We start from the raw sequence: 97,366 nt of genomic DNA, 5'->3' as shown, positions 1-97,366 counted from the left end.
AAGGGTGTTGCACAAGGCCGTGATCAAGCAGCGCTTCGCGCTGCTTGATCACGGCCTTGTGCAACACCCTTTACGAGCTCGTGCGCGGTTGGCGGGAAGATGTCGAGTGTGTTTGGCAGGACTTGATGTTCACACCTGCCGTGCCGATGTCAGGTCCGCGCTCTGTTGGTGGGACAGCAGTCCGGCGACGGCTGGACGGTGTCGCTCATGTGCTCGCGGCGGCAGAGGTAGCGGACCAGGGCCCGCCAGTTTTTCAGGTGGTCGATGCCGCGTTCGACCGGATGCGGCGTGAGGAACAGTCTTGCGCTATCAATCATCTATCTCCTCGCACCAGTTCCGGGCGTACTTCTTGAACTTGCGGTGTGGTGTGTGATCTCCCGGCCGCCGGTCTGGGCGCCCAGTCGCTGGTAGCCGGCGTCGGCGAGAATCTCCACCGCGGGTCCGTCGGCCAGGAGCTCGTCCGGCCCCAATTGGCTGGCGCCGGGCCTGCCGGCAGCGGCGGATGGAGGCGACGGCGAACGCGGCGGTTTCCCGGGGCGGACGTCGGCTGTCGACAGCCACTGCCGGACGTCTTCGACTAGGCTGCGACTGGTGTCGAAGGCTGCGCGCAGACCTTCCTGTGGGCTGGTGCCGGAGCGCTGGTGCAGGACGACGCCGAGGACGAGATGGCGGTGTCCGTGGCGGTCGGAGGCGGTGGCCGCCCACATCAGGGCGCCGCCGGCGGGGGTACTCGAGCCGGTCTTGAGCCCGATTATTCCGGAGGTACCCAGCAGAATATTGGTGTTGGTAAGCGGTCCGGGCACGCCGGAGACGGTGGTGCTGGGCATGGCGACGACGGACCGGATCACCTCTTGGCGCATGGCCTGCCGGGCCAGCTTGAGCTGGTCTTCGGAGGTGCTGGTGGTGGTGGGTTCGATGCCGCTGGCGCCGGTGTAAGTGGTGTGGTCCATACCAAGGTCGTCGGCGGCGCGGTTCATCTTGGCCACGAAGGCCTCCTGCGAGCCGGCGTCCCAGCGGGCCAGGAGACGGGCGATGTTATTGCCGGAAGGGATCAACATCAACTCCAGCAGCTGCCGCTGGCTCAGCCGCTGCCCTTGGGTGACCTGCACGCTGGACTCGGTGCCGGAGAAGGACTCGTTCGCGGCCTTCTGGTCGACGGTGACGAGGGGGCCGGTTTCCCCCTCGCGTAGCGGGTGGTCGCGCAAAATCACGTACGCGGTCATCACCTTGGTGACACTCGCGATCGGCACGGGCCGTTGTGCGCCGCGCGTGCCCAGATCGCCCTGCTCACCGAGCCCTTCGACCGACACGCTCGCCTGCCCCTGGTCCGGCCAGGACAGCGACGCCCCCACGGAGCCTGCCGTCCCCTCGCCCCCGCCACTGTCGGAGGTGCGGACGACGGTCAGAAGAACAGCCAGGACGGCCAGGGCCGCGGCGCTTGCCGCGAGGAACGCGGTACGACGCCGAGAGCGCGGTGCCCGGCCGGGCGAACCGCACGAGACGACGAGCCACGACAGCCTCGTACGGGGAAAGTCATCAAGGGCGGGAGCTGGGCGCATGAGTGGGCACCTTCAAGGTGGACGCGGTGTGGTGCGTGGCGTTTACGCACGTCGTCCACCTTGGGCGCGGCGGATGTCCGCACGGTCATGACCGTGCTTCCACCACCGCTCGGCCTGCCAACCGTCGTGTATCAACGCGGTTTCCGTCCAGCCGCCGGCAGGCCTTCCACCAGGCGACAGCGCCACCCGGTGCTGAACCAGCTCGGTGGCCTCCCCTTCCGGCAGCAGTCCGCTCGCGGTGACCAGGTCCATCAGCGGGTACGCAGTTCATGGGCCACATCGGCGGTGAACCGCTGCTCGGCCAGCAGTCGCTCGTGCAGGCTGTCGGCCATGGAGTCCACCGTGGCTGAGATCGAGGCGACCTCGTCCCCGCCCCGCCGCGGTCCTGGCGGCCAGATCACCGGCCGCCACCCGCCGCGCGGTGCGTGCCACCCGTTGCAGCCGGCGGTTGGATAGCTCAGCGGCCAGCGCGGACAGCGGCACCACCACGGCCAGAGCGACCAGGGCGACCAGGGAGTACTTCCACATGTGCTGGTCCGGAGTACGCCGAGTGAACAGGTCGGAGGTCATGTCGGCCGCCATCGCCACCGCACTGCTGCGTTAGGTCAGGGCCGTCCACATCGCGGGATGGTCGCCGGGGCTGTCTGCGTCGTACCAGGTCGCAGCTCCAAAGCCGTGGTCCTGCTGTGCTGGTTGTCCAGTCGGTCCAGGAGCTGCTCGGGCATGGCATCGGGCCGCGTGACCAACCTCTTCGGCGGAATGCCGTCCCGCTCGTAGTCCTTCAAAGCCTGGGAGAGCTATGCCATCGCTTTGGCCCCGCCGTAGTTCATCGACCGCTCCAGGGTGCTGCGATGGACCAGCGCTCCCACCGTCGACGCAACGGCGCAGCAGGCCACCGCGACCAACAGAGCGGTCTTTCAACGCAGGGAGCGCCAGTTGAGGAGATCACGCACGATGTCCATGTCAGGGGCGCAACTTGTAGCCGAAGCCACGGACGGTCTTGATCCGCTCGGCTCCGATTGTCTTGCGTAGCCGCTGTACGCAGAGATCGACCACCCGGCTCTCACCGTCCCAGCCGTAGTCCCACACATTGCGTAGCAGCGTCTGCCGATCCAACACGATGCCGGGATGCGCCGCGAGTTTCCTGGCCGATCCGTCTGGCTGGCTGCTGTGGGCCTCACCGGCCCTGCCCGGAGCCGTCCACGACATCCGGGCCGCCCGCGAGCACGGCACCATCCGCACGCTTACGGAAACCGACATCAAGTGCTGGACCGAAAAGGGCTACCGAGGCGCCGGGGGCACGGCCCGGGTCCTACGCCAAGGTCCGAGCCGTCGTCGCCCGTCGCCACCCTCAAGTTCTGGCGGCTCCGCAAACTGCGGTGCTCGACCATCCGCATCACGAACCTTGTCCAAGCCGTCCTCTGCCTGCATCTGGCCAGCTCAGACCGGTGGTGGGAAAGACTCATCGCAACCGAGCGCTTCTTGGTAGATGCAATCTGCTAGAACTCGATATATCGCCAGGGGGGCTTATCCGAGTGAAATCTGCGTGCCGTAAGGCCTGAGCCGTCGAGCGACGGTGCACCCACTCCTCCAGCCCAGAACGCTGAGCATCGGACATCGAACGGCGGAATCTTCTGGCGCCCCGATCGCACGCTCTCACCCGCTACGAGGGGTGCGCTTTATCCCCATATGCGATCGCCCTTGACAAAGGCCATCTGTTAGCGTGCAATATATCGCATGCCAGTGCCACAGGGTCGAGGACTCGTTTCACGATCACTCCTGAGGGAGGACGCCTACCGCGCCATTCGAGATGCCATCGTAGATGGCACACTGGCGCCAGGTGAGCGCTTGACAGACAGTGACTTGGTCACTTGGCTCGGCGTGAGTCGCACGCCAGTCAGGGAAGCGCTGGCGCGCCTGGAGCAGGTAGGTCTGGTTCAGACCAAACCGGGACGATCCACCAGAGTCAGCCCTTTGGACATCCGGGCGGCTCGTGCCGCACAGTCGGTGACGTCAGCCATGCATGAACTAGCCGTTCGCGAGGCCTTGCCCCACCTTTCCACAATGGAACTGGCAGCCATGCGCGAAGCCAACGCACGGTTCGCAAACGCAATGACCCGCGATGACGTGGACGCGGCATTGGCTGCTGACGCCGACTTCCACAGTGTCCCCGTGTTCGCCAGCGCCAATGATGCCATTCAAAACGTTCTCGAGCAGTACACGCCCGTGCTGCGCCGTGTGGAACGTCTTCGGTTCTCTTCCCTCTCCGGTCGGAATTCAGTTGCGCAGCATGACCGAATCATCGAGCTGTGTGAGGCGGGGGACGTCGAAGGGGCAGTACTTGCCACCCGCACCAACTGGCGCACTCTCCTGGATCTTCTGGAAGGTCTTCCCTCCGACGACGAGACGCTGAAGAGTCGTGTGACGTCCAACGACGCCGCTGACTGAGCGATGCTTTCCTCTTCTTCCTGTGGAGTTGGGCCGTCGGTCGGGGGGTGGCGGCCCGGAGCTCCTGGTCGTTTTAGCATTCTTCTCCCCTCTCACGTTATCGCGTGAGGATCGGGCACGTGTCCTGCCCCTGTTGGGCCCGTGCCTTGTGGACGAGTGTCAGCTCGAACAGCTCATGGCGCTGGAACGGCTGCCGTTGGAGGACTTCGCCCAGTTCCGGCAGTACCTCGGCACGGCCAGCGGCGCCCAGTCCAGCCAGGCCCACGAACTGCAGCGGGTGCTGGGCAGTGCCGGCCGCTCGGGATCGCTGTTCCTGGCCTTCCGCGCCGGGCTGGACAGCGTCGGAGCCGATCTTGAGGAGATCGTCGGAGCGGGGGTCGAGGCGGGCTCGTTCCACCGGGTCGTCGAGGCGATGCTCAGGGTCGGCAACGGCTATTTCCAGTGGAAGATCGGGCCGTGGGCCTGGTGACGAAGATGCTCGGGGAGCAGCGGGGCACCGCAGGCACTTCGTGGGCGGCGCATCTCATGGACCGCGCCACGATGCCGTTCACCGAACTCCACGAACTGCGCGGCAAGGGGCACGAGCGGCAGCGCCGGCAGGCGGGCTGACCGCGGCGCGAGCAGCGCCCCGGAACGCGCAGTCGTGCGCGTTCCGGGGACGGTCGGACCAGGCGGCGGTCTCCAGGATGTAGCTCCGCCCCCACACGGCGCGCAGATTCAGCCGGACGCCGTCCAGCCGCTGGCGCAGCCGCATGATGTGCAGGTCTATCGCGTTGCTGGTGACCGCCTCGTTGTTGACGCGACTCAGGGCTTCCTTCAGCCTGTCCCGGCGGACGAGATGGCCGAAGTCGGCGAGGAAGCATCGCATCATCTCGCTCTGCGCATCGGACATGGGCACCGACTGCCCGCCGTAGTAGAGCACCCCGGTCGGGTCCAGCGCGGGCATGAAGTCGGTCCCGGTGCGCCGCTGCAAGGCGCGGACGCGAGCCGCCAGATCGAGGCGGGCCACCGGCGGGCGCACCCGGTCCTCGGTAGGGGAGACGTCGCTCGGCGGCGCCGTCTGGCCCTCCAGGACCAGCAGGCACGGCAGCCCCGCCTCGCGCAACTGGTCGCCTTCGTGCCTCTGCACCGGCCAGCGGAGAAACTTGACTTCCTTGTTGTGAGTGAGCGCGGCCATGATCGTGCCCCGCCGGATTTGTGCGCAGCCAGGCCTCCAGGGCGGCGGCCTCGCGGCCGGGCAGTACCTCGATCCGCTGGCCGGTCTCGGCGTCGATATTGATCGTGGCGTAGCTGTGCCGGCGCCGCAGGGCGAAGTCGTCGACCCCGATCACCCGCGGGATCCGCACCACGGGCACGGGTACACGCCGCAGCAGCCGCAGGGCGGTGGCGTACAAGAGGGGCACGGCCAGCGATCGGGCGAGTCGGGCAGAGGCCCGGCCGCATAACTCCTTGACCAGCTCGGAAAGCTGGCCGTTCAGGCGTGTGGCACGGCGCTGATGGCGTTCCAAGAGCCCGGGGACCTGCTCTCGGAAAGGTCTGCCGCCTGCAGCCCCGGACCGGACAGACCAGCCGTCGTATCCTCACCCGGACCACGACCTGTCGGCCGTCGATCGGCACATCCCGCACCGTCCGGCCGTGATACCCGTGGACCCTTCCCGTCACCACCCCGCACAGCGGCCAGGGCACGGGAACATCCCGGGTTCGAGCCGTAACCCGCACTGTCTCGCCACCGTCCGCCACCTCCTCGATGACCAACGCCGACAACCCCGAAAACACCGTTCCCACAAGTGGGTTCGCATCATGCACGCTCCATGATCACAGACGGGCACTCGCAGTCACCACCGACTACGGAACAGACCCGAACGATTTACACTCCCGTCGTACTGCGAGCCGACATGGCGGCGCATCGAGAACGGACGCTCATCCCACCGGCCAACCCATGGAGACGAGCTTCGGCCTGTCCAAGATGCCGGTCGCAAGTACTTCGCTGACCTCCCGCAGAGCCGTCTTCTGCTCATCGGTGAGCCGGTCCAGTACCCGAGACCGCAGCTGTTCCACATGTCCGCGATCGGCCTGGCGAACCTTCTCCAGCCCTTCGTCGGTGAGGCAGGCCAGCTGACCCCGCGAGGTCGAGGGGCACGGCACCCGACAGACCCAACCATTGCGTACCAGGCGGTCGATCGCGTGACTCAGCCTGCTCCGGTCGAAGACACATGCGGCTGCCACGTCAGCCATCCGCATCGAGCGACCGGGCGCGCGTGAGAGTCGGCTGAGGAGTTCGTAGTCGCTGAACGAGAGAGCCGCGTCCTGTTTCATCTCTCGCTCCAGCTGGTCAAAGAGCAGCCGACTGGCGAGCAGGAAGCTGCGCCAGGTCGCTTGCTCCTCGCGGTCCAGTCCTCGGGGCATCGCTACCTCGCTGTGACAGTTGAATTTTCATCGACCAAAGCTACTGTAGAGGGCGAGCTGAAATTTCAACAGCACGCGGAGGCGGGCTCGGTGACGCATGGCCGGCAAGGCAGCGATCACAACCGGCGCGGTTGGTGCCCTGGGGCCTGCGGAATCGAGGGCCATGACGGCTGAGTGTGCGCAGGTGGTGTTGATGGAGCTGTCACCCACGGTCCACAAGCGAGCGAAGGAGCTGAAAGAGCAAGACTTCGACGTCGTCGCGTATGTAGGCGACGTCAGCCTCGAAGACGACATGGCAGGTGTCGCGCAGCTCGCGAAAGACACCTACGGTCGGCTCGACGTGCTGTGGAACAATGCAAGGCTAGTTGGCGCCGACTGGATACTCCAGGGCACGGATCTGGTCGGGGTCAGCTGCGACTACCTCATGCGGAACCTTGAGGTGAACGCTGGCAGCGTGGCGCTCGGCACCAGGTACGCAGTGCCTGTCATGGCCGAGACCGGCGGCGGATCGATCACCAGCACGTCGTCGGTTCAGGCCGCGGGTGGAGACCTCGCGTTGGTCGCCTACGGCACCAGTAAGGCCGCGATCGAGTACATGACGAAGTCCACCGCCACATCGTTCGGCCACCTCGGAATTCGCAGTAATGCCATCGCTCCGGGGCTGATACCGCCACCTGCCCGAGCGGATGCATCGACTAAGTCTCACCGACTGGAAAACGCGGCCCCGACAAGAATGGCCCGCGACTCCCAGGTGCTCAAACACCGTCGGATTATCCGACTGACATCGCTAACGCTGTGGTGTTTCTGGCATCGGATGAGTCAAAGTTCATCACTGGCCAGGTGCCGTACGTCGACGGCGGCATAACCGGACCCCTTCCGACCCTGCCTGATTGGCGCAAGCTGGGCAAGCCCTGAGCATTTATTCCATCGCTGGCTTCGAAGCCACACGAGTCCACCCGACAAGAAGTACCAGGCCACTGAGCTTGGTTTTGCCCCAACCATTGGAAAGAACCCCATGCGAAACCCTATGAGCAAGAGCGTGGCGAGCGTAGTGACGCCACTGCTGGCCCTACTTATCACCGCTGGTCTCCCTGCTTCTCCTGCAGGGGCCGCTCAGCCCCTTCCCGCGGCCGAGTCGGCCAGGTCTTTCCCCTCGGTCCTCAACCTCCCTAACGGCTTCTCTCCCGAGGGCATCGCCATTGACAGGCAGGTGGCGTACACCGGATCGCTGGCCAACGGTGCGATCCGGCGAATCGATCTGAAGACCGGGGTATCAACACAGTTGGCCCCGCCGCCCGGCCCTGGGCGGATCGCGGTCGGAATGGATGTCGATCGCTTCGGCCGTCTCTGGGTTGCCGGCGGCGGCCATGGCGGTCCGTTCCCTGGCGTCGTCAGCAGTTTCCGCGTCTATGACACCAAGACGGGCCGGAAGCTTGCTGATGTCGACGTTCCCAACGCGAACTTCATCAACGACGTGAAGTTGACACGGGACGCGGCCTGGTTCACCGACAGCGCCAACCCTGCTGGTGCCCTCATCCGAGTGACGATTGAGCGTGACGGTGAGTTCGGTGCACCCCAGAAGGTGGCACTCGGAGGGGATTGGACGCCGGGCGGTCTGATCAACGCCAACGGCATCGAAGCTACCCCCGATGGGAAGGGCCTGATCGTAGGCCAGACCATGGCTGCCGGTGGAGGCGCGGCGCTCTATGTCCTGCCCGCCGACTCCAAGGGAACGGCAAACGCACGCCAGATCCGTCTCAAGGGAGACCTGGAGTCCGCCGACGGCCTAGTTCGCATCGGTCAGTCCCTCTATGTCGTCACCCACCACGGCGTGGTCAAGGTCAAACTCTCGACGGATCAGGCTGCCGGGCAAGTCCTCAGCACCACCGAGGTGCCGGGCGCTGCTTTCGCTAGTACGGCTGATCGCTTTGGCCCGCGCCTCTACGTGGTTGATGCAAACCTTGGCGACGATCTGTCCAATGTCGGTAACCCTGCCGCGGCCTTCAAGGTGGTTGGCATCCGGCTCCCATAGCGCGGGACTCCCCACCGCCGGCTCGTAGCCGGCGGTGGGGAGTACGTACAGCGCCCTCAGCATCCTGTGCGGCGCACGGCAGGCGCCATCGCTTCGACGCTGAAGGGACCTTGGCCCCGAATCCTGACCACGGGTTATGCGGCTGATGTCGGCGTAGTTGATGTTGCCCGGGACGCTGTCTCGTAGTCGATCGGGCTGTGTTGCCCGAGGCGGGAGTGACGGCGTCGGGTGTTGTAGCGGTGCAGCCGGCGGAATGCGCCGAGGCGGGCCTCGCGCTCGCTGGACCAGCGCTGTCGGCCCTGGAGCGTCTCGCGTCTGAACGACGCGTTGAAGGACTCGGCGAGTGCGTTGTCCGCGCTGGAACCGATCGCGCTCATGGATTGGCGGACACCGGCCTTGAGGCGGGCGTCGGCGAAGGCCCGGCTCGTGTACTGGGCGCCGTGGCCGGTGTGCATGACCGCTCCGGGCGAGGCTTCCGCGGATCCGCTCGGCGGCGGACAGCGCGTCGATCACGAGTTCGGTGCGCATGTGATCGGCGATCGCCCAGTCGGCAGGGGGGTGCGAGGCGAGGTCGATGACGGTGGCCAGAAAGAGGAACTTCCCACCGCCCGGCGGGAGATAGGTGATGTCGCCGAAGTACCTCGTGTTCGGCTCGCTCGCGGTGAAGTCACGGCCGATCAGGTCAGTGGCCTTCGCCGGCCGGGTCCGGGACCGTGGTGCGGTGCCTGCGGCACAGGCGCAGACCCGCCAGGCCGACCTGGTGCATCACTCGGGCGACCCGCTTGTGGTTGACGTGCTCGCCCTCCTCGCGGTGCTGGGCAGTGACCCTCAAAACGCCGTAGGTGCCGTCCGATTCCCGGTACACGGCCCGTATCCGGGCGGTGAGCCGACCGCCTGCCGGGCGGCCCGGTCCGCAGCGGTGCGGCGCCGGTAGTAGATAGCTGGACCGGGCGATGCCGGGGATGGCGCACAGCCGCTTCACGCCGTGGCGGCGCTGGTGGTCGGCGACGAACTGGAAGCGGTTCACCAGCGCCTCTCCCCGGCGAAATTCTCCGCTGCCTTCCGCTGGACCTCGCGTTCCTCCTCCAACTTGCGGACCTTCTTGCGCAGCGCGGCGTTCCCCGCCTCCAGCGGCGTGGGCGGCTCGGTTGGAGCCTCCGTCCGGCACCCCGGGACCGACTCGCTCCGGCCGCCCGGAGCCAGTTCCGCAGCCTCCGGATTGACCCCCCGCATCAGCGGCGACCGACCTGATCGTCGCCCCGGGGCGCGACTCGTACAGCGCGAACGCGTCCGCCTTGAACACCGGCGGGTAGTCCTTCATGACCACCAGATGTCCGTTCCCAGATCCTCAAGATCCACCTCTCGAGTGTCCAAGATCCGGGGTCAAGGCCCGTTTGGAGGAGCTTGCCCCTATGAGGGTGGGGTCAGTCGTTGGTGGCTTCCTCTTCGAGGTTGGCGAGTACAGCCTCCGACAGGGCTGCCAAGGCGTCGAGCTGGCGGGGACTGACGACGTCGAGGAAGGCACGGCGTACGTAGTCGACATGCAGGGGAGCGGCCTTGGTGATGGCCTTGCGCCCCTCCTCGGTGAGGGCTACGTGGTTGCCGCGGTTGTCTTCGGCGCAGGGGCGGCGTTCGACGAGCCCGCGCGAGATCATCCGTGAGATCTGGTGGGTGACGCGGGTCTTTTCCCAGCGGAGGAGTTCTCGTAGTTCGAACATGCGCAGGGAGCCTCCGGGGTGCTGGGACAGGCCGCTGAGGATGGCGTAGTCCGCCAGTGAGAGGCCGGTGTCGCGCAGTAGTTGGCGGTTCATGTGGCGGCGGAGGTCCTCCTGCAGGGTCAGGAAGCCGTACCACGCGCGCTGCTCGCGCTCGTTCAAGTGCCGGGGCTCAGTCACCCTTCAAGGCTACCAAGGTCGGTGACATGTCCCTCTTCGGATCTTCGGTGTCTGGTGCGTCACACCCTTCAAGTGGGGCTTGCCTTCCGCCAAAGGGTGACGCATCATCTTCAGCAATGGGTGATGCGTCACCCTCCCTCACTTCAGGAAGGTGCATTGTCATGGGACGAATCTGGTTCGTGACGGGGGCGGCCTCGGGGCTGGGCCGAGAGATCGCAAGGGCGGCGCTCGGTGAAGGTGACACCGCTGTGCTGGCCGACCGGCGCACGCAGGGCGCGCAGGAAGTCGTCGCAGCGTTCCCGGACCGGGCCCTGGCGCGGGAACTGGACGTGACCGACTCGGCGCAGATCGAAAAGGTCGTCGGTGAGGTCGTCAAGCGGTACGGGCGGATCGACGTGCTCGTCAATGCCGCGGGCCGCGGGCACATCGGTGCGGTCGAGGAGACGACGGACGAAGAACTGCGGTCTCTGATGGAACTGCACCTGTTCGGCCCGGCCTCGCTCACCCGGGCGGTCCTGCCGCACATGCGCAAGCAGCGCAGCGGCGCCATCGTCCAGATCAGCAGTCTGGGCGGACAGGTCTCGGTGCCTGGGATGTCGGCCTACTCGGCCGGCAAGTTCGCTCTGGAGGGCTTCTCGATCGCCCTGGCCCAGGAGGTCACGCCGCTGGGCATCAAGGTGCTGATCGCTCAGCCGGGCGCGATGCGCACCAACTTTGCCGGAGCCTCGATCAGCGAATCCGCGCACATCGCCGACTACGAGAGCACCGTGGGCGGGCTGCGCGCTCACGTGGAGGAGGTCACGGGTCGGCAGCCGGGTGACCCCGTGAAGATCGCCTCCGCCCTCCTTACCGCCCTGGCCGCGGACAACACCCCCCTGAGGCTGGCGCTGGGCAACGCCGCTCTCGACCGCCTCACCGAGGCGGCTGAGCAGACGGAGAAGGAGCGCACGGCCTGGGAGTCCCTGAGCCGCGGCACCGACTTCGACGACTGAACCGGTCCGCGAGCGGGTCGAGGAAGGCCGACGAGTCATTCGTCGGACACGTTTTCCAAACAGGAAGGGAGCTCGCGATGGGGCGAGTGGAGAGCAAGACAGCAGTGGTCACCGGCGGTGCGATGGGCATGGGGGCCGCAACGGTCCGCCGGCTTGTCGCCGAGGGCGCCAGCGTGGTCGTCGCGGACGTGAACGTCGAGGCCGCGCAGGTCCTCGCTGACGACCTCGGAAGCGCCGTTGCCGTCGAACGGCTCGACGTACGGTCGGAGCAGGAGTGGGCCGACGTCGTCCGGCGCGCTGAGGAACGCTTCGGGTCCGTGGACATCCTGGTCAACAACGCGGGCATCGCCGATCCGGCTCCCCTGCACGAGTGGGACACCGTCCGGCTGCAGCGCACCCTGGACGTGAACCTGATCGGCGTCTTCAACGGCATCCAGGCCGTCGTCCCGGCGATGAAGCGGGCTGGCGGCGGCTCCATCGTCAACATCGGCTCCGTCGGCTCCCTGCAGGGCGTGCCGAGGATGTCCGGCTACGTCGTCTCCAAATGGGGCGTCCGCGGACTGACCAAGACCGCCGCGCTCGAACTCGGCGCGCACGGGATCCGAGTGAACGCAGTCCACCCGGGCCAGACCCGCACGCCGATGACCGAGGGCGTCACCTTCGACACAAGCAACATCGCCCTCGGACGGGTCGGCGAGCCCGATGACGTCGCCCACACGGTGCTCTTCTTCGCCTCCGACGACTCTCGATTCGTCACCGGCAGCGAGGTCGCCGTCGACGGTGGGCAGATCGCCGGCCAGGCCGATTACCAGGGCCTTCCCGACTAGCGACAGCGCTTCCCGCGTCACCCAGCTGTGCCGATACGCAGCAGCACGGGCGAACCCTTTCATGCCGGTTGTGTGCAACCAGGCGTCACAGGCCGCCGCTTCCGATCCGAGCCACCAGGTTCGGTTTGCGGCTCACGGCACTGGTCAGGCAAGACCATCACCCGGCCACCAACACCCCACTTCACTATCACCTTCAAGTAATCGGAGTACAACTGTGTCCACCCCCGTCAAGCTCGCAGTCATCTATTACTCCTCCACCGGCTACGCCGCTGAGATCGCCAAGGAGATCGCCGAAACCGCCGAGAAGGCGGGTGCCGAGGTCCGCCTGCTCAAGGCCGCCGAGCTCGCCCCCGAGGCCGCCATCGCCTCCAACGAGGCCTGGGCCGCGCACGCCGCCGCCAGCGCCGGCGTCCCGGTGGCCACTCCCGCCGACGTCGAGTGGGCGGACGCCGTGATCTTCGGCTCTCCGACCCGCTTCGGCAACATCTCCTCCCAGCTCAAGCAGTTCATCGACACGCTCGGCGGCCTGTGGGCGCAGGGCAAGCTCGCGAACAAGGTGTACAGCGGCTTCGTCACCACCGCCACAGCCCACGGTGGACAGGAGTCCACCCTGCTGGCCCTGTACAACTCGATCCACCACTTCGGCGGTCTGATCGCCTCTCCCGGCTACACCGACGCCGTGAAGTTCGTGGACGGCAACCCTTACGGCACCTCCCACATCGACGCCCAGGGCAACAACCCCGTCGGCGACCAGACCCGCAACGCCGCCCGCCACCAGGCGCAGCGCGTGGTCAAGATCGCAGCCGCCCTGAAGACGGGCTTCGCAGCCTGACCGACTCACCTTTGGTCAATGCTTGTCAGCTTGCGTTGCCTGCACGGCCCGTCGGTCTCGCCGGCACGGACGTAGCCGCGGAACAAATGGGCGGCACCCACGCGCGGCGCACGACGGACCATGCCGGTTCGACGAACAACGCCGAGAGCCGGCTCTGAGCATAAGGCGCGGGCCGCAGCATCCGTATAGACGACCCGCATTGGGCGAGAACATGAGGGAGGCCTCGGCTGAAAATCCCGCGCTGCGCAGGACCACATCAGCGCGCAGTCGGTTGTGGCACGCCGGGGCTGAGCGCGGCCCTCAGATAGCAGGCGGGAGATCCCGCTCAGCGCGAATACCGACAGGAGTCGACATGGAGCGAACATCGGGAAAGAGAACATTGGTCACGGGCGGTGCCATGGGAATGGGTGCCGCCACCGCCGACCTTTGGAAGCGAATCGGATGAAGCCCAACCGGAAATGGCCGGGCTCGCCAGCTTCCAACACCTTGCCGCACGGCAGGCCCCTAAGCCAGGGCCCTGGTGACTCGCATCAGCAGGCGGATGAGGCGGAGACAAAGGAGCGGAGATACAGGATCGAGGTCCTGTCAGCCCCTTCGGGCGATGACCGCGCGGTCACCTCGCGGCTCGCACGCCTCGTCAATGAGACCTACCGGCGCACGGAACGGAACCTACTGCCGGATGATTTCGACCGTACGACACCGGCGCAGGTCAGCAAGCTCATACGAGAAAATTGCATCGCCGTCGCATGGGAAGGGCAGCGCATTGTCGGGTGCGTTCACAGCAACCCGCTGGGCCCGGACACGGCAGCCTTCGACATGCTCGCCACAGCGCTCGACCATCCGGAGCGCGATGTGGAACGGGCGCTCGTCAACTTCACCGAGCGTCACATCCGGTCCTCCGGGCGGACCGCTGCACAAACGCAGCTCCTTGTGCCGCGGTTCCGACCCGATCCGGCTAAGACCCGTCTCGCCGCTTGGTACGACGAACTCGGCTATGCCAGATCCCGTAGAGAAGCGGTCGAAGACATCTATCCGGATGTAGCAGCTGCTCTGATGAATGCGAGTGATGTTGTGACTTACCGCAAATATCTCGTTCCATCAACGCAGTGACCTGCGACGGCGGTCGTTTTACCGCAGTGGCAGTTTTGACGCCCTTGAAAGAAGAGGGAGATCATGGAATCAGTACAAGCAGCAGACTTCGTTGTTGTCGGAGCTGGTACCGCCGGCTCGGTCGTGGTGCGCCGCCTCTTGGATGCGGGACACCGCGTCGCCGTTGTTGAAGCAGGCCCCAGCGACACGAACGAGGAGATCGCCGACCCCTTCCGTGGGGCAGCCCTCATAGGCAGCGAGGTCGACTGGTCCTTCAGTACTGAGCCGCAGCCGTGCGCGAACAACCGGGTCATGTCTCAGGCGCGGGGCAAGTCCCTCGGCGGCAGTTCGGTGCTCAATGGGATGATCTATGTGCGTGGTGCGCAAAGTGACTATGACGCCTGGGCCGCCGGTGGCGCTACGGGCTGGGCGTGGCAGGACATTGAGCCGTACTTCCGCGAGCTGGAAGCGTATGACGGTCCCCCCAACGCTGCCCGGGGACAGAACGGACCGCTGAACATTCAGCGCAACCTTGACCCGGACCCTCTGGTCCGTGCCTTTGTAGACGCCGCTGTAGAGGCCGGGCACCCCTACAACGACGACTACAACTCCGGCGACAGCCGCGGCGCGAGCTTCCTCCAGCACACAGCCGTCCAGGGCCGGAGAGTGACCGCCTGGCGAGCGTACGTGGGGCCAGTGGTCATCTCGCCGCTGCTGCAGGTCATCACCGACGCCCATGTCAGCCGGGTCCTCATCGAGGGAGGACGGGCCGTCGGGGTCGAGTACCTGCGCGACGGTCAGCGGCACGTAGTCCGGGCCGAGCAGGAGGTGATCCTCTCTGCCGGCACCCTCGGTACACCTCAACTGCTGATGCTCTCCGGCATCGGGCCGACCGCCCACCTGCATCATCACGGCATCGACGTGGTGGCCGACCTTCCCGGCGTCGGCCAGAACCTGCGTGACCACGCTTCCACGTCGGTTGTCTGGGAGACCCGGAAGGCGATGCCGGTGCCAAGGGTGAATGGGCTCGAGGCTCAGTTCATCGCTGATGGCGTGGGCGGACCGATCCAACCCGACCGTCAGACGATTTTCGTCTCAGGTGTCTTCAGCCCGATTCGGGATAACCTGCCGGAGCAGGGGTTCACCGGGCTCGCGCTCCTTCTGCACCCGCACAGTCAGGGTCAGGTGCGCCTGCTGTCGGCTGATCCTCAAGACCCGCCCGTCATTGATCTGGGTCTGCTGACGGACTCGCGGGACCTGGAGGCACTGGTCGACCACGTCGAGGCGGTCCGCGCCGTCGCTGCGCAACCGGCACTGGCCGAGTGGGTCAAGTCCGAAGCGTTCCCGGGAACCGCGGTCACTGACCGCGACAGTCTGCGCGACTACGTACGCCGGTCCGTTGACAGCGGTCAGCACCAGGTGGGCACGGCCCGCATGGGTACTGACCCGATGGCCGTCGTCGACCCCCGGCTGCTGGTACACGGAATCGGCGGCCTCCGGATCGCAGACGCCTCGGTGATGCCGACGCCTCCGGCGGGCAACACAGTGGGACCGGCCTACCTGATCGGTGAGCGAGCGGCCGACTTCATCCTCAGCACGCGGGCCCACGGTTACTGAGCCAGCTCTTTCCAACCTCGGTCTGAGCTGGCGTGATGCAGGCAGAGGATGGCCTGGACGAGGCTGGTGATGCGGGTGGTTGAGCATCGCAGCTTGCGCAGGAGCCACCAGGACTTGAGGGTAGCGATGACCCGTTCCACCAGGGCCCGAATCTTGACGTGGGAGCGGTCGACCGCCTGCTGTCCTGTGGACAGCGCCTCCCATCGGCCCCGGTAGGGGACGCGGACCGTGCCGCCGGCTCCGCAGTATCCCTTGTCGGCCCACGGGACGCCGGCCTCGGCAAAAGCGTCGATGGTGCCGCTCTCGGGCGGCGCGGATGTCGTGGGCGGCTCCGGGCAGGGTGGGTGAGGCCCACAGGAGACGGCCGGAAGGGTCAGCGACGACTTGCACATTCATCTCATGTCTTTTGGGTTTGCCGGAACGGAAGGGCCGTCAGCGGCTGTCCGGTCGATCGCGAGCAGGGTGCTGCCGTCGAGCAGGACACACGCATTCGTCGACGCCGTCCGGACGGCCTCGGTCCGGGGGTCTTCCTCGTGACACTCACCAGCTTGGCCACGACGGTGGCCGTGATGCATTGGCTGCCGAGCTGGCTGTCCCAGCTGCGCCCCTGGTCCGGCCGGTAGCTGCCCAGGCCGGCGGAGTGCGGACGGGACGTGTCCGGAACCGCCAGGAGATAGCAAGGCTGAACCTACGACCCTCATGATCCCCGGCGGCCATGCCTGGGGCCGGGCGCCATCGCGCCGTCGGTCCCGCTGTCGGGTGGTGAACGAGCAGGCACGCCGCCCGACCACCGTGGCTCTCTCCGTCCGCCCCGCTGCGGGAGACGAGCACGGACTGCGCCGACTCCAGCCGGTACGAGGAGAGCGAGAGGTCCGAGAGCTCAAGAGCCCGGGCCTCGCCGTCATGTGGCATCGACCGTGCAGCGCTCCCGGTCCGGCGACTGGACGGGAAGAGCACAGGTACGCGATCGAGCGAGACCGCACATGCTGACCACCCGCCGCACGGCGGCGCTGTCCTGCTGGCGGACGCCGCTGCTGGACGCCGGGCGGCGGCATGGCTCCCTGGATCCGGGGGACTGCGACCGCACGGCCCTGGACAGGGGGCGGCGCGGCTGCTCGCGGACGCCCCGGGCGCGGCCATCATGACCGGTGGTCTGTTACGGATGTGGGCTTTCCGGGCCACGCCATCGCCTGAAGCGCGGCGGCTGGCCAGCCTGGCCAGGGACTCCTAGCGAAATGATCCTCGGGGTGGTGAGGCGCCGGTTCGCTGCACGTGTAATGGCGGCGAAAGCCGGGTACGCCTACTGCCCGCCGGTCCTGTCCGGCCGCTGGCTCTGCAGTTCCGTGTACCGCGAGCGCATTGCGGTGCTCGCGGCCGGACCGGCGGCGAAGACGAAGGCCTCACTGTCGTCGAGGTTCCTTCCTGTACGGGCGTCGACCAGGACCGGTTCGACCTCCTCGCCGCTGGCGGCGTCCACCAAGATCATGGATCGCTCCTGCGGCGTCAGGTGTCGGTTCCCCCAGGCAGCCAGGGCCACCATCACGGGCCGAAGGGATCGGCCCCGCTCGGTGAGCACGTACTCGTAACGGGCCGGCTTGTCCTGGTAGAGCCGCCGTTCCAGCAGGTCGTCCGCGACCAGCGTCTTCAGCCGTGCGGTGAGCATGCTGGTGGAAATGCCCAGATTCCGCTGGAACTGGTCGAAGCGTGTATAGCCATCGAAGGCGTCGTGCAAGATCAGCAGAGTCCACCACTCGCCGACGTGCTGCACCGTCGTGGACAGCGGGCACTCCCGGTCCTCCAGTCGCATGCGACTCGGCATGCCACCCTCCCAAAGTTACTGCTAATGTAGAAGTAAGTACCTTCTATTTTAGCAGTCGGCGGGGTTCTGCGGTGATGTGCGCACGCCGGGCATGCCGCCGCCCGGCGTGCAAGAGCCGCATCCCGTGACTGCTTGCCCTGGCGCAGAGGAAGAACCCATGACTCAGAACCCGACGTCGCTCAACCCCACCGACCTGCCCGAAGCGATCACCCGCTACCTGACGGGCCGCGCCGACAAGAACGTCTCCGCTGCGACATCGGCCTTCGCGCCGCACGCCACTGTTACGGACGACGGACACACCTACGAGGGAGCCGAGGCCATCACCCGATGGCTCGGGCAAACCGACACCGAGTACACCTACACCACCACGCTCACCGGTGCAGAACGCGACGCACCCGACCGGTACACCGTCCACCAGCACCTCGAAGGAAACTTCCCCGGCGGGAAGGTCGATCTGCGCTGCCGCTTCGTCTTGACCCACGGACTGATCAGCGAACTCAGCATCGCCCCCTGACCGACCGCCCGCCACCCTTGTTCACCACCACCCTGGCAGGAGCACGAACAACATGAGGACCTGGTTCATCACCGGCGGCACCCCCGGCGGATTCGGCATGGCCTACGCCAACGCCGCCCTGGAACTGGGCGACAACGTCGTCCTCACCGCCCGCCGCCCCCACCTGCTCGAAGACTGGGCCGCCCGCCACGGCGACCGGGTGCTCGTCCACCCCCTTAACGTCACCGACCCACCGCAGGTCCACGAGGCCGTCCGGGCCGCCGAAGAGCGTTTCGGCCGTATCGACGTCCTGGTCAACAACGCCGGCCGGGGATGGTACGGCTCCGTCGAGGGTGCGCCCGACAGCGAGGTCAGGGCCTCCTTCGAGCTCAACTTCTTTTCCGTCACGCAGATGCTTCGTGCCGTCCTGCCGGGCATGCGGGAGCGCCGTAGCGGATGGATCATCAACATGTCCTCCGTCGCCGGACTGCGCAGCGTGCCGGGCTTCGGCTACTACAGCGCCGCCAAGTACGCCATCGAAGGGCTCACTGAGGCGCTGCGCCACGAAGTCGCCCCGTTCGGCATCAAGGTCCTGGCCGTGGAGCCAGGCGCTTTTCGCACACACGCCTACGCGTCGTTCGCCGACGAAGCCGTGAGCGAGACGGTCGACGCCTACCTTCCCTTGATTCAATCCGTCCGCTCCTCCATGATCAAACAGAACGGTCATCAGCCCGGCGACCCCCGGCGCGGAGTGCGCGTTGTCGTGGATGCGATGGACAGCGCCACCCCGCCCCGCCGTATCGTCCTGGGCGCCGACGGCTACGCGGCCGTCCAGGAGCAACTGACGGATATGGCGGCAGAACTGAGCGCCTTCGAAGCGGCCTCGCGCAGTGCGGACTTCCCCCAGGACTCCTGAGAGGCGGTCGAAGACCGCATCCTTCCGCCGGCGGCGAAGTGTCCGTAGACGGTTTCCCGCGGGGCGAAGTCGTGCGGGAGGTATCGCCATGGGATCCCGGTCCGGTCGGCGTAGAGGATGGCGTCCATGATCCGGCGCAGGCCGTGTTCGGGCGGCCGGCCGATGTCCAGGCGATGCTCCGCGGCTGGATACCGAGCGCGACGCCAGCGACCTGCTGCCCCCGCGCCCGCGGGGAGTGCTCCGCTACGGAACGTAGCGAGGCGCGTTGGAGTGATGGAGGCAGGAGACTGATGAAATCCTGTCGCAGCTGAGGTCTAGCCCCGGGCCTTGGCAGCGAAGTCCTCCGTACTCAGCGGGTGCAGCAGTGGTGCGGGAGTAGGGCCGAAACTGGTGTGGCGAGCGCCTAACAGTTCTCGATCGAGCAGGATCGAGGCGGATCCAGCCGGATGGAAACGGGCAGATATGTCCGACACTGCGGCGTCTTCCCAGGTGAGAAGGGTCACTTAAATGGGTTCGAGTCCCACCCGCCCCACTCCCCTCCCCCCGGCGGGCACGTTCCGGCCCGCGCCGTTCCGGGTGCCGGGGCCGCCTCGCCCCAACTTCACCCGAAACCGTGCAGTGTGGCCGTTCCGCCCCTGCGGGGGCACGCGGACGTGCATCATGACCCGCATGTCCGTGTATCAGGTCTCCTGCCCGGCCCGGGTCAACTACCTCGACTCCGAGATCGACGAACTGCAGGACGTCCCCGACGGCGGCTTCCAGGTCGCCCGGTCCCTGTGGTGCCTGCTGGAGGCGGGACACACCGGCCTCCACCACACCTTCACCCAGGGGCTGCGGGCGACGGACGAGCTCCCGGCGCGGAACCTGTGGACGCGCTGGCCGGACGGCGACGAGTACGGTCCGCAGCGCGAGACGCTGATCCTGCCGCCCTGCACCGAGAAGTTCCTGGCCGGGGCGATCGAGGAGGAGAGCTGCGGCCTGCCCGCCGGGCACGTGGGCCGGCACGGCTTCGAGTTCGGCCCACCGCTCACCGAGGCCGACGTCCTGCCCGAGTGGCTGTTCCGGATGTTCTTCGACTGATCCCGGTGCCGTGGACGGTCCGGGACCCGAGTGCGTTCCCGCGCCGGTGCCGCGCCGCTGTCCCCGCCCCTCCGGGACGCGGTCCCCGCGACCGCCACCAGCGAGAACGCGTATCTGCCCGGCCGGTGGCCGAACCCCCTGTGAGAAACTTGCCGTCGTCCCGATCTCCGGGCTCTTCCACCGACACCACCGGGCCCGGAGCCCGCCTGGTCCGTTTCTCCGGGAGAAAGCCTTGTCCATGAAACGCACACCGCTTCCGGGAGTCGGCGTCCAGTACGACGTGACCACCCGCTCGGGACGGCACCTGTCCGTCGTCGTCCACCAGGACGGACGCCGGTTCCTCGGTTTCTACGCGGCCGACGACCCCGACACCTGCCAGGCGTCCTTCCGGCTCGACGCGGACGAGGCGGCGTCGCTCGCCGCCCTGATCGCCCCCGACCCGGAGACCCCGGACCTGGCCATGGGCGAGCTGGACCTGGCCACCGAGCGGATCCCGGTCACCGCCAAGTCCCCGTACCGGGGGCGGCCGCTGGGCGACACCCGGGCGCGGACGCGTACCGGGGCGTCGATCGTCGCCGTGCTGCGCCGGACGGCACCGCACCCGGCGCCGGGGCCGGACTTCAGGCTGGAGGCGGGTGACATCCTGGTGGTCGTCGGCACTCGCGAGGGCGTCGAGGAACTCGCCCAGATCATCGCGGGGGGCTGAGTATGCACGACACCACCAGACTGCTCATCGAGCTGGGCGCCATCATCCTCGGGCTGGGCGTCATCGGACGCTTCGCCGGGCGGATCGGGCTGTCCGCCATCCCCCTGTACCTGCTGGCCGGGCTCGCCTTCGGGCACGGCGGGCTCTTCGAGCTGAGCGCCAGCGAGGAGTTCGTCGCGATCGGCGCCGAGATAGGGGTCATCCTGCTGCTGCTCCTGCTGGGCCTGGAGTACAGCGCCTCCGAACTGGTCGACAACCTCAGGACGCAGTACCCGTCCGGCGCGGTGGACTTCCTCCTCAACGCCACCCCGGGCGCCGTCGCCGCCCTGGTCCTGGGCTGGGGCCCGGTGGGCGCCGTGGCACTGGCCGGTGTCACCTGGATCTCCTCCTCCGGCGTCATCGCCAAGGTCCTCACCGACCTGGGCAGGCTCGGAAACCGCGAGACCCCCGTCATCCTCGGTGTCCTCGTCATGGAGGACCTGGCGATGGCCGTCTACCTGCCGATCCTGACCACCATGGTGGCCGGGGTCGGACTGGCGGGCGGCAGCGTCAGCCTGATGGTGGCCCTGGGGACGGTGGGCCTCGTCCTCTACGTGGCGCTGCGCCACGGCCGGCTGATCAGCAAGGCCGTCTCCTCCGACAACCCCGAACTGCTGCTGCTGGTGGTGCTCGGCCTGACCGTCCTGATCGCCGGCATCGCCCAGCAGCTGCACGTCTCGGCGGCGGTCGGCGCGTTCCTCGTCGGCATCGCCCTGTCCGGCGAGGTGGCCGAGAACGCCCACCGGCTGTTCGCCCCGCTGCGCGACCTGTTCGCGGCGGTGTTCTTCGTCTTCTTCGGCCTGTCCACCGATCCGGAGAACATCCCGCCGGTACTCGTCCCCGCGCTGATCCTGGCCGTGGTCACCTCGGTCACCAAGGTCGTCACCGGCTGGTACGCGGCGCGGCGTGCCGGGATCAGCCCGAAGGGCCGGCTGCGGGCGGGCGGCGCGCTGGTGGCGCGCGGCGAGTTCTCCATCGTCATCGCCGGTCTGGCGGCCGGGGTCGCGACCCAGATCAGGCCGTTGGCCACGGCGTACGTACTGCTGCTGGTGATCATCGGTCCGCTGGCCGCCCGCTGGACCGAGCCGCTCGTGCGCGCCGTGTTCCCGCGGCTGCTGGAGGTCCCCACGGGGGGCACGGAGAGAGGGCCGGCGAAGGGCCCGGGGGCGGGGCCCGACACGGTCTCCCGCGCGGATTCCCCCAGTGCTCCGGAGGGACTGCAGTCCCCCGGCGGCCGATGAGGCATCATCTCCCTCCATGGGGATAGTCGCCGGTCTGGACAGTTCGTCCGAGTACACCCGCATCGTCGTCTGCGACACCGACACGGGCGCCGTCGTCAGACAGGGGTACGCCCCGCATCCGGTGCCGGAGAACGGCGGGGCGGGCGGAGAGGCGGCGGGCGCGGCCCGACGCACCGAGGCCGATCCGCAGTCGTGGCTGCTCTCGCTGGGCGAGGCCGCGTCCGGGGGACTGCTGGAGGGCGTCGAGGCGATCGGGGTCTCGGCCCAGCGGAACGGGCTGGTCCCGCTCGACGAGGCGGGCAACCCGGTACGGCCCGCGCTGGTGGGCAACGACCGGCGGGCGCAGACCTCGGCGGCCGACCTGGTGGACGCGCTCGGCGGGCGGGAGTCCTGGGCGCAGGCGGTCGGCTGTGTGCCCCGGTCGGCGCAGCCGGTGACGAAGCTGCGCCACCTGGCGCGGCAGGAGCCGGAGGCGGCGCGGCGGGTGGCCGAGGTGCTCCAGCCGCACGACTGGCTGGTGTGGCAGCTGCTGGGACGTCCCCACCGGCGCACCACCGACCGCGGTGAGGCCTCGGGCACCGGCTACTGGTCGGCGGCGGCCGAGTCCTGGCGGTCCGACCTGGCCGAGCTGGCGCTCGGCCGCCCGGTGCGGCTGCCGGAGGTGGTCGGTCCGGCCGAAGCGGCCGGGCAGACCCCGGAGGGGCTGCTGATCTCGGCCGGCACGGGCGAGACGATGGCCGCCGCCTTCGGTCTGGGGGTCGGGGTCGGCGACGCGGTCGTCTCCCTCGGTGTCTCGGGATCGGTGTTCTCGGTGCACCACCAGGCACTGGTGGAGCCGAACGGCATGATCACCTCGCTCGCCGACGCCACCGGCATGCATCTTCCGGTGGTGTACACGCTCAACGCGGTGCGGACGCTGCGCGGTGCCGCCGAGCTGCTGGGCACGGACCTGGAGGGGCTCTCGGCGCTGGCGCTGAAGTCCACACCGGGCTCGTACGGGCTGGTGCTGCTGCCCTATCTGGAGGGCGAGCGCACCCCCGATCTGCCGCACACCGCGGGCACCCTGGCCGGGCTGCGGCAGGAGAGCATGAAGCCGGAGCATCTGGCACGCGCCGCCTTCGAGGGCATGCTGTGCGGGCTGGTGGACGCCCTGGACGTGCTGCGCGGCCGGGGGGTCCAGGTCAACCGGGTCTTCCTGCTGGGACCGGCGGCCGAGCTCCCGGCGGTCCGGTCGATCGCCCCGGCCCTGCTGGGCGCCCAGGTGGTGATTCCGCAGCCGGCGGACTACGCGGCGCTGGGCGCCGCCCGGCAGGCGGCCTGGGCGCTGGGAGTGGCACGGGGTGCCCTCTCGCCGCGGCAGCCCCCGCTCTGGCCCGCGCCCGCCGGGCAGGTCCTCGACCCGGGCGAGGAGCTCGCGGTGGGTCAGGCGGTGCGGCAGCAGTACACGGCCGTGCGCGAGCAGACGCACCCGGGGGCGTTCGGCTGACCGGCCGGGAAGCCGGCCCCGGCGGTACGGGCGCGGGTGCGGCGGTACGGGCCGCCGCCCCGGGGGTCAGTCCAGATACCCCCTCAGCTGGTCCGCGTAGGCGTGGTCGCGGAGCTTGCCGAGGGTCTTGGACTCGATCTGGCGGATGCGCTCCCGGGTGACGCCGAAGAGGCGGCCGATCTCCTCCAGGGTGCGGGGGCGGCCGTCGTCGAGGCCGTAGCGGAGCTGGACGACCTTGCGCTCGCGCTCGCCGAGGGTGGACAGGACGGCCTCCAGGTGCTGGCGCAGCAGCAGGAAGGCGGCGGACTCCACCGGAGAGGGCGCGTCGCCGTCCTCGATCAGGTCGCCGAGGTTGACGTCCTCCTCCTCGCCCACCGGGGCGTGCAGCGACACCGGTTCCTGGGCCAGTCGCAGCACCTCGCTGACCCGTTCGCCGGTCAGGCCGAGCTGGGCGGCGACCTCCTCGGGAGTGGGTTCGTAGCCGCGCTCCTGGAGGATGCGGCGCTGCACCCGGATGACCCGGTTGATCAGTTCGACGACGTGGACGGGGACGCGGATGGTGCGGGCCTGGTCGGCGAGCGCCCGCGACATCGCCTGGCGTATCCACCAGGTCGCGTAGGTGGAGAACTTGTAGCCGCGGGTGTAGTCGAACTTCTCCACCGCCCTGATCAGTCCCAGGTTGCCCTCCTGGACCAGGTCGAGCATGGTCAGCCCGCGCCCGACGTATCGTTTCGCCACCGAGACCACCAGCCGCAGGTTGGCCTCTATCAGCCGGCGCTTGGCCATCCGGCCCATGACCACCAGCCGGTCGAGGTCGAGGGCGAGCCGCTCGTCGGGGCCGGGGTCCCGGCCGAGTCTCTCCTCGGCGAACAGTCCCGCCTCGACGCGCCGGGCGAGCTCGACCTCCTCGGCGGCGGTGAGCAGGGGGATGCGGCCGATCTCGCGCAGGTACTGGCGGAAGAGGTCGGCCGCGGGACCGGAGCCCTCGGACCGTACCGGCCGCGGGACGAGCGGCGGTTCGGCACCCCGGTCCGGGACCGTCTCGGGATGGTCGGGCGGGGTGCCCGGCGGTCCGGCCGGTTCCACGGCGGTCAGATCCGGGAGGTCCCCGACGGCCGGAGCGTTCGGGGATTCGTGGCCGGTGGGGGCGGCGAGGGTCGCGCCGTCCAGGGTCCGGGTCTGCACGGGGGCGGCCTCCAAGCTGATCGCTGCCGGTGGGGGCGACAGGCGAGACAAGGACGGACGGACACGGACACGACGGGCGCGGCCGTACGCCGTTCGTCGCGGGGCGGGCGAGCGGCTCTCCGGGGGGATGCGCGCTCCGAGACTCAGGAACCCTTCCCAGTGTGCGCCACGACACACTCCGCCCACGAGAGTCGTGCGCCCAGTTTTTGGGCCCGGCCGGCACCCGGCGTGTACGGGTCGTCACGGGGAACCACCGGAAGAGCCCGGGGCGGACGGCCGGGAACGGCCGTCAGGACCACAGCGCGGCGGCGCCCCGGTCGCGCAGCGCCCGGCCGTACTGCTCCAGCGTCCACAGCTCCTGGGAGACGGCGGTCTGCTTCTCGTCGCCGCTGCTCACCAGGCGCTCGAAGGTGCTGCGCAGCTCGGCGATCCGGCGGTTGACCGCCTCCAGCCGGACCTTGACCAGGAACTCCCCGGCGTACATCTCGTCGGGCTCGCGCGGGGTCATCAGGGGCTCGACGCTCAGCTCGGTGATCATCGACCGCATGGTGTCGTCCGGCGCGGCGTCGCGCACCCGGACCAGGTACTCGCCGTCGGCCCGCTCCACTCCCCCGGCCTTCTCGATGGCCTGGCGCACCGCCGCGTAGGGGGCGGCGGTGAACTCGTCGGCGCCGTAGGCGTCGAAGAGCGGGGCGACCAGCTGCGGGAACTGCAGCGCCAGCTTGAGCAGTTCGCGCTCGGCCCGCAGCCGGGGGGTGCGCAGGTCGAGCCGGGGGCCGCCGGGCGCCGGGCCGGGGGCCACGGGCCCCGTGGACGCTCCGGCGGCGTGGCCGCCGCGGTACCGGGGGCCGCCCTCGGGGGCGCCCCCGCGCTCGCGGAGCCGGCGGGCGAGCTGCCCCACCCGGCGCACGACGAACTCGGTGTCGAGGATGCCCAGCATCCCGGCCAGCCGTACGGCGTACTGGTGCTGGATCGAGCCGTCCTTGATCCGGGCGACGATCGGCGCGGCCTCCTCCAGGGCGGCGGCCCGGCCCTCGGCGGTGTCCAGGTTGTGCTGCCCGGTGACCGAGCGGATGGCGAACTCGAAGAGCGGGGAGCGCCCTTCCACCAGCCCCCGCACCGCCTCGTCCCCCTCGGCCAGCCGCAGCTCGCACGGGTCCATGCCGCCGGGGGTGATGGCGATCGAGGTGCGGGCGGCGAACTTCTGGTCGTCCTCGAAGGCGCGCAGCGCGGCCTTCTGTCCGGCGGCGTCGCCGTCGAAGGTGAAGACCACCTCCGAGCGGGAGTTGTCCATCAGCAGCCGCCGCAGGATCTTGATGTGCTCGCCGCCGAAGGCGGTGCCGCAGGTGGCGATCGCGCCGGTGATCCCGGCCAGGTGACAGGCCATCACATCCGTGTAGCCCTCGACGACCACGGCCCGGCCGGTCTTCGCGATCTCCCGCTTGGCGAGGTCGATGCCGTACAGCACCTGGGACTTGTGGTAGATCGCCGTCTCGGGGGTGTTGAGGTACTTCGGCCCGTTGTCGTCCTCGCGGAGCTTGCGGGCGCCGAAGCCGACGACCTCGCCGGTGATGTCGCGGACGGGCCACATCAGCCGGCCGCGGAAGCGGTCGATGGGCCGGCCGTTGCGGCTCTCCTGGGCGAGGCCGGCCAGGATCAGCTCCTTGTCGCTGAAGCCCTTGCCGCGCAGGAAGCGGGTCAGGTGGTCCCAGCCGGCCGGGGCGTAGCCGACGCCGAAGTGGGCCGCGGCATCGGAGTCGAAGCCGCGTTCGGCGAGGAAGCGGCGGCCGGTCTCGGCCTCGGGCGAGTCGAGCCGCTCGGTGTAGAAGGCGGCGGCGGCCTTGTGCGCCTGGACCAGCCGGATGCGCTCGCCCTGCTGGCGGCCGGGCGCGTAGCCGCCCTCCTCGTAGCGCAGGGTGATCCCGGCCTGGGAGGCGAGCCGCTCGACGGCCTCGGAGAAGGAGAGGTGGTCCACCTTCATCACGAAGTCGAGGGTGTCGCCGCCGGCCTGGCAGCCGAAGCAGTGGTAGAGCCCCTTGCTCGGGCTGACGTGGAAGGACGGGGACTTCTCGTCGTGGAAGGGGCACAGGCCCTTGAGGTTGCCGCCGCCCGCCGGGCGGAGCTGGAGGTACTCCGCGACGACGGCGTCGATCGGGACCGCGTCCCGTACCGCCTTCACGTCCTCGTCGTTGATCCGTCCCGCCACGGCAGAAGTCTACGGCCGGCCCCCGACACCTCCGGCACCCCGGGCCGGTGGCGGGCCCGCCGGCCGCCACCGTTCCTTGCCGGGGGTTTCCCGGCATGTTCCCCGTACGGCCCTCTCCCCGTCACCCCGCCGGATACCGGCACCGCTGGAGCGAGCAGGATGTTCACCAGGGACCCGGAGAGGGCGGAGCGGGATGCGCGTGCTGACATGGAACCTGTGGTGGCGGTTCGGCCCGTGGGAGGAGCGGCGCAAGGCCGTCCTCACGGTGCTGCGCGAGCTGCGGCCCGACATCGTCGGCCTGCAGGAGGTGTGGGAGCACGGCGGGGAGAACCTCGCCCGGTGGCTCGCCGACGAGCTCGGCCTGCACTGCGCCTGGGGCGCCTCCGACTCCCCCGGGCGCTGGCAGCGGCGGCTGGGCGACCCGTCCGTGGGCATCGGCAACGCGGTGCTCAGCCGGTGGCCGGTCCTGGAGAGCGAGGTGCTGCGGCTGTCCGCGCCCGAGGAACTGGACGACGGCCGGCTGGCCCTGTACGCGCGGCTGGACCTGCCCGGGCACCCGGTGCCGTTCTTCACCACCCACCTGGCCTCGGCCGCGCACGCCTCGGCGGTCCGGTGCGCGCAGGTGACGGCCCTCGCCCGGTTCGTCGCGCTCCACCGCGGCGGCACCGACTTCCCGCCGGTGGTCACCGGGGACTTCAACGCCCGGCCGGAATCCGACGAGATCCGGCTGCTCGGCGGCTACCTGACCGCCCCCGCCGTCCCCGGCCAGGTGCTCCTCGACGCCTGGGAGCACGCCGACCCGCGGGCGCCCTCGGCCACCCGGGACGCGGCGAACCCCCATGTCGCGGCGGCCTTCCGGCCCAGCATCCGGGTGGACTACATCCGGGTCGGCCCGCCCGGCCCCGGCGGGCTCGGCCACGTGCGCTCCGTACGGCGCGCGGGCGACCGCCCGGTGGACGGCGTCTGGCCCTCCGACCACACTGCGGTCCTGGCGGACCTGGCGGACCCGGCGGACGGCTGAGGCCGGGCCCGGCGCCGGGTATCCGTCCCTGGACGTCCGGCGCCACCCCCGGGAGGATCACTCCCATGACTCAGCAGCCCGTGCCGCGCCCCGTGAACCTGGTGGAGGCGCTGGCCTCCTTCGACGACGTGTACAGCCCGCGGATCGTCACCCGCGTGAACGACTACGACGTACGGATCGCCCATGTGCGGGGCGAACACGTCTGGCACGTCCACGAGGACACCGACGAGTTCTTCCTCGTCCTCGACGGCCGCTTCGACATCGCCCTGCGCGACGCCGAGGGCAACGAGTCCACCGTCGTACTGCACAGGGGCGACACGTTCACGGTGCCCCGGGGCACCGAGCACCGGCCGTCCTCGCCGGGCGGGTCGATCATGATGTTCGAGCCGTCGGGCACGGCCACGACCGGGGACCGCCACGACGGGGACATTCCCGCCCACGTGGACAGCACCACCGGTCACGCGCTGGGCTGATCCGCGCCGCGCACCGCCGCCCGGCCCGCGGGCGGCGGTGCGTTCGTCCAGTCCTCCCCGGCACGGGGCCCGGACCGGCGCCTCAGGGCCGGGACGGCGGGTCGGGCCGGGCGGCCAGGTGGTCCTGGAGCTCGCGGTGCCGGAACTGCCAGGCCGTACCGGCCACCCGCAGCAGGCCCAGCCGGTAGCAGGCGTCCAGGAAGCGGCCCAGGCGCCAGGGCAGCCGTCCGCGGACGCACAGCAGGAAGGCGAGGTACCGGACCGCCGCCCGGCCCGCCCCGCTCATGAGCCCGACCGCGATCCCGACCGCGGCCCCGCTCACCAGGCCCTCCGTGAGCCCGGCCACCGGCCCGTACCCGATCCCGACCGCCAGCCCGAGCCCGAGGCCGAAACCCGCCCCGTACGCCAGGCAGGTGATGAGGTCGCCGCGCACCAGATCGCGCGGATCGGTCACCGGCCGCTCCTCCCCGGCCGTGACACCGGCCGCGAGGGCGCCCACGGCCCCGACCGCCAGTCCGGCCGTGACGCCGACGACGGGCCCGAACAGGAGGACGAACACGAGTCCGGCCGCGAGTCCGGCCGCGAGCCGGAGTGCGAAACCGCGCCGCCCGGCGCGGGTACGCAGCCGCCCGGGTTCGAGCCGGTGCGGTCGCGGCCACGGCCGGCTCCCCACCAGGGCGACGGCCGGCACGAACAGCAGCGCCAGCGCCGCCCGCTGCCACAGGGGGAGGCCGATCCGCCACACCAGCCCGGCGCTGACCGGCACGGCCAGGGCCACGCTCAGGGCCCGGTCGGTCCACAGCGCCCGGCGCGGGCCGGCCAGCGGCCACAGCTCGTGGAGGACCAGGTCGGTGCCGCTCGGGACGCGGCCGGCGACGACGCGCGGCGGGCGGGCGGCGGTACCGGCGCCGTCGTTCAGGTGGCGGGCGAGGACGGCCAGACGGCGCCAGGTGACCCCGGCGTCCAGCCTGGGCGGCCGGTGGCCGCGCCGGACGGGTTCCGCGCCGTCCGCGGCGCCGGGCGCGGTGATGCCGGTCCCGTGGTGGGGCGCGGTCACGGCGGCCCCGACGCACCGGTCCAGGAGGTACTCGTACAGCCGGCCGCCGGCGGCGAGGGCCGGCAGGCCGGCGGGGTCCCGCAGATGGCCGCCGTCCGGGGTCCGTTCCTGGAAGACGACGACGGCCAGGGTGAGCCGCCAGGGCGTGTCCAGGGCGCGGGCCAGCCGCCGGGCGGCGTCGGGGGCGGGACCGGCCGGGTCCGCGGCCTGTTCCAGCGCGTCGAGCACGGGCTGCCAGCGGGTCCGGCCCCGCTCGGTGGCCGCGACGCGCCGCTCCAGGTAGGCGCGGGCCCGGGCCGGGTCGACGCGCTCCAGGGCGATGTGCGCCGCCACCCTCGGCTGGGCGTCGGCGTCCACCAGCGCCCGGTACTGGGCATGGCGGCAGGTCAGCACCACCGGGCAGCGTACGCCGCCGCTCTCGAAGCGCTCCACGGCGCGCAGCAGGGCGGCGGCGCGGGACCCGTACCCCGGTGCGGTGTCCCGGTCCGTCTCGTCCAGGCCGTCGATGACCGGCAGGACGAGTTCGGCGGCGACGACCAGCCCGGCGTCACGGGGCGAGAGGTGGTAGGCGGAGGCGAGATGGGCGCGCAGCCACTGCCGCAGCTCACCGCCGGGCCAGGAGGCCGCGGTCAGCAGCACCGGCACCGGCTCGCCCGCGCCGCGCTCCCTGGCCAGGCCCAGCAGCAGGGCCAGGGCGAGCACGGTCTTGCCCGTCCCCTCGTCGCCCGCCCCGTCCCCGTCGGGCCGGGGTGTGCCGGTGATGACCAGCCGGCCGGGCCGCAGCTCCCGGTAAAAACCGGTGATGTCCGCCAGCGTCCCGCCGGAGCGCGCGCCGGTCACGGCGGTGGCGGTCGTGCTGAACACCAGGTCGATCCGGCCTCCCGGGGCCGCCCGGCCGCTGCCCAGCAGCTGCCGGTACTGCGTTCCCTCCTTGCGCACCACCGCCCGCGCCAGCTGCTCGGCGACCACCTCCCCGGTGCGCTGGGCACGCACCCCGTGCACCGCCGCCCACAGCCCCCAGCCACCGAGCACCGCGCCGACCACCCCCAGCCCGAAGGAGAGCACCCCGGCGGGGTCGGACTGGCCCAGCTCCACCCGGCCCAGCGCGAACACCGTCCAGCCCAGCCCGGCCAGGCACACCGCGGTACTGAACACCACCACCGCGACCCGCCCGGCATGCCCCCGGCTTCCCATGGCTCACGCTCCCACCACCGCACGACACGGAGACGAACACGCACAGTGTGCTACATGTCGCTCCGGGTGACGCCGGTTCGCGGCGCGGTCGCCGGCCTCCGTCAGCCGATGACGGCGGTGGTGCCCCGGGGTCCGGTGAGGCGGGCGTGGAGGCGGCGGGCCGAGGCGTCGGTCAGGGAGGCGATCTGGTCGACGATCACCCGCAACCGTGCGGTGTCGGTGCCGGCGGCCGCGTACAGCGTGCGGAACTGGGGGTCCAGCCCGTCGGGTGCGCGGGCCGTCAGCGCCTCGGCCAGCTCGGTCAGGACGGCGCGCTGCTCACCGCGCAGCCGCTCCTGGTCGGGGCGCTGCATCACGTACCGGTCGGCGACGGCCTTGAGCACGTCACACTCCAGCCGTGCCTCGCGCGGCACCACCAGGGCGGCGGTGTGGCGGGTCAGCCGGCCGGAGCCGTACGCGGCCCGGGTGGCGCCCTCGGCGGCCAGGCAGAAGCGGCCGATGAGCTGGCTGGTGGCGTCCTTCAGCCGGGCCTGGGCGACGGCCGTCCCGTCGTAGCCGTGCGGCCACCACTCCTGGTCCAGCAGCCGGTCCAGGGCCTCGGCGAGTTCGGCCTCCGCGGTGCCGGGCGGCGCGTAGCGGCGGGCGGCGAGGGAGAGGACCTCGCGGCGCTCGGACTCGGCGAGCAGCAGGTTGGGGTCCAGATGCCCGGCGTGCAGACCGTCCTCGACATCGTGGACGGAGTAGGCGACGTCGTCGGCCCAGTCCATGACCTGTGCCTCGAAGCACCGCCGGTGTCCGGGGGCGCCGGCGCGGAACCAGGAGAAGACCGGCAGGTCGTCCTCGTACACGCCGAACTTCCCCGAGCCCGGGTCGATGGGGTGGCCGCCGCGCGGCCAGGGGTACTTGGTGGCGGCGTCCAGCGCGGCGCGGGTGAGGTTGAGGCCGACGCTGACGAGCCGCTCGCCGCCGTCCGGCCCCGTCTCCGTCACGAACCGCTTCGGCTCCAGCCGGGACAGCAGCCGCAGCGACTGGGCGTTGCCCTCGAAACCGCCGCAGGGCGCGGCGATCCCGTCCAGCACCCGCTCACCGTGGTGCCCGAAGGGCGGATGCCCCAGGTCGTGGGCGAGGCAGGCGGCCTCCACCAGATCCGGGTCGCAGCCGAGCGCGGCACCCAGCTCCCGGCCGACCTGGGCGCACTCCAGGGAGTGGGTCAGCCTGGTGCGGGGGGTGGCGTCCCATGCCTGCCCCACGCCGTCGGACCGGTCGGGGGCGACGACCTGGGTCTTGCCCGCGAGCCGCCGCAGCGCCGCGGAGTGCAGCACCCGGGCCCGGTCGCGCTGGAAGGCGGTGCGGCCGGGCCGCTTGTCGGGCTCGGGCACCCAGCGCTCCAGCGCCGCCTCGTCGTAAGGGGTGTGGTGGGTGTCGGGATGAGCGGCGTCCTCCATGCCGTACGGATCACCATGCCTGCCGTGCATACACCGACGGTATCGGCCGCGGACGACAGTCGTGCCGGGAACGGCCGCCGGCCGCCGCGCCTAACGCGCCGGGCCGCCCGCCGGCACCGGCACCGGGCGTCCGGCCCGGGGGCGGCGGACCGGGGCGCGGAGGCGGGCGCGTGCCTCGTCGTAGCGGTGCAGCACCAGACGGGCCAGGGCCGGGTGCGCGCCCAGCGGGCCGGCCGCGGGCAGTTCCGGCACGGCCCGCGCGCACCGGGCGGCGAAATGGCCGGGAGCGGCGAAGTACGAGGCCAGCGCGGGCCGCCGGCAGCCGGCCCGGCGCAGGGCGGCCACCGCCTCGGGAACGGTCGGCGCGGCGGCCGAGGCATAGGCCGGGAGCACCGGCACACCGCCGAGGCGGGCGGAGAGCAGTGCGGCCGTCCGCCCGGCGTCCCGGGCCGACTCCGGGTCGCGGGAGCCGGCGGCGGCCAGCACCACGCCGTCCGGTGCCCCGCCCGCGGGGACGGCCTCGGCGAGCCGTGCGGCCAGGGCCTCGGCGAGCAGGGGGTGCGGCCCCAGCGGGGCGGCGGTCCGGATCTCCAGGTGCGCGGCGGCGGCCGCGGCCCGGGGGATGTCGTGCTTGACGTGGTGGCCGCGGCCGAACAGCAGCGGCACCAGCACCGCGGGACCGGCCGGCAGCGCGTCCAGGGTGTCCGGCAGCAGCGGCTCGTTCAGCTCGATGTGCCCCGGCACCACCCGCAGCCCGGGCCGCAGCGACCGCACCAGCTCCAGCAGCGCGGTGATCGCGGGGAGCGCCCGCGGGTCGCGGGAGCCGTGGGCGACGGCCACCAGGGCGGGCGCGGACCGGGCGGGCGGCGCGGACTGCGGTGCGGAGAACGGCGGGCGGAGGCTCATGCTCCCAGTCTCGGGACGCGCGGTTGCCCCGCGGTTGCGCCCCTGTGACGTCCGGTTGCCTGCGGCTCACGGCTCGCGGGCGGCCGCACTGAGGCCGGTGTCCCCGCCCCGTAACCCGCCCGGGCGCGGAACGTAACACGTGCGACGCACGCTGAGCGGTATGAGCGCGACGACTGCCCCGCCCACCGGACCGGCCCCCGGCGACCCCCCGGCCGTCGGCGTCCCCGTCGACACGCACTGCCCGTACTGCGCCCTGCAGTGCGGCATGGGCCTGCGGCCCGGTGCGGACGCCGCGGCGTCCGTGGAGGTGGTGGAGCGCGCCGGGTTCGACGTGAACCGGGGCGCGCTGTGCGGCAAGGGCCGCACCGCGCCCGCGCTGCTCTCCTCCCGGGTGCGCCTGACCGGCCCGCTCGTCCGTCACCACGCCGGCGGGCGGCTGGAACCGGCCTCCTGGGAGGAGGCGCTGGACCGGGTCGCCGCGGGCCTGTCGGGGGTGCGGGCCGCCCACGGGCCGGACGCCGTCGGGGTGTTCGGCGGGGGCGGGCTGACGAACGAGAAGGCGTATCTGCTGGGCAAGTTCGCCCGGCTGGTGCTGGGCACCTCGCAGATCGACTACAACGGCCGGTTCTGCATGTCCTCGGCCGCCGCCGCCCACAACCGGGCGTTCGGCCTGGACCGGGGGCTGCCGTTCCCGCTGGCGGACGTCGCCCGCACCGGCTGTGTGATCCTGGTCGGCTCCAACCCCGCCGAGACCATGCCGCCCGCGCTGCGCTACTTCACCGAGCTGCGCGAGCGGGGCGGGAAGCTGGTCGTGATCGACCCCCGGCGCACCCGCACCGCCGAGCACGCCGACCTGCACCTGGCCCCGCGCCCGGGCACCGACCTGGCCCTCGCCCTGGGCCTGCTGCACCTGGTGGTCGCCGAGGGCCGGGTGGACGAGGAGTTCGTGGCGGCGCGCACCACCGGCTGGCCCGCGGCCCGCGCCGCGGCGATGGCGCACTGGCCGGAGCTGGTGGAGCGGATCACCGGGGTGCCGGTGCCCGCGCTGCGCGAGGCGGTCGCGATGTTCTGCGACGCGGAGTCCTCGATGGTGCTCACCGCGCGCGGCCCCGAGCAGCAGTCCAAGGGCACCGACACCGTCGGCGCCTGGATCAACCTGTGCCTGGCCACCGGCCGGGCGGGCCGCCCGCTGTCCGGCTACGGCTGTCTGACCGGCCAGGGCAACGGCCAGGGCGGGCGCGAGCACGGCCAGAAGGCCGACCAGCTGCCCGGCTACCGCAGACTGGACGACCCCGCGGCGCGCGAGCACGTGGCGCGGGTGTGGGGCGTGGACCCCGGGGTGCTGCCGGGCCCGGGACGCAGCGCGTACGAGCTGCTGGACGCGCTCGGCACCGAGGTGCGCGCGCTGCTGCTGTCCGGCTCCAACCCGGTGGTCTCCGCGCCGCGCGCCGCCCATGTCGAGGAGCGGATCGCCTCGCTGGACTTCCTGGCGGTCTGCGACGTGGTGCTCTCGGAGACCGCGGAGCTGGCCGATGTGGTGCTGCCGGTGGCCCAGTGGGCGGAGGAGACGGGCACCGTCACCAATCTGGAGGGCCGGGTGCTGCTGCGCCGCAGGGCCGTGACCGCCCCGTCCGGGGTGCGCACCGATCTGGAGGTGCTGAACGCGCTCGCCGCCCGGCTGGGCTGGGAGAAGGGCTTCCCCACCGATCCGGAGGAGGTCTTCGACGAGTTGCGGCGGGCCTCGGCCGGGGGCCCGGCGGATTACTCGGGCATCACCTACCGGCGCATCACCGAGGAGGACGGCGTCTTCTGGCCCTGCCCGGAGGCTCCCGCCGACGAGGGGGCGGGAGCCTCCGCCCCCGTCCCGCACCCCGGGACCCCGCGGCTGTTCCTGGACCGCTTCGCCACCCCCGACGGCCGGGCCCGCTTCGTGCCCGTCACCCACCGTCCCTCCGCCGAGGAGCCGGACGCCGGCCATCCGCTGCTGCTGACCACGGGCCGGGTGCTGGCCCAGTACCAGTCGGGCGCCCAGACCCGGCGGGTGGCGGAGCTGAACGACGCCGCGCCCGGTCCGTTCGTCCAGCTGCATCCCCGGCTGGCCGAGCGGATCGGGGTGGCCGAGGGGGAGCCGGTCGCGGTGGTGTCGCGGCGCGGCCGGGCGGTTGCCCCGGCCCGGATCACCCCGGGCATCCGCCCGGACACGGTGTTCATGCCGTTCCACTGGCCGGGGGCGGGACGTGCCAACACCCTGACCAATCCGGCCCTGGACCCGACCTCGCGCATGCCGGAGTTCAAGGTCTGCGCCGTCCGGGTGGAACGCGCGGGGGACGCCGGGGGCTCCGCCGGCTCCGGGGACGCGGCGCGGTGAGCGCTCAGGTGCCCGCGGCGCCGTCCGTCTCCGCCGCCACCCAGGCCAGGTAGTCCGCGCCGCCGCGGACCACGGGGGTGGCGATGATCTCCGGGGTGTCGTAGTCGTGCGCGGCGCGCAGCTGCGCCTCCAGGGCGTCGTAGCGGGCCGCCGTCGTCTTCAGCAGCACCTGCCACTCGCGGTCGGCGCGCACCTCGCCCTCCCACCGGTACACCGAGGTGACCGGGCCGGTCACCTGCGCGCACGCCGCGAGCCGGGCCGCCACCGCGCCGCGCGCCAGCGCCTCGGCCTTCTCGGGGCTGTCCGTGGTGGTCAGCACCGTCAGCACGCCCGTCCCGGCCGCTCCGTCCGTCCCTGTCATCCCCGCCGTCCCTGTCGTCTCTGCCGCCTCTGTCATCCCTGCCGTCCCGTCGTGACCTCCGCCGGATCCACGGCCCACCGTAGCGAGAGCCGCCGGGCTCCCTGATCACTCTTGCGGGGGATCTCGCTCCCCCATTCGGGCAAGTGCGTTGACCATGCCGTCCGGGAGGGCGTTGTCTCCGGGCATGCGGACCGCCCGCGGACCGCTCCGTGTCCCCCGTCCTCCCGGAGCCGCCACATGACCGCCACGCCCCGCCGCCCCTTCCCGGCCGAGCCACCGGCCGGGGCGCCGCCGCGCTGTCCGGCCGGCCGGTCCCCCGCCCCGCTGTACGGACCGGGCCTGGACGGGGACAACCTGCCGGAGCTGTACGGGCGGCTGCGCGCCCGGTACGGCCCGGTCGCCCCCGTCTCGCTGGCCCCGGGCGTGTCCGCCTGGCTGGTGATGGGCTACCGGGAGGTGCTCCGGCTGGCCCGCGACGAGCGGAACTTCAGCCACGACCCCCGGCTGTGGAACCTGCCGCGCGAGGGCCGGGTGCCGTCCGACTCGCCGCTGCTGGCGTTCCTCGGCTGGCGCCCGGCGCTGATGTTCGCCGACGGACGGGCGCACCGGCGGCAGCGGTCGGCGGTCGCCGACACGCTGACCGGGATCGACGGACGCGAGCTGGTCCGCATGGTGCGGAACGCGGCCGGCCGGCTGGTCGACTCCTTCGGGGAGGCGCGCGAGGTCGATCTCGTACCGCACTACGCGCACCGGCTGCCCGCCCTGGTGCTGGCCCGGCTGCTGGGCACGGACGACCGGACGGGCCGGCAGCTGGCGGAGGCGGTCACCGGCGCCGCCGCGGCCAACGCCGACTCCGGCAACGCCGCCCGCCGCATGGAGCGCGTCCTGCTGTCGCTGATCGGGCACCGGCGGCGGCAGCCGGGCCCCGACGCCGTCTCCCGGCTGCTGGCGCACCCCGCCGCCCTGACCGAGGAGGAGGTGCTGCACAACCTGATGGTGACGGCCGTGGCGGGCTACCAGCCGACGAAGAACTGGCTGGCCACCTCGGTGCGCACCCTGCTGACCGACCACGCCCTGCGGTCCTCGCTGGACAGCGGGCTGCTGACCCTGGACGACGTGCTGGAGACGGTGCTGTGGCGGTCCCCGCCCACCCAGAACCTCCCGGCCCGCTACGCCACCCGCGATCTGCGCCTGGGCGGGCAGGCGGTGCGGGCCGGGGACATGCTCGTCCTGGCCCTGGCCGCCGCCAACGGCGACCCCGAGGCGGTGCCCCCGCGCGACGCGCCCGCGGCCGGGAACCGCGGGCACGTGTCGTTCGGCGCGGGCCCGCACACCTGTCCGGCCCGGGAGCAGGCCCGGCTGATCGTACGGACCGCCGTGGAGGTCCTGTGGCACCGGCGGCCGGGCATGGAGCTCGCCGTGCCGGAGAAGGACCTGGTCTGGTGGACCTCGCCGTGGACCAAGGGGCTGGCGGCGCTGCCCGTCCGCTTCACCGCGCCGCGGACCGTCGCCGTACCGGCCCCGCCGACCCTGCCGGGCCCGGCGGCGGGCGCCCGCACACCGCCTCCGCCGGCGCTCTGACCTGGGCCCGGGCCGGGCCCGCGGGCGCGGCCCGGGGCTCACAGCCGCCCGGCGAGCGCATTGAGGTCAGCGTTGCCCCCGGGAAACAACGGTGATGCGGACGGGAAACAGCGGCGCCGCACGCTGCCTGTATGACTTCGAGAACGCGTGTGGTGGTGATCGGCGGCGGCATGGCCGCCGCACGGCTCGCCGGGCAGCTGTCCGCCGCGTCCGACGACATGGACGTGACGGTCGTCGGCGAGGAGCCGCACGCGCCGTACAACCGGGTGCTGCTGGCCGAGGTGCTGGCCGGGCGGTACGCGCCGGAGGTGATCGGCCTCCCGGAGCCGTCCGCCGCCCGCTGGCTGCGCGGGGTGCGGGCCGTCCGGCTGGACCGGGACGAGCGGCTGGTGCGGTGCGACGACGGCACCTCGCTGCCGTACGACACGCTGGTGCTGGCCACCGGCTCGAACCCGGTGCTGCCGCCGCTGCGCGGCCTCTTCGACGATTTCACCGATTTCCCCGGCGGCCCGGGCGGCCCCGGCGCCGCCCAGGAACTGCCCCGGGGCGTGCACCCCTTCCGTACCCTGTCCGACTGCCGGGCCCTGGCGGACGAGGCACGGCCCGGGGCCCGGGCCGTGGTGGTCGGCGGCGGACTGCTGGGGGTCTCCGCCGCCCGCGCGCTGAACGGGCTCGGCGTCCACACCGTCCTCGCCCAGCAGGGCGAGCACCTCATGGAGCGCCACCTCGACGCCCGCGCCTCGGCCCTGCTCCGCGAGCACCTGGAGAGTCTGGGTGTGGAGGTCCACACCCAGTGCCGGGTCCGCGGTCTGGAGACCCGGCCCGACGCCCCGGGCGGGCGGGCCGTCTCCGCCGTGGTCCTCGCCGACGGCTACCGGCTGGCCGCCGAGCTGACCGTGCTGGCCTGCGGGGTGCGGCCCCGCGTCGGGCTCGCCCGGGCGGCCGGTCTGGAGGTGCGCCGGGGCGTCGTCGTGGACGACGAGCTGCGCACCAGCGACCCCCGCGTCCACGCCGTCGGCGACTGCGCCGAACACGGCGGCGTGGTCTACGGGCTGGCGGGCGCCGCCCAGGAGCAGGCCGACGCACTGGCACGCGTCCTGCTGGCGGCCGCGCCCCAGCCCGACCGCCCGAGCACCCCGCCGACCGCCCCGCCGTACACCGGCACCCGGGCGCTGACCCGGCTCACCCTCGCCCCGGCCGCCACCGCCGCCGGCACCGCCGCCGGGCGTCCGCTGGATCTCGCCGCGTTCGGCGAGACCGAACCGCGGCCGGAGGACGACGTCGTCCATCTCGCCGACGCCACCCGCAGCGTCTACCGGAAGGTCGTCGTCCGCGGCGACCGGCTCGTCGGCGGAATCCTCCTCGGCGATCTCGGCACCGTCGGCGCGCTCGCCCGCACCTGGGAGGGCGACGAACCGCTGTCCTCCGCCCCGCTGCTCCACCTGCTCACCAACGATGGAGGCATCTGACATGCCACGGACGACACGCCCCACGATCGTCCTCGTCGGCCACGGGATGGTCGGCCAGCGGTTCCTGGAGGAGCTCGCGAACCGGAGGGTCACCGAGCGGGCCCGGGTGGTCGTGCTGTGCGAGGAGCCCCGGCCCGCGTACGACCGCGTCCAGCTCACCTCGTACTTCTCCGGGCGCACGCCCGAGGAGCTGTCCGTGGTGGACGAGGGCTTCCTGGCGGAGCACGGCATCGAGCTGCACCTGGGCGACCCGGCGGTCGCGGTCGACCGCGCGGCGCGCACCGTGACCTCCCGCACCGGACTGGAGATCGGCTACGACGCCCTGGTGCTGGCCACCGGCTCGTACCCGTTCGTGCCGCCGGTGCCGGGGAAGGACAGCACCGGCTGCTTCGTCTACCGCACGGTGGAGGACCTGCTCGCCATCGAGGAGTACGCGGAGAACAGCCGGGTGGGCACCGTCGTCGGCGGCGGGCTGCTCGGCCTGGAGGCGGCCGGGGCGCTCAACGGGCTGGGCCTGGAGACCCACATCGTGGAGTTCAACCCGCGGCTGATGTCCCTCCAGGTCGACGAGGGCGGCGGCGCCGCGCTGCGCCGCACCGTCGAGGAGATGGGGCTGATCGTCCACACCGGGGTCGCCGGGCAGGAGATCACCGCCGGCCCGGACGGGGCCGTCACCGCCATGACGCTGTCGGACGGCACCACGGTCGGGACCGATCTGGTGATCTTCTCGGCGGGAGTACGGCCCCGCGACCAGCTCGCCCGCGACTGCGGTCTGGAGGTCGGCGAACGCGGCGGCATCGTCGTCGACGAGCGGTGCCGCACCGCCGATCCGGCCGTCTACGCCATCGGCGAGTGCGCGCGGACCGTGGACGGCATGGTGTACGGCCTGGTGGCACCGGGCTACGAGATGGCCCGCGTCAGCGCCGAGGCCGTCGCCGAGGCCGTCACCGGGGAGGCCGGGGGGACCGGTTCGGTCTTCACCGGCGCCGACACCTCCACCAAGCTCAAGCTGCTGGGCGTGGACGTGGCCTCCTTCGGGGACGCGCACGGGAGCACCGAGGGCTGCCTGGACGTCGTCTACTCCGACTCCCGGGCCGGGGTCTACAAGAAGCTGGTGGTCGCCGCCGACGGCACCCTGCTGGGCGGTGTGCTGGTCGGCGACGCCGAGGCGTACGGCATGCTGCGCCCGATGACCGGCAGCGTCCCGCCGGTGGCCCCCGAGCAGCTGGTGCTGCCCGCCGGTGCGGGGGCGCCGGTGGCGCTCGGACCGTCCGCACTGCCCGACGAGGCGGTGATCTGCAGCTGCCACAACGTCGCCAAGGGCACCATCCGCGCGGCGGTCACCGAGCACCGGTGCACCACCGTGCCCGAGGTGAAGAAGTGCACCAAGGCCGGCACCGGCTGCGGCAGCTGTGTGAAGGTGCTCACCACGCTCGTCAACGACGAGCTGGAGGCGAACGGCGTCAGCGTCGACAAGGGCCTGTGCGGCTGCTTCGCCCACACCCGCAGCGAGCTGTACGAGATCGTCCGCACCCTGCGGCTGACCTCCTTCGCCGCGCTGCTGGACAGCCACGGCCGCGAGGAGGCGCGCGGCGGCGACGGCTGCGAGGTCTGCAAGCCGACCGTCGCCTCGATCATCGCCTCGCTCGCCCCGGCGCTGGGTGCCAGCGGCTATGTGCTGGACGGCGAGCAGGCGGCGCTGCAGGACACCAACGACCACTTCCTGGCCAATCTGCAGCGCAACGGCTCGTACTCGATCGTGCCGCGCATCCCCGGCGGGGAGATCACCCCGGAGAAGCTGATCGTGATCGGTGAGGTGGCCCGGGACTTCGGTCTCTACACCAAGATCACCGGCGGGCAGCGGATCGACCTGTTCGGCGCCCGGGTGGACCAGCTCCCGGCGATCTGGGCCCGGCTGGTGGACGCCGGCTTCGAGTCCGGTCACGCCTACGGCAAGGCGCTGCGCACGGTGAAGTCGTGCGTGGGGCAGACCTGGTGCCGCTACGGGGTGCAGGACTCGGTGCGCATGGCGATCGACCTGGAGCTGCGCTACCGGGGCCTGCGCGCGCCCCACAAGCTGAAGTCGGCGGTCTCCGGGTGCCAGCGCGAGTGCGCCGAGGCGCAGAGCAAGGACTTCGGGGTGATCGCCACGGCGAACGGCTGGAACCTGTACGTGGGCGGCAACGGCGGCGCCACCCCGCGCCACGCCGACCTGCTGGCCCAGGACCTGTCCGACGCCGAGCTGGTCCGGCTGATCGACCGCTTCCTGATGTTCTACATCCGCACCGCCGACCGGCTGGAGCGCACCGCGGCCTGGCTGGAGCGGATCGAGGGCGGCCTCGACCACGTTCGCGACGTCGTCGTCCACGACTCGCTGGGGCTGTGCGGGGAGCTGGAGGCGCTGATGGCCGACCACGTGGCGAACTACCGCGACGAGTGGGCCGAGACCCTGAACGACCCCGACCGGCTGCGCCGCTTCGTGTCGTTCGTCAACGCCCCGGACGCACCCGACCCGTCGGTGCGGTTCGTCCCCGAGCGCGAGCAGGTCAAGCCCGACCTGACCATCCTGTCCGGCCCCGACATCCCCGTCCGCACTCTCGAAGGGACCGCCTCCCGATGACCACCGCGCCGACTGTCGAAGCGACCGCCACCGTCACCGAGGACCTCCTGGCCGCCGTCCCGGCCACGACCGCGGCCGGGCCGCGGGTGGAGGTGCGCACCGCCGGCGGCTGGACCCCGGTGTGCGGCCTGTCCGACCTGCTGCCGGGACGGGGGGTGGCGGCGCTGCTGCCCGACGGCGGACAGCTCGCCGTGTTCCAGGACCGGGCGGGCCGGACGTACGCCGTCGGCAACCGGGACCCGTTCACCGGCGCCTACGTCCTCTCCCGGGGGCTGCTGGGCTCGGCCGGCGGCCGGCCGTTCGTGGTGTCGCCGCTGCTCAAGCAGCGCTTCGACCTGGCCACGGGCCGCTGTCTGGACGACGAGTCGGTCGGTGTGCCGGTGTACCCGGTGCGGACCTGCTGAGCGGTCCGTACAACCCCGCGCACGCCCCCTCACGGGTCTCCACCGGGCCGGGGCGCCCCCGGACGGGGAGCGCCCCGGTCTCGGCCCGTGTGGGGCGGGCCGAGACCGGGGCGGGACCCGTCCGGCGCACCGTCCGCCCTGCCCTGACAGCCGGCGCACCGGACGGGGGACTGGGAGCGGTCCCGGCCGGTCCGGGATCAGCCCGTGGCGCAGTTCTGTCCGCCGAGGGTGACGGGGGTGCCGTCCTGGGCGGCACCACCGCTGGTCTGGAAGCCGAAGGAGATCGTTCCGCCGGCCGGGACCGTGCCGTTGTAGCTCTCGTTGGTCACGGTGACCCGGGTGCCGCTCTGCGAGAACTTCCCGTTCCAGCCGTTGGCGAGGGTGACCCCCGAGGGCAGGTCGAACTCCACCCGCCAGTTGTTCACCGACTGGCCGGTGCGCACGGTGACGGCGACGACCGAGCCGGCGTCCCAGCGGTTGGAGATCTGGAAGGTGGCGCTGCAGTCACCGGTGGGCTCGTCCGGGTCACCGGGGTCATCCGGGTCGCCGGGGTCACCGGGGTCACCGGGGTCACCGCCGCCGGCCGCCACGAAGGCGTCGCGCAGTGCGTCGTAGGCCGGCTTGGGCCGGTAGTTGTCGTCCCAGGGGCAGGCCGCGCCCTCGCCGTCGAAGACGTCCGGCACCCAGGAGTCGCGGTCGCTGATGCCCCAGACGGTGATGCCGGAGCAGCCGTCCACCGCCAGGCAGGCGTCGGCCACCGCTCGGTAGTCCCGGGCCTGCTGCTGCAGCTTGGAGCTGTCGGCGGGCATCCGCATCCGGATGTCCAGCTCGGTGACCGCGACCTCCAGGCCCAGGTCGGCGAAGCGCTGGAGGTTCTGCTGGATCGCGGAGCCGTTCACGTTGCCGACGATGAGGTGGTTCTGGAAGCCGACCCCGTCGATGGGCACGCCCTGCGCGAGCAGGTCCTGCACCAGCCGGTACAGACCGTCGCTCTTCGCGTTGCGGGTCTCGGTGTTGTAGTCGTTGATGAACAGCTTGGCGTCGGGGTCGGCGGCGCGCGCGGCCCGGAAGGAGTCGGCGATGTAGGACGCGCCGAGCTGCTGGTAGAACTTGCTCTGCCGGAAGCTGCCGTCCTCGTTGAACGCCTCGTTCACCACGTCCCAGCGCTGGACGTCGCCGCGGTAGCGGCCGACCTGGGTGGTGACGTGGTCGGTCATGATCTCGCGCAGCTCGGTGTCGGAGAACGAGCCGTTCTCCAGCCAGTCGGGCATCTGGCTGTGCCAGACCAGGGTGTGCCCGTAGACGAGCTGGCCGTTCTGCTGGGCGAAGTCGACCAGGCGGTCTCCGCCGGCCCAGTTGTACTGGCCGCGCTGCGGTTCGACCGACTCCCACTTCATGGCGTTCTCGGCGGTGACGCTGTCGAACTCGGTGGCGGCGATGTTGCGGTAGGTGCCGTCGTTCAGCAGGCTGTCGTTGACCGCCGTGCCGATGAAGCGGCCCGTCGGCTCCGCCACCTCCCGCAGGGAGGGGTCCGCTGCCTGAGCAGTCGCGGCGAATCCGAAGGTCACGGCCGCCATTGCGGTGGAGGCGGCTACGACCGCCCTGGCTAAACGACGTACCGTTCTTTCACGGTGTGGCCTCATTGGGGTGTCCCTCTCTCGACTCCCCGGAACACTTTCCGGAAGACTGTTGGAAGGTTTCGAGGGTGCGCCGGGAACGGTAGAGCCGATGAGAACGCCCGTCAACGGTGTGCGCACGCGGAGGAGACGGCATGGGAGACGGCATGGCAGACGGCACAGCCGCTGCGAGCGGAGGGGTCGCGGAGCAACGCGTCGCCCCCAAGGTGGAGCAGAAGGTGACGATCACCGCGATCGCCCAGGAGGCGGGGGTCTCGGTCCCCACGGTCTCCCGGGTGGTCAACGGTCGCTCCGACGTGGCGCCCGCGACCCGGGCCCGGGTCGAGGAACTGCTGCGGCAGTACGGCTACCGCCGCCGCACGTCCTCCTCCGGGGACCGGCCCGCCCTGGTCGACCTCGTCTTCAACGACCTCGACAGCCCCTGGGCGGTGGAGATCATCCGCGGCGTGGAGGAGACCACCCACGAGGTGGGCTTCGGCACGGTGGTCTCGGCGATCCACGACCGCGCCGGCTCGGCCCGGCAGTGGATGCGCAACCTGCGGGCCCGCGCCTCGGGCGGGGTGATCCTGGTCACCTCGGTCCTGGAGCCGGTCCTGCACGAGGAGCTGCACCGGCTGGGCGTGCCGCTGGTGGTGGTGGACCCGGCCGGCTCGCCCGCCCTGGACGCGCCGACCGTCGGGGCCACCAACTGGGCCGGCGGCATGGCGGCCACCGAGCACCTGCTCCGGCTGGGCCACCGCCGCATCGGCTTCATCGCCGGGCCGCCCCGGCTGCTGTGCAGCCGGGCCCGGCTGGACGGCTACCGCGCCGCCCTGGAGGCGGCCGGGGTGCCGGTGGACGACCGGCTCCTGGTGCCCGGCGACTTCTACCACGAGTCCGGTTTCACCGGCTGCAACAAACTGATGGATCTGGACGAGCCGCCCACCGCCCTGTTCGCCTCCAGCGACCAGATGGCACTGGGTGCCATCGAGGCGCTGCGGCGGCGCGGCATGCGGGTGCCGGAGGACATCAGCGTCGTCGGTTTCGACGACCTTCCGGAGGTACGCTGGTCTGCCCCGCCACTCACCACGGTACGCCAACCGCTGGTGGAAATGGGCAAGGTGGCGGCTCGCACCGTGCTGCGCCAGGCCCGGGGGGAGGAACTCGACTCACCACGGGTGGAGCTGGCGACGGAGCTGGTCGTACGGGCCAGCACCGCCGAACCGCGCGCCTGAGTCGGCTTCGGATGGGACACCACCAGGTCACAGCCTTATTACGCACCCGAGCCCTGGGCCCGCTTTTTCGTCCTACCCGTTGACACAGGCTTCACGCATCCGTACGTTCCCAACACCACTACCGATAATTTTCGGAGTCCTTCCGGAAGGTATGCGATGCGAACAGCAGTGCAGGGCTCGGCCACGGCGGGCCGCAAGGGATTCCGGCGGCACCGTGCCGCCACGCTGACGGCGACCGCGCTGGCCGCCTCGCTGGTGCTCACCGCCTGTGGCAGCGGCGGGCCCGGCGACGAGGACGGGAAGGCCGGCGGCGAGCTGGAGGTCTGGGTCTACCAGGACGCCTCCACCAAGGTGCAGGAAGCCGTCGTCAAGCGCTTCAACGAGAAGTCCGACGTCAAGGCCAAGCTCGTCCCGGTGCCCGGCGAGAGCTACCAGGACAAGATGCGCAGCGCGATGGGCACGCCCAACGCGCCCGACATCTTCTTCAACTGGGGCGGCGGCAGCATCAGCAACTTCGTCGAGAAGGACATGCTGGTCGACCTGACCCCCGAGCTGGAGAAGGACACCGCCTTCAAGGAGTCGTTCATCCCGGCGATCCTCGACGAGGGCAAGGTCAACGACAAGTACTACGGCATCCCGATGCGCGGTATGCAGCCGGTGATGCTCTTCTACAACAAGAACGTCTTCGAGAAGGCCGACGCCCAGCCCCCGAAGACCTGGGACGACGTGCTGAAGCTGGTCGACACCTTCAAGGAGGAGGGCGTCACCCCCTTCGCCCTGGCCGGCACCGACGCCTGGACCGAGCTGATGTGGGTCGAGTACCTGCTGGACCGCATCGGCGGCGCCGAGGTCTTCAACAAGATCCGCAGCGGCGACTCCGAGGCCTGGGGCGACCCGGCCGTCCTGAAGACCGCCGAGACCATCCGCGACCTGGTGGACAAGGGCGCGTTCGGCAACAACTTCCAGTCGGTCAACTACACCTCCGACGGCGCCCCCACGCTCTTCGCCAAGGGCAAGGCCGCCATGCACCTGATGGGCAGCTGGGAGTACTCCAACCAGCAGTCCAACCAGCCGGAGTTCGCAGAGAACGGGCTGGGCTGGACCACCTTCCCGCCGCTGCCCGACGGCAAGGGCGACCCCAAGAACGTGGTCGGCAACCCCACCAACTACTGGTCGGTCAACTCCAAGCTGAAGGGCGAGCAGCGCGAGGCGGCCATCGAGTTCCTCAAGACCGCGGCCGATGAGGCCTACGTCACGGACCTGGTGGAGAACGGTGAGGTGCCCGCCACCTCCGACGCCCAGGACAAGCTCGCCAAGCACCCGGCTCCCGAGTTCGCCGGCGACGTGTACGACCTGGCCCTCAACGCCCCGTCCTACACTCTCTCCTGGGACCAGGCGCTGCCCGCCCAGCAGGCCACGCCGATGCTGACCAACATCCAGAAGCTGTTCAACAAGCAGCTCAGCCCCGAAGAGTTCGTCGAAGCCATGAAGGCTGTGAAGTGAAGCAAGCAGCGACCTCGTCGCCGCGTGTGGGCCGCCCGGGCATTGCCTGGGCGGTCCCCGGCGTGTTGTTCTTCGTCCTGTTCGCCGTCGGCCCCATGCTGCTGGTCGTCTACCTGTCCTTCACCAACTGGGACGGGCTGGGCAGCTTCCCCTCGGTCAGCGGCACCGGGAACTGGGAACGGCTCTGGAACGACCCCACCATGCGGCAGGCCATCAACCTGAGCCTCATCCTCACCGCCGCCAGCTGGCTGATCCAGACCCCCATCGCCCTGCTGCTGGGCGTGTGGTCCGCGGGCCGCCAGAAGAACCGGGCCGTCCTCAGCGCGATCTTCTTCCTGCCCCTGCTGGCCTCCTCGGTGGCCCTGGCCCTGCTGTGGAAGTCGCTGCTGGACCCCAACTTCGGTCTGATCGCCGACATCGGCCCGTGGATCGGCCTGGAGCACGGCAACGTGCTCGGTGACGGAACGACCGCCATGGCCGCGGTCGCCTTCGTCGCCTCCTGGCAGTTCATCCCGTTCCACACCCTGCTCTACCAGGGCGGCGCCCGGCAGATCCCCAAGTCCTTCTACGAGGCCGCCTCCATCGACGGGGCGAACGGCCTCCGGCAGTTCTTCTCCATCACGCTGCCGCAGCTGCGGAACACCATCATCACCTCCTCGGTGCTGATGGTCGTCGGCGCGCTGACCTTCTTCGACACCGTCCTCATCCTGACCGAGGGCGGCCCGGGCACGGACACCACGATCGTGCCCTACCTGATGTACGAGACCGGCTTCCAGGCGTACGACATGGGTTACGCGAGCGCCATCGCCACCACCCTCGTGGTCGTCGCCACGGCCGTCTCCCTGGTGATGGTCCGGATCTCCGGCTTCACCGCCATGCGCAGCACCCGGGAGGGGATGTGAAGACCGCCACGCGGCCGGAGAACCGGTCCCCCCAGGAGGCCCCGAAGAGCCCGGGGGCCCGGCAGGTGCGCAACGACCACGGTCTGCGCGGCAGGCTCCGCGCCGTCCGCAAGTGGAACATCCCCGCGGGCATCGCCTCCGTCATCTGGCTCGTCATCGTCGGACTGCCGATGTACGTGCTGGTCCTCAGCACCCTGCGGAGCCGCGACGGCTATTTCGACAACGGCGCGCTCTCCTGGCCCAGCGACCTGACGCTGGACAACTACCGCAAGGTGCTGGAGGGCGACTTCGTCACCTACCTGATCAACACCACGATCGTCACGGCCGCCACCGCGGCCATCGTCATCGTGCTCTCGGTGGGTGTCGGCTACACCGTCGTGCGGACCCTCAGCGGGACCTCCCAGCGGATCTTCCAGCTCTTCCTCCTGGGTCTGGCCATCCCCGCCCAGGCGGTGATCATCCCCATCTACCTGCTGATCACCGAGATGCAGCTGTACGACAGCCTGCTGGCGATCATCCTGCCGGTCTCGGCGTTCTGCCTGCCCGTCTGCGTGCTGATCCTGGCGGGCACCATGCGGGACATCGAGGAGGAGATGTACGAGTCGATGGCCCTGGAGGGGGCGAGCCAGACCCGCATCCTCCTCCAGCTGGTGGTACCGCTCTCCCGGGGCGGGATCTCCACGGTCGGCGTCTACGCGGCGCTGCAGGCCTGGAACAACTTCCTCTTCCCGCTGATCCTCACCCAGTCGCGCGAGAGCCGGGTGCTCACCGTCGGCCTGTACGACTTCCAGGGCCAGTTCCGGGCGGACATCCCGGCCATGCTCGCCGCGGTCGTGATGTCGATCGTGCCGATCTTCCTCGTCTACCTCTTCGCGCGCCGTCAGCTCATCAACGGCCTCATGGGCGCCGGCGGGCGCTGAGCCGCGCGGAGACGTGCGGGGACGCGCCGCGACCACGCTGACGCTGAACAAGGAGCCTCATGCATCATCACCCCTGGCAGGACACCTCCCGACCCGCGGAGGAGCGCGCCGCCGATCTGCTGTCCAGAATGTCGCTGGAGGAGAAGCTGGCCCAGCTCTCCAGCATCTGGCCGGGTTCCGAGGCCGAGGGCGAGGACGTCGCTCCGTTCCAGCACGAGGTCTCCGAGGCCGTCGATCTGGACGGCCTGCTGCCCCACGGCCTGGGCCAGCTCACCCGCCCCTTCGGCACGGCTCCGGTGGAGCCGGCCGAGGGTGCGCGGGCCCTGGCCGCCTTCCAGGAGAAGGTCGCCGCGGCCAATCGTTTCGGCATACCGGCCCTGGCCCACGAGGAGTGCCTGACCGGCTTCACCGCCTGGCAGGCCACCATCTTCCCCACCCCGCTGGCCTGGGGCGCCACCTTCGACCCGGCCCTGGTACGGGAGATGGCCGCGGGCATCGGCGCCTCGATGCGCTCGGTCGGCATCCACCAGGGACTCTCGCCGGTCCTGGACGTGGTGCGCGACCCGCGCTGGGGCCGTACCGAGGAGTCCATCGGCGAGGACCCGTACCTGGTGGCGACCGTGGCCACCGCCTATGTGGCGGGCCTGGAGTCCAGCGGGATCGTGGCCACGCTCAAGCACTTCGCCGGTTACTCGGCCTCCCGGGGCGGACGCAACCACGCCCCGGTCTCGATCGGCCCGCGCGAGCTGGCCGACGTGATCCTGCCGCCCTTCGAGATGGCCCTGCGCGAGGGCGGCGCCCGCTCGGTGATGCACGCCTACAACGACCTCGACGGCGTTCCGGCGGCGGCCAGCCCCGAGCTGCTGACCGAGCTGCTGCGCGAGCGGTGGGGCTTCACCGGCACCGTCGTCGCCGACTACTTCGGCATCTCCTTCCTGGAGCGCAACCACCGCGTCGCCGACTCCCCCGCCCGGGCCGGTGCCCTGGCCCTGAAGGCGGGCGTCGACGTGGAGCTGCCGAGCGTGCGCTGCTACGGCGAGCCCATGCTGAAGGCCGTGCGGTCCGGGGAGGTCCCCGAGGAACTGGTGGACCGGGCCGTGCTGCGGGTCCTGCGGCAGAAGTGCGAGCTGGGCCTGCTGGACCCCGACTGGTCGCGGACCGCCTCGTCCGTCCTGCCCGAGGGCGAGGTCGACCTGGACCCGCCCGCGCTGCGGGCACTGGCCCGGAAGGTGGCCGAGGAGTCGGTCGTCCTGCTCGACAACGCCCGGGGCCTGCTGCCCCTGGCCCCCGCGGCCCGCGTCGCCGTGGTGGGGCCGTACGCGAACGAGCAGTCGGCCATGCTCGGCTGCTACACCTTCCCCCGGCACGTCGGGGTCGAGCACCCCGACAAGCCGCTGGGCGTGGAGATCCCCACGCTGCTGGAGGCCCTGGGCGCCGAGCTGCCCGGAGCGGCCCTCACCGACAGCCCCGACGGCGCGGACGTCGTCGTCGCGGTGCTCGGCGACCGCTCCGGCCTCTTCGGCCGCGGCACCTCCGGCGAGGGCTGCGACGCCGAGGACCTCACCCTCCCCGACGGCCAGGCCGAGTTCCTGGACGAGCTGCTGGAGAGCACCGACAAGCCGGTCGTGCTGGTGCTGTTCACCGGCCGCCCGTACGCGCTCGGCCGCTGGGCGGACCGGCTCGCCGCCGTGGTGCAGGCGTTCTTCCCCGGTGAGGAGGGCGGACCGGCGGTCGCCGGGGTGCTCACCGGGCGGGTCAACCCCTCGGGCCGGCTCCCGGTCAGCGTCCCGCGCGGCAACGGCGGCCAGCCCTGGACCTATCTGGCGCCGCCGCTGGGTCTCAAGGGCGCGGCCAGCAACCTCGACCCGACGCCGCTGTACCCCTTCGGGCACGGCCTGTCGTACACCGCCTTCGCGTGGGAGTCGGCCGCGGCCGGCGACGGGACCGTCCCGACGGACGGCGGCACCGAGGTCCGCGTCACCGTGCGCAACACCGGTGAGCGGGCCGGTACCGAGGTCGTCCAGCTCTACCTGCACGACCCCGTGGCCCGCACCGTCCAGCCGGTCAGCCGGCTGGTCGGCTACGCCCGGGTGCCGCTGGAGCCCGGCCAGGCCGCCGAGGTCGTCTTCGACTTCCACGCCGACCTGGCCTCGTACACCGTCCGGCCCGGGGAGCGGATCGTCGAGCCCGGCGCCGTCGAGCTGCACCTGGCCGCGTCCAGCGCCGACGTCCGCCACACCGTGCCGCTGACCCTGACCGGGCCGGAGCGCACGGTGGGCCACGACCGCCGGATGGTCTGCGGGGCGCAGGTGCGCGTACCGCAGTCCTGAGCCCCGCCGCCGCCGGTCGCGGCGGAGCGGAGGCGGAGCCCGGCACCGGCCACCCCGGTGCCGGGCTCCGCCGTTCCGGTCCGCTCCCCGGCGCGGCTCACCGGAAGTCGGGCTCACCGGTGCGGGCGCGCCCCAGCTCGGAGAAGCCCGGCACGGAGGCCAGCAGCTGCACACCGTCCCACAGCCGTCCGGCCGCCTCGCCGCGCGGGGCCGGGGAGACCACCGGGCCGAAGAGCCCCGCCCGCCCGCCGTCCGGGGCGGGTACGGCGGTCACCGGGGTGCCCACGTCCTCCCCCACCAGCGCCATGGCCTCGGCGTGGGAGGCGCGGACCGCCGCGTCGTACGCCGTGGACTCCGCCGCCGCGGCCCGCTCCGCCGGCAGGCCGCAGTCCGCGAGCGCGCCCGCCGGGGCGTCCCACTCGCCGCGGACGTGGAGGCGCTCGCCCAGCCGGTCGTAGAACCGCCCCATGGCCTCGGTGCCGTACTCCCGCTCGACGGCGGCGCACATCCGCACCGGGTGCCACAGGTACTCGCCCCACTCGCCCTCCGGGTCCTCCGGGTTCACCTCCCGGCCCTCGTTGAGCACCTGCAGGCTCATCAGCCGCCACCGCACCCGGACCGGACGCACCCGCTCCACCTCGCGCAGCCACCGGGAGGTGATCCAGGTGTAGGGGCACACCGGGTCGAACCAGAAGTCGACGGGCGTCATCGGACGCCTCCCTTCTCCCCGACTCCTCCGCCCATCCTGCCTCCCGGTGTCCTGCCAGGTCACCGCCGTCGCCCGGATCCGGCCACCCGACCGGTTGTTGACCCGTCCGGCTCCTGCGGGTGACCGGATGTTAACGCTCCGTCAAGCCTGTCTCCCTACCGTCCGGAGCACCCCCTCACGCCTCCGCGGCCGGCCGGCCGCGGAGCCGGACGACTTCGGTGGAGTGACCGTGGAACGTCGCAACTTCCTTCGTGGAGCCGTACTCACCGGATCGGTCGCCGCCCTCGGCGGCTCCCTGTGGCGCGGTGCCGCGCACGCCGCGCCCGCCCAGCCCGGCCCGGGCCCCTACGGATCCCTGCGCACGGCCGACAGCAACGGCGTACGGCTGCCCCAGGGATTCACCAGCCGGGTGGTCGCCCGCTCCGGGCAGCGGGTCTCCGGCACCTCCTACACCTGGCACAACGCCCCCGACGGCGGTGCCTGCTACGCGGACGGGGGAGGCTGGATCTACGTCTCCAACTCCGAGATCAACCCCGGCGGCGGCGCGAGCGCGATCCGCTTCGACTCCTCCGGCACCGTCACCGACGCCTACCGCGTCCTGTCCGGCACCCGCCAGAACTGCGCGGGCGGCGCGACCCCGTGGAACACCTGGCTGTCCTGCGAGGAGGTGGACCGCGGCTATGTCTTCGAGACCGACCCGTGGGGCGTGAGGTCCTCCGTGCGCCGCGACGCCATGGGCCGCTTCAAGCACGAGGCCACGGCCGCCGACCCGGTCCGCCGGGTGATCTACCTGACCGAGGACGTCTCCGACGGCTGCCTCTACCGCTTCCGCCCCACCACCTGGGGCGACCTGTCCTCGGGGACGCTGGAGGTGATGACGGGCGGCTCGGGCACCTCCGGTTCCATCGGCTGGGCGCGCGTCCCGGACCCGTCCGCCGCCTCCACCGCCACCCGCCACCAGGTCTCGGCGGCCAAGCACTTCAACGGCGGTGAGGGCTGCCACTACGCGAACGGCGTCTGCTGGTTCACCACCAAGGGCGACGGCCGGGTGTGGCAGCTCAACGCGGCGAGCAACACCGTCGAGCTGGCCTACGACGACTCCCTGGTCTCCGGCAGCACCCCGCTGACGGGCGTGGACAACGTGACCAGCACCTCCTCCGGCGACCTCTTCGTCGCCGAGGACGGCGGCAACATGGAGATCTGCGTCATCACCCCGGACGGTGTGGTGGCGCCCTTCCTGCGGATCGACGGCCAGTCGTCCTCGGAGATCACCGGCCCGGCCTTCTCCCCCGACGGCGGCCGGCTGTACTTCTCCAGTCAGCGCGGCACCAGCGGCAGCAGCTCGGGCGGCATCACCTACGAGGTGCGTGGCCCGTTCCGCTCCTGACCCCTCCCGCCCCGGGCACCGGCGCTCCCCCGGCGCCCGGGGCCGGGAGGTCCCCGGCGGCACGGTACGGTGCGCGTCAGCGGTAGTCGTCCGGGTGGTCCTGCATCCAGGCGTTGATCCGGTCGCGAGTGCCGAAGAGGGCGTCCTGGTGCGCCTCGAGGTTGGCGAAGGACCGGTCTTCGCCGATGTCCTTCCGCAGCGCCGCGATCCAGGCGACCGGTTCGGGGAAGTGGCCGGGGCCCTTGGGGTCGGCCTTCATCGCCGCGTCCAGTCCCTCCAGCTCCTCCAGCACCCGGCCCAGCAGGTACTCGCAGTTCCCCGGGGTGCCGCAGGAGTCGCCCAGGGTGGCCTGGAGCCCCGCGAACGCGTCGCGCACCGCCTCCGGCCCGGGGCTCGGCCACGCTGCCGGGGTGTCCGAGCCGTGGATGTCCAGGACCGTCGCGCCGGGGTCCGCCCCGGCCGGTTCGCGCTGCTCCTCCTGCCGCGCCGCGCCCTCGGGGCGGTCGGACGCGGCCGGGGCGGCCGACGCGGTGGGCGACCGGGAGGCCCCGCCGTCCGCCGCCCCGTCCGAGCCGCCGGAACAGGACAGCAGGAGCGCCGCCAGCGGTGCGGCGAGCAGGGTGGCGGTACGGGCACGGCGGGCGGTCACGGCACGGTCTCCGTTCGGTCGGGTGGCAGAAGCCCCGTGCCGCGGGCGGAAGTTCACCCGCGGCCGGGGCCGGGTGTCCGACGGTACGCCACAGCCGTCCGGCCCGCCGCGCGGCTGCGCGGCGGGCCGGACGTTCCCACCACCGGAAGGAAGGTTCCGCTAGCCGAAGGGGATGGTCAGCACCGAGCCGGAGCCGACCTGGAGCTTCGCCGGGGCGTTGCCGATCGCGCTCCACACCTCCACCCGGACCGTTCCGCCCCGCAGGTCGCCGAGGCTGCCGGAGGCCGAGCGCAGGCCGGCGCGGGAGGCCGCGTACTCCTCCCAGCCGTCGACCGGGTCGGTGGCGAAGTAGCGGTAGGTCTCGACCCTCTCGAAGGTGCCGTCGCCGGTCAGGTCGTACGACACCCGGGCCTGCTGCCCGAGGCCGACGGCCGTTCCCGCGTCCACCTTCAGGCGGAAGTCGGTGGTGCCGCCCGCCTCGTGGGTGCCGTTGACGTTCCGGAGCTCGTAGACCAGCGGACGGTGCGGGGTGCCGTCGTGGTTGGCGCCGCCCGCCGAGGCGATGGTGTCCGTCGTCGCGGAGGTGGCCGCCGTGGTGCTCAGCGTTCCGCCGGAGCGCAGGTGGAAGGTGTCACCGGTGGCCGGCGGGTCCTGCGGGTCGCCCGGGTCGCCGTCGTCCCCGTCCCCGGGGTCGCCGGGGCCGGCGGTGCCGGTGCCGGCGGCCGTGGAGCGGGCCGGGACGGTCAGCCTGCCGCCGTCGGAGAACGTCACCGTCTTCGCCGTGTCGGAGTAGTTGTGCGCGGCGTAGGTGCGGGTGCCGTTCTTGGTGAAGACCGCGGCGGTCGGGCTGTCCGCGGTGACGGAGGTGTCGGGTGCCCCGAGCGCGTCCAGGGTGGCGATCCAGTGGTAGGTGTGGGCCTTGGTCTCGCCCGCCTCCGGGGTGTAGCTCGCGCCCTGCGCGTCCCAGGCGGCCTTGCCCTTGGCGGGGTCGGCCAGCGCCTGGAACTCCCAGAAGATGTCGCGCCACTCGACGGCCGGGCCGCCGTTGGCCTTCTCCATCTCGGCGACGCTGCGCCGGATGGCGTCCTTGTTGCGGGCCAGGTGGAGCGAACCGCCGGTCACCGGCAGGACGTTGATGCCGTGGATCTCCTCGGGGTTGGCGGTCCACCAGGTGGAGTAGGCGCCGCCGCTGCCCCACACCATGCCGACGACGTCGTGGCCGAAGTTCTCGGGGTAGACCTTCTGGTCGGCGTCGAACCAGTACTGGGCGATGGCCTCGGACTCGGTGGTCAGCAGGTAGACGCCCAGGTCGCGCAGGGAGTCGTCACCGGTTGCCGAGCCCCACAGGATCAGGCCCGCGCTGAGGTTGACGGACTCCGAGGACGACTCCTGGTTGTTGCCCGCGGCGAAGCCGGCGTGCCCGGCGGCCCAGCTGTGTCCGGCGTAGACGTCGAAGCCGCGCAGGAAGGGGAACTTCTCGTCGGTGCGGCTGGGGTTGGCGGCGTCCCGGACGAGGGTCTTGACCATGCCGCCCCAGGCGGAGTCGGCGGCCCACCCCTTGTCGTACTGGGCCACGATCGCCGCGGCCATCACGTAGTACGAGTAGTGGAAGTGGTGGTCGTTGAGCTCCTTGTCGCTGCCGTAGGAGGCCGGGTAGCCGATGAGCGTGCGCCAGTCGCGGTCGTAGGAGAACTCCGAGGCGCCGCCGACGGTGAACCACTCCTGGAGCCGGCCCTTGAGCAGCCCGAGCAGCTTGTCGCGGACGGCGGTCTCGCCGATCTGGTCGGCGATGGGCACGAGCTGGGCGAGCTTGCCGAGCTGCTTGCCCGTCCAGTAGGTGTCCGTGGCGCCGTCGAACGGGTCGGCGGCGTTCGCGACCTCCCTGAGGTGGCCGGCGAGCTTCGCCTTGTCCACCCCGGGCGCGGTGGGCAGCCCCGGCAGGACGCCGGTCACCGGCTGGGAGGTGGTGAAGGAGGTGCCCTCCCGGACCTTCATGGTGCCGCGCGGCGAGGTGTAGGTGTAGGAGGTCAGCGCGTCGGAGGTGTGCAGCCACTGGTGGCGGTAGAGGGCCTGGAGGGTGCCACGCTCACTGCCCTCCTTGGCGGTGGTGGAGAGCGTGTAGGTGGCCTTGACCCGGCCCGCCGCCCGGTCGTAGTCCCAGCTCACCTTGGAGCCGGTGACGAAGCTGAAGGCGTACTTGCGGTACGTGGCCAGCGCGTCGGTGCTGGGCAGGACGGCCAGCGAGAAGTAGTCCCTGCCGCCCAGGTCGGCGCGGATGTCGGTGCCGGAGACCGTCCAGTCGCTGCCGGAGGGGGCGAACAGCGCGTAGTGGTGACCGCCGATGGTGACGCCCAGGACGTTGCCGTCGTCGGCGAAGACGTCCGGGGCGGACGCGGCGGAGATCCGCGCGGCGCCGCCGCTGCCCTGCGCGTAGACGTACGGCATACCGTGGCCGATGGTGGTGCGCAGGGTGCGGGTGCCGTCGGACCAGTAGGGCGTGACGGTCCAGTCGCTCCAGGAGTCGGCCTTCGCGTCGGGGGAGTTGAGGCCCTGCAGACCGACGGTCAGGTCACGCTTGTGCGTGAACTCGTACTGGCGGCCCTCGCCGACGATCGCGTGCGAGGTGGGGTAGCCGACCTCGAGGCCGCCGGAGACGGCCTTGTAGGTGAGGGGGTGCCCGTACATGTCCACGGAGTACGGGTTGTCGGGGTACCGCTGGAAGGCCAGGGACGACCACCAGTCGTTGGTGGGCACCGGCTTGCCCGCGGCGGCGGGGGTGACCTTGGGCTTGACGGGCGCACCGGCGTTGTTCTCCGGGCCGGCGGCTCCGGAGGGCCGGGTGTCGCTGTAGCTGCCGGAGCCGACGGGGACGGCGGCGGCACTGGCGCTACCGGCCCCGACGACACCGAAGCCGATGCCGGCGGCGGCGGTGGCCACCGCCGCCGTCACCGCGACGAGGCGTCTGTGGGGGAGTTTCACGAACGGCTCCTAGGTTCTTGAGAGCGCTCTCAGGTTCCGGCAACGTAAATTTTTGTCAAATGCGCGTCAAGGTCTTCGACAGAACTCGTCGCGGACGCCTGTCAAATGTTCAACAGTTGACGCCGTATCACCGTTTTGCGCGTCTCTCCCTGTGCGACCGCCCGTGTACGGCCCGTCCCGGTCGGCGGGGGACCGCCCGCCGACCGGGGCGACCCCGCCTCACCCCTTCAGTTCGAGGACCGCCTTCCCGTGCAGCCGGCGCTCCCGGAGCGCCTCGACCGCCGTCTCCACCTCGCCCCAGCCGCCCCGCCACGCGATCCCCGCGTCCAGGACGCCGGCCGCCACCCGGTCCGCCAGCCAGGTCAGATCCGGGGCGAGCCCGGTGCAGTGCCCGAGGAAGAAGGAGGTGATCGAGCGGTCGTGATGACCCGGCAGATGACCGGAGAGCGCGGCGAACGGGAAGTGCTCCCCCGCTCCGGTCACCCGGCCGACCGACACCAGGACCCCGTGCTCGCCGAGCTTTCCGTAGGCCTCGACCAGTTGTTCGCCGCCGACCGTGTCGACCACCCCGGCCACCGGCTCCCCGAGTCCGGACGGCCCGGCGACCACCTCGTCGGCGCCCAGCTCCCTCAGGCCCTCACCGTGCCGCTCCGGGTCGCCGGTGCTCGCGACGACATGCGCGCCGCCGAGCCGGGCGAGCTGGACGGCGTACCGCCCGACCCCGCCGGTGGCACCGGTGACCAGGACGCGCCTGCCGAGGATCGGCCCGAGGCGCCGCAGGGCGCGCAGCGCGCTCGCCCCCGCCACGGGGACGGTGCTCACGGCCCCGGGATCGGCGCCGGCCGGCACGGTGCCGATCCAGTCCGTGGGGACGGCCCGCAGCTCGGCGGCGGCGCCGTCGAAGCCGAGGGTCACCACCGGTGTGCCGGCGGCGGGACCGGAGCCGTCGGCGGCCGCCCGCTCCACCACTCCGGCGGCGTCCAGACCGAGGACGGTGCCGTCCGGGGCGCCGGGATAGCCCAGATCGCTGTGGTTCAGGGACACCGCGGTGACGCGGACCAGCGCCTGGCCGGCCTCGGGCCGCGGGTCCGGGGCCGTGCCGAGGCGCAGTCCGCCGGGGGCGGAACCGTCGACGAGGAGAGCACGCATGGGTCACACCTTTTCGTGGAGGAGCTCGAACGACGGCCATAGTGCCACTGAGTGGCAGACGCCCACAAGTGGCGTTCGCCTCTCCGTTATGCTGCCCGTATGAGCACCACAGCGCCGTCCGGCCGCCCCCAGGAGCGCCCCACCCTGCGGGAGCGCAAGAAGCAGCGCACCCGGCACGCGCTGATCGGCACCGCCCTGGACCTGTTCACCGAGCGGGGCTTCGACAACGTGACGCTCGACGAGCTCTGCGAGGCGGTCGAGGTGTCCAAGCGCACCTTCTTCCGCACCTTCACCGGCAAGGAGGAGGTGGCCATGGCGCCCTACGAGGACCTGTGGCTGGCCTTCCTCGACGACCTCGCCACCAGCGAGCCGCGAAACCGGCCGCTGGTGCGGACCCTCCAGGACAGCCTGCTGTCGGCCGTCGCCGCGATGACCGACGACGACTGGGTGCGTCGCGTCCTGCTCTGCCGCCAGCTCGCCGCGCGGACACCGTCGATCGAGTCGCACTGCCTGTACTTCTGCGACCGCACCGTCCGGGCCGCGCTGGAGGTACTCCACCGGCGGTTCGACCTCCCCGGGCCGCCCGACCTGCGCCCCCACCTCGCCCTCGACATGGTCGTCGCCGCGTCCCACCGCGCGATGGACACCTGGGCCGCCCGGCCCGGCACCCCCGGCCTCGCCGACCTCGCCGCCGACACCCGCGACGCCTTCGAGGCCCTGCACGGCGGCCTCGCCCTCACCGCCGCCCCGCGGAGCACCTGAGCCGGGCGCCGCCGGCGTCCCGGTACGCCCGCCCCGCCGTTCCTCCGCCGCGGGCGGAGCCCGGTGACGGTGCGCGGCTTGGCCGCCGGGCCGCCGCTCTGGCATCATGGACAAACGGAACATCGTTCCGACGGTGGTGCGGAAGGGTGTCCCGTTCCGGCAGGTCCGACGGCGGAGGAAGCGGCGCGGTGAACGACGGCGACGAGGGCGCGGGACGTGCGGTCCGGTCCGAGCGGGCGGACGCCCGGCGCAACAAGGAGGCGCTGCTCGGCGCGGCCGCCGCGGTCTTCGTCGCGTCGGGCGTGGAGGCGCCGGTGCGTGACATCGCGGCCAGGGCCGGTGTCGGGGTGGGCACGATCTACCGCCACTTCCCGACCCGGGCGGATCTCATCATCGCCGTCTACCGGCACCAGGTCGAGGCCTGTGCCGAGGCCGGCCCGGCCCTGCTGGCGAGCTGTCCCACCCCCTACGCCGCGCTGCGGCGGTGGATCGACATCTTCGTCGACTTCCTGGTCACCAAGCACGGACTCGCCGCCGTGCTCCAGTCCGACAACGCCGGGTTCGACACGCTGCACGCCTACTTCATCGACCGGCTCGTGCCCGTGTGCGACCGGCTGCTCGCCGCCGCGGCCGATTCCGGCGAGATCCGCTCCGGCCTCGCGGGCCTTGAGCTGATGCGCGGCGTGGGCAATCTCTGCATCGGCGCGGGCAGCGACCCCCGCTACGACGCACGCCGCATGGTGGACCTCCTCGTCGACGGGCTGCGCCGGACGGACTGACCCGCTGAGCGGCGCCGTACCGCGGTCCTTGTCCGGCGCCGCTCAGCCGGGAGCCGGCGCCGTGGTCACCGGGGCACGGGAAGCGCGCGGGTGCGGGTCGCCGAGTGCCGGGAGCGGGACGTCGCGGTGCTCGACGCCGCGCTGCCGGCCGCTTCGGTGACCGGCAGCCACGCGCGGCGGGGCGCCGGGCGGCACGCCGGGACCGGGGCGTGCCCGGGGGCGGCCGAGGCGGCACCGTGCCGCCGGCCGCCCCGGTGCCCGGCCGGAAGCACGGGCGGAGGGGGCGGCGCCTCCGCACAGGCGCCGCCCCCTCCCTTTCGGGTGCCGGAGCCGTCGTCCCGCCGGTGAGGGTCGGGGTGGCGGGGACGGTTCCGGTGTCGGGTGGCCGTGGGGCCGGCGGGACTACCGGCTGTCGCTGCCGCCGGCTGCCTCCATCACCGCCGCGCGGCCCGCCTCCAGGCGGGCGACCGGGATGCGGAACGGGGAGCAGGAGACGTAGTCCAGGCCGACGGAGTGGAAGAAGTGGACCGACTCCGGGTCGCCGCCGTGCTCGCCGCACACGCCGAGCTTGAGGTCGGGGCGGGTGGCCCGGCCGGCCTCGGCGGCGCTGCGGACCAGGGAGCCCACCCCGTCGACGTCGATGGTCTCGAACGGCGAGACGCCGAAGATGCCCTTCTCCAGGTAGGCCGTGAAGAAGCTGGCCTCCACGTCGTCCCGGCTGAAGGCCCACACCGTCTGGGTGAGGTCGTTGGTGCCGAAGGAGAAGAAGTCGGCGCACTCGGCTATCTGCCCGGCCGTCAGCGCGGCACGCGGCAGCTCGATCATGGTGCCGAGGGCCAGGCCCAGCGACACGTCGTGGGTGCCCTCCACCTCGGCGATGACCTTCTCCGCGTCCTCGCGGACGATCTCCAGCTCCTGCACGGTGCCCACCAGCGGGATCATGATCTCCGCACGCGGGTCGCCGCCCGCCGCCCGCCGTTCGGCCGCCGCCTCGGCGATGGCCCGCACCTGCATGGTGAACAGGCCGGGGATCACCAGGCCCAGGCGTACGCCGCGCAGGCCCAGCATCGGGTTCTGCTCGTGCAGCCGGTGGACGGCCTGCAGGAGGCGCAGCTCGTTCTCGTGAGGCTCCTTGCGGGCCTCGGCGAGCGCCACCCGTACCGACAGCTCGGTGATGTCGGGGAGGAACTCGTGCAGCGGCGGGTCGAGCAGCCGGACGGTGACGGGCAGACCGTCCATCGCCTCGAACAGCTCGACGAAGTCGTCCTTCTGACGCGGCATCAGCCGGGCCAGCGCCTCCTGCCGCTCGGTGTCGGTGTCGGCCAGGATCAGCCGCTCGACCAGTTCGCGCCGCTCGCCGAGGAACATGTGCTCGGTGCGGCACAGACCGATGCCCTGGGCGCCGAAGCGGCGGGCGCGCAGGGCGTCCTCGGCGTTGTCGGCGTTGGCGCGGACCCGCAGGCGGCGGACCCGGTCCGCGTACGCCATGATCCGGTGGACGGCCTTGACCAGCTCGTCGGCGTCCTCGGCCCCGGCGTGCATCCGGCCCTCGAAGTACTCCACGACCGGGGAGGGCACCACGGGCACCTCGCCGCGGTAGACCTTGCCGGTGGAGCCGTCGACGGAGATGACGTCGCCCTCCTCGACGACCACCCCGCCGGGGGCGCTCAGACAGCGCCGCTTGGTGTCCACCTCCAGCTCCTCCGCGCCGCAGACGCAGGTCTTTCCCATGCCGCGGGCGACGACGGCGGCGTGCGAGGTCTTGCCGCCGCGGCTGGTGAGGATGCCCTCGGCGGCGATCATGCCGTCGAGGTCGTCGGGGTTGGTCTCGCGGCGGACGAGGATGACCTTCTCGCCCGAACGGGACCACTTGATCGCGGTGTAGGAGTCGAAGACCGCCTTGCCGGCGGCGGCGCCCGGCGAGGCGGCGATGCCCCAGCCGATGCGCTCGGCCCCGCCGTCGCCGGTCCGCTCCTCGTCGAAGCGGGGGAACATCAGCTGGGCGAGCTGGGCGCCGTTGACCCGGCGCAGCGCCTCGGCCTCGTCGATGAGGCCCTGGTCGACGAGCTGGGTGGCGATGCGGAACGCGGCGGCGGCGGTGCGCTTGCCGACGCGGGTCTGGAGCATCCACAGCTTGCCGCGCTCGATGGTGAACTCGATGTCGCACAGATCCCGGTAGTGGTTCTCCAGGATCTCCATGATCTCCATGAGCCGGTCGTACGAGGTCTTGTCGATCCTCTCCAGCTCGGCGAGCGGCACGGTGTTGCGGATGCCTGCGACGACGTCCTCGCCCTGGGCGTTGGCGAGGTAGTCGCCGTAGACGCCCTGCCGGCCGCTGGCGGGGTCGCGGGTGAAGGCGACGCCGGTGCCGGAGTCGGGGCCGAGGTTGCCGAAGACCATCGAGCAGACGTTGACGGCGGTGCCCAGGTCGTGCGGTATGCGCTCCTGGCGGCGGTAGAGCCTGGCCCGCTCGCCGTTCCAGGAGTCGAATACCGCGCGGACGGCGAGGTCCATCTGCTCGCGGGGGTCCTGGGGGAAGCCGCGGCCGGACCGCTCGGCGACGATGTCCTTGAAGGTTCCGACGAGCCGCCTGAGGTCGCCGGCGTCCAGGTCGACGTCGGTGGCCGCGCCCCGCTCCCGTTTGGCCTCCTCCAGTGCCTCCTCGAACAGGTCGCCGTCGATGCCGAGGACCGTCCTGCCGAACATCTGGATGAGACGGCGGTAGGAGTCCCAGGCGAAACGCTCGTCGCCGGCCTGGGCGGCGAGTCCGGCGACCGAGACGTCGGACAGCCCGATGTTGAGGACGGTGTCCATCATCCCGGGCATGGAGAACCTGGCGCCGGAGCGGACGGACACCAGCAGGGGGTCGTCCGCCTGGCCGAGCTTCTTGCCCATCCTCTTCTCCAGCGCTTCGAGGTGGGCGCCCACCTCGTCGCGGAGGGCCGGGGGCTCGGCACCGGATGCGAGATAGACCTTGCACGCCTCGGTCGTGATGGTGAATCCGGGAGGGACCGGGAGACCGAGGTTCGTCATCTCGGCAAGGTTGGCTCCCTTGCCTCCGAGGAGGTCCTTGAGGTCCTTGTTGCCCTCGGTGAAGTCGTAGACGAACTTCTGGCTTGTGTGAGGCTCTTCGTTTTCCGGCACGAGAATCGCGCTCCTCGCTGGATCCCCCGGCCGGTGACGACCGGAGGAAGGCTGCCCTGACGGCGGGGAGAGTACCCAGATCGAAGGCTTTGGAGTACGGCCACCATTAGGCCATGCGGGTGCAATCGCCCATCTGCCGAAGGATCATAAGCAAAGGCTTGTTCAAGTCCCGGCGAGCCCCGTCTTCACCTGTCGAAGCCGTCACTGCGGGGTGTGACCGGTGGACCGGTTCCACGGTGACCGAGGGCGACCGGCGGGGGAAGAGGTGAAGGGAGCGGGGGTGGCACTCGGTGTCATCAATTGGAGAAGTACAGGACACCCTTTTGTGCTCATATGAGCGCCTGGCGTATCAAAGTGGCGAGGATCACGCCTCCGCGGCCCGCCTCGTCTCACCCACCGGACACATCCGGGCGCCGCGACGCTCCGATGAGCGCACGCCGGACGGCAGGCCCGGAGGATCACAGCCCCAGCGCGGCCAGCCGGGCGTCGGCCCGCCCGGGGGCGTAGAGCTCCTCCACCACCATGTCCCCCGCCCCGAGCAGGCCCGCCCGCTCCCCGAGCCGGGAGGTGACCACCGTCAGATGGGCGGTGCTGCGGGGCAGTGCGCGCTGGTAGAGCAGCTCCCGCACCCCGGTGACGAACGGGGTGCCGGCCAGGTCGCCCGCCACCACCAGTACCCCCGGGTTGAGCACGGTCACCACCGTGACCAGCACCTCCCCCACCCGGCGCCCCGCCTCCCGGGCCAGCCGGACCGCGTCGGGCTGCCCGGCCGCGAGCTGCTCGCGCACCCCGGCGCCGGAGACGGTCGGCACCCCGGCGGCGGTGAGCTGCCGGGCCAGCGCCCGTCCGCTGGCGACCGCCGCGAGACAGCCGTACGAGCCGCACATGCACAGCGCGTCCGGGCGGTCGTGCAGCCGGATGTGGCCGATGTCCCCGGCACCGCCGTCGACGCCCCGGTAGATCCGGCCGTCCACCACCAGCCCGGCGCCGATCCCGGTGGAGACCTTCACCAGCAGGAAGGCGGCGCAGCCGGGATGCTCCGCACGCTGCTCGGCGTACGCCATGAGGTTGGCGTCGTTGTCCAGCAGGACGACGGGGGCCGCGTCCACCGGGGCGCCCCCCAGCAGCCGCTCCGCGTACGCGCGCCGCAGCCGCTCGCGGACCGGACGGCGGTCCCAGCCCGGCATGATCGGCGGCTGGACCACCTGCCCGGTCTCCCACTCCACCGGCCCGGGCACCGCCAGCCCGATGCCGCACACCCGCTCCGGCCGCGCCCCGGCCCGCTCCAGCAGCGCCGGGAACCAGCCCACCAGGGTGTCGACCGCCTTCTCGGGGCCGTCCTCGACGTTCAGCGGCCCGGTGTGCTCGGCCAGCACCGTGCCGTCCAGGCCCAGCACGGCGGCCCGGCCGCACCGGACCTCCAGGTCGGCGGCGAGGACCACGGCGTGGGAGCCGTCGAACTCCAGCCGCAGGGCGGGCCGCCCACCGGCCGGACCGCCCGCGGGCACGGCGGCCCCCTCCCGGATCCAGCCCGCCCGGAAGAGCCGGTCGAGCCGCTGGCCGACGGTGGAGCGGGACAGGCCCGTGACGCGCTGGAGCTCCCCGCGGGTGGTCGCCCGCCCGGTGCGTATGAGCCGCAGCAGCTGCCCCGCGCTCGCCTGGTTCGCGGCCGTGCCGCCGGCCGTGCTTCCCGTCATGCCTCCGGTCATGGGGCCATCTTCGCCGTCCGTGCCGCGCGCCCGGCGCACCGCCCCGGCCGGACGTTCCTCCGGCGGTCGTGTCACGCTCCCGCGGCGTGAGTGGCCTCCGTCACACCGGGGCCGGTCCCGAAGGGCGTCCGCTCGCCGGACGGGGACCGGCGCGACAAGAACTCCCGGCGCGCGCAAGGGAGTCCGCGCGCTCCACGATCGCTCCTCCTCGCTTCCCGTGTGTCAGTTCTCACAGCCCCACTTCTGCCCATTCAGAAGACAAAACCCTAGGCTTACAAAGACGTAACCAGGCTGTCATCCACATCCACATCGGAGTTGTCGTGGAGCGTGTCGCACAGATCACCGACCCTCCCCCGTCCACCGCTGCCCCGGGGGTCCCCGCCCCGCCGCCGCGTGCCGCGCGCCCCGGGTCCCGCACCTCACGCTCCGGTGCCCCCGCCACCGCCCGCAGGGCCGTGTGATGGAGGGCTTCCCACCCGTTCAGCCCTACGTCCCCGCCCAGCGCTCCACCGTCGGTGTCACCGCGCGCGAGCTGCGGCACGCCGCGCGACAGGTGCTCCTGAGGAACTGGACCGGCGCCTCGACGGTGCCCTCGCACGGGCTGTACCCCCACCAGTGGAGCTGGGACTCGGCGTTCATCGCGATCGGCCTGCGCCACGTGTCGGCGGTACGCGCCCAGCGCGAGCTGGAGACCCTGCTGGCCGCCCAGTGGGGCGACGGGCGCGTCCCGCACATCGTCTTCAACCCGGCGGTGCCGCTGGAGGCGTACTTCCCGAGCCCGGACTTCTGGCGCTCCTCGACGGCCGGTGCGGCGGCCGGTGCGCCCAGGAGCGTCGAGACCTCCGGCATCGTGCAGCCGCCCGTCCACGCGCTGGCCGCCTGGCTGGTGCACCGGGCCGATCCGGTCACCTCCCGGCGGCGCGGCTTCCTGCGCCGGCTGTACCCGAAGCTGGCCGCCTGGCACCGCTACCTCACCGAGCACCGCGACCTGGGCGGGCACGGTCTGGTGTCGGTGGTCCACCCGTGGGAGCCCGGCATGGACAACAGCCCCTGCTGGGACGTGCCGCTCTCCCGCATCGAGCCGGCCGCCCCGGCCTCCTTCCGCCGCTGCGACCTCGACCACGGCTGCCCCGACGACCGTCCGACCGATCTGGACTACGGCCGCTACGTGCGGCTGGCGGCCGACTACCGCGACCACGGCTACCGGGACGCCGACGCACCGCACCCCTTCGCCGTCGAGGACCCCGGGGTCAACGCCCTGCTGATCGCCTCCGAGTACGCGTTGGCGGACATCGCCGACGAGATCGCGCCCGAGGTCGTGCCCGATCCGGTCGCCGCGGCCCGGACCGGGCCGCGGGCCGCGGCCGACGACCACCGCGCGCGGGCCCGGCGGCTGACCGCCGCCCTGGTGGCGCGGCTGTGGGACGCCGGGGCCGGGCAGTTCCTCTGCCGCGACGTGCGCTCCGGCGAGCTGATCGGCGAGCGCAGCGTCGCCGGACTGCTGCCGCTGATCGTGCGGGGACTGCCGCGGGACATCGTCGACACGCTGCTGCACACGCTCGGCGGCACGCACTTCGGCCTGGGCGGCAGCGCGCGCCTGGTGCCCAGCTACGACCTGCGCGGGCCCGCCTTCGACACCCGCCGCTACTGGCGCGGGCCCGCCTGGTTCAACGTCAACTGGCTGCTGGAACGCGGCCTGCGGCACCACGGGCACCCGAAGCGGGCCGCCGCCCTGCGGGCCGCCATGCTGGCGGCGGCCGCCACCTCCGACTTCGCCGAGTACGTCGACCCGCGCACCTGCGCGGGGCACGGCACCCGGCAGTTCGGCTGGACGGCGGCCCTCACCCTGGACCTGCTGGCCCGCACCACCGCAAGGCCGGCCGGTGAACGGAACACCGGCGGGCGGGCCGGGGACCGCGCGGCGGTGCGGGCCGGGGTGCGCGCGGCGGTACGGGCCGGGGCGCGGGCACCGGGCGGCGGAACGGCCCACTGAGCACCGGCCGCACCCGGAGGCGTGGCCCCGGGGCGGACACGCCGCCGCACACGCGGCCGCACACCGGGTACAGGATTCTCGCGGTCCGCCTTGCGAGGCCGGGGACCAGGCTGCGGTACGGCTCCCGAGTGCGAGGCGGGGCCGGCACCGGGCGCGGCCCGTGCCCGTACGGACCGGGAGCCACCCGGCGGGTGAGCGCCGGGGCCGCGGAGTGCGCGGAAGGGCGCGCCGAGGCCGCCCCGGGCGGCGGGTCCGGGTGTCTCCGGCGGGTCAGCCCCCGGAGGTGTCCAGCTCGGCGTCCACCGAGACGCCCGCGCAGTCCTCCGGGTCGTCCAGCCAGCCGTCGGGCAGCACCACCCGGTTGCGGCCGGAGGTGCGGCCGCGCGGGCCGTCGGCCCCCTCGGGCCAGGGCTGGTCCAGGTCGAGCTCGCCCAGCAGGTCCGCCAGCTCCGCGAGCGAGGAGGCCACCGCCAGCCTCCGGCGCATCTCGGAGCCGACCGGGAAGCCCTTGGTGTACCAGGCGACGTGCTTGCGGAAGTCGATCACACCGCGCGCCTCGTCCTCCAGCCACTCCCCCAGCAGCCGGGCGTGCCGCAGCATCACCGCCGCGACCTCGCGCAGGGTGGGCCGGACCCGCTCGGGACGTCCCTCGCAGGCGGCCACCAGATCGGCGAAGAGCCAGGGCCGGCCCAGGCAGCCGCGGCCGACGACGACCCCGTCGCAGCCGGTCTCGCGCATCATCCGGACCGCGTCGTCGGCCGACCAGATGTCGCCGTTGCCCAGTACCGGGATCTCGGGCACGGCCTCCTTCAGCCGGGCGACGGCGTCCCAGTCGGCGGTGCCGCCGTAGTGCTGGGCGGCGGTGCGCCCGTGCAGGGCGACGGCGGTGACGCCCTCCTGCACGGCGATGCGCCCGGCGTCCAGATAGGTGAGGTGGTCGTCGTCGATGCCCTTGCGCATCTTCATCGTCACCGGCAGCCCGCCCGCGCCGGTGACGGCCTCGCGCAGGATCGACCGCAGCAGGGGACGCTTGTAGGGCAGCGCGGAGCCGCCGCCCTTGCGGGTGACCTTGGGGACCGGGCAGCCGAAGTTGAGGTCGATGTGGTCGGCCAGGCCCTCGTCGGCGATCATGCGCACCGCCTTGCCGACGGTCGCCGGGTCCACCCCGTAGAGCTGGATCGAGCGCGGCCGTTCGGTGGCGTCGAAGCGGATGAGCCGCATGGTCTTCGCGTCCCGCTCGACCAGTGCCCGGGTGGTGATCATCTCGCTGACGAACAGCCCACGGCCGCCGCTGAACTCCCGGCACAGCGTCCGGAACGGCGCGTTGGTGATCCCGGCCATCGGCGCGAGGACCACCGGCGGCCGGACCGGGTACGGGCCGATGGCGAGCTGCTGTGTCATGGGCGGCGGCATCCTCGTGGTCGCTCGGGCGGGGGGCTGACCCTCCATTGTCCCCCATCCGGTCCGTGCCCCGGCGACGCCCCGTCCCCGCTCCCCCGCCGTCCGTCTCAGTGCGCCAGGAGGGCCGGAACGAGGGTGATGAGGAATCCGGCCGTCCCGATCAGCCCGAGGATCCAGGGCGCGGGGCTCAGCCGCTGCCGCCGTCTGCCGCGCGCGCCGTGCCCGGCGAGATGACGCGCGGCCTCGGGGCGGACCGGGCCCCGGACCGTCCAGTGGTCGTCGCAGGTGCGGCAGAGGACGCGGTGCGTGTGCCCGGCCCTGCGCCGGAGGCCGAGACCGCGGACGATGCGCACCTCGTGGAGGCGGCCGTCCGGGCCGTAGCCGCTGACCGTGCCGATCGTGGGCATCCTTCCCCCTTTCCGTCCGGTTCCCCGCCGTACGGTGTCCCGCCGATCCTGACGTGTTCGGGGGTCCGGGGGCAGAGCCGATGGCAGCAGCGTGAAAACCACCCGGACTGCCGGATCCCGGCAAGGTGCGCGCGACGGGTCCGGCCCGGCGCCCGGACCCCCGTTCGCTCCCGGCGCGCATATGCGGTTTCTGACGGACCGTCGCTTTCCGCGGCCGCCGTTGCTAGCCTCTTCGCGACCTCGTACCCGGAGCGCTCTGGGAGCGCTCCCATTCTGCCTGGAGGCAGACATGCGGAAGAACGTCGGAGCCGTGTTACGGACGGCGGCCGTAGCCACCGCCGGAGCGGCGGCGGCACTCGTCCTGCCCATCGCCCCCGCCACCGCCGCCGAGACCGACGAATCGGTTCCCGAGGCCCGGTCCCAGCTGGTGCTGACCATGTCGGCGAGCACGCTCGCCCCCGGCTCCCGGTTCACCCTGGAGTGCCAGCCCCCCGGCGGCGACCACCCCGACCCGGTGACCGCCTGCGCCACGCTGTCCCAGGCGGGCGGCGACTTCAACAAGATCGACCCCAACGGCATGATGGGCTGCCACGCCCTCCACGACCCGGTGACCGTCACCGCCGAGGGCACCTGGCTCGGCGAGAAGGTCACGTACTCGAGGAGCTTCACCAACGGCTGCGCCGCCATGGTGGCCACGAACTTCGTCTTCATGCCCTGAGGCCGCCGGACGGCGCCGGTGCCGCCGCCCTGCCCCTCTCCGGCCGCCCGCCCGGCTCCCCCGGCCCGGCGGGCGGCCGGTCCCGTACCGGCCGGGGCGGCTCTCCCGCGGCGGCCCCCCGTCCGCGGCGGCGGACGGCAGGTGGGAGCGCGGCTGCGTCTTCGCGCCACCGGAATGGCTTGTTTCGCCTCCTGAACGCGCCGAGTCCGCCGATCTCCGCTGTTAATCTCGCCCCCACCCCCTGCCAGAGACGCCCAACGGCGTCGGCCCACAGGAGACACAGACACCATGCGTACCAAGAACCGCAAACACCCGTCGCGCGTGGCGGCCGTGGCCGCCGCCGCGGCGGCGGCGCTCGTCCTGCCCGTCGCTCCCGCCGTCGCCGCCGGGACCGTCGACATCCTCCCCGGCGCGAAGTCCTCCCTGGAGCTGACCCTGTCCGCGGACCGGAACAACCCGACCGTCAGCGTCACCCTGGAGTGTGAGCCCGCCGGGGGCACCCACCCCACCCCGCAGAGCGCCTGCGACAAGCTCGCCGCCGCCGACGGGGACCCCCGGTTCCTCCAGCCCCTGCCCGTGCTCTGCTCCGCCGTGCACGACCCGGTGACCGCCACCGCCACGGGCCACTGGCACGGCCGGCAGGTCAACTACCGGGCGACGTTCACCAACCGCTGCGAAGCCGCCGTCGGAACAGACCTCCTCTTCCGCTTCTGAGCCGCCCCGGGCCGCCCCACGACGCGGAGGAGCCCCGGACCGCCGGCCGGCGGTCCGGGGCTCCCGGCGTTCCCGGTGCCGTGGTCCCCTCAGCAGCCGAGCAGCCGGCCCGCGAGGTAGGACTCGACCTGGTCGAGCGAGACCCGCTCCTGCTTCATCGAGTCGCGCTCGCGCACGGTCACCGCGTTGTCGTCGAGGGTGTCGAAGTCGACGGTGACGCAGAACGGCGTGCCGATCTCGTCCTGGCGGCGGTAGCGGCGGCCGATCGCGCCCGCGTCGTCGAACTCGATGTTCCAGTGCTGCCGCAGCGCGTCCGCCAGCCCCTTGGCCTTCGGCGAGAGCTGCGGGTTGCGGGACAGCGGCAGGACGGCGACCTTGACCGGCGCCAGCCGCGGGTCGAGGCGCATCACGACGCGCTTCTCCATCTTGCCCTTGGCGTTGGGGGCCTCGTCCTCGATGTAGGAGTCCAGCATGAAGGCCAGCATGGTGCGGCCGACACCGGCCGCGGGCTCGATGACGTACGGCGTCCAGCGCTCGCCGGCCTCCTGGTCGAAGTACGACAGGTCCTGGCCGGAGGCCTTGGAGTGCGAGCTGAGGTCGTAGTCGGTGCGGTTGGCCACGCCCTCCAGCTCGCCCCACTCGCCGCCGCCGAAGCGGAAGCGGTACTCGATGTCGGCGGTGCGCTTGGAGTAGTGGGAGAGCTTCTCCGCCGGGTGCTCGTACCAGCGCATGTTCTCCTCACGGAGACCCAGGCCGGTGTACCAGTTCCAGCGCTGCTCCATCCAGTACTCGTGCCACTTCTCGTCCTCGCCCGGCTTGACGAAGAACTCCATCTCCATCTGCTCGAACTCGCGGGTGCGGAAGATGAAGTTGCCCGGGGTGATCTCGTTCCGGAAGGACTTGCCCATCTGCGCGATGCCGAACGGCGGCTTGCGGCGCGAGGTCTGCTGCACCTGGGCGAAGTTGGTGAAGATGCCCTGCGCCGTCTCCGGGCGGAGGTAGGCGACCGAACCGGAGTCCTGGGTGGGGCCGAGGTGCGTGGACAGCAGGCCGGAGAACTGCTTGGGCTCGGTGAACTGGCCCTTGTTGCCGCAGTTGGGGCAGTTGACGTCCGCCAGGCCGGCGGCGGGGAGGCGGCCGTGCTTGGCCTCGTACGCCTCCTCCAGGTGGTCGGCCCGGAACCGCTTGTGGCACGAGGTGCACTCGGTCAGCGGGTCGGTGAAGGTGGCGACGTGGCCGGAGGCCACCCACACCTCGGAGGCCAGGATCACCGACGAGTCGATGCCGACCACGTCGTCGCGCGAGGTGACCATGGAGCGCCACCACTGGCGCTTGATGTTCTCCTTCAGCTCCACGCCCAGCGGACCGTAGTCCCAGGCGGCCCGCTGGCCGCCGTAGATCTCGCTGCAGGGGTAGACGAAGCCACGGCGCTTGCTGAGGCTGACGATGGTGTCGATCTTGTCGGCGGCCACGTTGCTCTCTTCGTTACAGGACAGACGGGAACACCTCAGGCTACCGGGGACAGCGGTGCCCGGACCAAATCGGTCCGGGGTTCGGGCGGGCCCCTGCCGGGCACTCCGGAGGGCACTTGCGGAAGAACGTTCCAACGTTTGACAATCATTTCCATCTGGACTGAAAATGAGTGTCATGAACGCTCGGAAACGCCCTCTCATATCCCGCATGTCCCGCTCCGGAGACCGCCGCCGCGCCCGGGGAGCACTGGCCGGCGCCGCCGCGGGCCTCCTCGCCCTGACCGCCTGCGGCACCGGTACGGCGGAGGAGGGCGGCAGGATGAAGGTCGTCGCCGCGTTCTACCCGATGGAGTTCCTCGCCGAGGAGATCGGCGGGGAGCACGTGTCGGTCAGTCCGCTGACCAAGCCCGGCGTCGAGCCGCACGACCTGGAGATCAGTCCCCGGCAGACCGCCGAGCTGGGCGAGGCCGGCCTCGTCGTCTACCTCAAGGGGTTCCAGCCCGCCGTGGACCGGGCGGTCGAGCAGTCCGGGCCGGAGCACGTGGCCGAGGCCGGCTCGTACACCGAACTGGTGGAGCACGGCGGCGGGCACGAGGAGGAGGCCCACCAGGAGGAGGCCGGCGAGCACGGCGGACACGAGGGCGAACACGAGACCGGGCACGAGGAGGAGCACGGCGGGGAGCACGAGGGCCACGAGCACGGCGAGGGCGCCCTCGACCCGCACGTCTGGCTCGACCCGGTGAAGTACGCCGAGATGGCCGAGGGCGTCGGCAAGGCCCTGGCGAAGGCCGACCCGGACCACGCCGCCGACTACCGCGAGAACGCCGGGGAACTGGCCGGGAAGCTGCGCGACCTCGACGCCGACTTCCGGAAGGGCCTGGAGAACCGCCGGACCGACACCTTCGTCACCACCCACGCCGCCTTCGGCTACCTCGCCGAGCGCTATGGTCTCCATGAGGAGTCCATCGCCGGACTCGACCCCGAGTCCGACCCCAGCGGCGCCCGGCTGAAGGAGCTCCACGCGGTCGTCGGGGAGGACGGGGTCGACACGGTCTTCCTGGAGCCCGGCTCCGAGGGCGGGGCGGCCGAGTCGCTCGCCGCCGACCTGAAGCTGCGGACCGACGTCCTGGACCCGGTGGAGGGCGTCTCGGACGACTCCCGGGGCGAGGACTACCTGGAGATCATGCGGGCCAACCTCCAGGCGCTGCGCAAGGCGCTCGGCGCCCGGTGACCCGGACCGGCCCGGCCCACCCCTCCGAGGAGGCACCCATGGCAGACGAGCCCACCGCCGCACCGCCGGCCCTGTCCCTGCGGGGCGTGACCGCCTCGCTCGGCGGGCGGCAGGTCCTGCGCGGCATCGATCTGGAGGTGGCGCGCGGCGAGGTCGTCGCCCTGCTCGGCTCCAACGGCTCGGGCAAGTCGACCACGGTGCGGGCCGCCGTCGGCCAGGTGCCGGCGGACGGCGGGCTGGAACTGTTCGGCACCCCGCTGCGGCGCTTCCGCGACTGGCGGCGGGTGGGCTACGTGCCGCAGCGCTCGACCGCCGCCGCCGGGGTCCCCGCGACCGTGCGCGAGGTGGTCTCCTCGGGGCGGCTGGCCGGCCGGTGGCTGCGGCCGCTGGGCCGCGGCGACCGGGCGGCCGTGCACCGGGCCCTGGAGCTGGTCGGGCTGGCCGACCGGGCCGGCGACCCGGTGGAGGCGCTCTCCGGCGGCCAGCACCAGCGGGTGCTGATAGCCCGCGCGCTGACCTGCGAACCCGATCTGCTGATCATGGACGAGCCGCTCGCCGGGGTGGACCTGCTCAGCCAGCGCGTCCTCGCCGAGGCGCTGCGCGACCAGGTCGCCCGCCGGGTGTCCGTCCTGCTGGTGCTGCACGAGCTGGGGCCGCTGGCGCCGCTGATCGACCGCAGTGTCGTCCTCCACGAGGGCCGGGTCGAGCGGGTGGACGGCACCGTCCACCTCCACGACCAGGCGTGCCATCCGCACGCCGACACGGACGCCGAACCGACCCGGACCGGACTGCTGACATGATCGAACTCCTCGACTACCCCTTCATGCAGCGCGCGCTGCTCGCCGCGCTGCTGGTCGGCGTCGCCGCCCCGGCCGTCGGCATCTACCTCGTCCAGCGCCGCCAGGCCATCATGGGCGACGGTCTCGGGCATGTGGCCCTCACCGGTGTGGCGCTGGGCTTCCTGCTGAACACCAGCCCGGTGTGGACGGCCGTGGCGGTCGCCTCGCTCGGCTCGGTCGCCATGGAGCTGATCCGCTGGTACGGCAGGACGCGCGGCGACGTGGCCCTGGCGATGCTGTTCTACGGCGGCATGGCGGGCGGCGTCATGATCATCAACCTGTCGCCGGGCGGCTCCACCACCGATCTGATCTCCCCGCTCTTCGGCTCCGTCACCACCGTCGCCCCCGGGGACCTCACGGCGATCACGGTGCTGTCGGTCCTGGTGCTGGCGGTCTGTCTGGGGCTGCGGCGGCAGCTGTTCGCGGTCTGCCAGGACGAGGAGTTCGCCCGGGTCACCGGACTGCCGGTGCGGCTGCTCAACCTGCTGCTGGCCGTCACCGCGGCGGTCACCGTGACCGTGGCCATGCGGGTGGTGGGGCTGCTGCTGGTGAGCGCCCTGATGGTGCTCCCGGTCGCCGCCGCCCAGCAGATCACCCGCGGCTTCGCGACCACACTGGCGCTGGCGGTGACCTCCGGGGTGCTGGTGGCCGTCTCCGGCACCGCCACCTCCTTCTACGCCGACGTACCGCCCGGCGCCACCATCGTGCTGCTGGCCATCGCGCTGTTCGCGGTCCTCACCACGCTCGCCCCGCTGCTCGCCCGCCTCCGTGCCCGGCCCGGGAGCAGGGCGCCGAAGGGGCCGGTGCTCAGCCGGGAGGCGCGGGAGGAGCAGGAGGAGAGCCCGCAGGCACCCGGGGGCGCTACGGTCGTGCGGTGAGCCGGACCGCCGGCGGAGGGCTCGCCCGGCGGCACCGCCGGGCGGCACCGCCGGGCGGCACCGCCGCACCTGGCACAATGGCCGATCAGCTACGCGAGGCAGCGCCGTAGCGCCGACGTGAGGAGGCAATGGTGGCGACCGCAGGTCCCCCCGTACGCGGCCGGTCGACCCGGCAGCGCGCCGCTGTGGCGGCGGCGCTCAGCGAGGTCGACGAGTTCCGCAGCGCCCAGGAGCTGCACGACATGCTCAAGCACCGCGGCGACTCGGTGGGACTGACCACCGTCTACCGCACCCTCCAGGCGCTGGCCGACGCCGGCGAGGTGGACGTGCTGCGCACCGACGAGGGCGAGGCCGTCTACCGCCGGTGCAGCAGCGACGAGCACCACCACCACCTGGTGTGCCGCCACTGCGGCCGGGCCGTGGAGGTGGAGGGCCCCGCCGTGGAGCGGTGGGCCGACGCGATCGCCGCGGAGCACGGCTTCGTGGACGTGGCCCACACCATCGAGATCTTCGGCACCTGCGGCGAGTGCGCCGCCGCCCGCGCCAAGCGCTGACGGCGCCCGCGGGACGTACGGCGGCCCCCGCACCTCAGCCGGGTGGGGGGCCGCCGCCGTGTCCGGCCGGTCCGCTCAGACCGCCGCGTCCGGGGTGCCGGGGGTGTCCGGGGCGCCGGGGCCGGGCACCCGGTTGGGTTCCGCGCCGCCGAAGCGGCGGTCGCGGCGGGCGTACTCCAGGCAGGCGTCCCACAGGTGGCGCCGGTCGAAGTCCGGCCACAGCACGTCCTGGAAGACCATCTCGGCGTAGGCGCTCTGCCAGATCAGGTAGTTGGAGGTGCGCTGCTCGCCCGAGGGCCGCACGAAGAGGTCCACGTCCGGCATGTCCGGGTAGTACAGGTACTTCGCGACCGTCTTCTCCGTCACCTTCGACGGGTCCAGCCGCCCGGCCCGCACGTCCGCCGCGATGGCCGCCGCCGCGTCGGCGATCTCCGCGCGGCCGCCGTAGTTGACGCAGAAGTACAGCGTCATGGCGTCGTTGTCCACGGTCTGCTCCTGCGCCACCTGGAGCTCCTGGACGACCGACTTCCACAGCTTGGGCATCCGGCCGACCCAGCGGATGCGGATGCCCATGGCGTCCATCTCGTCCCGGCGGCGGCGGATGACGTCGCGGTTGAAGTTCATCAGGAAGCGGACCTCCTCGGGGGAGCGCCGCCAGTTCTCGGTGGAGAAGGCGTACAGGGAGAGGTTCCCGACCCCCATCTCCAGACAGCCCTTGAGGACCTCCAGGACGGTGGCCTCGCCCCTCTTGTGCCCCTCGGTGCGGGGCAGGCCGCGCCGCTTGGCCCAGCGGCCGTTGCCGTCCATGACGATCGCCACATGGTTCGGCACCAGCTCACCGGGGATCTCCGGCGGGCGCGCGCCGGAGGGGTGCGGATCGGGGGCGAGGTACTCGCGACGCTGCCGGGACAGCATTCCGCGCCGTGCCATGCGGTTCTCATCTCCAGTCGGGCGGGCCGCGGCGGCCGCGCCGGATACGGACTCGGTGGGCCCCGGCGGGCGGGGACAACGGGAGCGTAGCCGCTCAGCCCTTCTCGACGTAGCGCAGGGAGCGCAGCCCCCGCTCCAGGTGCCAGTGCAGATAGGCCGAGACCAGCCCGCTGCCCTCCCGTATGTGCCGGGTCTCGGCGGCGTCGGCGGTGGCCCAGTCGCCCGTCAGCAGCGCGCCCAGCAGCCGCAGCGCCTCCGGGGAGGGCACGACGCAGCCCGGGGCCCGGCAGTCGGCGCACACCACGCCGCCCGCGGCGACGGAGAAGAACCGGTTGGGGCCGGGCAGTCCGCAGCGGGCGCAGTCGGCGAAGCTGGGCGCGTAGCCGCCGACGGCCAGGGAGCGCAGCAGGAAGGCGTCCAGCACCAGGTCCGGGCGGTGCGCCGCGGCGGCGAGGGTGCGCAGCGCGCCGATCAGCAGCAGGTACTGCTGGACGTTCGGCTCGCCCTCGTGGTCGGTGAACCGCTCGGCCGTCTCCAGCATGGCCGTTCCGGCGGTGTAGCGGGCGTAGTCGGCGACGATCTCCCGGCCGTACGGCGCGATGATCTCCGTCTGGGTGCACAGCGGCAGCCCGCGGCCGACCAGCTCGCTGCCGCGGGCGAAGAACTGGACGTCGACGTGCGAGAACGGCTCCAGCCGCGCGCCGAACTTCGACTTGGTGCGCCGCACCCCCCGCGCCACCGCCCGCACCCTGCCGTGCCCGCGCGTCAGCAGGGTGATGATGCGGTCGGCCTCGCCCAGCTTCTGGGTGCGCAGGACGACGCCGTCGTCGCGGAACAGGCTCATTCCCTCATTCTCCCTCAGCCGCTCCCCTCCGCGGGGGCGCCCGGGGCGGACCGGAGGCTCAGGAGAGGGTGGTGCGGGCGGCGTCCAGCAGCCGGGCGGTGTCCTCCTCGCACAGCTGGAGGATCCGTCCGACGGCCACCAGCACCTGGCGCTCGGCGGGGGTGTAGGGGCCGTCGGCGAGGGCGACGCGGGCGCCCTGGAGCAGCAGGCTCTCGCGGCCGGGCGCGGCGAGGTGCGGGGCGAGCGGGGCCAGCGCCTCGTGCAGCTCCATCTCCATGGTGACGCTGTCGGCGGCGACCGCCGCCAGCAGGGTGACCAGCTGCTCCTCGGAGCAGCCGGTGAAGCCGGCCGTCCGGATGCCCTCCACGGCCGCCTCGCGGGTCGCCCGTGACTCGGAGCCGCCCACGGCGAGCACCGCCAGCGCGACGGTGTGCACGGCGTCGCGGAGCATGCCGCCCAGCCGGGTGGTGGTCGGGTGGTCGAGGGCGTCGGTGCCGAAGTGCTCCCGGCAGGAGGCGCACTCCACCACGGGCCCGGCCGTGCCGCGCGGCAGGACGGGGACGCCCAGCACGACGAGCAGCCGGCGTCCGGTGCGGCGCCGGTAGCTGCGGTCGCCGCCGCACGACGGGCAGAAGAACTCACCGTCGTCGACCGTGCGCCATGCCGTGCGGATGCCCGCCAGACGCAGTCTCCGGCCGTCCCTGTTCGGGGAGTGCACCACCGCCGTACCTCCGTCACGCTCCAGCGCCTTTGCCGCGTGGCGTGATGTTAACCACAGTAGTGAGGTGCCGTCAGTACCCTCGTCGGACATATGCCGGTCCCTTCCGGCCCTTGCGCGTCCGGCGGGAAGGTGCTCGCGCCACCCCGCGCGGCCCGGCTCCGCCGCCTCCGGCGCGTGCATGCACATGGGGCCGCCCGGTGATCCGGGCGGCCCCCATGAAGTTCACTTCCTGGCAGGCCGCTGTGCCGTACGGTCGAGGAACGCGTTCCAGGACTCGGGCGGGAAGGCGAGCACGCCGCTCTTCAGGTCCTTCGAGTCACGTACACGCACGGCGCCGGGGCCGGTCGCGACCTCGACGCAGTTGCCGCCCTCGTTACCGCTGTAACTGCTCTTGCACCACACCGGTCCGGTGGTTCCCATGCCCTGCTCGGAGTTCACAGCTCTCCTGCCGCCTGCTCGATTCGATGAGGTGTGCGGATTCTTCCGGGGACAGAGCCTGTGTCCGGAGGATTCCGTACCGCTGTGTGAGCCCGCTCACCCGTTCCCGCTCTGAGTCGAGGAAACTGCCGCTCTGTCCCTCCGAGTAGGCCAGGTTCTTGCCGTCCGGGGTCTCCAGCAGAACGAAGGGACCGTCCAGACCCGCGTGCGTCTCCCGCGCGGTCGGCATGACCTGAAGCGAGACGTTGCGTAGCTGTGCACTTCCTTCCCCCCGATGGGATGTCGCAGCACGACTTCTTCGATCACGAAGCCCAGGACGCAGATCGGCCTGCGGTACAGGAGTTCCTGCCGGTCGAGCCGGGCGGCGACTCGTTCGTCGATCTCCTCGCCGTCAAGCGGGAGGCACCGCGCCGAGACCACAGCCCGCACGTGCTCCTCCGTCTGCAGCAGTCCCGGCACCGCGTGACTCTCGTACGAGCACAGGCTCGCCGCGTCCGCCTCCAGCAGGGCGAAGTCCTGGAACCACGCCGGGTACCGGGCCTGGAGCAGGTACGGCAGTCCGGCCCGCAGCACACCGTCCGCGCACAGCACCTCGTCGGCGCGCTCGACGAACCTCGGCTGCGGCATCCGCCGCCCCTGCTCGATGGAGGCGATCGTCGACTTCGCATAGCCGACCGCGGTGCCGAGCTCCACCCGCGACATGCCCAGCTTGTTGCGGAACAGCTTCACCTGGCTGCCGAAGTACTTGAGCGTCGTGGCCCCGTAGTCGCTCCGTGTTCCCATCCTGACACCCCCCTTCGCAAGGCTGCTCTTCACGGAACAACCCGCCCGGGCCACTCGCCGTCACGGCATGCCGTGCGTACAGCACCGCGTACAGACGCGTACAAGCGCGTACCCGGCCGGGGTACGCGCGGGCTGGGCACCGGCGCCGTTCCGGTCTCCGGCACCCGCCTCTTCACCCGCGGGAGCATGGCGCAGCACGGCCGAGCCGGGGAGAGCTCCGCGTACCGCGCCCACCGTGCCGCACAGAGCATGTACGCGGCTCCAGGTCCGTGCGGTGGTCGTCTCCCTGGGCGTCAACGAGCTGACGCGGCCGGGCTCGCTGGGCCGGTGGCGGCGGGCGCTGCGGGTGCTGATGTCCGATCTGCGGGCCCGGCTGGGCGACGAGGTGCCCGTCGCGTTCTGCGGGCTGCCGCCGGTGCACGACTTCCCCGTGCTGCCGCAGCCGCTGCGGGCGGTGCTCGGTCTGCGGGCCCGGCAGCTGGACCGGGTGCTGGTGAAGGTGGCGCGTGAGTACGGGATCCGTCATGTGCCCCTGCCGATGGGGGCGATGGCGGCCGACCGCCCGGCGTTCTTCGCCGCGGACGGCTTCCACCCCTCCGCCGCCGGCTACCAGGTGGCGGCGGAGGCCCTGGCGGAGGTGCTGTCCCCCGGATTCCGTACCGGGGACCGCTGACACGTTCCGTACCGCCGGCGGACGGCGCGCGGCCCGGCCGGGAACACCCCCGGCCGGGCCGCGTCGCCTCGTGTCACACGGGCGTCAGCGGTAGGCGCGGTTGACGGCGGAGACGATCGCCTTCAGGGAGGCCCGGGTGGTGTTGGGGTCGATGCCGATGCCCCACAGCACCTTGTCCTCGATGGCGCACTCGATGTACGAGGCGGCCTGCGCGGAGGCGCCCTCGCTCAGGGTGTGCTCCTGGTAGTCCAGCAGCCGGGCGTCGATGCCGGTCCTGGCCAGCGCGTCGAAGAAGGCGGAGATCGGGCCGTTGCCGGTGCCGGACAGCACGGTCTCGGTGCCGTCGACGGCCGCCTCGACGGTGAGGGTGTCCACGCCGTCGGTGTCGGTGGTGGTCTGGCCGGTGCGGACCTGGATGCGGCCCCAGGGGTTGTCCGGGTTGGGCAGGTACTCGTCGCGGAAGATGTCCCAGATCTGCCGCGGGGTGACCTCGCCGCCCTCGGCGTCGGTCTTCGCCTGGATGATCCTGGAGAACTCGATCTGCATCCGGCGCGGCAGGTCCAGCTTGTGCTCGTTCTTCAGCACGTAGGCGACGCCGCCCTTGCCGGACTGGGAGTTGACGCGGATGACCGCCTCGTAGGAGCGGCCGACGTCCTTGGGGTCGATGGGCAGGTACGGCACCTCCCACTCGATCTCCTCCACCGCCTTCCCCCGCTCGGCGGCGGTGGCCTCCATCGCCTCGAAGCCCTTCTTGATGGCGTCCTGGTGGGAGCCGGAGAAGGAGGTGTAGACCAGGTCGCCCGCGTACGGGTGGCGCGGGTGGATCTCCATCTGGTTGCAGTACTCGGCGGTGCGGCGGATCTCGTCGATCCGGCTGAAGTCGATCCGCGGGTCGATGCCCTGGCTGAACAGGTTCATCCCCAGCGTGACCAGGTCCACGTTGCCGGTGCGCTCGCCCTGTCCGAACAGGCAGCCCTCCACCCGGTCCGCGCCCGCCATCACCGCCAGTTCGGCGGCGGCCACGGCGGTGCCGCGGTCGTTGTGGGGGTGGGTGGACAGGCAGACGAACTCGCGCCGGGACAGGTTCCGCGACATCCACTCGAAGCGGTCGGCGTGGGTGGACGGCGTGGAGCGCTCGACGGTGGCCGGCAGGTTGAGGATGATCTCGCGGCCCTCCTCGGGCTGCCAGACGTCCATGACGGACTCGCAGACCTCCAGGGCGAAGTCCAGCTCGGTGTCGGTGAAGATCTCCGGGCTGTACTGGTAGCCGAAGGCCGTCTCGTCCCCCAGCAGCTTCTCGGCGTACTCCATCACCAGCCGGGTGCCGTCCACCGCGATCTGCCGGATGTCGTCCTTCGAGCCGCGGAAGACCACCCGGCGGAAGACCGGCGCGGTGGCGTTGTAGAGGTGGACGGTGGCGCGGTGGGCACCGGCCAGGGACTGCACGGTGCGCTCGATCAGGTCCTCACGGGCCTGGGTCAGCACCGAGATCGTCACGTCCTCGGGGATCGCGCCCTCCTCGATGATCGAGCGCACGAAGTCGAAGTCGGTCTGGCCGGAGGCGGGGAAGCCGACTTCGATCTCCTTGTAGCCCATGCGTACCAGCAGGTCGAACATCGCCCGCTTGCGAGCCGGGGACATCGGGTCGATCAGTGCCTGGTTGCCGTCGCGCAGGTCGGTGGACAGCCAGCGGGGTGCGGCGGTGATGCGCTTGTCGGGCCAGGTGCGGTCGGGCAGGTCGACGGCCTCGTAGCCGCGGTAGCGGTGGATCGGCATGCCGGACGGCTGCTGGGCGACGGTCGCCGCGGTGACGGGCGTGGGTCGGCCGATACGGGAGGGGGAATCACTCATGGCGGGCTTGGCTCCTGGGTGGCGGAGAGTGGCTTCAGTGGCTGTGGACGGGGCCGACGACGGCAACACCGAACTCCGCGGGGAGGGGGTCGGCCGTATGACTACAGGCCCTCGCCGCGGCAGCTAAGGAGGAGCAGCCCGAAACGCATGACCGGGTCAGCGTAACCGAGGCCGGGGGCGTACAGCGGCATGTATCAGCATGCGAGAAGTCCTGTCCTCCCGTGCCCGCTCTCCCTTGAGAGCTGAATCATGCATGCCGTGCACATTTTGCAGCGTGTGCAAGAATACGTCCATGGTGAAACCGGCCGAAGGACTCCGTGAGCGCAGACGGCGCGAGACGCGGCGGAGCATCCACTCCGCGGCGCTGCGACTGGCCCTGGCGCACGGCTTCGACAAGGTCACCGTGGAGATGATCAGCGAGGAGGCCGGTGTCTCGCCGCGGACCTTCTTCAACTACTTCGGCAGCAAGGAGGCCGCCGTCACCCGGGGACCGGTCGGCCCGGACCCGCGGGCCCTGGAGGCGTTCGCCGCGGCCGGCCCGGCCGAGCCGCGCCAGGTACTGGCCGAGCTGGCCGCCCTGATCACGGCCGACCTGGCGGAGAATCCGCCGCTCCGGGCCGAACTGCACGCGGTCATGGAGATCAGCCGCACCACCCCGGGGGTGGCGGCCGCGTTCCTGGCCCAGCTGGACGACTTCCAGCGCACACTGGCCGGGGCCGTGGCCCGGCGGCTGGGCGGCGGAGTGAGCGGTACGGACGGCGGGCCCGGTGAGCCAGACGAGCCGGCCGCCCTCATCGCCGCCCTGGCCATGGCCGCCGTCCGCACCGGTCTGGAGCGCTGGAAGAGCGCGGCCCCGCGGAGCGACGACTCCCCGGTGCCGTACGTCGAACGCTCGGCGGCGCTGCTGCGCACCCTGCTGACCCCCTGAGGCGCCGGGGCCCGTAGCCCCCGCCGGCCCGGGCTCCCGTACGGGCTCCGCCGTACGGCTCCTCTCCCCGCTGTCCTCCCCGTCCGTGTTCCGCGCGGGTGTCCTCGTCCGCCGCCCGGAACGTTCCCGCACCGTCCCTCCCTGGAGTACCGATGTCCGACGCCGCCCCGGCGGAGCACGAGGAGCCGGCACCACCGGCTCTGCCTCCCCACTTCGGCCTGATATTCGCGGGCCTGATGGTCACCATGCTGCTGGCCTCGCTCGACCAGACGATCGTCGCCACCGCGCTGCCCACGATCGTCGGGGAGCTCAGCGGTGTGAGCCACATGGCGTGGGTGACCACCGCCTACATCCTCGCCGCCACCGTCGCCATGCCCGTCTACGGGCGGCTGGGCGACCTGGTCGGCCGCAAGCGCCTGTTCCTGTCCGCGATCGCCGTCTTCATCGCCGGCTCGGTGGTGGGCGGCATCGCCCAGGACATGGGCACCCTGATCACCGGCCGGGCGATCCAGGGGCTGGGCGGCGGCGGCCTCATGATCACCTCACAGGCGATCGTCGCCGATCTGGTGCCGCCGCGGCAGCGCGCGAAGTACATGGCCCCCATGGGCGCCGTCTTCGGCCTCTCCGCGGTCGCGGGCCCGCTGCTGGGCGGCTGGTTCACCGACCACCACGACTGGCGCTGGGCCTTCTGGATCAACCTTCCGCTGGGCTTCCTGGCGCTGGCCGTCTGCGCGTTCGCGCTGCGGCTGCCGCGCCGCGCCGTGAAGGTCTCCTTCGACTGGGCCGGGTTCGTGCTGATGGCCGCGGCCGTCACCTGCACGGTGCTGGTCGCCGACTTCGGCGGCACCGACTACGCCTGGTCCGATCCGCTGATCCTGGGGCTCGCCGCCGGCGGGGTCGCCGCCTGGGTGCTGTTCTTCCTCGTCCAGGGCCGGGCCACCGAACCGCTCATCCCGCTGCGGCTGTTCCGCAGCCGGATCTTCAACATCGCCACCCTGATCGGCCTGATCTCCATCGGCGTCGGCATGTTCGCCGTCATCGGCTACATGCCCACCTACCTGCAGATGGTCTACGGGGTCGGCGCCACCGAGTCCGGGCTGCTGCTGATCCCCATGGTCGTCGGCATCATGGGCACCGCGGTGCCCTCCGGACATCTGATCAGCCGCACCGGCCGCTACAAGATCTACCCGATCCTCGGAGTGGCCGTGATGAGCGTCACGGTGGTGCTGATGTCCACGCTGGAGGTGGACACCCCGCTGCCCGTGCTGTGCGGGTACTTCTTCCTGCTCGGCGCCGGAATGGGCATGATGATCCAGAACCTCGTGCTGGCCGTGCAGAACGCCTTCCCCGTCTCGGACGTGGGCACCGCCACCTCCGCGAACAACTTCTTCCGCGAGATCGGCGCCACCCTGGGCACCGCGGCGGTCGGCGCGGTCTTCACCCACCGGCTGAGCGACCAGCTCGCCGAGCGGATCCCGCCGGAGGCGGCCGGGGCCGTGGGCGACCCCGAGTCCCTCACCCCGGCCCTGGTCCGCGCACTGCCCGAACCGGTGCGGGACGCGGTGGTGGCCTCGTACCAGCACGCGCTGACACCGGTCTTCGGCTATCTGCTGCCGCTGTTCCTCGTCAGCCTGGTGCTGGCCTTCCTGCTGCCGGAGAAGGTGCTGTCCAACAGCAACACCGACACCGGTGCCGAACCCGGTGTGGAGCTCGGCGCCGATGCCGATGCCGGTGCCGGTGCCGGTGCGGGTGCCGCGCCAGAACCGGCCGGCGAGACGGAGACCGCCGAGCCGGCCCGGGCCTGACCGGAGCGCCCGGCCCGCCGCCGTCCGCACACCGCGCGGACGGCGGCGGGGTACGTACGTCCGCGTGTGCGGGCCGGGAGTGGCCGGCCACCGGCGGCGCACCGGCCGGGGCCCGCCCCGCGGGTCCTGGCCGACGCGCTGTCAGAAGCCGAGCCTGCGCAGCTGCTTGGGGTCGCGCTGCCAGTCCTTGGCGATCTTGACGTGCAGGTCGAGATAGACGGGCGTGCCGAGCAGGGCCTCGATCTGCTTGCGGGACTTGGTGCCGACCTCCTTCAGACGGCTGCCCTTCGGCCCGATGACGATGCCCTTCTGGCTGGGCCGCTCGATGAACACGTTGGCGTGGATGTCCAGCAGCGGCCGGTCCGCCGGACGGCCCTCGCGCGGCCCCATTTCCTCCACCACCACGGCGATGGAGTGCGGCAGTTCGTCGCGTACGCCCTCCAGCGCGGCCTCGCGGATCAGCTCGGCGACCATGACCTGCTCGGGCTCGTCGGTCAGGTCGCCGTCCGGGTAGAGCTGCGGCCCCTCGGGGAGGAGCGGGACGAGCAGGTCGGCCAGCAGGCCCACCTGGTCGCCGGCGGTGGCCGAGACGGGCACGATCTCGGCCCACTCGAAGCCCAGCTCCCTGCCCAGCCGGTCGACGGACACGAGCTGCTCGGCCAGGGCCTTGGAGTCCACCAGATCGGTCTTGGTGACCACCGCGACCTTCGGGGTGCGCCGCATGGCCGCCAGCTCCTTGGCGATGTACCGGTCGCCGGGGCCGATCCGCTGGTCGGCGGGCAGGCAGAAGCCGATCACGTCGACCTCGGCCCAGGTGGTGCGCACCACGTCGTTGAGCCGCTCGCCGAGCAGGGTGCGCGGTTTGTGCAGGCCGGGGGTGTCCACCAGCACCAGCTGCGCGTCGGGCCGGTGGACGATGCCGCGCACCGTGTGGCGGGTGGTCTGGGGGCGGTTGGAGGTGATCGCGACCTTCGTTCCCACCAGGGCGTTGGTGAGGGTCGACTTGCCCGCGTTGGGGCGGCCGACGAAGCACGCGAAACCCGCCCGGTGCGGTGCGGGCTCCGCCGGGGAGTCGGGCCGGAGGGAGGGGGAGGGGTCGCTCATGGGGGTCATTCTCCCCGATTCCCCGGGTCTCCCGGACCGGGCCGGGGCGCGGTGCCGGTCCGGAGGCGGCCGGAGTCACCGGGACGCCACCGGACCGCCCGCGGGGCGGGGGGCGTTCGCCCCGGAGGGGACCCGCCGCCCCCGGCACCGGCCGGTCAGCCGGCCGTGACGGTGGAGCGCACCGCGCCGTCCGGGCCAGCGAGGAGTACGGGGGTGGCCGGCCCGCCCAGCTCGTGGACGGCGGCCAGGTCCGCGGAGGGTACGGCGGGCACCTCGGAGACCACCGCCGCGGCCTCCAGCGACTTGGCACCGGACGCCACCGCCATGGCCACCGCGGTCTGCAGGGCGCTGAGTCTGAGCGACTTCAGCGCGACGGTGCCGGCCACGTAGGTGCGTCCGGTCTCGTCCCGTACGGCCGCCCCCTCGGGCACGCCGTTGCGGGCCCGCGTGCTGCGGGCGAGGGTGATGATCTTGCGGTCTTCGGGGTCCAGGCCGGCGGCTTCGCTCATGGGGGTGAGCATATGCGGTCGGCCGTACCGGGGGCGTCCCCGTCCGGACTCGTCCGTCCGGACGGGGACGCCGGGCCGGGAGCGGGGGTCAGCCGCAGCGCTGCGACCTCTCCCGGTCCGTCATCGGCCGGGTGTGCTGGGCTATGGTGTCGCGCCCGCTGGGCGCCGGGCCCTCCGCGGTGAACGGCGCGTACCAGTAGTAGTGGCCGTAGTAGCGGTCCGGGAAGTTCATCTCGTACCGTCCGCTGACACGCTGCATCTCGGCCGCGCGGGTCACCCAGCCGATCTCACCGGGGCGCACCTCGACCCAGGTGCTCTGGCTCTTGGTCTGGGAGCTGGACCAGGTGTGGTTGTAGCTGACCTCGAGGCTGACCTTGAAGACCTCGGCGAAGCCGGCCTCGGTGCTCAGCGAGACCCCGACGCTGTTCGACTCGCCGACGGTGTCCGACCAGCCCACGGAGAACCGCTGGGGATCGGAGGTGCAGTTGTACACCTCCTCGCCGACCCGGCGGGTCGGGCCCATGTAGGTCTCCGGCGGGCCGTCGGGGTGGAAGACGCACCTGTCGGTGCCGTTGTTGCACTTGTCGAGGAGCTGGCGGATGGTCGGGTTCTCGCCGTGGTCGGCGTGGGCTGTGGTCGGCACCAGGGCCGTGGCGGCGGCGGTCGCGATCGCCGCGAGCAGGACCGTAGGACGAACTCTTCCGGTCATCGGTGACTCCATACGTTGTGGGGGATGGCCTGCGGCGCGCCCGGAGTCGGACGGGCGCCGCGGGGAGCGGGCGCGGGGCGCCCGGCGGTCAGCTGAATCCGACGGATTCGGTGCGGTCGTTCATGAACGACCCGACGTGGGGAGTGTTCTCCTTGAACGGACCGTCCCGGTCGCCGTTCAGCCCGGGCTCGGGGTAGAGCCAGATCCAGCAGTTCGCCCACGGCTGCACGGAGGTGATGATGTCCTTCCAGTCGTCCGGCAGGTCGATGCTGTAGTCGACCTTGCCGTTGTCCGGGCAGGGCGCCTCGCCGTAGACGGTGAAGGTGGCGCCGCCGTAGTTCTCGTGCTCGAAGAGCGTCCCCTGGATGAGGTCGTCGTTCCGGGCGGTCTCGGCGGACGTGGCCAGTTCCTTCGTCCGCTGCCGGAACGCCGGGTCCTGGACGGCGCTCCGCGCGGAGGCGGGAGCGTCGTCGATGCGGCCGCCGGAGGCCGCTTCGACGGCCTCGGTGAAGGTCCCGAAGCACTCCTGTGCCCCGGTGCGGAGGTCCGCGATGCAGTGCCGGGCACCGTCCCGGGGCGCCTCCTGCGGGGCGGCGACGGCCTGGACGGGGGCCGCCGCGACGGCACCGGCCGCCGCGAACACCGCCGCCGCGGTACGGGTCCTGCGGGCTGTTCTTCTCACCATGCGCGATTGCTCGGTTCATCGGGAGCGATGTGCGGTGGTCCTCCTTACTCGGATCCGCCGGGGCGAAACAGGATGCCCGTTATTGCCCGCGATCGATTTCCGAAACCCTGGTCGGGCGCCTGCCCCCGCTCCGGCGTGCCCGGAAATGTGGGAGGCGCGAGACCGCCCCGCCGGTACGGCCGGCGGGGCGGTTGGGGACGCGTGTGACGGTGTGGCGCGTGGTGGGAGCGGAGCGGGACGGGAGCCCGGGGCGGAGGAGTCAGCCCCCGCTCTCCGCGACCGGGGCGCCCTCCGTCTCCGGGGCGGTGGCACGGACCGGTTCGACCAGGACCGTGACGATGCGGTTGCGGCGGCCCGCCGGGGACTCGGCGGTCAGCCGCAGGCCCCGCAGCCCGGGGTCGGCGGTGCGGTCGGCGCGGGCCCCGGAGACGTCCACGACGGCCTTGGCGCCCGCGATGGGAACCCGGCCCAGCAGCTTGGCCAGCAGTCCGCCGACCGTCTCCACGTCCTCGTCCTCCAGCTCCAGGCCGTACAGCTCGCCCAGGTCGCCGAGGTCGAGCCGGGCGGTGACCCGGTGGCGGCCGGCGCCGAGGTCCTCCACCGGGGGCAGTTCCCGGTCGTACTCGTCGGTGATCTCGCCGACGATCTCCTCCAGGATGTCCTCGATGGTGACGATCCCGGCGGTGCCGCCGTACTCGTCGATGACGACCGCCACGTGGTTGCGGGCCTTCTGCATCTCGCGCAGCAGGTCGCCGGCGTTCTTGGTGTCGGGGACGAAGGCCGCCGGGCGCATGGCGGTGGAGACCGCCTCGCTCTCGTTGCCGCGGTTGATGTGGACCTTCCGGGCGAGGTCCTTGAGGTAGACGATGCCGACGACGTCGTCCTCGTTCTCCCCCGTCACCGGAATGCGGGAGAAGCCCGAGCGCAGGGCCAGGGTGAGGGCCTGGCGGATGGTCTTGAAGCGCTCGATGGAGACCAGTTCGGTGCGCGGCACCATCACCTCGCGCACCAGGGTGTCGCCCAGCTCGAAGACCGAGTGCACCATGCGGCGCTCCTCGTCCTCGATCAGCGCCTCGCGCCCGGCCAGGTCCACCATGGCCCGCAGCTCGGCCTCGGTGGCGAACGGGCCCTTGCGGAAGCCCCGGCCCGGGGTGAGCGCGTTGCCCAGCAGGATCAGCAGCTGCGGCAGCGGGCCCAGCACCCGGGCCAGCGGCAGCAGGACGTACGCGGCGGCCGTGGCGGTGTTCAGCGGGTGCTGGCGGCCGATGGTGCGCGGCGAGACGCCCACCGCCACGTAGGAGACGAGCACCATCGTGCCGATGGCGGCGGCCAGCGCCTGCCAGGTCTCCTCGACGGTGTGCAGGAAGCCGTAGGTGACCAGGGCCCCGGCCGCCATCTCGGCGGCGACGCGCAGCAGCAGGGCCAGGTTGAGGTAGCGGGTGGGGTCGGCGGCGACGGCGGCCAGTTTCGTGCTGCCGCGCCGCCCGGACCGTACGGCCTCCTCGGCGCGGTAGCTGGTGGTGCTGGCCAGCCCCGCCTCGGCGCAGGCGGCCAGCCAGGCGATACAGACCAGGACGACCGCCGCGGCGACGAGCTGACCGCTCATGTCGTCGTCGGGGCCGGGGAGGGCCCCTCCAGACCGCGCTCGGCGCGCCAGCCGTCGACGATGGCCGCCTGGAGGCCGAACATCTCGGCCCGCTCGGCGGGGGTCTCGTGGTCGTAGCCGAGCAGGTGCAGCACTCCGTGGACGGTGAGCAGCCGCAGCTCCTCGTCCATGGAGTGCTTCGTCGGGGCCTCGGCGCCCTGCTTCTCCGCGACGTCCGGGCAGAGCACGATGTCACCGAGGAGCCCCTGCGGGGGCTCCTCGTCGTCCTTGGCGGGCGGCCGCAGCTCGTCCATGGGGAAGGACATGACATCGGTGGGGCCGGGCAGGTCCATCCACTGCCGGTGCAGCTGCTCCATGGCCTCGGAGTCGACGGCGATCACCGACAGCTCCGAGAGCGGATGGATGCGCATCCGGGCGAGGGCGTAGCGGGCGATGTCGAGGATCGCGCGCTCGTCGATCTCCCGCCCGGACTCGTTGTTGACGTCGATCGACATGGGAGTGCTGGGATGCTTTCCGTTGCTCTCGGGGCTCGGGTGCTGGGGTGTCCGGGTGCGCCGGGCGGCTTCCGCCGCTCGCTCACTTCCGGCGCTCGCCGCGGTCGGCCGTGCCGCCGCGGGTTTCGGCCGCGTCGCCGCGCACGTCGTAGCGGTCGTACGCGTCGACGATACGGCCGACGAGCTTGTGCCGGACGACATCGGTACTGGTGAGCCGCGAGAAGTGCACGTCCTCCACACCTTCGAGGATCTCCTGGACCTGGCGCAGGCCGCTCCTGGTGCCGCCGGGCAGGTCCACCTGGGTGACATCGCCGGTGATCACTATCTTGGAGTCGAACCCGAGCCGGGTGAGGAACATCTTCATCTGCTCGGGGTTCGTGTTCTGCGCCTCGTCCAGGATGATGAAGGCGTCGTTGAGCGTCCGGCCGCGCATGTACGCCAGCGGCGCGACCTCTATCGTCCCGGCGGCCATCAGCCGCGGGATCGAGTCGGGGTCGAGCATGTCGTGCAGCGCGTCGTACAGCGGCCGCAGGTACGGGTCGATCTTCTCGTAGAGGGTGCCGGGCAGGAAGCCCAGCCGCTCCCCCGCCTCGACGGCGGGCCTGGTCAGGATGATGCGGTTGACCTGCTTGGACTGCAGGGCCTGCACCGCCTTGGCCATGGCGAGATAGGTCTTTCCGGTACCCGCCGGACCGATGCCGAACACGATGGTGTGCTTGTCGATCGCGTCCACGTAGCGCTTCTGGTTGAGCGTCTTGGGGCGGATCGTGCGGCCGCGGTTGGACAGGATGTTCTGGGTGAGGACCTCGGCAGGGGTCTCGGAGCCCGCTCCGGTGCCGCTCTCCGACTCCCGGAGCATGGCGATCGAGCGCTCCACGGCGTCCTCCGTCATCGGCTGGCCGGTGCGCAGCACCAGCATCATCTCGTCGAAGAGGCGCTGGATGAGCGCGACCTCCGCCGCGTCACCGGTGGCACTGATCTCGTTCCCGCGGACGTGGATGTCGGTCGCGGGGAAGGCCTTCTCGATGACGCGGAGGAGGGAGTCGCCGGAGCCGAGCACCGTGACCATGGGGTGCTTGGCCGGGACGGTGAAACGGGCACTCGCTGGGGTGGACCGTGCCTGGTCTGTCTGTGTCTGAGTCATGGGCCGGCTGCTGGAGCCTGCGCGTCCCTCTCTGTCGCTGCTGTGCGCCTGGCCTCCAGGGTACGCCGTGCGACTGACAGGTCAGTAGGGTTTTACCGCCACCGGCTTCCGCGGCGTCACACCCGCCGGAAGCCGATGGTCGGCACCGCCCGGCGCAGCGGCCAGGGGCGGGCGGTGCCGGGCAGCAGGGCGTCCAGGAAGGCGTAGCGGCGCAGGGCGGTCCGGCCCTGGTCGTCGAAGGAGCGGACGTGCTGCCACCAGGCCGCGACCTCGGCCCAGCCGGGGGCCGACAGCGAGCCGCCGAACTCCTGCACCGACAGGGCGGCGGTCAGGCATCCGAAGGCGAGCCGGTCGGCGAGCGGCCAGCCGGCCAGGGTGCCGGTGACGAAACCGGCCACGAACACGTCCCCGGCGCCGGTGGGGTCCAGCGCCTCCACGGCGACGGCGGGCACCTCGGCGGTCTCGCCGCTGCCGCCGTCCACCGCGCAGGCGCCCTCGGCGCCCATGGTGACCACCGCCACCGGCACCTTCTCGGCCAGCCGGCGGGCCGCGGCGCGGGGGCAGTCGGTGCGGGTGTAGCGCATCGCCTCCCCGGCGTTGGGCAGGAACGCCTCGCAGTGCTCCAGGTCGGCGAGGTCGTCCGGGTCCCAGCGGCCGGTCTCGTCCCAGCCGACGTCGGCGAAGATCCGGCTGCCCCGGCGGGCCGCCGCGGCGATCCACCCCTGGCCCGCGCCCGGCCGCAGGGCCGCCACACAGGCCCGGGCCGGGGGCGGGTCGCAGGGCGCGGACTCCTCCGGCGGCGCCTCGTGCCCGTGGGTGACCATCGTCCGCTCGCCCTCGTACGCCATCGAGACGGTGACCGGCGAGTGCCAGCCGGGCACGGTGCGCGACAGCGACAGGTCGATGCCCTCACCGTGCTCCAGTGACTCCCAGCAGTACTCGCCGTACTTGTCGTCCCCGAAGGCGGCGGCCAGGGAGGTGCGCAGCCCGAGCCGGGCCAGGGCGGTGGCCATGTTGGCGACGCCGCCGGGGCTCGACCCCATGCCGCGGGCCCAGGACTCGGTGCCGCGTACGGGGGCGGAGTCCAGGCCGGTGAAGATGATGTCCAGGAAGACGCTTCCGGTCAGGTAGACGTCGCAGGGCGGGTCGTCGGGGGTGCGGAGCGCGGCGAGCGGGTCGAGCATGCGGCCCAGTGTGCCCGACTGCGCCCGCGCGCACCCCGGCTCCGCCGGAACGTCACCAGCGCGGTACGGCCGGGGACGTCCAGCCGGGGTCGGCCCGGCGCATGGCGGCGGCGTCGTCCCGGTCGCGCATCGAGCCGTCGTCGTCCAGCCAGCGCCGGTGCAGGCGGTCCAGCCGGTCGCGGTCCAGGGTGACGCCCAGGCCGGGGCCGTCGGGGACGGTGACGCGGCCGTCGGTGAACGTCAGGCGCTCGGTGAGCACCTCCTCGTGCTGCCAGGGGTAGTGGGTGTCGCACGCGTGGTGCAGGTTCGGCACGGTGGCGGCGACATGGGTCATGGCGGCGAGGCTGATGCCCAGATGGGTGTTGGAGTGCATGGACACCCCCACGCCGAAGGTGCGGCAGAGCGCGGCGAGCTGCTGGGTGTTGCGCAGTCCGCCCCAGTAGTGGTGGTCGCTGAGCAGCACCTGGACGGCGCCCGTGGTGAACGCCTCGGGTATCTCGGGGAAGGTGGTCACGCACATGTTGGTGGCCAGCGGCAGCCCGCCGGCGCGGGCGGCGACCTCGGCCATCGCGGACGTACCGGTGGTCGGGTCCTCCAGGTACTCCAGGACGTCGCGCAGCTCGGCCGCGACCTTCAGGGAGGTCTCCACCGACCAGGCGCCGTTGGGGTCCAGGCGCAGGGGCCGGCCGGGGAAGGCCTCGGCCAGTGCCCGGACGGCGGCGATCTCCTCCTCGGGCCGGAAGACGCCGCCCTTGAGCTTGAAGGAGCCGAAGCCGTGGTCGGCCACGAAGCGGCGGGCCTGGGCGACGATGCCCTCGGGGTCGAGGGCGGCGCCCCAGTCGTCGCTCTCGCCCGCCACCCCCTCCGGGTGGCTCGCCCAGCGGTAGAACAGGTAGGCGCTGTACTCCACGCCGTCGCGCACCTTCCCGCCGAGCAGGGCGTGCACGGGCAGCTCCAGCGCCTTGCCCAGGGCGTCCAGGCAGGCCACCTCGAAGCCGGAGACCACCGACAGCCGCAGCTTGTCGGCGGTCTGGACGCCGCGCAGGCCGCCCACGTCCACCGTGCCGTCCGTGCGGTGCCCCTCCGTGTCGAGGGCGCCGGCGAGGGTGAACAACCCGTTCAGGTCGCTGACCGGGTGTCCGGGGAGCCGTCCGGCGAGGGACCGGGCCAGCTCCAGGTACTTGGTGTCGCCGTAGGTCTCCCCCAGCCCGGTGACGCCGTCCGCCGTGACCACCTCGATGATCAAGCGCGGGGTGTGGGGCTGGTGGACGCCCTGGGTGTTGAGCAGCGGCGGGTCGGCGACGAGTATCGGGGTCAGACGTACCTCGGTGACGGTCAGGTCCTTCATCGGACGGCTCCTGTCGGATCGGTGCCGGAGGCGGGCGGCGGTGGGACCGGCGGGACGGCACACCCTCGGCACTCACATATGCCGTTCACGTATACGAATGCTGTCCACGCTGGCAAACGGAGACTAGGGACGCGAACAGAAGTGCGTCAAGAACGCCGACGTTTTCCGGAAAAGAACCCGCACCGCCGGGGCGGGCCGGCGGTACGGAGGGGAGCGGGCGGGGAACGCGGAGAGAACTCGGAGGAACTCGGAGGAACTCGGGAGAAAGGGGACGGGCGGAGGCGGCCGGCCGGCGGTCAGCGGCGCCGCGGCACCGGCACCCGCGCCAGGTCCTCGGCCACCGTCAGCCCTCCGGTGTACCCGGCCGCCCGCGCCTCGCGCGCGAACTCGGCCGGGTCGTCGTAGCGCTGCGAGAAGTGGGTCAGGACCAGGTGCCGCACCCCCGCCCGCGCCGCCACCGAGGCGGCCTGACCGGCGGTGAGGTGGCCGTACTCCTCGGCCAGCGCGGTGTCCCGGTCCAGGAAGGTGGACTCGATGACCAGCAGGTCGCAGCCCTCGGCGAGCGCGTGGACGTTCTCGCACAGCCGGGTGTCCATCACGAAGGCGAACCGCTGCCCGGGCCGGGGCTCGCTGACCTCCTCCAGGGTGACGCCGCGCAGCTCGCCCTCCCGCTGGATACGGCCGATGTCCGCTCCCGTGACACCGCGGGCGGCGAGCCGTCCGGGCAGCATCCGGCGCCCGTCCGGCTCGGTCAGGCGGTAGCCGTAGGAGTCCACCGGGTGCGACAGCCGGAGCGCGGAGAGGGTGTAGGCGCCGGTGACCGCGATCGTGCCGTCCCCGGTGACCGGCTCCTCGCGCAGCTCGGCCGTCTCGCGGTAGGCGGTGGCGTACCGCAGCCGGTCGAAGAAGCGCTGCCCGCTCGCCGGGTAGTGCGCCGTGACCGGGTGCGGCACCCGGTCCAGGTTGATGCGCTGGATGACCCCGGCCAGGCCCAGCGAGTGGTCGCCGTGGAAGTGCGTGACGCACAGCCGGGTGAGGTCGTGGGCGGCCACGCCCGCGCGCAGCAGCTGCCGCTGGGTGCCCTCACCGGGATCGAAGAGGATTCCCTCGCCGTCCCAGCGCAGGACGTAGCCGTTGTGGTTGCGGTGCCGGGTGGGCACCTGGCTGGCGGTGCCCAGCACGACCAGTTCGCGTACGGACATACGGGGTGACGGGCTCCGGCCGGACTATCCGGGGGGCCAGTTCAGGCCGCGGCCGCCGAGGACGTGGGCGTGCGCGTGCCAGACCGTCTGCCCGGCGCCCGCCCCGGTGTTGAACACGATGCGGTAGCCGACGCTCGCGCCCCCGGGCGGGGCGATCCGCTCCTGCGCGGCGACCTCGCCCGCCGCGCGCAGCACGTCGGCGGCCAGCTCCGGGGCCGCGGCGGCCAGCGCGGCGGCGTCCGGGTGGTGCGCCTTGGGGATCACCAGGACATGGGTGGGGGCCTGCGGGTTGATGTCACGGAAGGCGAGCGTGGTGCCGGTCTCGTGGACGACGTCCGCCGGGACCTCCCCCGCCACGATCTTGCAGAACAGGCAGTCGGACTGCGGTTCCTCCGCCACGGTGGCGCCTCCCGCTGTGAACGGTCCGGATCGGTCGGTACGCGGTGAAGCCGGTACGCGCCGAAGATCGTACCGCGCCCCGGGGCGCGGCGGGCGTCAGGACCAGCGACCGGTGCGTCCCAGCAGCAGCGCCGCCGCGGCCGTCCCCGCCGTGGAGGTGCGCAGCACGCTCGGCCCCAGCCGGTACGGCCGCGCCCCGGCCCCGGCGAACGCCGCCAGCTCCTCCGGCGCGATCCCGCCCTCCGGGCCGACGACGAGCACCAGTTCCCCGTCCGCGGGCAGCTCCGCCGCGGCCAGCGGCTCGGCGCCCTCCTCGTGCAGGACGGCCGCGAACGCGGCGGCGGACAGCAGCGGGAGCAGCTGCCGGGTGCCGGCCGGCTCGGTGATCTCGGGGAAGCGCAGCCGGCGGGACTGCTTGCCCGCCTCCCGGGCCGTGGCCCGCCACTTGCGCAGCGCCTTGGCCCCGCGCTCGCCCCGCCACTGGGTGACGCAGCGCGCCGCCGCCCAGGGCACGATCGTGTCCACGCCCGTCTCGGTCATCGTCTCCACGGCCAGCTCGCCGCGGTCCCCCTTGGGCAGCGCCTGGACGACGGTGATCCCCGGCCGCGGCACCGGCTCGGTGCGCACCCCGGACACGGCGACCTCCAGGCGCTCCTTGCCCGTGACGGCCGCGACGGTGCCGAACGCCCCGGTGCCCGCGCCGTCGGTGAGGACCACCTCCTCACCCGGGCGCAGCCGCCGCACCGAGACGGCGTGCCGCCCCTCGGGCCCCTCCAGCACCAGGACGGCGCCGGGGGCGGCCCCGGCCAGGATCCCGGGATCGGCGACGAAGACGGGGGCGGTCACACGGCCTCCGGACGGACGGGCGCGACGGCGGACACAGGCACGGACACGGCACGGGCGTACGGCCCGTCACCGCCCGTTGAACGCATCCTTCAGCCGCGAGAACAGGCCCTGCTGCCCCGGCTGGAACTGGCCCAGCGGCCGCTCCTCGCCCCGCAGCTTGGCCAGCCTGCGCAGCAGCTCCTCCTGCTCCGCGTCCAGCTTCGACGGGGTCTGGACCTCGACGTGGACGATCAGGTCGCCCCGGCCGCCGCCGCGCAGATGCGTCACACCGCGCTGGTGGAGCGGGATCGACTGGCCGGACTGGGTACCGGGCCGGATGTCGACCTCCTCCATGCCGTCCAGCGTCTCCAGCGGGACCTTGGTGCCCAGCGCCGCCGCCGTCATGGGGAGGGTGACCGTGCAGTGCAGGTCGTCGCCGCGGCGCTGGAAGACCGGGTGCGGGACCTCGTGGATCTCCACGTAGAGATCGCCCGCCGGACCGCCGCCGGGGCCGATCTCGCCCTCGCCGGCGAGCTGGATGCGGGTGCCGTTGTCCACCCCGGCCGGGATCTTCACCGTCAGGCTGCGCCGGGAGCGGACGCGCCCGTCGCCCGCGCACTCCGGGCACGGGTTCGGCACGATCGTGCCGAACCCGTGGCACTGCGGGCAGGGCCGCGAGGTCATGACCTGCCCCAGGAAGGAGCGGGTGACCTGCGAGACCTCGCCGCGGCCGCGGCACATGTCGCAGGTCTGCGCCGTCGTGCCCGGGGCCGCGCCCTCGCCGCTGCACGTGGTGCAGACGACCGCGGTGTCCACCTGGATGTCCTTGGTGGTGCCGAAGGCCGCCTCGTCCAGCTCGATGTCGAGCCGGATCATCGCGTCCTGGCCGCGCCGGGTTCGGGAGCGCGGCCCGCGCTGCGCGGCGGCGCCGAAGAAGGCGTCCATGATGTCCGAGAAGTTCCCGAACCCCGCGCCGAAGCCGCCGCCCCGGCCCGCCCCGGCGCCGCCCATCGGGTCGCCGCCGAGGTCGTACATCTGCTTCTTCTGCGGATCGGAGAGCACCTCGTAGGCGGTGTTGATCTCCTTGAACCGCTCCTGGGTCTTCGGATCCGGGTTCACGTCCGGGTGGAGCTCGCGCGCGAGCCTCCGGAATGCCTTCTTGATCTCGTCCTGCGAGGCATCGCGCTGCACGCCCAGGACCGCGTAGTAGTCCGTCGCCACTCTACGACTCCGCGAGGATCTGTCCGACGTAACGTGCCACTGCGCGTACCGCTCCCATCGTTCCGGGGTAGTCCATGCGGGTCGGTCCGACCACACCGAGCTTGGCGACCGCCTCGTCGCCCGAACCGTAACCGACCGAGACGACCGACGTGGAGTTCAGCCCCTCGTGTGCGTTCTCGTGACCGATTCGCACCGTCATGGTGGCGTCCTCGGTCTCTCCCAGCAGCCGGAGCAGCACGACCTGCTCCTCCAGCGCCTCCAGCACCGGCCGGATCGTCAGGGGGAAGTCGTGCGCGAAGCGGGTCAGATTGGCGGTGCCGCCGATCATCAGCCGCTCCTCGGTCTCCTCCACCAGTGTCTCAAGAAGTGTGGCGAGCACGGTGGAGACCGTCCCCCGGTCCTCGGCGTCGAAGGACTCCGGCAGGTCCTGCACCAGCCGGGGCACCTCGGAGAAGCGCTGGCCGACCACCCGGCTGTTGAGCCGGGCCCGCAGATCCGCCAGCGACGCCTCGGTGATGGGGGCGGGGCAGTCCACCACGCGCTGCTCGACCCGCCCGGTGTCCGTGATCAGCACGAGCATCAGCCGCGAGGGGGCGAGCAGCAGCAGCTCGACATGGCGCACGGTCGAACGGGTCAGCGAGGGGTACTGGACGACCGCCACCTGCCGGGTGAGCTGCGCCAGCAGCCGCACCGTGCGGCCGACGACGTCGTCGAGGTCGACGGCGCCCTCCAGGAAGTTCTGGATCGCCCTCCGCTCCGGCTTGGACAGCGGCTTGACCCCCGCCAGCCGGTCGACGAACAGCCGGTACCCCTTGTCCGTCGGGATACGGCCCGCGCTGGTGTGCGGCTGGGCGATGTAGCCCTCGTCCTCCAGGGCCGCCATGTCGTTGCGCACCGTGGCCGGGGAGACCTGCAGGTTGTGCCGCTCGGTCAGCGCCTTGGAGCCCACCGGCTCCTGGGTGCCGACGTAGTCCTGGACGATGGCGCGCAGCACCTCGAGTCTGCGTTCGCTGAGCACTTCGGCGCACCTCCCGTCCGGCGTCCGGCCGTCTTTCCGGTTCCTTCCCTGGCACTCTCGGCAGGCGAGTGCCAGTTTCCCTGAGCCAGTGTACGGCCGGTGACCACGGCCAGGGCAAGGGCGGCGGTCGAGCCGGGTGCGGAGCGGAGCGGCCCGCCCCCGCCGCCCGGCGGGCACGACCGGCCCGGTGGCGCTAGCGTCGCCCTATGGACGCCGGATGGGAAGAGCTCGCACCGGGAGTCGTACGTCACCGCATGCCCCGCTGGGACCACACGGTCGGCGCCGTCGCGGGTGCCGCCGGGATGCTCGTGGTGGACACGGGGGCCTCGCTTCGCGAGGGCGCGCGGATCCGGCGGGAGCTGCGCGGCCTGCTGGGCCGTCCGGCGACTCACGTGGCGCTGACCCATCCGCACTTCGACCACGTCCTGGGCACGGCCGCCTTCGCCGGGGTGGAGGTCTACGGGGCGGTGGGGTGCGACGAGTGGCTGGCGCGCTCGCGGGACGAGCTGCGGGACGACGCGGTGCGGCACGGCGCGGACCGGGAGGAGACCGCCCAGGCCGTCGACGTGCTGGTGTGCCCGCACCACCGGGTGCCCGGCGAGCTGACCGTCCCGTTGGGCGGCCGGGAGGCGCTGCTGGTCAACGCCGGCCCCGGGCACACCGCCTACGACCTGGCCGTCCTGGTGCCGCCCGCCGGGGCCGGCGGGCGGCCGGTGGTCTTCTGCGGCGACCTGGTGGAGGAGTCGGGCGAGCCGCAGGCCGGCCCGGACGCCCACCCCGCGCACTGGCCCGCCGCCCTGGACCGGCTGCTGGAGCTGGGCGGCGGGGACGCGGTGTACGTGCCCGGGCACGGCGCGGTGGTGGACGCCGCGTTCGTCCGCGCCCAGCGCGACGGACTGGCCCGGCGCTTCGGCGTTTCGTGAGGCCCCGCGCGTAACACAATGACCGCATGCGCAGCAGACAGTACGGCCCCGACCTGACCCCGCCCTGGAAGCGGAAGCGCCCGGCGCCCGAGGTGCCCGCCGAGCCGGACCTGGTGGTGGAGGAGGTCACCACCGGCTTCTGCGGGGCCGTGGTGCGCTGCGAGAAGACGGCGCAGGGCTTCACCGTCACCCTGGAGGACCGGTTCGGCAGGCACCGGGTCTTCCCGATGGAGCCGCGCGGCTTCCTGCTGGAGGGGAAGACCGTCACGCTGGTG

85 protein-coding genes and 8 pseudogenes (1 of these 93 only partly in view) are annotated in these 97,366 nt (G+C 72.2%); 45 read left to right on the top strand and 48 right to left on the bottom strand.

Annotation, left to right across the window (positions count from 1 at the left end):
• Positions 1-149: 149 nt before the first annotated feature.
• The 4 genes and pseudogenes from V1L54_RS02380 to V1L54_RS02365 form a co-directional block, all read right to left on the bottom strand.
• The gene (locus V1L54_RS02380) at positions 150-317 is read right to left on the bottom strand and encodes a hypothetical protein (protein ID WP_330116095.1); all 168 of its coding nucleotides are present in this window, start codon (positions 315-317) and stop codon (positions 150-152) included.
• Complete coding sequence (locus tag V1L54_RS02375; protein WP_443076441.1) at positions 318-1,559, bottom strand: D-alanyl-D-alanine carboxypeptidase family protein; 1,242 nt, start codon at positions 1,557-1,559, stop codon at positions 318-320.
• Between the two features lie 251 nt (positions 1,560-1,810).
• A complete protein-coding gene (locus V1L54_RS02370; protein WP_330116094.1) occupies positions 1,811-1,960 on the bottom strand; it encodes a hypothetical protein in 150 nt (49 codons plus the stop codon).
• 562 nt (positions 1,961-2,522) lie between these two features.
• Positions 2,523-2,702, bottom strand: a pseudogene (locus V1L54_RS02365) (winged helix-turn-helix domain-containing protein); the annotation flags it as partial.
• On the opposite strand from V1L54_RS02365, the pseudogene V1L54_RS02360 reads away from it, so the two are divergent.
• The 3 genes and pseudogenes from V1L54_RS02360 to V1L54_RS02350 all read left to right on the top strand — a co-directional run.
• Positions 2,686-3,062, top strand: a pseudogene (locus tag V1L54_RS02360) (hypothetical protein); the annotation flags it as partial. The pseudogenes V1L54_RS02365 and V1L54_RS02360 overlap by 17 nt on opposite strands.
• 234 nt (positions 3,063-3,296) lie before the next feature.
• Positions 3,297-4,007, top strand: coding sequence for a GntR family transcriptional regulator (locus tag V1L54_RS02355; protein WP_330116093.1), 711 nt, complete (start codon positions 3,297-3,299; stop codon positions 4,005-4,007).
• Between the two features lie 133 nt (positions 4,008-4,140).
• Positions 4,141-4,476 (top strand): tryptophan 2,3-dioxygenase, encoded by a 336-nt coding sequence (locus V1L54_RS02350; RefSeq protein WP_330116092.1) that lies wholly within the window; start codon positions 4,141-4,143, stop codon positions 4,474-4,476.
• Positions 4,477-4,554: 78 nt separating this feature from the next.
• Here the strand turns inward: V1L54_RS02350 and V1L54_RS02345 are convergent, their stop codons facing one another.
• The 3 genes and pseudogenes from V1L54_RS02345 to V1L54_RS02335 all read right to left on the bottom strand — a co-directional run bounded on the left by V1L54_RS02345 (position 4,555) and on the right by V1L54_RS02335 (position 6,413).
• Positions 4,555-5,136, bottom strand: coding sequence for a winged helix-turn-helix domain-containing protein (locus tag V1L54_RS02345; protein ID WP_330116091.1), 582 nt, complete (start codon positions 5,134-5,136; stop codon positions 4,555-4,557).
• A gap of 61 nt (positions 5,137-5,197) precedes the next feature.
• Positions 5,198-5,813 (bottom strand): annotated as a pseudogene (locus V1L54_RS02340) (transposase family protein); the annotation flags it as partial.
• A 114-nt stretch (positions 5,814-5,927) separates the two neighbouring features.
• Entirely contained in the window at positions 5,928-6,413 is a 486-nt protein-coding gene (locus V1L54_RS02335) for a MarR family winged helix-turn-helix transcriptional regulator (protein ID WP_330116090.1), read from the bottom strand.
• A gap of 97 nt (positions 6,414-6,510) precedes the next feature.
• Between V1L54_RS02335 and V1L54_RS02330 the strand changes: the two are divergent.
• The 3 genes and pseudogenes from V1L54_RS02330 to V1L54_RS02325 form a co-directional block, all read left to right on the top strand.
• A pseudogene (locus V1L54_RS02330) lies at positions 6,511-7,119 on the top strand (SDR family NAD(P)-dependent oxidoreductase); the annotation flags it as partial.
• 89 nt (positions 7,120-7,208) lie between these two features.
• Entirely contained in the window at positions 7,209-7,328 is a 120-nt protein-coding gene (locus V1L54_RS29400) for an SDR family oxidoreductase (RefSeq protein WP_443076440.1), read from the top strand.
• Positions 7,329-7,440: 112 nt separating this feature from the next.
• On the top strand, positions 7,441-8,445 hold the full coding sequence (locus V1L54_RS02325; RefSeq protein ID WP_330116088.1) for an SMP-30/gluconolactonase/LRE family protein: 1,005 nt from the start codon (positions 7,441-7,443) through the stop codon (positions 8,443-8,445).
• Positions 8,446-8,579: 134 nt separating this feature from the next.
• Here the strand turns inward: V1L54_RS02325 and V1L54_RS02320 are convergent.
• Both V1L54_RS02320 and V1L54_RS02315 read right to left on the bottom strand, forming a co-directional pair.
• Positions 8,580-9,772, bottom strand: a pseudogene (locus tag V1L54_RS02320) (IS3 family transposase).
• A 97-nt stretch (positions 9,773-9,869) separates the two neighbouring features.
• Entirely contained in the window at positions 9,870-10,256 is a 387-nt protein-coding gene (locus V1L54_RS02315) for a MarR family winged helix-turn-helix transcriptional regulator (protein WP_330116087.1), read from the bottom strand.
• Positions 10,257-10,501: 245 nt separating this feature from the next.
• On the opposite strand from V1L54_RS02315, the gene V1L54_RS02310 reads away from it, so the two are divergent.
• The 5 genes from V1L54_RS02310 (at position 10,502) to V1L54_RS02290 (ending at position 15,697) form a co-directional block, all read left to right on the top strand.
• A complete protein-coding gene (locus tag V1L54_RS02310; protein ID WP_330116086.1) occupies positions 10,502-11,332 on the top strand; it encodes an oxidoreductase in 831 nt (276 codons plus the stop codon).
• Positions 11,333-11,409: 77 nt separating this feature from the next.
• A complete protein-coding gene (locus tag V1L54_RS02305) occupies positions 11,410-12,159 on the top strand; it encodes an SDR family NAD(P)-dependent oxidoreductase (RefSeq protein ID WP_330116085.1) in 750 nt (249 codons plus the stop codon).
• Between the two features lie 214 nt (positions 12,160-12,373).
• On the top strand, positions 12,374-12,991 hold the full coding sequence (gene wrbA / locus V1L54_RS02300; RefSeq protein ID WP_330116084.1) for an NAD(P)H:quinone oxidoreductase: 618 nt from the start codon (positions 12,374-12,376) through the stop codon (positions 12,989-12,991).
• Positions 12,992-13,432: 441 nt separating this feature from the next.
• Positions 13,433-14,101, top strand: a complete 669-nt coding sequence (locus V1L54_RS02295; protein WP_330116083.1) for a hypothetical protein — start codon at positions 13,433-13,435, stop codon at positions 14,099-14,101.
• A gap of 63 nt (positions 14,102-14,164) precedes the next feature.
• Entirely contained in the window at positions 14,165-15,697 is a 1,533-nt protein-coding gene (locus tag V1L54_RS02290; protein WP_330116082.1) for a GMC family oxidoreductase, read from the top strand.
• Here V1L54_RS02290 and V1L54_RS02285 read toward each other — a convergent pair.
• Positions 15,691-16,212, bottom strand: a pseudogene (locus V1L54_RS02285) (transposase family protein); the annotation flags it as partial. The gene V1L54_RS02290 and the pseudogene V1L54_RS02285 sit on opposite strands and share 7 nt — an antisense overlap.
• A 468-nt stretch (positions 16,213-16,680) precedes the next feature.
• Here V1L54_RS02285 and V1L54_RS02280 point away from each other — a divergent pair.
• Complete coding sequence (locus V1L54_RS02280; protein WP_330116081.1) at positions 16,681-16,842, top strand: hypothetical protein; 162 nt, start codon at positions 16,681-16,683, stop codon at positions 16,840-16,842.
• Between the two features lie 155 nt (positions 16,843-16,997).
• Here the strand turns inward: V1L54_RS02280 and V1L54_RS02275 are convergent, their stop codons facing one another.
• Entirely contained in the window at positions 16,998-17,516 is a 519-nt protein-coding gene (locus V1L54_RS02275; protein ID WP_330116080.1) for a winged helix-turn-helix transcriptional regulator, read from the bottom strand.
• Between the two features lie 157 nt (positions 17,517-17,673).
• Here V1L54_RS02275 and V1L54_RS02270 point away from each other — a divergent pair, with 157 nt between their 5' ends.
• On the top strand, positions 17,674-18,030 hold the full coding sequence (locus V1L54_RS02270; RefSeq protein ID WP_330116079.1) for a nuclear transport factor 2 family protein: 357 nt from the start codon (positions 17,674-17,676) through the stop codon (positions 18,028-18,030).
• Positions 18,031-18,082: 52 nt separating this feature from the next.
• Positions 18,083-18,925 carry an oxidoreductase gene (locus V1L54_RS02265; RefSeq protein ID WP_330116078.1) on the top strand — a complete coding sequence of 281 codons (843 nt, stop codon included), beginning with the start codon at positions 18,083-18,085 and terminating at the stop codon, positions 18,923-18,925.
• Here the strand turns inward: V1L54_RS02265 and V1L54_RS02260 are convergent.
• Positions 18,887-19,095 (bottom strand): annotated as a pseudogene (locus tag V1L54_RS02260) (transposase); the annotation flags it as partial. The gene V1L54_RS02265 and the pseudogene V1L54_RS02260 overlap by 39 nt on opposite strands.
• Positions 19,096-19,594: 499 nt before the next feature.
• Between V1L54_RS02260 and V1L54_RS02255 the strand changes: the two are divergent.
• The 4 genes from V1L54_RS02255 (at position 19,595) to V1L54_RS02240 (ending at position 23,477) form a co-directional block, all read left to right on the top strand.
• Positions 19,595-20,005 carry a hypothetical protein gene (locus tag V1L54_RS02255; RefSeq protein ID WP_330116077.1) on the top strand — a complete coding sequence of 137 codons (411 nt, stop codon included), beginning with the start codon at positions 19,595-19,597 and terminating at the stop codon, positions 20,003-20,005.
• Positions 20,006-20,237: 232 nt separating this feature from the next.
• Positions 20,238-20,711: a cation:proton antiporter regulatory subunit gene (locus V1L54_RS02250; protein WP_330116076.1), complete on the top strand. Its 474-nt coding sequence runs from the start codon at positions 20,238-20,240 to the stop codon at positions 20,709-20,711.
• Between the two features lie 2 nt (positions 20,712-20,713).
• Positions 20,714-21,991, top strand: a complete 1,278-nt coding sequence (locus tag V1L54_RS02245) for a cation:proton antiporter (RefSeq protein WP_330116075.1) — start codon at positions 20,714-20,716, stop codon at positions 21,989-21,991.
• A gap of 16 nt (positions 21,992-22,007) precedes the next feature.
• Positions 22,008-23,477 (top strand): FGGY family carbohydrate kinase, encoded by a 1,470-nt coding sequence (locus V1L54_RS02240; protein WP_330116074.1) that lies wholly within the window; start codon positions 22,008-22,010, stop codon positions 23,475-23,477.
• Between the two features lie 66 nt (positions 23,478-23,543).
• Here the strand turns inward: V1L54_RS02240 and V1L54_RS02235 are convergent, their stop codons facing one another.
• Positions 23,544-24,791 (bottom strand): RNA polymerase sigma factor, encoded by a 1,248-nt coding sequence (locus V1L54_RS02235; protein ID WP_443076449.1) that lies wholly within the window; start codon positions 24,789-24,791, stop codon positions 23,544-23,546.
• Positions 24,792-24,951: 160 nt separating this feature from the next.
• Complete coding sequence (gene dnaG, locus V1L54_RS02230) at positions 24,952-26,868, bottom strand: DNA primase (RefSeq protein WP_330116072.1); 1,917 nt, start codon at positions 26,866-26,868, stop codon at positions 24,952-24,954.
• Positions 26,869-27,061: 193 nt separating this feature from the next.
• Between dnaG and V1L54_RS02225 the strand changes: the two genes are divergently transcribed.
• Together V1L54_RS02225 and V1L54_RS02220 are read left to right on the top strand one after the other, a co-directional pair.
• Positions 27,062-27,889, top strand: coding sequence for an endonuclease/exonuclease/phosphatase family protein (locus V1L54_RS02225; protein WP_330116071.1), 828 nt, complete (start codon positions 27,062-27,064; stop codon positions 27,887-27,889).
• A gap of 65 nt (positions 27,890-27,954) precedes the next feature.
• The gene (locus V1L54_RS02220; protein WP_330116070.1) at positions 27,955-28,362 is read left to right on the top strand and encodes a cupin domain-containing protein; all 408 of its coding nucleotides are present in this window, start codon (positions 27,955-27,957) and stop codon (positions 28,360-28,362) included.
• Between the two features lie 82 nt (positions 28,363-28,444).
• On the opposite strand, the gene V1L54_RS02215 is transcribed toward V1L54_RS02220, so the two are convergent.
• From V1L54_RS02215 to V1L54_RS02205, 3 genes are all read right to left on the bottom strand, one after another.
• A complete protein-coding gene (locus V1L54_RS02215) occupies positions 28,445-30,613 on the bottom strand; it encodes a hypothetical protein (RefSeq protein WP_330116069.1) in 2,169 nt (722 codons plus the stop codon).
• Positions 30,614-30,714: 101 nt separating this feature from the next.
• Positions 30,715-32,058 carry a deoxyguanosinetriphosphate triphosphohydrolase gene (locus V1L54_RS02210; protein ID WP_330116136.1) on the bottom strand — a complete coding sequence of 448 codons (1,344 nt, stop codon included), beginning with the start codon at positions 32,056-32,058 and terminating at the stop codon, positions 30,715-30,717.
• 90 nt (positions 32,059-32,148) lie between these two features.
• Positions 32,149-32,964, bottom strand: a complete 816-nt coding sequence (locus V1L54_RS02205) for a sirohydrochlorin chelatase (protein ID WP_330116068.1) — start codon at positions 32,962-32,964, stop codon at positions 32,149-32,151.
• A 160-nt stretch (positions 32,965-33,124) separates the two neighbouring features.
• Here V1L54_RS02205 and V1L54_RS02200 point away from each other — a divergent pair, with 160 nt between their 5' ends.
• Complete coding sequence (locus V1L54_RS02200; RefSeq protein WP_330116067.1) at positions 33,125-35,332, top strand: molybdopterin oxidoreductase family protein; 2,208 nt, start codon at positions 33,125-33,127, stop codon at positions 35,330-35,332.
• 4 nt (positions 35,333-35,336) lie between these two features.
• Here the strand turns inward: V1L54_RS02200 and cutA are convergent, their stop codons facing one another.
• Positions 35,337-35,693 carry a divalent-cation tolerance protein CutA gene (gene cutA / locus V1L54_RS02195; RefSeq protein WP_330116066.1) on the bottom strand — a complete coding sequence of 119 codons (357 nt, stop codon included), beginning with the start codon at positions 35,691-35,693 and terminating at the stop codon, positions 35,337-35,339.
• A 237-nt stretch (positions 35,694-35,930) separates the two neighbouring features.
• Between cutA and V1L54_RS02190 the strand changes: the two genes are divergently transcribed.
• The 4 genes from V1L54_RS02190 to nirD all read left to right on the top strand — a co-directional run bounded on the left by V1L54_RS02190 (position 35,931) and on the right by nirD (position 41,767).
• Entirely contained in the window at positions 35,931-37,274 is a 1,344-nt protein-coding gene (locus V1L54_RS02190) for a cytochrome P450 family protein (protein WP_330116065.1), read from the top strand.
• A gap of 131 nt (positions 37,275-37,405) precedes the next feature.
• The gene (locus V1L54_RS02185; RefSeq protein ID WP_330116064.1) at positions 37,406-38,743 is read left to right on the top strand and encodes an NAD(P)/FAD-dependent oxidoreductase; all 1,338 of its coding nucleotides are present in this window, start codon (positions 37,406-37,408) and stop codon (positions 38,741-38,743) included.
• 1 nt (position 38,744) lies between these two features.
• Complete coding sequence (gene nirB, locus V1L54_RS02180; protein ID WP_330116063.1) at positions 38,745-41,363, top strand: nitrite reductase large subunit NirB; 2,619 nt, start codon at positions 38,745-38,747, stop codon at positions 41,361-41,363.
• Complete coding sequence (gene nirD / locus V1L54_RS02175; protein ID WP_330116062.1) at positions 41,360-41,767, top strand: nitrite reductase small subunit NirD; 408 nt, start codon at positions 41,360-41,362, stop codon at positions 41,765-41,767. The genes nirB and nirD overlap by 4 nt, the downstream gene beginning before the upstream one ends.
• Before the next feature lie 197 nt (positions 41,768-41,964).
• Here nirD and V1L54_RS02170 read toward each other — a convergent pair whose 3' ends face one another.
• The gene (locus V1L54_RS02170; protein WP_330116061.1) at positions 41,965-43,344 is read right to left on the bottom strand and encodes an endo-1,4-beta-xylanase; all 1,380 of its coding nucleotides are present in this window, start codon (positions 43,342-43,344) and stop codon (positions 41,965-41,967) included.
• Positions 43,345-43,550: 206 nt separating this feature from the next.
• Here V1L54_RS02170 and V1L54_RS02165 point away from each other — a divergent pair, with 206 nt between their 5' ends.
• The 5 genes from V1L54_RS02165 (at position 43,551) to V1L54_RS02145 (ending at position 50,273) form a co-directional block, all read left to right on the top strand.
• Positions 43,551-44,618 carry a LacI family DNA-binding transcriptional regulator gene (locus V1L54_RS02165; protein ID WP_330116060.1) on the top strand — a complete coding sequence of 356 codons (1,068 nt, stop codon included), beginning with the start codon at positions 43,551-43,553 and terminating at the stop codon, positions 44,616-44,618.
• A 156-nt stretch (positions 44,619-44,774) separates the two neighbouring features.
• Positions 44,775-46,121, top strand: coding sequence for an ABC transporter substrate-binding protein (locus tag V1L54_RS02160; protein ID WP_330116059.1), 1,347 nt, complete (start codon positions 44,775-44,777; stop codon positions 46,119-46,121).
• Positions 46,118-47,023, top strand: a complete 906-nt coding sequence (locus V1L54_RS02155; RefSeq protein WP_330116058.1) for a carbohydrate ABC transporter permease — start codon at positions 46,118-46,120, stop codon at positions 47,021-47,023. Before V1L54_RS02160 ends, V1L54_RS02155 begins: the two co-directional genes overlap by 4 nt.
• Positions 47,020-47,943 carry a carbohydrate ABC transporter permease gene (locus V1L54_RS02150; protein ID WP_443076438.1) on the top strand — a complete coding sequence of 308 codons (924 nt, stop codon included), beginning with the start codon at positions 47,020-47,022 and terminating at the stop codon, positions 47,941-47,943. Before V1L54_RS02155 ends, V1L54_RS02150 begins: the two co-directional genes overlap by 4 nt.
• 59 nt (positions 47,944-48,002) lie before the next feature.
• Positions 48,003-50,273 carry a beta-xylosidase/alpha-l-arabinosidase gene (locus tag V1L54_RS02145; protein ID WP_330116057.1) on the top strand — a complete coding sequence of 757 codons (2,271 nt, stop codon included), beginning with the start codon at positions 48,003-48,005 and terminating at the stop codon, positions 50,271-50,273.
• Between the two features lie 97 nt (positions 50,274-50,370).
• On the opposite strand, the gene V1L54_RS02140 is transcribed toward V1L54_RS02145, so the two are convergent.
• Positions 50,371-50,982, bottom strand: coding sequence for a mycothiol-dependent nitroreductase Rv2466c family protein (locus V1L54_RS02140; RefSeq protein WP_330116056.1), 612 nt, complete (start codon positions 50,980-50,982; stop codon positions 50,371-50,373).
• Between the two features lie 229 nt (positions 50,983-51,211).
• Between V1L54_RS02140 and V1L54_RS02135 the strand changes: the two genes are divergently transcribed.
• A complete protein-coding gene (locus V1L54_RS02135; RefSeq protein WP_330116055.1) occupies positions 51,212-52,369 on the top strand; it encodes an alkaline phosphatase PhoX in 1,158 nt (385 codons plus the stop codon).
• Between the two features lie 76 nt (positions 52,370-52,445).
• Here V1L54_RS02135 and V1L54_RS02130 read toward each other — a convergent pair whose 3' ends face one another.
• From V1L54_RS02130 to V1L54_RS02120, 3 genes are all read right to left on the bottom strand, one after another.
• The gene (locus tag V1L54_RS02130) at positions 52,446-53,018 is read right to left on the bottom strand and encodes a hypothetical protein (protein ID WP_330116054.1); all 573 of its coding nucleotides are present in this window, start codon (positions 53,016-53,018) and stop codon (positions 52,446-52,448) included.
• 159 nt (positions 53,019-53,177) lie between these two features.
• Positions 53,178-55,997 (bottom strand): glycosyl hydrolase, encoded by a 2,820-nt coding sequence (locus V1L54_RS02125; protein WP_443076437.1) that lies wholly within the window; start codon positions 55,995-55,997, stop codon positions 53,178-53,180.
• A 219-nt stretch (positions 55,998-56,216) separates the two neighbouring features.
• Complete coding sequence (locus tag V1L54_RS02120; RefSeq protein WP_330116053.1) at positions 56,217-57,146, bottom strand: zinc-binding dehydrogenase; 930 nt, start codon at positions 57,144-57,146, stop codon at positions 56,217-56,219.
• A 99-nt stretch (positions 57,147-57,245) separates the two neighbouring features.
• On the opposite strand from V1L54_RS02120, the gene V1L54_RS02115 reads away from it, so the two are divergent.
• Together V1L54_RS02115 and V1L54_RS02110 are read left to right on the top strand one after the other, a co-directional pair.
• A complete protein-coding gene (locus V1L54_RS02115) occupies positions 57,246-57,908 on the top strand; it encodes a TetR family transcriptional regulator (protein WP_330116052.1) in 663 nt (220 codons plus the stop codon).
• A 188-nt stretch (positions 57,909-58,096) separates the two neighbouring features.
• Positions 58,097-58,687, top strand: a complete 591-nt coding sequence (locus V1L54_RS02110) for a TetR/AcrR family transcriptional regulator (protein WP_330116051.1) — start codon at positions 58,097-58,099, stop codon at positions 58,685-58,687.
• Between the two features lie 402 nt (positions 58,688-59,089).
• Here V1L54_RS02110 and ppdK read toward each other — a convergent pair whose 3' ends face one another.
• Together ppdK and V1L54_RS02100 are read right to left on the bottom strand one after the other, a co-directional pair.
• A complete protein-coding gene (ppdK, locus tag V1L54_RS02105; RefSeq protein ID WP_330116050.1) occupies positions 59,090-61,831 on the bottom strand; it encodes a pyruvate, phosphate dikinase in 2,742 nt (913 codons plus the stop codon).
• A gap of 458 nt (positions 61,832-62,289) precedes the next feature.
• Positions 62,290-63,540 carry an ROK family transcriptional regulator gene (locus V1L54_RS02100; RefSeq protein WP_330116049.1) on the bottom strand — a complete coding sequence of 417 codons (1,251 nt, stop codon included), beginning with the start codon at positions 63,538-63,540 and terminating at the stop codon, positions 62,290-62,292.
• 460 nt (positions 63,541-64,000) lie between these two features.
• Here V1L54_RS02100 and V1L54_RS02095 point away from each other — a divergent pair, with 460 nt between their 5' ends.
• Positions 64,001-65,533 carry an MGH1-like glycoside hydrolase domain-containing protein gene (locus tag V1L54_RS02095; protein WP_330116048.1) on the top strand — a complete coding sequence of 511 codons (1,533 nt, stop codon included), beginning with the start codon at positions 64,001-64,003 and terminating at the stop codon, positions 65,531-65,533.
• Between the two features lie 270 nt (positions 65,534-65,803).
• On the opposite strand, the gene dusB is transcribed toward V1L54_RS02095, so the two are convergent.
• Entirely contained in the window at positions 65,804-66,934 is a 1,131-nt protein-coding gene (dusB, locus tag V1L54_RS02090; protein WP_330116047.1) for a tRNA dihydrouridine synthase DusB, read from the bottom strand.
• 107 nt (positions 66,935-67,041) lie between these two features.
• Positions 67,042-67,341 carry a hypothetical protein gene (locus V1L54_RS02085; RefSeq protein ID WP_330116046.1) on the bottom strand — a complete coding sequence of 100 codons (300 nt, stop codon included), beginning with the start codon at positions 67,339-67,341 and terminating at the stop codon, positions 67,042-67,044.
• Positions 67,342-67,630: 289 nt separating this feature from the next.
• Here V1L54_RS02085 and V1L54_RS02080 point away from each other — a divergent pair, with 289 nt between their 5' ends.
• Entirely contained in the window at positions 67,631-68,059 is a 429-nt protein-coding gene (locus tag V1L54_RS02080) for an SSI family serine proteinase inhibitor (protein WP_330116045.1), read from the top strand.
• Positions 68,060-68,347: 288 nt separating this feature from the next.
• Positions 68,348-68,773 (top strand): SSI family serine proteinase inhibitor, encoded by a 426-nt coding sequence (locus tag V1L54_RS02075; RefSeq protein ID WP_330116044.1) that lies wholly within the window; start codon positions 68,348-68,350, stop codon positions 68,771-68,773.
• 89 nt (positions 68,774-68,862) lie between these two features.
• Here V1L54_RS02075 and V1L54_RS02070 read toward each other — a convergent pair whose 3' ends face one another.
• Positions 68,863-70,245, bottom strand: coding sequence for a glycine--tRNA ligase (locus V1L54_RS02070; RefSeq protein ID WP_330116043.1), 1,383 nt, complete (start codon positions 70,243-70,245; stop codon positions 68,863-68,865).
• Positions 70,246-70,453: 208 nt separating this feature from the next.
• Between V1L54_RS02070 and V1L54_RS02065 the strand changes: the two genes are divergently transcribed.
• The 4 genes from V1L54_RS02065 (at position 70,454) to V1L54_RS02050 (ending at position 73,747) form a co-directional block, all read left to right on the top strand.
• A complete protein-coding gene (locus V1L54_RS02065) occupies positions 70,454-71,476 on the top strand; it encodes a metal ABC transporter substrate-binding protein (protein ID WP_330116042.1) in 1,023 nt (340 codons plus the stop codon).
• A 38-nt stretch (positions 71,477-71,514) separates the two neighbouring features.
• Positions 71,515-72,276: a metal ABC transporter ATP-binding protein gene (locus tag V1L54_RS02060; protein ID WP_330116041.1), complete on the top strand. Its 762-nt coding sequence runs from the start codon at positions 71,515-71,517 to the stop codon at positions 72,274-72,276.
• A complete protein-coding gene (locus V1L54_RS02055; RefSeq protein WP_330116040.1) occupies positions 72,273-73,193 on the top strand; it encodes a metal ABC transporter permease in 921 nt (306 codons plus the stop codon). The genes V1L54_RS02060 and V1L54_RS02055 overlap by 4 nt, the downstream gene beginning before the upstream one ends.
• A 131-nt stretch (positions 73,194-73,324) precedes the next feature.
• A complete protein-coding gene (locus V1L54_RS02050; protein WP_330116133.1) occupies positions 73,325-73,747 on the top strand; it encodes a Fur family transcriptional regulator in 423 nt (140 codons plus the stop codon).
• Positions 73,748-73,822: 75 nt separating this feature from the next.
• Here V1L54_RS02050 and V1L54_RS02045 read toward each other — a convergent pair whose 3' ends face one another.
• The 5 genes and pseudogenes from V1L54_RS02045 to V1L54_RS02025 form a co-directional block, all read right to left on the bottom strand.
• The gene (locus V1L54_RS02045) at positions 73,823-74,677 is read right to left on the bottom strand and encodes an isoprenyl transferase (protein ID WP_330116039.1); all 855 of its coding nucleotides are present in this window, start codon (positions 74,675-74,677) and stop codon (positions 73,823-73,825) included.
• A 94-nt stretch (positions 74,678-74,771) separates the two neighbouring features.
• Positions 74,772-75,521, bottom strand: a complete 750-nt coding sequence (recO, locus tag V1L54_RS02040) for a DNA repair protein RecO (protein ID WP_330116038.1) — start codon at positions 75,519-75,521, stop codon at positions 74,772-74,774.
• A 58-nt stretch (positions 75,522-75,579) separates the two neighbouring features.
• On the bottom strand, positions 75,580-76,332 hold the full coding sequence (locus V1L54_RS02035; RefSeq protein WP_330116037.1) for a TerB family tellurite resistance protein: 753 nt from the start codon (positions 76,330-76,332) through the stop codon (positions 75,580-75,582).
• 132 nt (positions 76,333-76,464) lie between these two features.
• Positions 76,465-76,680 (bottom strand): DUF397 domain-containing protein, encoded by a 216-nt coding sequence (locus tag V1L54_RS02030; protein ID WP_443076436.1) that lies wholly within the window; start codon positions 76,678-76,680, stop codon positions 76,465-76,467.
• Positions 76,616-77,382: pseudogene (locus tag V1L54_RS02025) on the bottom strand (helix-turn-helix domain-containing protein). Before V1L54_RS02025 ends, V1L54_RS02030 begins: the two are co-directional and overlap by 65 nt.
• A 316-nt stretch (positions 77,383-77,698) precedes the next feature.
• Here V1L54_RS02025 and V1L54_RS02020 point away from each other — a divergent pair.
• Positions 77,699-78,136 (top strand): GDSL-type esterase/lipase family protein, encoded by a 438-nt coding sequence (locus tag V1L54_RS02020; protein ID WP_330116035.1) that lies wholly within the window; start codon positions 77,699-77,701, stop codon positions 78,134-78,136.
• An 84-nt stretch (positions 78,137-78,220) separates the two neighbouring features.
• On the opposite strand, the gene leuA is transcribed toward V1L54_RS02020, so the two are convergent.
• On the bottom strand, positions 78,221-79,987 hold the full coding sequence (leuA, locus tag V1L54_RS02015) for a 2-isopropylmalate synthase (protein WP_330116034.1): 1,767 nt from the start codon (positions 79,985-79,987) through the stop codon (positions 78,221-78,223).
• Positions 79,988-80,279: 292 nt separating this feature from the next.
• On the opposite strand from leuA, the gene V1L54_RS02010 reads away from it, so the two are divergent.
• Entirely contained in the window at positions 80,280-80,915 is a 636-nt protein-coding gene (locus V1L54_RS02010) for a TetR/AcrR family transcriptional regulator (protein ID WP_330116033.1), read from the top strand.
• A gap of 152 nt (positions 80,916-81,067) precedes the next feature.
• A complete protein-coding gene (locus V1L54_RS02005; RefSeq protein WP_330116032.1) occupies positions 81,068-82,720 on the top strand; it encodes an MDR family MFS transporter in 1,653 nt (550 codons plus the stop codon).
• A 141-nt stretch (positions 82,721-82,861) separates the two neighbouring features.
• Here the strand turns inward: V1L54_RS02005 and era are convergent, their stop codons facing one another.
• The 14 genes from era to hrcA all read right to left on the bottom strand — a co-directional run bounded on the left by era (position 82,862) and on the right by hrcA (position 96,168).
• On the bottom strand, positions 82,862-83,833 hold the full coding sequence (gene era, locus V1L54_RS02000) for a GTPase Era (protein WP_330116031.1): 972 nt from the start codon (positions 83,831-83,833) through the stop codon (positions 82,862-82,864).
• 146 nt (positions 83,834-83,979) lie between these two features.
• Positions 83,980-84,345 (bottom strand): cytidine deaminase-like protein, encoded by a 366-nt coding sequence (locus tag V1L54_RS01995; RefSeq protein ID WP_443076435.1) that lies wholly within the window; start codon positions 84,343-84,345, stop codon positions 83,980-83,982.
• A gap of 76 nt (positions 84,346-84,421) precedes the next feature.
• The gene (locus V1L54_RS01990) at positions 84,422-85,042 is read right to left on the bottom strand and encodes a hypothetical protein (RefSeq protein WP_330116029.1); all 621 of its coding nucleotides are present in this window, start codon (positions 85,040-85,042) and stop codon (positions 84,422-84,424) included.
• 88 nt (positions 85,043-85,130) lie between these two features.
• The gene (locus V1L54_RS01985; protein ID WP_330116028.1) at positions 85,131-85,727 is read right to left on the bottom strand and encodes a hypothetical protein; all 597 of its coding nucleotides are present in this window, start codon (positions 85,725-85,727) and stop codon (positions 85,131-85,133) included.
• A 259-nt stretch (positions 85,728-85,986) separates the two neighbouring features.
• Entirely contained in the window at positions 85,987-87,333 is a 1,347-nt protein-coding gene (locus V1L54_RS01980) for a hemolysin family protein (protein ID WP_330116027.1), read from the bottom strand.
• The gene (gene ybeY / locus V1L54_RS01975) at positions 87,330-87,827 is read right to left on the bottom strand and encodes an rRNA maturation RNase YbeY (RefSeq protein WP_330116026.1); all 498 of its coding nucleotides are present in this window, start codon (positions 87,825-87,827) and stop codon (positions 87,330-87,332) included. Before ybeY ends, V1L54_RS01980 begins: the two co-directional genes overlap by 4 nt.
• 82 nt (positions 87,828-87,909) lie before the next feature.
• Positions 87,910-88,971, bottom strand: a complete 1,062-nt coding sequence (locus V1L54_RS01970; RefSeq protein ID WP_330116025.1) for a PhoH family protein — start codon at positions 88,969-88,971, stop codon at positions 87,910-87,912.
• A gap of 116 nt (positions 88,972-89,087) precedes the next feature.
• A complete protein-coding gene (locus V1L54_RS01965; protein WP_330116024.1) occupies positions 89,088-90,155 on the bottom strand; it encodes a carbohydrate kinase family protein in 1,068 nt (355 codons plus the stop codon).
• Between the two features lie 52 nt (positions 90,156-90,207).
• On the bottom strand, positions 90,208-91,503 hold the full coding sequence (locus V1L54_RS01960) for a glucarate dehydratase family protein (RefSeq protein WP_330116023.1): 1,296 nt from the start codon (positions 91,501-91,503) through the stop codon (positions 90,208-90,210).
• 296 nt (positions 91,504-91,799) lie between these two features.
• Positions 91,800-92,705 (bottom strand): ribonuclease Z, encoded by a 906-nt coding sequence (locus V1L54_RS01955; RefSeq protein WP_330116022.1) that lies wholly within the window; start codon positions 92,703-92,705, stop codon positions 91,800-91,802.
• A gap of 24 nt (positions 92,706-92,729) precedes the next feature.
• Entirely contained in the window at positions 92,730-93,104 is a 375-nt protein-coding gene (locus V1L54_RS01950) for a histidine triad nucleotide-binding protein (protein WP_330116021.1), read from the bottom strand.
• Between the two features lie 96 nt (positions 93,105-93,200).
• Positions 93,201-93,950: a 16S rRNA (uracil(1498)-N(3))-methyltransferase gene (locus V1L54_RS01945; protein ID WP_330116020.1), complete on the bottom strand. Its 750-nt coding sequence runs from the start codon at positions 93,948-93,950 to the stop codon at positions 93,201-93,203.
• 66 nt (positions 93,951-94,016) lie between these two features.
• Positions 94,017-95,150, bottom strand: coding sequence for a molecular chaperone DnaJ (dnaJ, locus tag V1L54_RS01940; protein WP_330116019.1), 1,134 nt, complete (start codon positions 95,148-95,150; stop codon positions 94,017-94,019).
• Between the two features lies 1 nt (position 95,151).
• Positions 95,152-96,168, bottom strand: coding sequence for a heat-inducible transcriptional repressor HrcA (gene hrcA / locus V1L54_RS01935; RefSeq protein WP_330116018.1), 1,017 nt, complete (start codon positions 96,166-96,168; stop codon positions 95,152-95,154).
• Positions 96,169-96,374: 206 nt separating this feature from the next.
• Here hrcA and V1L54_RS01930 point away from each other — a divergent pair, with 206 nt between their 5' ends.
• A complete protein-coding gene (locus tag V1L54_RS01930) occupies positions 96,375-97,091 on the top strand; it encodes an MBL fold metallo-hydrolase (RefSeq protein WP_330116017.1) in 717 nt (238 codons plus the stop codon).
• 26 nt (positions 97,092-97,117) lie between these two features.
• On the top strand, positions 97,118-97,366 hold the 5' portion of the coding sequence (locus V1L54_RS01925) for a DUF3097 domain-containing protein (protein WP_330116016.1). Its footprint extends 597 nt past the window's final position; the window shows 249 of its 846 coding nt (coding positions 1-249); its start codon is at positions 97,118-97,120; the stop codon falls past the right edge of the window.

The organism is Streptomyces rubellus, assembly GCF_036323805.1.
In the GTDB taxonomy this organism is placed as follows: domain Bacteria; phylum Actinomycetota; class Actinomycetes; order Streptomycetales; family Streptomycetaceae; genus Streptomyces.
The sequence above is the reverse complement of the archived record's forward strand: the minus strand, read 5'-3'. Positions and strand labels throughout refer to the sequence as shown.

Excerpts from the sequence above, each read along its gene's own strand:
- V1L54_RS02380 (WP_330116095.1), bottom strand. The coding sequence starts at position 317 with ATGATTGATAGCGCAAGACTGTTCCTCACGCCGCATCCGGTCGAACGC.
- V1L54_RS02375 (WP_443076441.1), bottom strand. The coding sequence starts at position 1,559 with ATGCGCCCAGCTCCCGCCCTTGATGACTTTCCCCGTACGAGGCTGTCG.
- V1L54_RS02355 (WP_330116093.1), top strand. The coding sequence starts at position 3,297 with ATGCCAGTGCCACAGGGTCGAGGACTCGTTTCACGATCACTCCTGAGG.
- V1L54_RS02335 (WP_330116090.1), bottom strand. The coding sequence starts at position 6,413 with ATGCCCCGAGGACTGGACCGCGAGGAGCAAGCGACCTGGCGCAGCTTC.
- V1L54_RS02325 (WP_330116088.1), top strand. The coding sequence starts at position 7,441 with ATGAGCAAGAGCGTGGCGAGCGTAGTGACGCCACTGCTGGCCCTACTT.
- V1L54_RS02315 (WP_330116087.1), bottom strand. The coding sequence starts at position 10,256 with ATGAACCGCCAACTACTGCGCGACACCGGCCTCTCACTGGCGGACTAC.
- V1L54_RS02310 (WP_330116086.1), top strand. The coding sequence starts at position 10,502 with ATGGGACGAATCTGGTTCGTGACGGGGGCGGCCTCGGGGCTGGGCCGA.
- V1L54_RS02305 (WP_330116085.1), top strand. The coding sequence starts at position 11,410 with ATGGGGCGAGTGGAGAGCAAGACAGCAGTGGTCACCGGCGGTGCGATG.
- V1L54_RS02295 (WP_330116083.1), top strand. The coding sequence starts at position 13,433 with ATGAAGCCCAACCGGAAATGGCCGGGCTCGCCAGCTTCCAACACCTTG.
- V1L54_RS02290 (WP_330116082.1), top strand. The coding sequence starts at position 14,165 with ATGGAATCAGTACAAGCAGCAGACTTCGTTGTTGTCGGAGCTGGTACC.
- V1L54_RS02280 (WP_330116081.1), top strand. The coding sequence starts at position 16,681 with ATGCTGACCACCCGCCGCACGGCGGCGCTGTCCTGCTGGCGGACGCCG.
- V1L54_RS02275 (WP_330116080.1), bottom strand. The coding sequence starts at position 17,516 with ATGCCGAGTCGCATGCGACTGGAGGACCGGGAGTGCCCGCTGTCCACG.
- V1L54_RS02270 (WP_330116079.1), top strand. The coding sequence starts at position 17,674 with ATGACTCAGAACCCGACGTCGCTCAACCCCACCGACCTGCCCGAAGCG.
- V1L54_RS02265 (WP_330116078.1), top strand. The coding sequence starts at position 18,083 with ATGAGGACCTGGTTCATCACCGGCGGCACCCCCGGCGGATTCGGCATG.
- V1L54_RS02255 (WP_330116077.1), top strand. The coding sequence starts at position 19,595 with ATGTCCGTGTATCAGGTCTCCTGCCCGGCCCGGGTCAACTACCTCGAC.
- V1L54_RS02245 (WP_330116075.1), top strand. The coding sequence starts at position 20,714 with ATGCACGACACCACCAGACTGCTCATCGAGCTGGGCGCCATCATCCTC.
- V1L54_RS02240 (WP_330116074.1), top strand. The coding sequence starts at position 22,008 with ATGGGGATAGTCGCCGGTCTGGACAGTTCGTCCGAGTACACCCGCATC.
- V1L54_RS02225 (WP_330116071.1), top strand. The coding sequence starts at position 27,062 with ATGCGCGTGCTGACATGGAACCTGTGGTGGCGGTTCGGCCCGTGGGAG.
- V1L54_RS02220 (WP_330116070.1), top strand. The coding sequence starts at position 27,955 with ATGACTCAGCAGCCCGTGCCGCGCCCCGTGAACCTGGTGGAGGCGCTG.
- V1L54_RS02215 (WP_330116069.1), bottom strand. The coding sequence starts at position 30,613 with ATGGGAAGCCGGGGGCATGCCGGGCGGGTCGCGGTGGTGGTGTTCAGT.
- V1L54_RS02210 (WP_330116136.1), bottom strand. The coding sequence starts at position 32,058 with ATGGAGGACGCCGCTCATCCCGACACCCACCACACCCCTTACGACGAG.
- V1L54_RS02205 (WP_330116068.1), bottom strand. The coding sequence starts at position 32,964 with ATGAGCCTCCGCCCGCCGTTCTCCGCACCGCAGTCCGCGCCGCCCGCC.
- V1L54_RS02200 (WP_330116067.1), top strand. The coding sequence starts at position 33,125 with ATGAGCGCGACGACTGCCCCGCCCACCGGACCGGCCCCCGGCGACCCC.
- cutA (WP_330116066.1), bottom strand. The coding sequence starts at position 35,693 with ATGACAGGGACGGACGGAGCGGCCGGGACGGGCGTGCTGACGGTGCTG.
- V1L54_RS02190 (WP_330116065.1), top strand. The coding sequence starts at position 35,931 with ATGACCGCCACGCCCCGCCGCCCCTTCCCGGCCGAGCCACCGGCCGGG.
- V1L54_RS02185 (WP_330116064.1), top strand. The coding sequence starts at position 37,406 with ATGACTTCGAGAACGCGTGTGGTGGTGATCGGCGGCGGCATGGCCGCC.
- nirB (WP_330116063.1), top strand. The coding sequence starts at position 38,745 with ATGCCACGGACGACACGCCCCACGATCGTCCTCGTCGGCCACGGGATG.
- nirD (WP_330116062.1), top strand. The coding sequence starts at position 41,360 with ATGACCACCGCGCCGACTGTCGAAGCGACCGCCACCGTCACCGAGGAC.
- V1L54_RS02170 (WP_330116061.1), bottom strand. The coding sequence starts at position 43,344 with ATGGCGGCCGTGACCTTCGGATTCGCCGCGACTGCTCAGGCAGCGGAC.
- V1L54_RS02165 (WP_330116060.1), top strand. The coding sequence starts at position 43,551 with ATGGCAGACGGCACAGCCGCTGCGAGCGGAGGGGTCGCGGAGCAACGC.
- V1L54_RS02160 (WP_330116059.1), top strand. The coding sequence starts at position 44,775 with ATGCGAACAGCAGTGCAGGGCTCGGCCACGGCGGGCCGCAAGGGATTC.
- V1L54_RS02145 (WP_330116057.1), top strand. The coding sequence starts at position 48,003 with ATGCATCATCACCCCTGGCAGGACACCTCCCGACCCGCGGAGGAGCGC.
- V1L54_RS02140 (WP_330116056.1), bottom strand. The coding sequence starts at position 50,982 with ATGACGCCCGTCGACTTCTGGTTCGACCCGGTGTGCCCCTACACCTGG.
- V1L54_RS02120 (WP_330116053.1), bottom strand. The coding sequence starts at position 57,146 with ATGCGTGCTCTCCTCGTCGACGGTTCCGCCCCCGGCGGACTGCGCCTC.
- V1L54_RS02115 (WP_330116052.1), top strand. The coding sequence starts at position 57,246 with ATGAGCACCACAGCGCCGTCCGGCCGCCCCCAGGAGCGCCCCACCCTG.
- V1L54_RS02100 (WP_330116049.1), bottom strand. The coding sequence starts at position 63,540 with ATGACCGGAGGCATGACGGGAAGCACGGCCGGCGGCACGGCCGCGAAC.
- V1L54_RS02095 (WP_330116048.1), top strand. The coding sequence starts at position 64,001 with ATGGAGGGCTTCCCACCCGTTCAGCCCTACGTCCCCGCCCAGCGCTCC.
- dusB (WP_330116047.1), bottom strand. The coding sequence starts at position 66,934 with ATGACACAGCAGCTCGCCATCGGCCCGTACCCGGTCCGGCCGCCGGTG.
- V1L54_RS02085 (WP_330116046.1), bottom strand. The coding sequence starts at position 67,341 with ATGCCCACGATCGGCACGGTCAGCGGCTACGGCCCGGACGGCCGCCTC.
- V1L54_RS02080 (WP_330116045.1), top strand. The coding sequence starts at position 67,631 with ATGCGGAAGAACGTCGGAGCCGTGTTACGGACGGCGGCCGTAGCCACC.
- V1L54_RS02075 (WP_330116044.1), top strand. The coding sequence starts at position 68,348 with ATGCGTACCAAGAACCGCAAACACCCGTCGCGCGTGGCGGCCGTGGCC.
- V1L54_RS02065 (WP_330116042.1), top strand. The coding sequence starts at position 70,454 with ATGTCCCGCTCCGGAGACCGCCGCCGCGCCCGGGGAGCACTGGCCGGC.
- V1L54_RS02060 (WP_330116041.1), top strand. The coding sequence starts at position 71,515 with ATGGCAGACGAGCCCACCGCCGCACCGCCGGCCCTGTCCCTGCGGGGC.
- V1L54_RS02055 (WP_330116040.1), top strand. The coding sequence starts at position 72,273 with ATGATCGAACTCCTCGACTACCCCTTCATGCAGCGCGCGCTGCTCGCC.
- V1L54_RS02045 (WP_330116039.1), bottom strand. The coding sequence starts at position 74,677 with ATGGCACGGCGCGGAATGCTGTCCCGGCAGCGTCGCGAGTACCTCGCC.
- recO (WP_330116038.1), bottom strand. The coding sequence starts at position 75,521 with ATGAGCCTGTTCCGCGACGACGGCGTCGTCCTGCGCACCCAGAAGCTG.
- V1L54_RS02035 (WP_330116037.1), bottom strand. The coding sequence starts at position 76,332 with ATGTCCGACGAGGGTACTGACGGCACCTCACTACTGTGGTTAACATCA.
- leuA (WP_330116034.1), bottom strand. The coding sequence starts at position 79,987 with ATGAGTGATTCCCCCTCCCGTATCGGCCGACCCACGCCCGTCACCGCG.
- V1L54_RS02010 (WP_330116033.1), top strand. The coding sequence starts at position 80,280 with ATGGTGAAACCGGCCGAAGGACTCCGTGAGCGCAGACGGCGCGAGACG.
- V1L54_RS02005 (WP_330116032.1), top strand. The coding sequence starts at position 81,068 with ATGTCCGACGCCGCCCCGGCGGAGCACGAGGAGCCGGCACCACCGGCT.
- era (WP_330116031.1), bottom strand. The coding sequence starts at position 83,833 with ATGACCCCCATGAGCGACCCCTCCCCCTCCCTCCGGCCCGACTCCCCG.
- V1L54_RS01995 (WP_443076435.1), bottom strand. The coding sequence starts at position 84,345 with ATGCTCACCCCCATGAGCGAAGCCGCCGGCCTGGACCCCGAAGACCGC.
- V1L54_RS01990 (WP_330116029.1), bottom strand. The coding sequence starts at position 85,042 with ATGACCGGAAGAGTTCGTCCTACGGTCCTGCTCGCGGCGATCGCGACC.
- V1L54_RS01985 (WP_330116028.1), bottom strand. The coding sequence starts at position 85,727 with ATGGTGAGAAGAACAGCCCGCAGGACCCGTACCGCGGCGGCGGTGTTC.
- V1L54_RS01980 (WP_330116027.1), bottom strand. The coding sequence starts at position 87,333 with ATGAGCGGTCAGCTCGTCGCCGCGGCGGTCGTCCTGGTCTGTATCGCC.
- ybeY (WP_330116026.1), bottom strand. The coding sequence starts at position 87,827 with ATGTCGATCGACGTCAACAACGAGTCCGGGCGGGAGATCGACGAGCGC.
- V1L54_RS01970 (WP_330116025.1), bottom strand. The coding sequence starts at position 88,971 with ATGACTCAGACACAGACAGACCAGGCACGGTCCACCCCAGCGAGTGCC.
- V1L54_RS01965 (WP_330116024.1), bottom strand. The coding sequence starts at position 90,155 with ATGCTCGACCCGCTCGCCGCGCTCCGCACCCCCGACGACCCGCCCTGC.
- V1L54_RS01960 (WP_330116023.1), bottom strand. The coding sequence starts at position 91,503 with ATGAAGGACCTGACCGTCACCGAGGTACGTCTGACCCCGATACTCGTC.
- V1L54_RS01955 (WP_330116022.1), bottom strand. The coding sequence starts at position 92,705 with ATGTCCGTACGCGAACTGGTCGTGCTGGGCACCGCCAGCCAGGTGCCC.
- V1L54_RS01930 (WP_330116017.1), top strand. The coding sequence starts at position 96,375 with ATGGACGCCGGATGGGAAGAGCTCGCACCGGGAGTCGTACGTCACCGC.